Genomic DNA, 115,343 nt, shown 5'->3' on the forward strand with positions numbered 1-115,343 from the left:
TTGATTCGGATTCGTCGCTAAAAAGACAAGTACATCAAATTCCTTTGTTGTAATAATCACTTCTTGATTATTTACAAATACGCGCCGATCGGATCGATTGATCGATAAACCGCGGATATCAATCCTATTCGTTTCCGGCTTTTGTTTCATCGATAATCTTTCATATCTGCCCAAATGGGCCTTAACCCTTGCGACCAATTCATTTGGACTAAACGGCTTTACCATATAATCATCGGCACCGAGCCCAAGCCCTCTAATTTTATCAATTTCTTCCTTTTTCGCCGTCACCATAATAATTGGGATGTCCAAGGAGTTTCTAATGAGTTTGCATAACTCAAAGCCATCTAAATGGGGAAGCATCACATCTAATAGTATTAAATCATATTCATGATTTAGCGCCCTTTGCAATCCAGCATCGCCCGTAAACACCATATCGGTTTCAAAGCCGTTAATTTCCAAGTAATCGCGCTCAAGTTCAGCGATACTTTTTTCATCCTCAATGATTAGTATTTTCTTCATGATGAAATCACCTCTGTACGGATATAGTGGGGGAGAAGGATGGAGATTTTTGTTCCTTCCTTAACTTTGCTGTCTACGATGATCTGTCCTTGATGCTCCTCGACGATCATTCTCGCAATCGATAATCCAAGACCACTGCCACCGGTTAACTTATTTCTTGACTGCTCGGCACGGTAAAATTGGTTGAAAATAAGGGGCAGGGAATCCTCTGGGATTCCTGGCCCATTGTCCGCGATAATCAAACGGACACCCTCTTTCGTGGAAGTAAGCGTAATGTTCAGTTTCTTCACATCTTTATCCATATATTTCAAACTATTATCGACGATATTTCCGATCACACGCTTGAACTTTTCCCGGTCTAATTTGACGAAAAACGTACCATTTGGAGTACTGAGAAAACTAAGGTCTACGTCCACAAGGTCAAAAGTTAATTCTTCGATAATATCCTCTAAATAATCTTTCATATCTACTTTTTCAAAATGAAAGGGAATTTTTCTTAAATCAAGCTTGGAAAACAAGAACAATTCATCAATTAAATGATCCATATCAACCGCTTTGGAATAAATGGTTTGAATATACCGGGTTCTTTTTTCTGGAGTATCCGCCACTCCATCTCGAATCCCTTCAATATAGCCCTTTATCGAAGTGATGGGTGTTTTTAGGTCATGGGAAATATGGGCAATCAATTCTTTTCGATTTTCTTCGTATTGTTGCTGAATCTCGAACGATTCTTTTAATTGAAGCCGCATTTCTTCGAAGGTCTCGGTCAGTTGTCCGATTTCATCCTTCCGCATCGCCGTAATCGAGTGATCTAGGCGGCCATTTCTAATCGATTGCGCCGCTTTTTTTAAACTTTCAATCGGTTTGATAATGCTTTTTGACATAAAGTAGGTTAATAGACCATTAGTCAGAATCAAGATCAATAAACATAACCCGAAAAGAATCGGGAAGAAGGTCTTAACAAATTGATTCCACGGACTAGCATCCATCATTAAAAACAAAGATATCTCGCTGCCATCCTTCAGATAAAAATCATGCTGCTTGATCGAAAAGGTCTTATCGCCTACCTGTTCTAGGTTACGTAAGCTAGATTCTGCCCCGAATTGAGGCATCTGGCTTGCTTCAATTTTTTTAAGTCCAGTAGATGCATAGATCATTTCGTTGTCATCACGAATTACTAGTCCTGCCTTAAGCTCTTGTAAATCATTGCTTAGGGATTTTAAATACTCCCTGCTCAAAAGCTCATCTGGATTCATCACAGATTTCTCTTTTAACCGAAAAAACAACACAGAATCCTTTTGGACGGTTTTATGATAGTTATGACTTTCTGGCAATAAATAACCCATTTCACGAATATCACCAAGAAACACAATCACCAATATCCCTGAGGAAATCATAAACAGAAATATAGGGACAATGATCAAAGCGATATTGGACCACAGGAGTCTGAGTTTAATAGACATAGGAAATACACACCCGCTTATGCTTCTTTTTTCTTAAAGATATAATAGCCGGTGATGAAAAACAATGCGAAAGCCGAGCACAAATATATGATACTTTGAATCAGCCATCGAATTGACACATCTCCAAACCACTGCATGTACCAGGCCAAATATGAAGAAGGAAACAAATATAAAGTATTAGGTACGGCATAGGGGAGTACCATCATGACTAAATAGAGAACAATCATCGTGGAAACGGCAATGGCACTGGCATTGACAAATTGGGTGAGCAAAATAGTCAAAGCGGTTAGCACGATTAAAGGAACCCATGATACGAAAAAAGCAGCAAAGGCAGAAAAAATGGTCATGAATTGGAACGTTTGATCAAAAATTGCACTGCTAATCATGAGAGATAGCCAGACGGTAAATAGTTGGATAGCGACCATCAAACAAATAGCGCTTGTTTTCGTCGTGAATAGTTCCAGTCTGCTTATCGGGCGGACCGGAAATAATGTACCTTGTTCTTTTTCACTTGTAAAAAGAACGGTTGCCGCTATGAAAATATATAGGGGCAGGAGGATTTTAACAAATAAATCCAAGATGGAAAAACTAATACTATTCGCCGGCAAAGACATCCAATTGGTAAGGAACAGCTTATGTGCAAGCAGTTTGATCAAAACTGGCAAACCAGCAGCAAGAATGAGAAACAAAACGGTCGTTCTCCTTGCGATCAACTTATCTAGTTCATTTAAACCGTTGGCGAACATGGTCTTCATTTGAGGCCTCCTGCACCTTTTTGACGTAAATTTCCTCTAACGATTCTTCAGTAGATTCATAGAGAGAAGCATGCCCATTGATGAGAAAACAATAACGATGGCATAACTTTTCTAATTCTGATAAATGATGACTAGAAATAACAAAGGTTACACCGGATTTGCTGGCTGCATTTTGAATGGTTTGTCTGAAAAAAAGCAAACCATCGATATCAAGGCCGTTTGTTGGTTCGTCCAAAATAACGAGGCGAGGCTTGGATATTAATGCTGCAGCAATTCCAAACCGCTGCTTCATCCCCAAGGAAAAAGTGGCCATTTTTTCATGCTTATTCTGTGATAAGCCCGCTAACTGCAACACATCATCAATCGCGGTGGTTGATATATCTGGATAGAAGCGTAAAATCATTTTCAGATTTTGGACGGGTGTCATGTTTTCATAGATCGATGCTGGTCCAATCAGAGCACTCACTGGATGAATCGCTTCTTTAAAGTGTTTCCATAGATGGATTCCGTACAATTTCACTTCACCACTATTGGGTTTAGCAAGACCCGTGATACATCTTAATAACGTCGTTTTGCCTGCACCATTTGGGCCAAGGATCCCTAAAATTTCACCTTGATTGATGGATAGGTTGATGTTATTTATGCCTCTCCCATTTGGAAATAATTTTGTCAGTCCGGTAATCACCAATGCTTCTTCCAATATTGTCACCCTCTACTATTAATTACGGTAATGGCCATGATTCATTTCGAGTTCCAACACGTTATCTGAAGGAATTTCGACTGGATCTACTTCGGTTTGGTTGTAATCAGAAACCGTTAGTTCCATTGATAATTCGAGTTCATGAGATATTCCAAATTGATCTTTTCCTGTCACCACTGCTATGATGGTTTGCTGATCTAGATAATTATCCTTATTTACTTTAGCAACGAGTTTGATTTGCTTAACAGAGATGTCATGATCCAATTCTGGGATCGTTGGCTTAATGTGAAATTCTGAGTTTTCCTGATCCTGACTATCCTGAATCATGGCTGCGTGTTTTATCATTAATGTACTTAATGCATTGGCAGTAAGAGGAATCTCTTTCCCCGTAAGGTCAAGTTCGATGGTATGTGTACCGTTATTCTCTTCTGCAACGGTGATTTGCTGCTGAAGATTCTTGGTCATGACATCGATTAAATTTTCTACATCATCCTTTAATTCAGTTGTGTTTTTGTGATGTGGGTTGTTCATTTCCATTCTATAAACGGTATCGGCTCCAGCTTTTTTGACGAACCAACTGCCATCCTGTTTGTACATATTCATATTACTTTGTTTGGTTTCGTTTCGGAGATTGGTTGTAATGGCACTAACTTGATTTAACTTATCACCTTTATAAAGGGAATCCATCATAAAAATGACCTTGTCATTGTCCTCGAGATTAAGGCTCATGCTCATCGTTGCACTAGTGGCAGTATGAGTTTTCTTAAGTGCTGACTTGTATAGGTCAAAACCTGAAGTATTGGCTGAAATCGAATACACACTTCCAAGCATAATGACACCGCTTATTCCAATTCCAGCTATAAGTTTCTTGTTCATTTTGACTCCTCCATTCATTCATTTTTAGTACAAACACAGTCTAAGCGGAAGTTATAAACGGATTCTAAATAAAAGATTAAATTTTTCTTAAATCGGCTAACTTAAAATTCTTTGACACTATGCTTATGTGAATTGGGAAGAATTATCTATGTTAACAATTTGTATATATTTTTATCATATTTCTGCCATAGTTTGTTCAGTATTTCACATACTTTCCGTGCTAAGATGAACTTACAACGGAATAAGGAGTGATACATGATGATGGTTTGTGAATGGAAGGACTTCTCTACAGATGCTGAGACCTACACATTAGAACTTTTTGAAGAAACCATTGGCGATGAGTTTGAGGCGATGATGTATAAGGGAGATGAACAAATTCCTTCCTATATTTGGACAGTGAATTACGTCATTCTCGTAAAAAAATATACAAAGGTACTCACTGATATTTCTTTTGAAAAGATTCCTAGAAATCCCGTTTGTGAATAGCAGGAAAACAGATTCTATCATTTGATACAATTGGAGGTATTATTAATGGCTGTTGATGTGAAGGAAGTTAAAAATACTGTATCGGAAACAATTGACTGTTTAGTAGAAAATGGATTAAAGGCTCTTAAGGAATTCAAGGGTTTTGATCAAGAACAAATTGATGTCATTGTGAAGGAAATGGCGTTAGCAGGTCTTGATCAGCATATGCCGCTTGCAAAGCTTGCTGTTGAAGAAACAGGAAGAGGCGTATATGAAGACAAAATTATCAAGAATATGTTTGCAACAGAATATGTCTATCATAATATCAAATACAATAAAACGGTTGGCATTGTTAACGAAAACGAACATGAAGGTATCATAGAAATTGCTGAACCTGTAGGAGTAGTTGCTGGAGTAACACCTGTTACCAATCCAACCTCTACCACAATGTTTAAAGCTTTGATTTCAATTAAAACAAGAAATCCGATTATTTTCGCTTTCCATCCATCTGCACAAAAATGCAGCAGTGAGGCCGCTAGAGTACTTAGAGATGCAGCCATTAAAGCTGGTGCACCAGAAAATTGTATTCAATGGATCGAAACACCATCACTTCAAGCTACACAGACACTCATGAATCATCCTAAAATCGCTCTTATTCTAGCAACTGGCGGAGCAGGCATGGTTAAATCAGCTTACAGCTCTGGTAAGCCAGCACTTGGGGTAGGACCAGGAAATGTGCCATGTTATATTGAAAAAACAGCCAATCTTCATCAAGCTGTAAATGATTTAATTTTATCTAAAACCTTCGATAATGGGATGATTTGTGCTTCAGAACAAGCGGTCATCATCGATAAAGATATTTATGAAAAAGTAAAACAAGAAATGATTGCAAATAATTGTTACTTTTTAAATAAAGAAGAGAAACAAAAGGTAGAAAAATTAGTTATAAATGAAAAGTCATGTGCCGTTAATCCTGATATTGTCGGAATGGCCGCTTCTAAGATTGCCGCAATGGCAGGTGTAACAGTACCTGATCATACAAAGATACTGGTTGCAGAATTAGAAGGTGTAGGACCACAATACCCGCTATCAAGGGAAAAATTAAGCCCAGTGCTTGCTTGCTACAAAGTTAGTGGAGTGGAAGAAGGTTTAACAAGAGCGGAAGAAATGCTTGAATTTGGCGGTTTAGGACACTCAGCTGTCATCCACACTACGGATAATGAAGTCATTCGTCAATATGGATTAAGAATGAAGGCTGGACGGATTATTGTCAATGCACCATCATCACAAGGAGCCATCGGTGATATTTATAATGCTTATATGCCTTCATTAACTCTTGGTTGTGGTACTTACGGTGGTAACTCTGTATCAACAAACGTGGGTGCAATTCATTTAATTAACATTAAAAAAGTGGCAAAGAGGAATGTAAATATGCAATGGTTTAAAGTACCTTCAAAGATTTACTTTGAGAAAAATTCAACACAATATCTTGCAAAAATGCCTAAGATCTCAAAAGCATTCATTGTGACGGATCCAGGAATGGTAAAATTAGGTTATGTTGATAAAGTACTTTACTATTTGAGAAAGCGTCCAGATTACGTTCACTGCGAAATCTTCTCAGAAGTAGAACCGGATCCTTCCATTGAAACGGTTATGAAGGGTGCCGAAATGATGGCAAAATTCCAGCCGGATGTGATTATTGCTCTTGGCGGTGGTTCTGCAATGGACGCAGCAAAAGGAATGTGGTTGTTCTATGAACATCCAGATACAGAGTTCTTTGGACTAAAACAAAAGTTCTTAGATATCCGCAAACGGATTGTGAAATACCCTCATTTGGGTGGAAGAGCTCAATTCGTGGCGATTCCGACAACCTCTGGAACAGGGTCAGAAGTAACATCTTTCTCAGTTATTACGGATAAAGAAGAGAATTTAAAATATCCACTTGCCGATTATGAATTGACACCAGACGTGGCTATTATTGATCCACAATTTGTTATGACAGTGCCTAAGCATATCACAGCAGATACTGGTATGGATGTTTTGACACATGCATTTGAGGCGTATGTATCATGTATGGCAAATGATTATACCGATGGACTTGCAATGAAAGCCATCCAGCTTATTTTTGAATACTTGCCAAGAGCATATAGAAATGGTTCTGATGAAGTAGCTCGTGAAAAAGTGCATAATGCCTCAACAATTGCTGGTATGGCCTTTGCCAATGCATTCTTAGGCATCAACCATAGTCTTGCACATAAGCTTGGAGCAGAGTTCCATATTGCCCATGGTCGTGCCAATACCATCTTGATGCCGCATGTTATTCGTTACAATGCAACCAAACCGAAAAAGTTTACTGCATTCCCGAAATATGCTCATTTCGTAGCTGATAAACGATATGCGGAAATTGCTAGAACGCTGGGACTTCCTGCTCGTACTACAGAAGAAGGTGTCGAAAGCCTCGTTCAAGCTGTTATCAGACTAGCGCAAGAGTTAGAAATCCCAATGAGCATTAAGGAGAATAATGTTGAGGAAGCACTGTTTGAAAGCAAAGTAGATTATTTGGCAGAACGTGCATTTGAAGACCAATGTACAACGGCCAATCCAAAACTGCCATTAGTGACAGAATTAGCTGAAATTTACCGCCAAGCATACAAAGGAATTTAATATTTTGGAGAAAGCAATGCTCTTAACTGTTTATTGTTAGGAGCTTTGCTTTTTTGTATTTTAGAAAACCAGAGTAGCATTTTGTTATTAAATCTCCAAGTGCTATACTATGCACTGTAAGGTGTAAAGAATTAATATTGGAGGAATAATGATGTATCAATCTATTACTGAATTCACGGAAGAATGGAGCCAAGAAGCAGTTTCAACTCAAAAGATTTTGGATGCGTTGACCGACGAATCACTTAAACAAAAGGTTTCAGCTGAGGGCCGTACATTAGGTGAAATTGCTTGGCATATTGTAGCCAGCACACCAGGAATGCTGATTGAGTTTGGTATTACCGTGGATACGGTAGGAGACGAAAATACCGTTCCAACTTCCGCTAGTGAAATCGCAGAAACCTTCCGTAACGTAGGTGTCAACACGAGCGAAGCAATTAGACAACAATGGACAGATCAATCCTTAAGCGAAATGAAAAATGTGTTTGGCATGGACATGCCAAAAGCGGTAGCCCTTACTTTGCTTATAAAGCATGTCATCCATCATCGCGGGCAATTGACCGTTCTCATGCGCCAAGCAGGATTGAAAGTACCTGGGGTCTATGGTCCATCGAGAGAAGAATGGAGTAAAATGGGAATGGATGCTCCTAAATAGTAAAAAAAAGAAAAACCGTTTTCTACTATCAGGAAAACGGTTTTCATTTAAGTCATCAAGGAAGGGATTAATGCATTATTTAAAAGACATCAAACCACATTGGCTCATCGTCATCAGGATCACCGTTGTAATTGATTAGTATTTCTTCCCCCACTTTTATATTTTTATGGGCAAAAAAGTCAACCGTCTGATTTTTTAGATTGAGTTTGTACAAGGCATTGGGAGTATAGGAATGATTAAATAGAGAACCGTAACCCAGTGCTAATGCACAATCTTCAAGATCTTCGCCCCACCAGAAAACATATTCCATCATAATTGTTTTTTTCAAATACTTATACTCCTTACTTGGAGAAACAATGACCGGAGCTTCATGAATAAGTTCCCCTTTTTGAATCGGTTGGGTTGCAAATATCCCTCTACCATACTTCGATTTCTTAACTTCAAACACGATCTCTCACCACGCAGTTTTATTAGTGAAATCATTATTTTACTAATCTATGCTACATGGATTAAATGTGATAAACTCAGCGTAAAAAAGGGTGCCCAATTTGGACACCCTCCTTTGAAATCACAGGCTATTGACCTTGTTGATTTCGTAATGATTGTTCAGCGTAGGCTACGAGACGTTTGGTCATTTCGCCGCCAACTGAACCGTTTGCTCGTGCGGTCGTATCAGCACCAAGTTGAACTCCAAACTCGCCCGCGATTTCTTGTTTCATTTGATCCAGAGCATTGCCTGAAGCAGGAACCAAAAGTTTGTTTCTAGCCATGATACATCACTCCCGACTCGAGTTTTTGAGCAATCATAAAATTACTCGTATTTAATGTAACCTGTTTGGAAATCCTTCATTCATTTTAATTAAAAAGATATTTCTTATAATTCCTACTTGACTTATAGGGATAATCAAATTAATATAATCATTAATAAAAATTTTTCACACAAATAAGCCCACTAGACTTCTAGAGGCTCTTGATGAAAAGGGGAACACCCTTTAATCAAGAGCCTTTTTTATTGTAGGTTAAAAAGTGTGTGGTTGTTGATTTTAGCTCCCACCACATTGAATTTCTCTAAAGCCAATTTGTATTACATAATAAAGAAGCTGATCAGGCGTCTGAAAGCTGCTTACCTTTTATCAGAGGAAGCAGCTTTTTCTTTTAAGGAGGTGGGGGCAATGTGTTGTTGTTCCAAAATGATTTCAATGAATCAGTAAATTTAGGAGGGATAGAATGAGTGTCAAGATTGAATCTGTTAGCCGAATATTTATTAAATCACAGCAGGAAATTCATGCACTTAAAGAGGTTGAGTTAAAAATTAAAAAAGGAGAGTTTGTGACGATCATTGGCCCGAGTGGGTGTGGCAAGAGCACGCTCTTAAAAATCATTGCCGGACTTGATTCCCAATTCACAGGGAAGATAAGAATTGGTAAAGAACCATTAGCAGGCCCAGGGATTAAGCAGGGCTTTATTTTTCAAGAACACCGGCTCTTCCCATGGTTAACCGTTGAAAAAAATATTGCTGCGGATTTATCGCTTAAGAAACCAGAGGTTCGCACAAAAGTAGATGAATTAATTGAGATTGTCAGATTAAAAGGTTTTGAGAAAGCTTACCCTCGGGAGTTGTCCGGCGGAATGTCCCAAAGAGTAGCGATAGCAAGAGCTTTATTAAGGGATCCAGAGGTCTTGCTCTTAGATGAACCATTTGGTGCATTGGATGCTTTTACTCGAACACATTTACAAGATGTCCTGCTTGAAATTTGGCGAAGGAAAGGAACAACAATGATTCTAGTAACTCATGACTTGGATGAATCGATTTATTTAGCAAACCGTGTCGTGATTATGAGTCCGAGGCCAGGAAGAGTAAGTAAAATCATTCAAGTCGACTTACCTTATCCACGTAAAAAAGTGAATCGTAACTTTCAAGAAATAAGACAACAAGTGATGTCTGAATTTGAAAAAGCTGATGAACTTCAATTAATAGAAGGATCCGGAATCTAGACAGAGAGGAGATGGTAAAGGTGAAGAAAACCCTTGTATTAGGATTTATTCTAGTTCTTTTGTTTGCAGCAGGATGCTCTGCATCTAAATCAACTGGTACTAATAAGAAAGAAGAAAAAGTGACCGTTCAAATCGGTATTCAGCAAAGCCTAGGACCGTTGCTACTTGCCAAAAATAAAGGCTGGTTTAAAGAAGCATTTGCGAAATTAGGTGTCGAGGTAAAATGGACGGAATTTCAAAGCGGCCCGCCCCATTTTGAGGCAATTGCCTCTGACCGTTTGGATTTCGGGTTAGTAGGGAATTCCCCAGTAATTGCTGGGCAAGCCGCAAACATTTCCTTTAAAGAAATTTCTAATACTAGTGATGGACTAAAAGGAAATGCCATTCTTGTAAAAAAAGATAGCCCAATTAAAAGTTTAAAGGATTTAAAAGGGAAGAAGATTGCCGTAGCAAAAGGAAGCAGTGGCTTTAACTTATTGTACCGGGCCTTAGCTCAAGCCAATATTAAGCCAGAAGAAGTTGAAATTATCCAACTGCAGCCAGATGAGGCCCAGCCGGCATTTGAGTCAGGGGCAGTTGATGCATGGTCTATTTGGGAGCCATTTATCACTTTTCAAACGGTAGAGCAAAATGCAAGAATTCTAGAAAATGGTGAAACATTGAATGTGTATTCCCCTGGATTCACTATTGTTCGCACAAAATTTGCTGAGGAGTACCCTGAGTTGGTGGTTGAGTTTTTGAAAGTATATGAAAAGGCAGTAAAATGGCAGGGTGAAAATCTTGAGGAAGCCATTGAACTTTACGCCGAAGCAAAAAAACTTGATAAAGAGATTGTCAGGCAGGTATTAGAAAATAACCAGGCTATTAATCTCCCAATCACTAAGGAAATCATTCAAGCGCAGCAAGAAACCGCAGAATTCCAATATTCGATGGAGGCAATCAAACAAAAAATTGATACCTCAAAGGTAGTTGATAATTCGTACATCAAAAAAGCATTAGAGGAACTGGAAAATGAGACAAAAAAGTGAGGTGAGAGGAATTGAACAAAGCTAAGGCGATACCTACGAATGTTGGAGCTTTAACAAGCGTGAAAAAACCATTATTTAAACATAGAACAAAATCATTCAAATTTGAAAATAAAGTGAAAGTGATTTTGCGGGGGCTTATCGTACCGGTTTTCATCCTGATAGCATGGCAAATCATTGGCACGATTGGTTTTGTTTCGGAAACGATTTTACCAACCCCGACAGCTATTTTCCTCTCATTTGTCGAGTTAATCGTTACGGGTGAATTGTGGGGTCATATGCAAATTAGCATTTGGAGGGCTGCCCTGGGCTTTATCATTGGTGCTGGCTTAGGCCTATTACTAGGGGTTATCGTCGGGTTTTCTCAGAAAAGCGAGCAAGTGATGGATCCATCGCTGCAAATGCTGCGTACCGTTCCACATCTAGCTGTTGCACCACTATTTATTTTATGGTTTGGGTTTGGGGAGGTATCGAAAATTTTATTAATTGCCAAGGGAGCGTTCTTCCCCATTTACGTGAATACTTTTTTAGGAATTCGCGGTGTCGATGCAAAACTATTTGATGTGGTGCGTGTATTGGAGTTTAGTCGGCTGAAACAGATTACGAAACTCATATTGCCAGCTGCACTGCCCAATATCCTTCTTGGTATTAGGCTCTCACTTGGTGTCGCTTGGCTCGGTCTAGTCGTTGCAGAACTGATGGGCTCAAGTGAAGGGATTGGATACATGATTATGGATGCCCGCCAGTTTTCACATACAGAAATCGTTTTTGTTGGGATTATCATTTTCGCTGTTGTGGGAAAAATAACCGATTCCTTTGTCCGTTATTTAGAGGTGAAGCTGCTCAAATGGCGGGAAAATTTTAATGGTGAGCGCAAGGTTTCTTAAATCAAAATTAAGATGATTTTCCTTCGATCGAAATCCGACTAAACAACTATGTAAACTCAAAATTGAAACTAAAGGAGAGTTGAAGATGACAAATATTGTATTGATTTCTGGGAGTCCCTCTCTTGTCTCAAGATCACAGGCAGTAGCGAATTTTGTCGCCAAGCTATTAAAAAAGGAAGGCAATCACACGGTTCAACAAATTAACGTCCGTGATATTCCTCCACAAGATTTACTTCATGCCAAATTTGATAGTGCAGCGATTCAACATGCTCTATCGGTGATTTCAGAGGCAGAAGCGGTAGTGGTTATTAGTCCAGTTTATAAGGCCAGTTATACAGGGATCATTAAATCTTTTTTTGACTTACTTCCAGAAAAGGCATTGGCCGATAAAACGGTTCTTCCGATAGCGAATGGTGGAACGGGGGCGCATTTACTTGCAATTGAATATGCGTTTAAACCTCTATTTTCTGTTCTAGGTGCTACAGATATCGTAAATGGCGTATTTATTGTGGATTCACAAGTTCAATATTCAAAAACAGAGCTGACGTTTCTTTCCAAGGAGACGGAACAACGGCTGCGAAAAAATGTTTATGAATTGGTAAGTCGAGCTGGGAAAAATTCTGAATCATTAATTGAACAATAAGGGGTGGATGAAAAGTGGAAATGTTATGGTTTATTCCTTCTCATGGTGAAGGGCGTTATTTAGGAACATCCATTGGAGGACGTAGCGCAGATTATTCTTATTTCCGGCAAGTGGCACAGGCAGCTGATCGTTTAGGATACACGGGAGTATTAATTCCAACAGGAAGAACATGTGAGGATCCGTGGATGTTGGCGGCCTCATTAATTCCAGAAACCGAACGGTTAAAATTTCTTGTGGCTGTTCGTCCTGGTCTAATGGTACCTGCTGTTGCAGCTAGAATGGCCGCAACGCTAGACCGAATTTCTAATGGCCGTCTGCTAATTAATGTCGTTGCTGGCGGAGATCCGGTTGAATTGGCTGGGGATGGTGTATTTCTCAAACATGATGAACGCTATGAAGCAACCGATGAATTTTTAACAATATGGCGATCCTTATTAGAAGGAAAGCATGTTGATTATACAGGAAAGCATTTGCGCGTGGAAGGGGGAGGATTGATGTTTCCACCTGTGCAGCAGCCTCATCCGCCGATATATTTTGGAGGTTCTTCCCCTGCAGGGCAAGCCGTTGCAGCAAAGCATTCGGATGTGTATTTAACCTGGGGTGAACCACCGGCACAAGTGGAACAAAAGATTAATGAGGTCCGAAGCTTGGCAGAGAGGGAAGGAAGGACGGTACGCTTCGGTATTCGTCTCCATGTCATCGTCAGAGAGACAGAGAAAGAAGCATGGGATGCTGCAGATCGCTTAATTCAGTATGTAAGTGACGATATGATTGCTGCTGCTCAAAATGTTTTTGCTCGGATGGATTCAGTCGGGCAAAAACGAATGGTCCAGCTGCATAATACCCGAAGAGAAGCCCTTGAAATAAGTCCGAATTTATGGGCAGGCATTGGTTTAGTTAGAGGAGGAGCCGGGACAGCGCTAGTCGGTGATCCACATCAGGTGGCTCAAAGAATGAAAAGATACGCTGATTTAGGTATCGAAACCTTTGTGTTATCAGGTTATCCTCATCTTGAAGAGGCTTATCAAGTCGCAGAATTGGTTTTTCCCCTACTGCCAATAAAGTCACCTGAACAAAGGGATAGAGAGAATTTGCGAGGTGAGATCGTGGGCAAAAGTTATTTTACCGAGAAAATGAAATCGTAAGTAAAGGAGGCCACTATCTTATCTAGATGGTGGCCTTGGTTTCATTTTGCAAAATAATTCTGCGTATAGTAGGGGTGAGATTCCTGGTTAAAGGCGACGCCAACACCTAAATACTCGAAATCCTTCTGCAAAATATTTTTACGATGTCCTAGCGAATTCATTAATCCTTCATGAGCAAAAATACTGCTAAATTGACCGTATGCTAGATTCTCTCCAGCTAATACAAAAAAGACATCATCCGCTTTCATTCGATCAAATGGCGATTGCCCTTGAAGATTTTGGTGATCAAAATAATTATTCTCAGCCATATCCGCACTATGCTTGCGCGCTGTTTCGCGGACATGATCATTCCAGGTAAGGATGGGCAGTCCATGTTGAACCCTGGCTGCATTCGTCAAATCAAACATTTGGAATTCAAAGCCTTCTTTTAATTCAGGACTTGCTTTTGTATAAAAATCTCTCTTTTTTTCCTCTAATTCCTGGTTAATTAGTTGTATGGCGGTTACCGTATTATTCTCATGTATATCATAAAAAATCGTCACGTACGAATCATCAAGCTTGAAGATATCGTAGTCTTTGTTTTCCTGGAATTGATAGACGACCATTCCTTTTTGAATATCTGTGATGGGTTCGCCAAGAGCTGCACGAACACTCTCTTTTGTGCTCCCCATTTGTATCCCTTTACTTGAGGCAATTAGCTCTTGATTGGTATAGAAGCCAGCAGCTTTATTTTTTTCATCATACATGACCATAAAGAAATTATGGTAATCCTGATGATAGGAATACCAATTGGTTTCATATTCATTTACTGATATTCGTTTGGCGGCACCCAAATTTGCCTCAATGTCTTCTTTCGCTTCGCCTAGTTGGAGATTATGGATTGAAAATATTTGTTCAGATGGGGGTTTTAATTCTATTTTTTCCTTTGGCTCAGTTTCTGGATTTTTCAAAGAAGGATTTTCTATATCAAAGCCAAATTGCGTCAACAGCTGCTGAACATCCGTATATACGGTTTGAAAGGTTTCTTTTAAAATACTAGTTTCAGTTTGAATTTTATCCACGACTTGGCCGTATTCCGTGTTCTCAAGCTGTTTATCAAGAAGTGGCCAGGAAAGATATATAATAAATAAAACGGCTATCAGCATTAGAAAACGACCCACTATCTCTTCCTCCATTTCTACTATGAATTTTAGCCCAATTAGTAAAAATGTATAAGTAATCTGCTTGGCTGAAGCTTCTTACATTGCAAATTCAAAGAAAATCACCATCTGTAAAGGGATGGTGATTGAAGCAGCTAACTATTTTTCAATTGAAAGTGAGTCATAAATTCACGGAATGCATGGCAAGTCTCATATGGAACAGCATTATAGGTAGATGCTCGGCAGCCACCAATGGAGCGGTGTCCGTTAATCCCTACAAAACCTTCTTGCTTTGCTTCTGTTAAAAATTTGCTTTCTAGTTCTTCTGTTTTTAAGTTAAAGGTAATATTCATGAGAGATCGGCTATCAGGCAAGGCATGGCCACGATAAAAACCTTCGCTCCGATCAATGACATCATAAATAAGTTGGGCCTTTTCCTCGTTCCGTTTGGCGATTGACTGTAAACCACCAAGTTCTTGAACCCATCCTAGAACCTCTCCAAGCATGTATATGCCAAAGGTTGGCGGTGTGTTATATAGAGAATTATTTTTAACATGCGTGCTGTATTTTAACATCGTCGGGATATTTTCATTCGCTTTCTCTAGTAAATCCTTCCGAATGATCACGACTGTTACACCTGAAGGACCAAGATTTTTTTGCGCACCTGCGTAAATCAGGCCAAATTTGCTGACATCAATTGGCTTAGAAAGAATATCGCTCGACATATCTGCAATCAAGGGAACAGTACCGGTGTCAGGGAAGTCTTTCCATTGAGTCCCGTAAATCGTATTGTTGGAGGTAATATGCAAATAAGCATCCGCCTCATCATATTTTATTTCTTCAAGGTTCGGAATATGACGATACTTCTCTTCCTTCGTGGAAGCTGCTTGAAAGACATTACCAAATAGTTTGGCTTCTGCTAATGCTTTTTCAGACCAAGATCCCGTCATGACATAGCCAGCATTTTTCCCTGAGTGTAAAAAGTTCATTGGAATCATGGAAAATTGAAGGCTTGCTCCACCTTGTAGGAAAAGCACTTCATAATTGTCAGGAATTGATAATAATCCTTTTAGTCGGTCAATCGCCTGATTATGAACTTCTTCAAATGCCTTACTGCGGTGACTTAGCTCCATGACTGACATTCCATTGCCCCGGAAGTCAATTAGTTCCTGCTGTGCTTTCTCGAGAACAGCTAGCGGAAGGGCAGAGGGGCCAGCATTGAAATTATATGTCCGTTTTACCTCAAGTTTCATTTTCTTCACTCCAATATTTTATTTATTAGAATATATCATATTTTGAGATTTTTGCGATAAAATTTTAACCCTTTAATGTATTAAATGGGATTTTTTAAAGCAATCAAGTGGAAAAATAGGGCAGAATGAATTACGATTTGAGTGTAATGCCTAAACAATGCAAGAATTAAAATTGAGAGGTTGATTTCAAATGAAATATAACTTTGATGAAATTGTCAATCGAAGAGGGACCTATTCAGTAAAATGGGATGGCGGGCAGCTAATTAAAATGATGGGTCTAACGGAAAGGTATGATGAGGAGACAATCCCATTATTTACCGCAGATATGGATTTACCGATCCCTCAACCAGTAATCGATGCATTACATAAAACGGTTGAACATCGAATTTTTGGATATTCCATTTTTCCTGATGAGTATTTCGAAGCGGTTCAGCATTGGTTTAAGAAGAGACATGATTGGGAATTTGACAAGGAAGAAATCATCTACAGTCCAGGCACGGTTCATGCCTTAAATATTGCCGTTCGAGCATTTACGAATCCAGGAGATGGGGTCATTATTCAGCGGCCTGTTTATCCGCCATTTACCTCTGCAATAGAAGCAAATGGCAGAGAGGTGATGAATAACGCGCTTGTAGTAAATAGTGAAGGCTATTATTCGATTGATTTCGCCGATTTCGAAGCAATAGCAAAAGAAGAAACGACGAAAATGTTTATTTTATGTAATCCACATAATCCAACGGGCAGAGTCTTTAATCAAGAAGAGCTGCGGAAACTGTCTGAGATTTGTGCGAAGCATGATGTCCTAATTGTCGCGGATGAAATCCATGGAGATTTAGTAAGGCGAGATCAAACCTTTCTACCCATTGCAAAAGTGGCCGATTCTACCGATCATATTGTCACTTTTACTGCCATTAATAAAACCTTTAATGTGGCAGGGCTTCATTGTACGAATGTCATTATTAAGAATCCTGAACTTCGGAAAATCTTCAGCGGTGTAATGGGCTTTCATTTGCCTTCTCCTTTTACCGTTTCGGCCTTAATTGCAGCATATAAGGAGGGAGAGGATTGGTTGGAACAATTAAAAGATTACATTGACGGTACAATGGAATGGACCATCGAGTTCTTATCTGAGAGAATGCCGAAAGTAAAGGTGAGAATTCCCGAGGGAACTTACATTATGTGGATGGACTTTAGTGGGTATGGACTGACTCCTGAGGAAGTCCATGATCGAATCTACAACAAAGCAAATGTGCTACTAGAAGATGGGAAAATGTTTGGGGAAGAGGGATTACAGTATCAAAGAATTTGTATTCCGTCACCGCGCCCCCTTATCAAAGAGGCATTTGAAAGAATCGCTAGGGAATTTGAAGACGCTTAGACAGAAAAAGTAACCTATACCTTATTGGTGTGGGTTACTTTTTTGCCATTTGGCTCAAATTTTGATATACGATTAATTTTTCTAAAAATTATGAAAAAACACTTGATTATTTTTCAACAATATTATATGATTTGCGATAATATTTTTTAATTCTAAATCATTTAAAAGGAAGCGAATTTTTGTGAATTATTTATTTTCTCCTCAAACTAAAAACTATGAATCATCAGCAGTAAGAGACATTCTCAAAGTAACGCAACAAGGGCACGTCATTTCGTTTGCAGGAGGATTGCCAGCAGAAGACATTTTTCCGATTGAAGCAGTAAAAACTGCCTATGAAAAGGTATTTTCCTCAGGAAAATCTGCTTTACAATATGGTTTAACAGAAGGATTTATACCACTTCGAGAAGCCGTCCAAGCAAAAATGGAGCGAAAAGGGATTTCATCGCATCCTGATCGGATCTTACTCACCACAGGTTCCCAGCAAACGATAGACTTGTTCTCGAGAATCATGCTATCCGAAGGGGATGTAGTCCTCACGGAAGATCCTACTTATCTTGCGGCCTTACAAGTATTCCGTTCATACGGTGCTAAGGTAGTAGCCGTTAGCAGTGATGAGTATGGAATGGAACCTGAAGATTTACAGGCAAAAATGGAGCAATACCAGCCGAAATTTGTTTATATCATCCCGACATTTTCTAATCCAGACGGGAAGGTTTGGAGTAATGAAAGACGTCAGAAACTACTTAGCCTTTGCTATGAAAATAACATTCTTGTCCTTGAAGATGATCCTTATGGGGATATTCAATTTCATCCTGAGGAACAGTATCATCCAATCGCAAGCTTTGATCACCAACAAACACATGTAGTCTATACAAGTACTTTTTCAAAGTCCGTGGTACCAGCGCTAAGAACTGGATGGGTGACCGGGCCAGCTGAAGTCATTAAAATGATGTCACAGGCAAAGCAAATGAATGATCTTCATTCGAGCAGCATTGACCAACAGGCCCTTTTCTATTTACTGCGTGACTTCGATCTTGATTCACATATTGAACGTATTAGAAGTGAGTATTATGACCGAATGACTATCATGACGGACTTTTTAAGTAAAGTCGGTTCCGATTTATTTACATTTAAGAAACCAAAGGGCGGAATGTTTATCTGGGTAGAAGGGAATGAACAGCTAAACACAACCACATTACTACATGAAGCAGTAGAAGAGGGTGTTGCCTTTGTCCCTGGAGCTCCATTCTATGTTGACCAGCCAAAGTACAACACATTCCGGTTAAACTTTAGCCACTCCACTCCAGAAAAAATAAAGATGGGAATGGATCGCTTAGTTAGCGTCATGTTAAAGCCTGAAAAAGTGAAGTAAAACGAAAACTCAGCTGTTTCAATGGCTGAGTTTTTTAGTTATTTTTCTGATCCCCAATAATGATTAAAAGAGACTCCGAAATTTCTTTTCTAATTTGCGATATATGTTTTTCCATAAGTAGTTTTGCTTGATTTGCCTCCCCGGTTGCAATAGCCAAATAAATTTCCTTATGCTCATCGACCGTATCTTGCATGCGTCCAGGGTCAGCCAATCGATATTTTCGGGTAACTTGGATTGTTTCTTTCATACGTTCGTCAAGGCTTTCCATCAATTGCAAAAATATCGAATTATGAGAAGCTCGAACAATATTGAAATGAAAACTTAGGTCCGCATGCAGTCCTTGTTCCATATCATTTTTGGCTCTGCCCATCATTTCTAGTGCTTCACGAATTCTTTCTAAGTCTTCAGAAGTGGCTCTTTGCGAAGCTAAATAGGCACATTCTACTTCGAGAACTCGTCGGAGTTCTAACATTTCATAGATTAGTTTTTTTTCAGCATTCATAATCGGAGAGGTAATTTCCTCTCTTGGAATATGAAAATCTAAGGCTTTGATGAAGATTCCGCTTCCTTGTTTAATTTCAATTAACCCTTTGATCTCAAGTTTTCGAAGTGCCTCCCTAACAGAAGTTCGACTTACACTAAAAAGGCTGGCTAATTCTCTTTCCGTTGGCAGCTTATCCCCAGGCTTATATGCACCATTCAAGAAATTTTCTTTTATTTGATTTACCACAACTTGATAGGTTTTAATCTTTAGTTTTGGCATCACTTATGTCAATCCCCTCAAATACACCATATAGTAAACGTCTTTATCATACTAAAAATAGTTCAATTTAATCAATTTTTTAAAAATACTAATTATTGATTTTTTCAGATTATTTAGTATAATAAACAAAAAAGGTTGGACCAATTATAGATTGGTTGAACCTTTTTGTGAAAAATAAGTGTAAGTAAGGGGAAAGAATAATGCAAACAACACATCAAGATTTGGTTGCAGCTATACGAAGTGTTCTTCCTGAAGCTCAGGTAACCATCAATCAAACTATTTTAGAACAACATGGGAAAGATGAATCCTATCACGCCCCGAGTCTGCCGGATATTGTGGTATTTCCAACAACAACGGAAGAGGTTAGCAGGATCATAAAGATAGCTAATCAATTTAAGGTTCCAATTATCCCATTTGGAAGAGGAACTAGCTTAGAAGGGCATGTCATTCCATATGACCATGGGATTACGGTTGATTTTTCTCTCATGGATAAGATACTCGAAATCAAAGAACATGACTTTCTCGTTAAAGTACAGCCAGGTGTGACTCGCTCTCAATTAAATAAAGAGTTAAAAAAGTTTGGATTATTTTTTTCTGTTGACCCCGGAGCAGATGCTTCACTTGGAGGTATGGCAGCGACCAATGCAAGTGGAACCACATCGGTAAAATATGGAGTCATGCGCGATCAAGTTCGAGATTTAGAAGTGGTTCTTGCAGATGGAACAGTAATACATACGGGTAATTTAGCGGCAAAATCTTCATCAGGATTACATTTAAACGGCTTATTTGTTGGTTCTGAGGGAACACTTGGCTGCTTTACCGAATTAACGCTTCGGGTTTACGGCATCCCTGAATATACTATGGCAGCAAGAGCATCCTTCCCAACGGTTCATCACGCTGTCTCGGCAGTTGTTAGTATTTTACAGGCTGGTATTCCGATTGCAAGGGTCGAACTTGTCGATGAACATTCTATGAAACAAGTGAATTTACATAGTGAAACGACCTATAAGGAACAGCCGACATTATTTATGGAGTTTCATGGTAATGAGGAGGGGCTTAAGCAGGATGTGGATTTTATGAAAGAAATTGTGGCCGATCATCATTGTGTAGGAATTGAATTTGAATCAGATCAAGCAGCACTTAATCAATTGTGGGAAGCACGACATAATCTAGCATATGCCTATGTTCACGGCTTTCCAGGTAAAAAGCTCATGGTGACGGATGTTTGCCTGCCAATTTCAGAATTAGCTGGTGCAATTGACCATGCGAGGGAGGCATTAGGTAATCTTGGCCTTCCAGGAGGAATTGTCGGCCACGTCGGAGATGGCAATTTCCATGTTCTATTAATGATAGACATGGCAGATCAAGATGAAATTAAGAGAGCAGATGAATTTAATGAAATTATTGTGTTGCATGCTCTAGAACGAGGTGGTACTTGTACAGGAGAGCATGGAGTCGGGGTCGGCAAACAGAAATATCAAGAGAAAGAGCATGGAACCTCTTTGCTAGTGATGGAAAAAATCAAACAAGCACTCGATCCAGAAAATCTATTAAATCCAAATAAAATTTTGAAAGTAAGAAAATAGGTGAAAATGATGAAAATTTTAGAAGCCATCAGTACAATCGCAGGAAAATATTTTGCCGTTTGGGTTATCTGTATCGCTGTCATTGCCTATATGGTTCCTGCACCCTTTTTAGTATTTGGAGGTTATATCACGATTTTACTAGGTGTGGTTATGTTTGGAATGGGGTTAACATTAAAAGCAGTTGATTTTAAACTGGTTTTAACCAATCCAATTCCAGTCATCATTGGGGTGTGTGCTCAATTTATCATCATGCCGCTATCAGCATTTTTAATTGCCTACTTCATGAATTTGCCAGCCGAATTGGCTGCAGGTTTGGTTCTCCTTGGTTCAGTTCCAGGGGGGACAGCTTCAAATGTAATGGTTTACCTAGCTAAAGGAAATGTCCCATTATCTATCACCATGACATCGATTTCAACCCTAGTAGCACCAATTGCTACACCTGCAATATTATTATTGCTTGCAGGTAAATGGATGCCGGTCGATCCAAAGGCGATGTTTCTTTCCATTATTCAAGTAATCATCCTACCTATCGTTTTAGGGATTTTAATCCGAAAGTTTCTACCAAAAGTGGTGGAAAAAAGCATGACAGTTATTCCACTTATATCTGTTCTAGCAATTATCATTATTGTTTCGGCCGTTGTTTCCGGGAACGCAAAAAGTATTGCTAACGCAGGATTACTCATTTTTACTGCTGTTATGCTTCATAACGCCGTCGGATTGCTTCTAGGGTATATAGCGGCAAAAATATTAGGACTTGATGAGAGTAATCGAAGAGCGATTTCGATTGAAGTCGGTATGCAAAACTCTGGCCTAGGTGTAGCACTAGCCACCGCACACTTTGGTCCTATTGCTGCTCTTCCAAGTGTGGTCGGTGCCGTCTGGCATAATATTACTGGTCCGATACTCGCCACCTATTGGTCGAAAAAACCAGTAGAATTACAACTGATGAAATCGGATCAACCAAAAAAGCCAAAAGTCAAAATTCCATCTTAACATCAACCCAGCCTTTTGCAAAAGGCTGGGTTTTTAAGTGATTTGCTATTGGAATGTTGGTAAGGGGGGGAAGGGGATTAATATCAGAACGTTGAATATATATAGAATTATATCTAGATCAGTATAATTCAATATAAAAGGTGGGGATCGCATGGCTGTAACACCAAGACCTGCATCAACGGTTGTACTATTGGATGATAAATCAAGGGTCTATTTAACAAAAAGACCAAAGACAATGAAGTTTTTTGGTGGATTTTATGTATTTCCTGGGGGTGCGGTAGAAAAGAGTGATTTTGAAATAGATAGTGGGTACATAAAAATAAAGGAACCAATGGAGTCATTTGATTCCGCTTATTATGTAGCTGCTGCTAGAGAACTATTTGAAGAGGTGGGTATTTTATTAAACATTAATGACAATGGTTTATCTGTACCACTTGAAAAAGAGGTAGAAAAGGAATACCGTCGCCAGCTTATTCAAGGGGAGCTATCTTTTATTCAATTGCTTAAAAAAGAGGGACTGCATTTAAATCTAGAAAACTTAACCTATTTTGGTCAGCTTACAACACCAGAAAGAAATCCTATCCGCTTCGAAACGCATTTTTTTCTTGCAAAGCTGCCAAAAGGTCAATATCCTAGTCCAGATCTAACTGAAATTGATGAAGCCTCCTGGTTTACACCGGAGGAGGCCATAACAGCTTATCAGAATGGAGAGATTTCTTTGGGACCACCTACCATTCTTGCACTCACAGCAATCAGTGACCATCAAAAAGGTAAACCTTTAATGATGCCTGATTTGGAAGCCTATTTAGCTGAAAAAGGATTAAATTTTTAAGGAATAAAAAGTATCCTGAAGCTCTACAGATCCTTCTTTCATCAATTTAATTAAATGTGCCTCGGTTGTTCTTTTCGCAACTTCGAAGATACTTGGATGAATGGTTTGTTCATAAATCATTTTTGTTAAATCCTCCGAGGTCAGCTGATTATTTTCCTTGAGGAATTTTCTTATTTGGTTTTCACGTTGTAATCTCCGCTGCAGGACGAATTCAATATGTTCATAGGGGTTTATAACCCAATCACCATGGCCAGGGCCAATTTTTGTTAGTTTTAAATCTTTTAAACGAGATAATGTTTCGAAGTAATCAGACATATCGCCGTCCGGTGGACCAATCCATGAAGTTCCCTTTGCGACAATATTATCTCCAGCAAGAAGAATCTGTTGTGATGGGATATACAGATTTAACTGACCAGCTGTATGTCCCGGAGCATGAATGATTTTAACTTCTTCATCAGCAACTTTTATTATATCCCCATCATTTAAGAATGATAGTTTCTCCCATGGTGAAATTGCATCAAGTGTCGTTTGGTTTTCAAGTTGATGGCAATATACAACAGGTTCCCATTCCATTAACTGACGCACACCAGGGGCATGGTCAGGATGAGAATGAGTGAGAATAATTTTTTGGGGTTGAGCAAGCTTATGTTCATTTATGGATTTTTCCAATTCAATTCTAGTTTCCGGCTTATCATAGCCAGCATCCACTAGAATACATTCTTGACCGTTCCCAATGAGGTAACTATTTGTTGTTGTATGTGGAAACAAAGTTGGCGTGGGAATGGGGACACGGATAACTTTTATATCGATCGGATTACTCAATGGCAATATCCTCCTTGATGTTGGTTAACTAAGTATTCACCGTGAAAATAAGAAAATCCTGCAGAAAACGATGATACTTAAAGCTAAAATAGTGATGCAAATCATCTTAAACGGAATAGAAATATGCTTTAATAAATATAAAAGGAAGATCTTTATGGGAGACTAATGGGGTCTCCTTTCTTTCTATTTGACTGTCATTTATTTTAAAAAAATTGTACTCTGTCTAAGAGGAGTGATTTGAATGAGTAAGGAAGAGATCCTCTCTCTTCATAAGGTTGGGAAAACGGCATTAGCAGATAAACGAAAGTTGATCACTTTAGTATCAGATCTAAAAGAACTGTTTAAAGCGATTGTATTAATCTCCAATGTACTCCCAGTCGCTACTGGATTTTGGCTCGCGCTGCATTATAGCAATCGTTCTTTTATTGATCATTGGGAATTATTTTTTCTAACGATTATTGGCAGTACCTTGGTGATGGCGGGAGCGCTTGTTCTGAATAATTGGTATGACGTTGATATTGATAAAGTGATGGAAAGAACACAGAAACGACCAACGGTGACGGGAAATATCTCACTGAAAGTCGTTCTTTACATGGGAATCATTTTGACTATTCTAGGGTTTTTCCTTTTACTATTTACAACATTTGAAGCTGTCATTTACGCATTTGTAGGTTGGTTTACTTATGTCATTTTATATACGATGTGGTCAAAACGAAGATATACCCTGAATACCGTGATTGGAAGTGTTTCTGGTGCTGTTACGCCTTTAATCGGCTGGGCAGCAATCGATTCTGCCTTCCATATTGTGCCGATTGTGTTGTTCCTTATCCTGTTCATTTGGCAAATGCCCCATACGTTTGCAATTGCCATGAAAAAATGTAAGGAATATAAAGCAGCTGGAGTTGCTATGCTTCCTGTTGTCCACGGCTTTGATGTCACGAAACGGCAGATTTTTATTTATATCCTATGTTTATTTCCATTCCCCTATTATTTAGCGTCGCTTGGCACGGTCTTTATCGTCATTGCCACACTATTAAATATAGGCTGGATATTTATAAGTTTGAGAGGTTTTTTTACAAAAAATGATCTGAAATGGTCGAATGTCGTATTTCTGTATTCTGTTAACTACCTTATGATCTTATTCCTGTTGATGATTATAGTTACATTGCCATATTAATGATGAAAACTGCCCTTGGTTTTAAAGAACCAGGGCAGTTTTTTTGCTTGGAATTTTTGTTCACAATTTCGCCATTTTTGTTTTGAAAAAATAATTTGCCCGTGATTCATTTCACTACAATGAGAAGCGTTCCCAACTATGATGTAAGTAAGAACAATAAAGGGGGATGAATTTCAAATGGCAGCTACTAAAAGTAACCACAAAAAAAATAATGAAGCACCATTAAAAGGAACTTGGATTTCTGTCACTGTGGTCGGCGTCGTTATTCTTGCAACGTATTTACTATTATTTGGGCTATATATGGATAGATTTTAGGAGGGATTAAAATGAAAATGCATCTCGATGAGAAGATTTGGCTTACATTAAGTTTCGGTATGATCATGATATTCATGCTTATCACAGGCTATCAGGCATTTGCCTTAGAAATGGGTCCGCCAAGTGAAATGGAAACCATTGATCCGCAAAAGGTAGATGAAACAGCACCATTTGATAAACCTGGAGTAACACAAATTGGTGACAATAAATATGAAGTGGTTATGACCTTACAAGCATTCGGTTTTACACCAAGTAATATTGAAATCCCTGCTGGAGCAGAGGTTACGTTTATATTAACATCAAAAGATGTTGTTCACGGATTTGAAGTAGCAGGAACAAACATTAATGCAATGGTTATGCCTGGACATATTCAAAAAATTACTCAAACTTTTGATAAAGCTGGAAATTACCTAGTTCTATGTAATGAATATTGTGGTGCGGGTCACCAAGTAATGAGCACCACCATTACCGTTAAATAAGGGGGGAAGAACAAATGAAAATGGAAGCGAGTTTAAAACCATCATTTAAAGAGAAAGCAAACAATATGATGGGAATTAGCCCAGAAGATGCAAAATTCACAAAAACATATATGTCAGTAGCATTTATTGCATTATTGATTGGCGGATTTTTAGGGTTGGCGCAAGGTTTAAACCGTGCCGGACTTTTTGAATTACCAACATGGTTAAATTATTATCAAGTTCTTACCGCGCATGGAGCTTTACTAATTCTTGTGTTTACCTCAATTTTTACTATCGGTTATTTCTATGCCGGACTTTCTCATAATTTAGGAGGCCTGCTTCCGAAGGTTAGAAAGATGGCGTGGATTGGTTTTGTTTTGAAAATGGTTGGACTTGTATTGGTAGTCATTCCAATCTTAATGAATGAAGCATCAGTAATGTATACATTCTATCCACCTATGAAAGCACATCCAATGTTCTACTTCGGTTTAGTATTCTTTGCCTTGGGGATTTGGTTATGCTGTGTCGGCGCCTTTATCCAGGTAGCAAACTGGAGAAAGAATAACAAAGGAAAGCATGTACCGATTTTCTCCTATTTTGCAACTGGTGTATTTGTACTATTATTTTTCGCACTAATTCCTGTAGCTATTGAAATATTCATGATTATCCCATGGGCACTTGGCTGGGTTGAGACAATCAATGTCATGGTTTCCCGTACATTATTCTGGGCTTTTGGTCATACATTGGTTAACATTTGGTATTTAACAGCAACATCTGCCTGGTATGTTATCGTACCAAAAATTATTGGCGGCAAACGCTGGAGTGATATGTTAACTCGTGTTGTAATTATAGCTTTAGTCGTAATGAATATTACTGGTGGATTCCACCATCAAATCGTTGATCCAGCTATCAATGAAGCCGTTAAATTCATGCACGTATTTATGAGTTTGGCCATTGGTTTCCCATCATTAATGACTGCATTTGCACTGTTCGCAGTATTTGAACGTACGGCAAGAAGAAAAGGTGGAAAAGGCTTAATTGGCTGGTGGAAAGTAATGCCATGGAAAGATGTTCGTTTCCTTGCTCCGTTTATAGCAATGGTATCCTTTATCCCAGCGGGTGCTGGCGGTATTGCTCAAAGCACAAACCAATTAGACCAAGTGGTTCACAATACAATGTGGATTGTCGGACACTTCCATTTAACATTAGGTATGACGGTTGCCCTTACATTTTTCGGTGTCAGCTATTGGTTAATTCCTTATATTTCAAAACGTGTTTTAACGCCACAAATTAACAAATTAGGTGTTATTCAAACTTGGATTTGGACTCTCGGAATGATCTTTATGTCTGGTGCCATGCACTGGGTAGGTTTACTTGGATCACCACGAAGAACTTCTTATTCAACCTATGGCGACCATGCTACTGCTTTAAGCTGGGATCCATACTTAATGTTCTTAGCAATCGGCGGAACCTTGTTAATTATCGGTGTCATTCTTCAAGTATACGTAGTATTCAATATGATGTTCTTTGCACCAAAAGGAGAAACAGAATTTCCAATCGCAGAAGAAGAGGAGAATGCAACGTCAACTCCGTATTGGACAGAGCGCTGGGGTCTTTGGATTATCGTCATGCTGATCGTGGTTTCAATGGCTTACGTTATCCCACTGACAGATATGATTGTAAATGCACCTCCAGGATCACCGCCATTTAAGACTTGGTAATTAGAAAAGCTGAAGCCCCAAGGAGCTGCTGCTAGTCAGATCTTTGATTAAGAGATAGCTTTTGATTTTAAGAGCTATCTCTTTCTATTAATAGAAAACAAATTGGAAGTGATCACTATGATCAAAATGAAACCAAATACCATTTCAGTTTTTATCGTTTTAATTTTTGGATTAGTGTTATTCTTTATTGGAACCGATGGATTTCGAGCCTATACGGCTGAATCCGCACGAGTAAATAAACTGATTGAGGAAACCCCAAAGTTTCCTAAGGTAACGCTGGAGGACAGCAAGGAGCGCAAATACTCCATTTCTGAATTTGAAGATAAGTATGTATTTATTACATTTTTATATACATCCTGCACGACCGTATGTCCGGAATTAGAATATAATATGTCTCAAGTTTATCATAAAATACCCCCAAAATACGTGGGTGAAGAGATAGTGTTCTTAAGTATCAGCTTTGACCCTGAAAGGGATACCCCTGCTACATTGGAAAAATATCGCGGCTATTTTAAAAGTGATGGGGAAACATGGAGGATGGCAAGAATACCGAACCAAGCAGAATTAAAATCTTTGTTAGACAGCTTTGGTGTGATTGTGATCCCGGATGAAAATGGAACATTTGCGCATAATTCCGCCTTTTATTTAGTGGATAAACAAGGAAGTCTCATTGATGTAATGGACTACACCAAGGTTGATGAAGCGGCAGATAAGGTCGTTAGCATCCTTGAAAAGGAAGCAGGTGAGAGACGATGAACCAATCCTTTTATGGCTTATTGTTCTTTATTTTCTTAGCTGCTCCACCTGTTGCCAAATTCATGGAATCTGTAATGGTCATTCATATGCATATGCAGATGCCAATGCTCGTGATTGCCGGATTCTTAATGGCGAAATACTTTCTCGTGCGGTTTCCTCGTTTTTTTGTAAAGTGGAATCATAATGGAATACCAGGTATTCTATTATTTATCATCATTACCGTCTATTGGATGCTGCCACGGACAATGGATGAAGCCCTGACAGTTTGGGCAGTAGAACTTTTTAAGTTTATTAGTTTACCTTTTATAGCAGGAACGGTGCTAAGGGATAGTTGGAAAAAACTTAAGCCTATCATAAAGAGTAGTGTGATTATTAGTTATACAATAATGTTTTTAGGACTAGGCTGGTTATATATTTGGTCTCCAGTCCAATTATGTAATAACTACCTGATCATTGAGCAATTAACCCTTGGCTGGGGCTTCATTTTGACAGCAATCTGTATGGTTCTCTATTTGGCTTACAATTTCTTTATCGATCCTTCCGCATATGAGTGAATCCTATCAAGCAAGCCTTGGTAGGATTTTTTAGTAAATTCTCTGTAAGTTTGGACATTTTTCTGAAATAAATGTCACGTTTCTCCCAAGGAACTAATGTTGTCAACCTAATTTCACACTATAATTATTGGTAAATTTTCAAAAATAAAGGAGAGAGAGTATTATACTACATTCCTGTTAGAATAGTAGATTTCCATGAAGTTACCCGGCAATCAATTTTTCTGTAAATTCCTTCCTGAAATATGACGAAAAACGCATGTTATGATGATGTTGTGAATGAAAAACATTTTTTTCAAAACAGGAGGAATTTACATGATGAAGAAAAAAGCAATTCTTACAGTTGCTACAGCGGCAGCATTATTAATGGCAAATCCAGTTGCAGATAAAGCGGATGCGGCAACAATTGACACTAACGTTCAAAACAAAGTCTATGTTTATCAAGGGACTATAACTGATTTTAATAAAATACTAGAAAGTATTTATAATCGTTTTGGAATCTCAGTTCCGCAAATGAATGAAACACAGCCACAACAATCACAACCTAATCAAACAGTGGAAACACCGCAGCCTTCTCAACCTGCTGCACCAACACCAGTGGAACAGAAGCCTGTTACACCTGCACCAACACCTGCAGAACAAACAACAAGTGCTTTAAGTGCCTACGAGCAGAAGGTAGTTGATTTAACGAATCAAGAGCGGGCAAAAAATGGGTTAGCACCACTGAAAGTCGATGAAACGCTTAGCAAGATGGCGCGTGAAAAATCTCGTGACATGTCTGCTAATGGATACTTTAGTCACACAAGCCCAACCTATGGATCGCCATTTGATATGATGAAGCAATATGGAATTTCCTACCGTGCTGCCGGTGAAAATATTGCCATGGGTCAAAGATCTCCAGAGGAAGTAGTCACGGCTTGGATGAATAGTGAGGGCCACCGCAAAAATATTTTAAGTCCAAACTTCACACATATTGGTGTGGGACACATCGCACAGGGTAACTACTGGACACAGGAGTTTATCGGGAAATAATTTGACAATACAAGGGAGTTATTTTTTCTACCAAAAAACAAGGGGATTTTTTAAATATCGAATAAAAAATGGAAGGAGCTTTTCGCTCCTTCCATTTTCTTATGCATCTGACTATATAGCCATATAAGCGGAATTGCTCTCGTCCCATTCGAAAATTCCATCTTTCAGTTTAATGATGGATTGAAAGGGGCAAGTGATACTTCCTTCATCACCTTGTTTCTCAAGCAATTGCTTACGTAAATGAAGCAACTCGTTTTTCGTAGCAACACGGACGATTCGATCGATAGACAGTTTGTTTTCTAGGATTTGATCCCTTTTACAAATACTTTCTTGAAAATTTCTGTTAAACTTAAGCATCATTTGAACATCATCCAGACAAGCAACACCAAAAACCTCTTTAATCACTTCGTCATAACGAAGTTGATAACCAGTAGCAAATTGAATAATATCCTTCTCGGGGTTTTCTAATATATAAATGGTTTCTATATTATTTTGCAACAATAACACCCTTTCTTCATCTTCATTAAATCATGTTTACAAGCTACGAAATACAATAAGAATTATCTATTTAACTGTTCTAGTAAAATTCGATTTATTATATTATTATACGACATTTTAACCCTTTAGTGTTGTAAAAGATTTTGCGATTAAGAAATAATATAATGCCCTAAATATGGTAAGGGAGAAAGTTTCGGTCATTATGAAAGATTTATAATGCCAGAAAGACAGAGAGAACAAAGGAAATGGTCATTATGGAAGGTTTATAATGCCCGAAGGACAGAGAGAACAAAGGAAACAGTCATAATGGAAGGTTTATAATACCCGGAAGACAGAGAGAACCAAGGAAACGGTCATTATGAAAGGTTTATAATGCCCGGAAGATAGAGAGAACAAAGGAAATGGTCATTATGGAAGATTTATAATGCCCGAAGGACAGAGAGAACAAAGGAAATGGTCATAATGAAAGGTTTATAATGCCCGAAAGACAGAGAGAACCAAGGAAACGGTCATTATGAAAGATTTCAGTGACCGAAAATGAAAAGGGTAAAAGTTGGCAAAATTGAAATAACGGAAGCATTAAAGGTGTTTTAGGTGTATGTGTAGATAAAAGGGCCACTGATCCAGATAAAATGGACTACTGGATTGCCACTGATTATCAAGGAGAAATACCAGTATCCTTACAAACACTTGAAATTCCAGCATCCAAATGGGGAGTCTTTGAAGTTCATGGCCCGATGCCAGAAGCAATTCAAAGAACAGGGAAACAGATCTTACCCGAATGGTTTCCTTCCAATCGATATGAGCATGCTGGGACTCCTGATTTAGAAGTGTACCCTTACCAAGGTGCTTCAAGACCAGATTATTATTCCGAAATCTGGATCCCTTTAAAGTAGTCCCCAAAATATCTTAAGGCTTGGTTTTCCAAGCCTTAAGAAAAATTACCATTACTTATTTTTCCCTTTGCTTTCGCCTTTGTTACTCTGACCATAGCGCATATGGCCGGAATCTCCCTCACCTTTTTGGTTAGACCTTTTACCGCCTAAACTTACATTGGGATAGCTCTTCGTATTTTCATCCATTTTTTTCACCTCCAATCGGTTATTCTCTTCAAAATTCCCCTTTTTTATGTTTTCTAGAATCCTAAAATATGACGAATAATAAATTCATGGTAAAATCACAGAAAAGGAAATGTTAGGGAGATGTTTATGGAAGATTTACGCTTAGTTATTTTCGATATGGATGGTTTATTATTTGACACAGAGCCAATTTATTATAAATCAATGAAAAGGGAAATAGAGAAAATTGGATATGACTTTCCGTTTGATACATACAAGCTTTTGGTTGGTATTCCGGATCTTGAATCAGATGAAATTCTACAGAAAAAATATGGGGAGCAATTTTCCATTCAACAGGTTATAGAAGCATATCATGCAGGGTTTAAAGAGATTATTAAGAATGAGGGGCTAATGATTAAGCCAGGTGCTGAAAAACTATTAGATTTCCTTGATGAGAAAGGAATAAAAAAATGCATTGCTTCCTCCAGTAACTTAGAAATCATCAAAAATTTCCTATCCATAACAGGATTAACGAATCGATTTGATTTTTATGTTAGTGGTGAAGAGGTAGAAAGAGGTAAGCCGCATCCAGATATTTTTCTCGAAGCTTGTCACCGTGGAAACGCAGAACCTAAAGAATGTCTTGTTATCGAAGATTCTTTAAATGGGTTAAAAGCAGCAGTAAGTGCCAAAATTAAATGTATCATTGTACCCGATTTAATCGATCCAACCGAAGAAATGCAACAGAACGCTTTTAAAATTGTATCCGACCTAGAAAAAGTCATAGGAATACTAACAAAATGACCATCCAAATAAGATTCAATAAAAAACAAGCAAGCCTTGTTTTTTATTGAATCACATCAAACAGATAAAAAGAAGTGCCTCCGCACTATTTAAAAAATACTATTATTTTGCTAAAATATTAAGCAACTAGAAAATAAATGGTATATAAAATTAGTTTTTTTGACAAAAAAACAACTAATCTTACAAATTTTCATAAGTGATAAAATGAAAAATGTCCTTTTTCTGGTATGATAGAGACAGATAATTAAAACAATTTAAGTGAGGACCGAAGGCTGTCTATCCTTAATTATTTGAATAATTCGATACCTTACATTGGGGAGTAGGAGGAAATTTTCATGTGGGATTTTGATATGGATATAGATCAAGTTGCGAGGATAAAAGTTATCGGAGTTGGCGGTGGCGGAAACAACGCCGTTAACCGAATGATTGAAGCAGGGGTTCAAGGTGTAGAATTTATTGCAGTTAACACGGATGCCCAAGCTCTAAATTTATCAAAAGCAGAAATTAAGATGCAAATTGGTGCAGCATTAACAAGAGGCTTAGGTGCTGGAGCTAATCCAGAAGTTGGCAGGAAAGCAGTTGAAGAGAGCAGGAAGCAGCTTCAAGAGGTCTTGAAGGGAGCTGACATGGTATTCGTAACGGCTGGAATGGGCGGTGGAACCGGTACTGGTGCAGCTCCGGCGATTGCGCAAATATCACGGGAATTGGGAGCACTTACGATTGGTGTTGTGACTCGACCATTCGGGTTTGAGGGACGAAAACGGGCGACGAATGCCCAAAGCGGCATAGACGCGATGCGTGAAGCGGTGGATACATTAATTATTATTCCAAATGACCGATTATTGCAAATCGTTGATAAAAAAACTCCGATGATTCAAGCATTTCGTGAAGCAGATAATGTCCTGCGCCAAGGTGTTCAAGGGATATCTGATTTAATCGCGGTTCCTGGCCTTATCAATCTCGATTTTGCTGACGTAAAAACGATTATGACGAATCAGGGTACAGCCTTAATGGGGATTGGCGTAGCCAAAGGACCTAATCGAGCAGTTGAAGCGGCGAAAAAAGCAATTTCTAGTCCATTACTTGAGACTTCCATTAATGGTGCTCAAGGTGTGTTAATGAACATCACGGGTGGCAGCAATTTAAGTTTATTTGAAGTTCAGGAAGCAGCCGACCTTGTTGCATCGGCATCGGATCATGAGTTAAATATGATATTTGGATCAATTATCAATGATAGTTTGAAAGATGAAATTATGATTACCGTTATTGCTACAGGCTTTGTGGAAAAAGAAAATCGCCGTGCCCAACCAGCTGTTGAGCCTGTCAAGGAATTAAGAACAAGACAGCAGTCCCAGTCGCTTCAACGCCGTGAGCAGAGTATTCAGGAAGAATCAGTACAGACTTATGAACGACAATGGCATCAAGAAGAAAAAATACAGGATAAAGGTACCCAATGGCAAGAATCAGAAGATTCCCTCGATATTCCTGCATTCCTTCGTAATAGAAACAATAGAAATAGGTAGAAATCTAATTTACAACAAAAAGACTGTATTAGCACCACCTTACAGTCTTTTTGTCTTGTAAATAATTTAAGTCAATGTAAAAAAGAAAAAGCGTAAAAATATTATCTAATTTCAGTGAATTCCAAAAATTCTATCGGGTGGGATAGGAGGGATATTGAGTGATAATTCACTAATTTCCTTGAATTTTATTGGTTTTATCCATTACCGTTCAAATTTCCGACAAAAATCTTTTGTCCCTACTAGTGAGAAAATACTTTTATTGCTATAATAATATTAAAAAACAACAGCAAGGAGAAATCGCTATGTTGAAAGATTTTTTTATTGCATTATCGCAAAATCAATTTCTAAATAGTACTGCTAAAAAGTATGGTTTGAAAATGGGTGCCCAAAGTGTTGTTGCTGGAACCAATATTGATGAAGTCATCAAAAGTATTAAAGAGCTGAATGCTCATGGGATTTCTTGTACAGTAGATAATTTGGGAGAATTTGTTTTTAAAGAGGAAGAAGCGATTGAAGCAAAGGAACAAATTCTTAAGGTAATTGAAGCGATCCATGAGCATCAAGTAGATGCGCATATCTCTTTAAAACCAACACAGCTTGGACTGGATATTGAGTATAACTTCTGCTTAAACAATTTAAGAGAAATTGTACACCGTGCAAATACTTATGGCATTTTTGTGAATATTGATATGGAAGATACAGGACATCTTCAAGCTACTTTTGATGTGTTGGATGATTTATCACTTGAGTATGATAATGTTGGAACCGTTATCCAAGCTTACCTGCTTCGTGCACAGGAATACCTTGAAAAATATAAAAATTATCGTACACGGATTGTAAAAGGAGCTTATAAGGAGCCTGCTGAATACGCTTACCAAGATAAGCAAGAAATCGATAAAAATTATATTAAGCTGATTGAATGGCATTTGCTAAACGGAAAATTCACATCGATTGCGACACATGATCATCACGTTATTAATCATGTGAAACAATTTGTGAAACAGCATAATATTCCGGATGATAAATATGAGTTCCAAATGCTTTACGGCTTCAGAAAAGACATGCAGCTAGAACTTGCAAAAGAAGGCTATAATTTCTGTACGTATGTTCCTTTCGGAAATGACTGGTACGGTTATTTCATGCGTCGACTTGCTGAAAGACCGCAAAATTTGAACCTGGTTGCGAAGCAAGTATTTAACAAAAAAACAAACACTGTCATTGGTGTAGCTGCAGGAGCATTTATTTTAGGAAGATTAACAAAAGCATCAAACAAAAAACGCAAATAAATTTTTTGTAAACCCTCCCATAAAACTTTGGGAGGGTTTTTTGTTGTTCTAACAGAACCGCTGGAAGGACAAAAGTAATAATTTTGTAATAAATGACAAGTTCATTAATAAGTATGGATAAGAGGACAGGAAAACAATAAAGGGGGTAATACAATGAAAAACAAACGTCTCCTTCTATCGATGGTCTTTCTCTTAGCATTTTCTATGATTCTAGCAGCCTGTGGGAACAAAGAGGAAGAATCCGAAACAGGAGAAACTGGAAACAAACATGCAGAAGAGGAGAAACCAAAATTCATTAGTATATTAACAGGTGGGACGGGCGGTACCTACTATCCACTGGGGGGGTCTTTTGCGGAAATTATTAAAGATGCCACTGGAATTGATACAAATGCAGAAACAAGCGGCGCCTCAGCGGAAAACATGACGACGCTTAAAAATGGCGACGGCGAAATTGCGTTTAGCCAAACGGATATTGCTTCATACGCAACAGAGGGGAAACTTATGTTTGAAAACAAAAAGGTTGATAACATTAAAGCGATCGCAACACTTTATCCGGAAACGATTCAAATTGTCACAACAGCAAAATCAGGGATCAAATCAGTAGAAGATCTAAAGGGAAAAAAGGTATCCGTAGGTGCACCGGGTTCCGGCACAGTTGCGAATGCTGAACAAATTCTTGAAATGCATGGTATGACCTTCGATGATATTGAAAAACAAGACCTTTCATTTGATGAATCAACACAAGGGATTCAAGATGGAACCATTGATGCTGCCTTCGTAACAGCAGGTACACCAACTGGTGCAGTTGAAGGATTATCAGCAACGGAGGATGTAGTGATTGTCCCGATATCTGAGGAAAAAATCGATGACCTTATTAAAAAATATCCATTCTATGTAAAAGATGAAGTCCCATCTGGCACATATGGATTAGAATCCGCTGTAACAACCGTTGCAGTTCAAGCGATGCTAGTAGCAAGAAGTGATCTATCAGATGAATTGGTTTATGACATCACCAAAGCGATATTTGAAAACCTTAATAAAGTAACACATGCGAAAGGAAAATTGATTAAGGTTGAAAAAGGACTAAACGGTGTTGGCATTGAGGTTCATCCTGGTGCTCAAAAATATTTTGATGAAAAAGGTGTGAAAGCACAGTAATCTATTATTTTAACCTTGCAATGACCGGCACTCAACAACCCGAGCCGGTCTATTTTTCTCATGGAGGAGGAAAGAAGCTGGGCAGAAAATTTTGTCTCTTACTTTTAATCTTCCTAATACTAATAAGTTTCTTGATTTTCATACCTCTTCAGCAGGCTATTGTTTTTAAACCCAATCATTCCACAGACAAACTAGCTTTTATTCCTATTCAGAATGAACGACAATTTCAGATTAAATACACACATTCCATTCATTTATCCGATGTAGTTGAAAGTTACGAGATTACAGAAAACAAAATGATTCAACAATATGAACTTATGTACGAGGATTTTGCCATCGGAATGCCGGCTGATGCTGCAAAGGGTGAAATCTTCGAACAAGTTAACGGTAAATACTACATCAAAAATATGAAACGGGTATTTCCCTATTTCCATTTGCGAATTGGACAGGTTCGCGCCAATCATCGGGTGATTTATAAAAATAAAGAGTATCCATTGTCTCGAGTACTTCAGCCCGGGACATCAGTAAAGGTTGTAATAAAAAAACTTAACTTTTTCCAGCAATGGAAAGGAGTGAATATCCTTGAGTCAATATGAAGAGGCACTATCTGCAGAACAGCAGCAGGAATTAATGGAAAAATATGATCCTGAGGCTGGAACTAGAAAATTGAAGGGACTGTTTCGTTGGATTGCCTTTGCTGGATTACTGGCCTTTTCCTTATTCCATCTTTATACAGGAATATTTGGGATGTTAACTGCGCAACTTCAGCGTTCTATTCATCTAGGTTTTGCCTTAGCACTCATATTTTTACTTTTTCCGGCACGAAAGAAAAATAGAGGGAAGGAATTAAAGGTTGCTTGGTATGACATAATTTTAGCGATTATTTCTATTATCGTTGGTGCCTATTGGCCTGTATTAATTGACGATCTAGTATTGCGGGCAGGAAATGTTACGCAAATAGATTTTTATGTCGGACTTGCAGCCATTCTCTTAGTATTAGAGGCCACCCGCCGTACAGTAGGTATACCGATTACGATCATTGCATTGGTTTTTATGGGGTATGCTCTTTATGGTCCATACATGCCTGGGTTTATTGCTCATCGCGGGCTCGACCTGGAACGTCTAGTTCAGACGATGTTTTTTACAACAGAAGGAATCCTTGGAACACCTTTGGGAGTATCTTCGACATTCATCTTTCTCTTCTTATTATTTGGCTCGTTTTTAATCAAAACAGGGGTAGGAGAGTATTTTAATGATCTTTCCATTGCAATCGCCGGGAGAAGTGTTGGCGGCCCCGCAAAAGTTGCTGTTTTTTCAAGTGCATTACAAGGAACAATCAGTGGAAGCTCGGTCGCCAATGTTGTAACATCAGGAGCATTTACGATTCCGATGATGAAAAATCTTGGCTATAAAAAGGAATTTGCTGGGGCCGTCGAAGCTTCTTCTTCCACTGGGGGACAATTGATGCCGCCAGTCATGGGAGCAGCAGCCTTCCTTATGGTTGAGTTTATAGGGGGAATTTCCTACTGGGAAATAGCCAAAGCCGCAGCAATTCCAGCGGTTCTCTATTTTGCGGGTATATGGATGATGACCCATTTTGAGGCGAAGAAAATAGGCCTTCGTGGTTTAACTAAAGAAGAAATGCCTAGTAGAAAAGAAGTTTTTAGTAAGCTATATTTATTGATTCCCATTATCGCGATCATTTTTCTGTTAATGTCAGGAATGAGTGTTATTCGTGCTGCATTGTGGTCAATCGCGATAACCGTAGTGGTGAGTGCCCTTAAAAAAGAAACAAGGATCGGCTTTAAAGGACTTTTTGAAGCACTCGTTGATGGAGCACGTTCCGCACTTGGTGTCGCAGCCGCCTGCGCCGCAGCTGGTATTATCGTTGGTGTGGTTACCAAAACCGGATTAGGTTTAAAAATGGCAAATGGCTTACTCGATTTATCTGGTGGAGCACTTCTTCCAACGTTATTTTTAACAATGATTGCAAGCTTAATTTTAGGTATGGGCTCCCCGACGACAGCAAATTATGTGATTACTTCTACGATTGCAGCTCCAGCCATTATCCTATTAGGCGTTCCAGATTTATCTGCTCACTTGTTTGTTTTTTATTTTGGGATTGTTGCGGATATTACACCCCCAGTGGCATTAGCTGCATTTGCGGCTGCGGCAGTTTCAGGGGGAGAACCGTTCCGAACGGGTGTGGAATCAACAAAGCTAGCCATCTCTGCGTTTATTATACCGTATATGTTTGTCCTCTCTCCAGAATTGTTGATGATCGACACGTCGTGGACCTATTTAATTTGGGTTGTGTTTACCGCATTTATCGGGATGCTTGCCATTAGTGCAGGTGTGGTGGGTTACTGGCAGAGGAAATTGTTTTGGTATGAACGGATTGCTGCACTGGGGGCAGGATTATGCCTAATTTATCCTGAGAGTACAAGTGACATTATTGGGTTAATTGTATTTGCAATACTATTTGCCTTACAAACGTTCTACAAGGACGGAGGTATGACAACAGTAAATAAAACTACACAATAACCTAAAAAAATCGGGACTCCATTTTGGATCCCGATTTTCTCATTTATGATTTAATAACGACATGATCAATAGTATTCTTACTTTTAATTTTGTTATATTTGTCCTATTTTCAAAAAAATAAGAATATATTTTTATGGCGAGGAGTTTATAGAAAAGGGAGGGTGTAAGATTCAAGTTGTAAATGAACTAGCATTTTGTAAAAAAAGAAAGCGTTTGCAGAGTTGGGACTGGAGGTGTGTTTATGAACATTTTATTATGCTGTGCCGCAGGTATGTCGACTAGTTTATTAGTAACCAAAATGGAAGCGGCTGCAAAAGCGGAAGGGATTGAGGCTAAAATTTGGGCTGTCAGTGCGAGTGAAGTCAATCAACACTTAGAAAATGCGGATGTGTTATTGGTAGGTCCACAGGTTCGCTACCTTCTTCCTCAATTAAAGAAGAAAGGTTTAGAAAAGGGAATTCCAGTGGACGCGATTAACCCTGTCCATTATGGACGATGTAATGGTGCGGAGGTATTAAAATTTGCCAGAGGTTTAATAGGTTCATAAATTCACATAGGGGTGAGTAAGAATGGCCAAGTTTACTCAAATGTTAGAAGATAAGGTCATGCCAGTTGCAGGTCGAATCGCCGGGCAAAAGCACTTACAAGCATTACGTGATGGAATTATTCTAACCATGCCGCTAATCATTATTGGATCTATTTTCTTAATCTTAGGGTTTCTTCCTATTAAGGGTTACCCTGAATTTATGGCAAGCACCTTTGGGGACGCCTGGTTGACCAAGTTACTTTACCCAGTAAACGCTAGCTTTGATATTATGGCGCTGATTGCCGGATTTGGTATTGCATACAGACTTGCTGAGCATTACAAGGTAGATGCCTTAAACGCAGGTGCTATTTCTGTTGCTGCATTTATTTTAGCCACACCTTATTTCACCTTGTTTACACCTGAGGGTGCAAGTGAAGCAGTGCAGGTAGGAGGTGTAATCCCAATGGCACTTCTAGGCAGTAAAGGTTTGTTTGTCGCGATGATTATTGCGATGCTATCAACTGAAATTTATCGATTTATTATTCAAAAAAATATAGTCATTAAAATGCCTGATGGGGTACCTCCGAGCGTCAGTAAATCATTCGTTGCCTTATTTCCTGCTTTTTTTGTTATTTTAGTCGTTTGGGTTATTCGATTAATAATTGAAAACACTTCTTTTGAAAACTTGCATAATGTCATTGGTCAGCTTTTACAAGAACCACTAAGTGTTCTTGGCGGCTCACTCATTGGCGGGTTAATTGCCGTATTCTTAGTACAGCTTCTATGGTCGACGGGATTACATGGTGCAACGATTGTCGGAGGTGTAATGGGTCCAATTTGGCTGGCAGCTACAGATGCAAATCGTGTTGCCTTTACGGCTGGTGAGGATATTCCCAATATTATCACGCAGCAATTTATTGATATTTTCATTTATATGGGTGGTTCTGGCGCAACCTTTACCTTTGCGCTAATGATGCTGTTTATGGCAAAGAGTCAGCAGTCCAAGCAGTTAGGAAGACTGGCGATTGGCCCGGGCATTTTCAATATTAATGAACCGATTACCTTCGGTGCACCAATTGTCATGAATCCATTGCTTATCATTCCATTTATTTTAGCGCCGCTTGCTCTATGTATTACCACGTATATTGGTATGAGCACTGGCTTTGCTCCGAAGACAGCGGGAGTTGCTGTTCCATGGACGACTCCACCGATCATCGGGGGATACCTTGCGACGGGTGGGAATTGGAGAGGGGCACTTATGCAAATCATAAATCTAGCCGTTTCCTTTGCGATTTACTATCCATTCTTTAGAATGTGGGATAAGCAAAACTACCAAGTAGAATCAGGTGCAAATAAATAAAAGAATACAAGAGCTTGCCAGAGGGCGGGCTCTTGTATTTTAGGAGGGCAGTAAATTTTGAAAAAGTCGATAAAAATTGTCACGATTGGCGGCGGATCGAGTTATACTCCTGAGCTTGTTGAAGGTTTTATTAATCGATATGAGGAATTACCATTAAGGGAGCTATGGCTTGTAGATATTGAAGATGGGAAAGAAAAGCTTGAAATTGTTGGGAATTTGGCAAGGCGGATGTTTCAAAAGGCCAGTCTTCCCGTGGAGGTTCACTTGACCCTTAACCGTCGGGAAGCATTAAAGGATGCGGATTTCGTTACCACCCAATTTCGCGTCGGATTATTGGATGCTAGAGCAAAGGATGAAAGAATCCCGCTAAAATACAGTGTCCTTGGTCAAGAAACCAATGGGCCAGGCGGACTTTTTAAAGGACTGAGGACGATCCCCGTGATTTTGGACATTGTAAAGGATATGAAGGAGCTTTGTCCGGATGCATGGCTTGTGAATTTTACCAATCCTGCTGGAATGGTTACTGAAGCGGTTCTTCGCTATAGTGACCATAAAAAAGTAGTAGGGTTATGTAACGTCCCGATTGGGATGGAAATGGGGATTGCTAAGCTGTTAAAAGTGGATCATTCCCGTGTTCGAATTGATTTTGCTGGACTAAATCATATGGTGTATGGTCTGGATGTCTACTTAGATGGTCGGAGTGTTAAAGAGGAAGTTATTGAATATTTGACGAGTCCAGAAGGTTCAAGTTTTGTGAAAAATATTCAAGGGCAAGGATTTGAGCCTGAATTTATCCGGGCCTTAGGAGTCCTGCCATGTCCTTATCATAATTACTATTATAAGAGTCGTGAAATGGTAGAGAAGGATATAAAAAATGCCGCTACCTTTGGGACACGTGCCGAGGTTGTGAAGAAATTAGAACAGGATCTTTTTGAACTCTATAAGGATCCCAATCTCTCGATTAAGCCTCCCCAGCTAGAAAAACGAGGAGGGGCCTATTATAGTGATGCAGCCTGTCGGTTAATTTCCTCTATTTATAATGACAAGGGTGATATCCAGCCAGTAAATACAATCAATCAGGGTTCCATCGCTAGTATTCCTGCCGATTCAGCCGTCGAGGTAAGCTGTATTATTACAAAAGAAGGGCCTAAACCACTTGTGATGGGTGACCTGCCTATTCCGGTGCGCGGACTTGTTCAGCAAATTAAATCCTTTGAACGGGTCGCATGTGAGGCAGCTGTCACCGGTGATTATAAGCTTGCCGTCTTAGCTTTAACGATTAACCCGTTGGTGGCATCTGATTCGATCGCTAAAAAAATCGTGGATGAAATGTTAGAAGCGCATAAAAAGTATCTCCCTCAATTTATAAAAAACTAATCTTTAAAATTAAGTGAGGTGAAGTCAATGATTAAACTAATCGTCAATGCCGATGATTTTGGTTATTCGCGAGGAATTAATCATGGGATTATTGATGCCCATCAAAATGGAATCGTGAATTCAACGACGATGATGATGAATATGCCTGGTGTCAGTCATGCTGTGGAGCTGGCAAAACAGAATCCTAAGCTTCAGGTTGGAATTCATCTCGTGCTTACTTGTGGAAAGCCCTTATTATCAGATGTTCCTTCGTTAGTCGATAAAAATGGTGATTTTAAAAGATTAGCTGATTTCATAAATGATAGAGATCTGTCATTACTTGACCTAGAAAGGGAATGGACAGCCCAAATTGAACGATTCCTGGAAACAGGATTAATTCCAAGTCATTTTGACAGTCACCACCATGTTCATGGGATCCCAGAGCTCAGACAAGTGGTTCAAAAGCTTTCGCAAAAATATCAGTTAAGTGCTCGGCAGGCTGCGGGGAATATTGTTGACGGAGTACCAGCATTTACGGATGTCTTTCTGCATGACTTTTATGGTGACGGTGTTACCGAGGACTATTTTGAAAAACTGCCAAGCCGTGTTGAGAATGGTCTAACGGTTGAAATCATGTGCCACCCTGGTTACTTAGATCACGAGGTTTTAAATGGATCATCCTATGCTTCACAAAGAGTAGAAGAAACGAGAATTCTTACTTCTGTTACACTACCAAAGAACATTGAGTTACTTTAGGCCACCATTTTTTGAAAAAACAGCCATCTCACTTGATGGCTGTTTCATATCTTTCAAGAAAAGTTTGCTTCTTAATGGTTGAAACATTTGATTTGACCGCGAATTTCACCATCTGGATTTTGAGCAGTATGTGCATTGACGTATGTTTTTCCATCTAACATAAGGTTTATTAAAGAGGAAAGAGGTTCGCCTTCTAATGGGCCTACTAGATCATCCGCGGTAATAACTCCCTCTACTACACCTTTCGAAACACTAATATCAGGATCCACTGGTCCAAAAAGAAAAACTACAACAGGACCGTTGACACCTCTTCTTCCTATATGAATATGTGCCTGAGTAAAATTGTCAAGATTATTAACCGTTAAACGAAAGCTCATTCTTCGTTCATCCCTGCTAACTTTAAATTTAACATTTCCGAACGCATCAGTGCGAACAGGTGGCACTTCTTCAGAACCCTCTAATATTGCAAAAAACATTAGATTTTTCTCCATTTTTCCACCTCCTAACTTATTCCTACTACATATTATTTTTAGAGAGAATGATTGCTTGTACAAATGACACATGTGAATGAGCAGAAGCAATTGTTTTCTGTTGGATTTATGTTGGATTGTATTTTACAATGATTAACATGGTGTAAATATTCTTTAATCTATTAACTCTTCGTAAAAAGTGATCTGTCTATGAATTAAGACATGACCGTGACAAAGATAACTGGGCATGTGAGTAAGAAATAATATGGGAGGGATTTTTTTGAATAGATGTGGCTGGGTAAACAAGGATCCTCTATACATAGATTACCATGATCATGAGTGGGGAGTCCCCGTTTATGATGATCGATTATTATTTGAGTATTTAAATCTTGAAGGTGCGCAGGCGGGGCTAAGCTGGTACACGATCTTGAAGAAACGAGAAAATTACCGCAAGGCTTTTGACCATTTTGATGCAGAAATAATTGTTCAATATGATGAAAAGAAAATTGAAGAGCTTTTACAAAATGAAGGGATTGTCAGAAATAAGCTGAAAGTCAATGCTGTAATTACCAATGCAAAAGCATACCAAGAGGTAATCAATGAATTTGGTTCATTTAGCCATTATATTTGGTCTTTTGTGGATGGAAAGCCAATTCAAAATCATTTCAAGGATTTATCTGAAGTTCCCGCAACAACGGAAATAAGTGATAAATTAAGTAAAGACTTGAAAAAACGCGGTTTTAAATTTGTTGGCTCAACGATTTGTTATGCCTTTATGCAAGCTGTCGGAATGGTAAATGATCATATTGAAACATGTTTTTGTTACTCAAATCTTAAAGTAAGAATTAGAAATGATTAAAGTGGAGACATCGATCAGCAATCGATGTCTTTTTTCTTTTGGAAAAGAAAAAAATCCCCAACTGTTATATGGAATCTAATTTGTTGATTTTTCACAATTGTTTGAAACTTATTAACTTCGACTCCGTCTAATATAAAGAATAAGGAACATAAAAAAATATTTTAATTGATGAGGAAAATAAAGGGGATATTGCCGAAAAATCGCAATAGAATAAAAGAATGGAAGGGAACACACACCTCTTTCCGGATAACCGGAAATGCCTTTCTGCGTCTGACATGATTTTTTTGGAAAAGAGGAGAAGTTGCAAAATGGCAAAGCGAACATGGGGAATATCAATATTACTAATTGTGAGTTTACTAGGGTTAGCAGGTTGTGCAACAGAAAAAACAAGTAAGGAAGCCCAGCTTGAGGAAAAGGTAACCGAGCTTGAAAGTCAGCTGGAAAAACAAGAGGCAAAGGATGAAGCGGAAAAGAAAGCGGCGGAAGAGAAGAAAAAAGAAGAACAAAAGCCAATTATGGTGAATGTTCTCGAGCCAAATACAAAACAACTTATCAAATCCTTTATTCCAGTTGATATGGGTTTTGGAGCAGATAATGAAAAATATAAGCAGGAAATCGAAAATTGGGTCAGAGAGTTGGCAAGGGGGACAGAAACAACACCAGGTTATGATCAAAGAATGTATCCAGATAAAATAGATGGAAATGGTCAGGTAGTGAAAGGAACTCCAATGGTCATTCTCGAGGAAGCAGAATTAGTTACTGCGATAATGGAAGCGTCAGTAAAGGGGGGAGATGTATTTCTACCACTATATGTAACCGCAAGTGGATACAAACCTGAGGATGTACCACTATTAGCAGAAGTGGTGGTTGCATCGTACACGACATATTTTAATCCGAGTGTAGTAGGTAGAAATAAAAACATCGAGCTGTCTGCACAAGCGATTAATAATGTGATTGTTGGAACAGGGGACGCATTCTCTTTTAATACAACGGTTGGTCCAAGTGATGAGGCCCATGGATATCAACCTGCAAAAGAACTCTTAAACGGTGTACTGGTAGATGGAATCGGCGGTGGGATTTGTCAGACATCTTCGACCCTTTTTAATGCGATTGACCAATTAGCCGTAAGTTATATTGAAAAACACCACCATTCCGCACCAGTTGGATATGTTCCAACAGGAAGGGATGCGACTGTTTCCTATGGCGGTAAGGATTTTAAATTTGAGAACACAACGGGAGTTCCAGTTCTAATCAAGGCAATTTATAATGGAAATGGTACATTGACAGTAGAAATTCGGACTTCAGCTGCTTATCAAAGCTTGATAAAAAAACACTAGCAAAGACGTGTCAATGACACGTCTTTTGGTTTTAAAAGATTTAAAAGCTGCTCGTTTTCTTGCTTTGGATGTCATGAGAGGATGTATGAAATACTCTTTTTCCAGCCTTGTAAAGCTCATTGATTATCACTGGCAGGAGGGAGATGGTGAGAATAAATAACCAATCCTTAAGTGTTAATTCCTTGATATCAAAGATTTCGTTAAATAGCGGGATATGCACTAAAGCAACTTGAAGACAGATTCCAAGTAAGATAGAAGCGATTAGAAATTTATTTGTAAATAATCCAATTTGGAATATGGATTTATGGTTATTCCGCAAATTCAGCGAGTGAAATAATTGTGAGATACTTAGCGTGATAAAGGCCATCGTTTGTGAATGGATGAGGGCATCCTTTGGTATGTTAGCAAAGTTAATCGTAAAAACGGATTCAGCTCCTGTATAAACCATAAGACCGACAATGAAAGCAAATAAAGTGATAAACCCAATCAGCAAACCGTTGATCAATGTAAAGGAACCACTACCGTTTGCGAAAATACTATCTTTGAGAGAACGTGGTTTTTCCTTCATGACATCTTTATCATCAGGATCCAGTCCAAGTGAAATAGCTGGAAGTGTGTCTGTGATTAAGTTTACCCATAAAATATGAATCGCTGTTAGCGGGGCCGGCCAACCAAGTAATATCGCAATGAATAAGGTGACAATTTCACCAAGATTACATGATAATAAAAATAATATTGATTTTTTGATATTTTGATAGATATTTCTTCCTTCTTCAACCGCCTCGACAATCGTTGCAAAATTATCATCCGTCAAAACAATATCAGCTGCTTCTTTTGCGACATCCGTTCCACTCATCCCCATCGCGACGCCAACATCTGCCTGCTGCAATGAAGGGGCATCATTGACTCCATCACCGGTCATCGATGCAATTTCACCATTTGACTTTAATGCCTTGACGATTTTTACTTTATGCTCAGGCGAAACACGAGCGAAGACCCGGATTTTTTTAACTTTTTCGGTCAGCTCGTGATCGCTAAGTGCATTAAGTTCAGAACCTGAAATGGTTTCAGACACATGATTGGCGATTCCAAGTTCTTTTGCGATGGCGAAGGCTGTTTTTTGATGATCACCCGTAATCATGACCGTTCGGATTCCGGCATTTTTACATTGTTCAATCGAATCTTTTACCTCTTCCCGTGGTGGATCAATCATCCCAGTAAGCCCAAGTAAGATAAGGTTACTCTCTAGTTTTTCATGGGTAATATCTTGGGTAGTTTCGATTTCTTTATAGGCAATTGCCAGAACCCTAAGAGCTTCGTCAGACATAATGTTCGCCTGTGCTTTCATTTTTTCGTTTTCTTCGGGAGTAAAAGCGATTTTTTCCCCATTCGTCATGATTGATGAAGTCAAGGGAAGAATGCTTTCTAAAGCACCTTTTACCATGACAAAATGGCGATCTCCCCGTTTCAGGACGGTTGTCATCATTTTTCGGTCTGAATCGAATGGGATTTCATAGACACGTTGATATTCACGATCCAGAATTTGTTTTTGAAACCCTAGCATCCTGGCAGCAGCTGCAAGAGCTATTTCAGTCGGGTCACCTGTTTGTTCATTTTCCGTAACGACGGCATCATTACATAATGCCATTGCTTCAAAAAAGAGCTTTTCATTGAGATGTTTCACAGTAAATCCTGTAAGAGGGAGATAGGCATCGTTCACAAAGATGTTGGTCACGGTCATCTTATTTTGGGTAAGCGTGCCCGTCTTATCGGAGCATATCACGCTTACTGCCCCAAGTGTCTCAACGGCGGGCAGCTTACGTACAACCGCCCGTCGCTTAATCATTCGCTGCACTCCGAGGGCTAGAACAATAGTTACAATCGCAAGTAGACCTTCCGGAATCGCAGCAACTGCCAAGCTAACGGCGATTAAAAACATTTCTAAAACATCTCGCCCTTGGAAAAAACCAATCAAGAAAATAACGATGGAGATGAGGACGGCTCCGATTCCGAGGATTTTCCCCAACTCCGCAAGCTTTAATTGCAGGGGAGTTAATTCACGTTTCTGGCTGCCAAGCATGGCAGCAATTTTCCCGATTTCCGTGTTCATTCCTGTGTTAACAACTACGCCAACACCTCGACCATAGGTGGAAACGGTCGCCATAAACGCCATATTTTGCTGGTCAGCATTAGGGATTTCATGATCTGCTACCCAGTTTGCGTCTTTTTCAACTGGGACGGATTCTCCAGTTAATGAGGATTCTTCAACTTTTAAATTAACCGTTTCCAGCAAGCGTAGATCAGCAGGAATATATCTGCCGGCATCAATCATGACGATGTCTCCTGGAACTAGCAGTTCGGAGGGGATTTCTCGGGTGATAGCATCGCGTTTAACAACAGCCTTTGGTGTCGTCATTTTCTTCAGTTCTTCTAATGCTTTTTCAGCTTTGGCTTCTTGAAATACACCGATGATCGAATTTAGTAAGATCACAAGGAGAATGATGACGGCATCGCTGTATTCACCAACGATTGTTGAAATGATAACGGCGACAATTAAGATGTAGATTAACGGGCTGTTGATTTGTTCAAAAAACATCCGAAATAGGGAGGGCTTTTTGTGTTCGCTGAATTCATTGGGACCAATTACTTTCAAGCGTCTGTTAGCTTCCTCGCTCGAAAGGCCAGTTGAAGGATCTGTGACTAACTCTGTAACGACAACATCATTACCTTTTGTAAACCACATATCGGTTTCACCTTCCAAATTTAATTAGTAAATGTATCTAATTTCATTTAACCATATTGGTGCTGGAAAAACGGAAGAAAAGTGAAAATTGTAGCAAATTCACAAATAATTCAAATTTTCGGTAAGCTATATTGGGTAAAATGGAATGGAAAGGATATATGGTTTGTGTTCATACCACATCTAATAGGGGGAGATAGAATGAAAGAGCGAATCTTGGTTGCGATTGATGGGTCAAAAAACTCTCTTGAGGCATTAGAGGAAGCAATTAAATTAGCAGAAGTTTTTCCAAGTAAACTTTACTTAGTCAATGTGCAGCCCTCTTTTCAAACGATTCATACCAGGTTATTTATCGGTGAGGAAATGATAAGAGATTACCAGGTAGAATTGTTTGATAAAGCGATGGAACCGGCCGTACAATATCTAGAAGATAAAGAAGTAGATTATACCGCTTTAATGAAGGTGGGTGATCCAGTTCACCAAATAAGTCGTTTAGCCAGCGATTTAAAGGTGAAGTATATTGTAATGGGCTCACGTGGAATGGGATTAATTAGAGGGACGGTTTTAGGCAGTGTATCCTCCGGTGTACTACACGAAACGAAAATTCCAGTCGTCATCATCCCGCAAAATGAGAAATAAGATAATATAAGCGCACTAAATCCTACCACTATCCTTCGTGGTAGGATTTACTTATTTTTCCTAGTATTTGATTGACGGAATTACAAGGTATAAAGTAAACTAGTTGGTAAATAAAGAGTCTGAAAATACTGAAAAATTTATAGGTCTTGCTTGAAGAATGATTTCCTTTTTTTACAAAACTATCATTTTCTTTTGTGAAAGCGCATACAATATGTTTCCCGAAAAAATAAATAGGAGTGTAGTAGATGAATAAACCATATTTAAAAGAAGAGCATGAAATATTTCGTATGGCGTTTCGTAAATTTTTGGACCAGCATGCGGCTCCTTTTTTCGATGAGTGGGAGCAGGCAAAGCAGGTACCTAAGACGTTCTGGAAAAAAACCGGTGAACAAGGGTTTTTATGTCCCTGGGTTGAGGGAAAATATGGCGGCTCTGAGGCGGACTTCGGTTATTCCGTTGTGATCACAGAGGAATTAGATAAAATCGGTGCCGGTATTGGTGGTCTCGGTCTTCATAATGATATTGTCATGCCCTATATCGAAGAATTCGGTTCGGAAGAGCAGAAGCAACGCTGGCTGCCAAAAGCAGTTAGCGGTGAGATGATTTCTGCGATTGCCATGACAGAGCCTGGAACTGGCTCAGATTTAGCGGCCATTAAAACTACTGCTCGAAAAGAAGGAAGTAACTATATCGTAAATGGGGAAAAAACTTTCATTACGAACGGTTACTCTGCTAATTTTGTCATTGTTGTCTGTAAAACCAATCCAAATGCCCAACCTGCCCATAAAGGAATAAGCTTATTAGTAGTGGAGGAAGGAACACCAGGTTTTAAAAGAGGAAAAAAACTCCGCAAGGTCGGCCAGCATGCTAACGATACCTCTGAGCTAATCTTTGAAGATGCCGTCATTCCTCAGGAAAATTTAATTGGTGAAGAGGGAATGGGATTCTATTATTTAATGCAAAAGCTACAACAGGAGCGGCTGATGCTGGCGATTGGGAGTATTGCAGGGTCTAAAAGAATGCTGGAAATTACGCTAGATTATATTAAACAAAGAACTGCCTTTGGCAAACCAATCAGCAAATTTCAAAATACCCAATTCAAAATGGCTGAAATGGCTACGAACATTAAGATTGGAGAGACGTTTGTTGACCAGCTCATTGTTGATCATATGGCCAATAAAAATATTGTCAACGAGGTTTCAATGGCTAAATGGTGGATGACAGACCTAGCGAAGCAGGTTGTCACTGAGTGTATGCAGCTCCATGGCGGTTATGGTTATATGGAAGAATACGAGATTGCCAGAAGATACCGTGATGTTGCCGTCGGATCGATTTATGCTGGGACCAATGAAATCATGAAATCGATTATTGCGAAGAATCTTGGTCTTTAAAAGAAAGGTGTTGTCACGAAATTGTTGGTGACAGCACCTTTCTTTTTATTATTCAAGAATACTTAAAAAGTATTTTAATGTAAAAACAATGTTATATTAATTTAGTTAAAAATTCTAAATATTCATGATAAATCATTTACAATACTCTGCGAATGGTATTTAATAGAAATATATTTTGAATCTTTTTAAAATTAGGGGGTTGGAAAATGAAAAAGATAGTAAACAGGTCTTTTCTGTTCATTTCTGTTCTATTACTTGTGGCATTAACAGCATGTGGTGGAAACAGTACAGAAACTTCAGGTAAAGACGGAGATTCTAAAGAAGGTGGACAAGCAGTAAAAGCAAAGATTGGCGTCATTTCTTATATGACTGGACCTGGTGCTGCATACGGTGAAGCAATTACCAGCGGTTTTAAATTAGCGCAAAAAGAAATAAACGCCAAAGGCGATGTTAATATTGAACTTGTTGTTGAAGATTCCGCTGGCAAGCAGGAGCAAGCTTTATCAGCAGCTCAAAAATTAATGAGCTCCGATGACATTGTTGCTCTTTTAGGACCAACCTTAAGTACTGAAATGAATGTGGTTGGACCTGAAGCCGACTTAAACGGTATTCCGATTATGGGGACTTCAACTACAGCTGAGGGAATCCCGCAAATCGGTGACTATGTTTTTAGAAATTCTTTACCAGAGGCACTTGCTATCCCAGCATCAATCAAAAAAGCTGTTGATAAATTTGATGTTAAGAAGGTAGCGATTCTTTACGGAAACGACGATGTTTTTACGAAATCAGGGTACGATACGATGAAAAAAACAGCGGAAAAAATGGGGCTCGAAGTTTTAACTACTGAAACTTTCCAAAAAGGACAAGCAGATTATAACGCCCAGTTGACAAAGATAAAGGGGCTTCAACCGGATTTGATCTTATGTTCTGCCCTTTATAATGAAGGCGCTGTTATCATGGATCAGGCAAGAAAAATGGGAATCGATGAACCATTTGTAGGTGGAAATGGATTTAACTCCCCGCAGGTCATTGAAATTGCTGGGGAAGCTTCTGAAGGGTTAATTGTGGCAACTCCTTGGTTTGGAGAAAAAGAAGATCCAAAAGTACAAGAATTTGTGGAAAAATTTGAAGCAGAGTATAGTAAGAAACCAGACCAATTTGCTGCTCAAGCCTATGATGCACTTTACATTATGGCAGAGGCGATAAAGAATGCAGGGGAAGCTGACCGTGATATGGTGCGTGATGCTCTTGCTGAAATTAAGGATTTTCCAGGAATTCTAGGCAGCTTTTCGTTTGATAAAGATGGTGATGTTGTCATGGACCCAACTGTTCTAATTATTAAAGACGGAAAATTCCAACTGTTTGAATAATTTTTAACGAAAAAAGGTGAGATGTCTTGCTATTAGAGCAGCTAATCAACGGAATAACACTAGGAAGCATTTATGCCATCGTTGCCTTAGGATTCACTCTTGTCTTTGGTGTGTTGGGGATTATTAATATGGCCCATGGTGAAATCTTTATGTTCGGTGCTTTTATTGGTGTAATCGTAACGACAAGTTTTGGTTTACCTCTCTGGATTGCTTTTGTAGCAGCCATTGCGGTAACAATTATATTGGGTTATATGCTTGAGCGCTTTGCTTTGCGTCCACTTCGTGGGAAGCAAGGCGTCTCACACCTTGCTCCCTTAATAAGTACCATTGGTGTTTCAATCTTACTTGAAAACCTTTCCCATCACTTTTTTGGAGCAGGAAACCATCCTTTCAGTAATTCGTTTGCTGAAATCAATTTTAAGATTGGATCTATTTCCGTTTACCTTGTACAAATACTAATCTTCGTCATATCAGTTATCTTAATGATGGCTTTATCCTATTGGTTGTCAAAAACGAAGGCAGGAAAAGCTCTCAGAGCTACGGCTGAGAATTTAGAAACGGCAAGTATTCTGGGTGTTAATACGAAACGAATCATTACTTTAACCGTTATTATTGCCTCAGCTATGGGTGGAATTGCAGGAATTCTTGTAGGAATGGCGTTTAATTCCGTAAACCCTCAGATGGGGTTGTCAATGGGGCTTAAGGGCTTAGCCATTATCATATTAGGCGGTATGGGAAATGTGAAAGGGGCCATGGCAGGCGGTTTGATTCTTGGATTATCCGAGACATTGGTAGTTGCCTATGGAGATTCAGGGTATCGTGATGCCATCGCCTTTATTACCATTATCTTTATCCTATTATTAAGGCCACAAGGCTTATTTGGTCAAAATACATCTGAGGCAAGGCGGTGATGATATGTTGGGAGAGTTAATTAATCCATATCACTTACAAGTGGCTTCCTTTATATTGATCAATATTATTCTCGGCTTAAGCATATACATTACACTTTCATCAGGACAATTATCTTTAGGTAATGCTGGGTTTATGGGTATAGGCGCCTATACATCTGCATTGTTAACGATCAATTATGATCTGCCTATTATCATCGGAATCATTGCAGGTTCATTAGTTGCCGGGATTTTCGGCATCCTTATTGGTATTCCATCTCTTCGATTAACAGGCGTATATTTGGCTATCGCAACGCTTGGATTTGGTGAGGTCATCCGGGTGTTTTTTGTTAATTGGGAATCTCTAACAAATGGGGCGATTGGAATTTCTGGTATCCCTCATATAGGAAGAGAGTTATTCCGTTTTTTTAAGGATGCAGGTTTTGAACCTAGTATGCTCGGATTAAGAAATAATCAGTTTGTATATTTATTGGTACTGATTCTCTTGCTGATCATAAATATTCTACTAATCTGGTTTTTTATTAGACAAAGCAAATCCCGTGTTGGACGAGCTTTTGCTTCTATTAAAATGGATGAAAAAGCGGCTGAGTCAATGGGCATTAACATTACATACTATAAAGTATTGTCCTTTACACAAGGAGCCATTTTATCCGGCTTTGCAGGAGCTTTATTTGCACATGTCATGGCCTACATCAGCCCGGCTGATTTCTCCTATCATCGAGCCGTTGAGATTCTTATTTTTGCAGTTTTCGGCGGCAGTGAAGTAATCTGGGGTGCTGTTTTTGGAGCAACCTTTATGACATTAATGCCAGAGGTATTAAGGTTTATCAGTGAATACCGTTATGTGATATATGGTCTCATTTTAATTCTTATGATGGCATTCCGGCCTCAGGGGATTATCGATATTTCAATCCTTCAATGGTTTAAGAGTAAACTTCCAAATAGGAGGGCCGATCATGGTACTAAAAATCAAAAACATCTCTAAAAACTTTGGCGGCATCTCCGCTTTAACCGATGTATCCTTTTCCATTAATCAGGGAGAAATCTTCGGTTTAATTGGTCCAAACGGAGCCGGAAAAACGACAATGTTTAATGTCATTACAAATATGTTTTCTCCAACTTCAGGAGAGATTAGCTTTCTTGAAAATAAAATCACTGGAATTAAGCCGCATAAAATTACCGATAAAGGGATATGTCGAACCTTTCAAAATATCCGACTTTTTTCGCAAATGAGTGCTTTAGAAAATGTATTAGTTGGGGGACATTCCCGGACAAAATCCGGTGTTTTCAGTGGTGTTTTCCGTACCAAGGCCGAGCGCAGCGAAGAAGCGAGATTACGTGAAACAGCAGTGGAACTTCTAAAGCTTGTAGGTTTATCTAACTACGCAGATGTAACAGCAGATAATTTAGCTTATGGTCAGCAGCGAAGACTTGAAATTGCCAGGGCATTAGCCAGTGAACCTAAGCTTTTATTACTGGATGAGCCTGCTGCAGGGATGAATGAAACTGAAACGGACGAATTATTCTACTTAATAAAAAAAGTGCAAGAAAGAGGCGTAACAGTTCTTTTGATCGAACATGACATGCCGCTAGTCATGAAACTGTGCGACCGAATAACCGTTTTGAACTTTGGGAAGAAATTAGCAGAAGGAACACCGGAGGAAATTCAAAACAATCAAGCTGTTATTGAAGCCTACCTCGGTTCGGAGGAGGAAGATTATAGTGCTTAAAGTTACAGGAATTGAGACTTTTTACAGTAAAATTCAAGCCTTAAAAGGTGTTAGTCTTGATGTCGAACAAGGTAAAATTGTAACGATTCTTGGTGCTAACGGAGCCGGCAAAACCACTACGATGAAAACCATTGCTGGTTTAATAAAACCAAAAAATGGAACGATTGAGTTTCAAGGAGAAAATGTGACAGGGCTTAGACCGGACCAGCTTGTTAAAAAAGGTATAGCACTTGTTCCTGAAGGAAGAGCTATTTTATCCGGTATGAGTGTGATGGAAAACCTTGAAATGGGAGCTTACCATCGTAATGATAAGGAAATTGGAAAAGATATTGAAGAAGTAATGAATCACTTTCCAATATTAAAAGAAAGAAAGAACCAGCTTGGTGGAACGCTTTCCGGTGGGCAGCAGCAGATGCTTGCGATTGCAAGGGCCATCCTTTCCCGCCCGAAACTATTGCTGCTTGATGAGCCTTCGATGGGGCTGGCGCCTTTAATCGTAGCAGATATTTTTAAGATTATTAGAGAAATAAAAGATTCTGGGACAACTGTCCTGCTTGTTGAGCAAAATGCCAAGCAAGCATTAAAGATTGCTGACTATGGGTATGTGTTGGAGACTGGAAAAGTGATCATGAAAGGAAATGCAAAGGACCTCCTAAAGGATCCAAGAATCGTAGAAGCATACCTTGGAAGAAAATCAAGTTAATCCTGTAGGACTCCGGTGAGATTCGGGGTCCTTTTCCATATTTAAATGAAAAAACACGATGAAGCTATTAAAAAAGGGCTTCATCGTGTTCATATTTTTATTCCAATCCGTTAATTTCAATCTCTTTTGCTGGAAGGAAATCTTCTTCTGTATCAAGGTAGGTAACTTTCACTTGATCACCTTCTTTTAAGTAAATTACGAGTGGTTCTTTATCGGAAGCTATAATATAGCTTTGCTTGTTATCTAATAGGAAGGTGACAACCGTTGCGTCCCCCGATTTTTCCTTGTAAACGCGGAGAATAGTACCTGATATCTGTTTTTCTTCAGCCTTCGAGCTTCCGTCTACCGATCCACCACCTCTTTGCAAGGCTGTTTTATAGAGCTTTAACGCCTCACTAGGAGTCACTCCATACACAGAGATTTCCGGGTTGGCAGCCGAAACAATGAAATAATTTTGTAAAAAGCCGTTAGAATCAAGGACTGGAGTCAGCCAGCTTGCTTCTCCATAAAAGTTATAGATAACGGGCATTTCACCATGCCATTTCTTTTCGATAAACTTCTTTTCAATAATTTGCAAGGCGCCTTGAGAATCCATGTACGATTCCTCTGGGTTGCCGGTATAGTAGGTAGCCTCGCCGGTACGAGAATTAGTCAATGAATATCCGAGCATGGAATCTACGCCTTCCTTTGGACTTGTGAAATCTGTGAAATAATACATGATACCATTTTCATCAAAGATCGGACTTACATTAGCTTCTGTTCCTTCATCGGAAGGGAGCTTTACATCCGACTTTCCGAATATGCTATTCCAAAAGCCATGGACGTAATTTCCAAAATAACTATTTTGCAAGCTGACAATTTCAGGTGACACGGCTCCATCAATAAATTCAGGCACATCGGCTAATGGATAGGCTTTAGTATGACCGCTCTTTGAATCAACGACGACAACACCTTTTACTTCAAAACCATTACGCGCTGAGATGAAATCCCCGTAGGAACGGATATAATACGGTTTGCCCTCTTCATCGATTTCTAATTGTACATCTCCGTAGAAAATCTCTTTTGGAAACTCCATGCGAATATGGCGCTCAATATTTTTATTAAAATAGGAAGAAGGAGTGTAAGCCATTTCTGCCTTGATGAATTTTGGATTAGCAGAAGAGTCTGTAGCACTTAATGAAAAGTAGCCTGGTGTCACACTACCTTTCCACCATTTAAAAAAGCCTGAGAATTCTACCGGTGCAATATAGACGTATTCACCGTTAACCTTTTGAATTTGCAGGTTACCTAGCTCGTAATAGCTGGTATTCGGTACTTGACCAAAGGCCTTTTTCATTTTGTTCCGTGCAAACTGTGGTGGAACACTTGCTGGCGTTTCTTTTTCATCAAAGGTTTTTATCTCCACTTTTGCATCCATTTTAGCGATTTCATATTTTTCATCGGCATTAAAAAGAAAAGCTGTTAGAAAATAGCCTGCTAGAATGAGGGAGCCTACAAAAAGCAGTCCTTTCATTTTACGCTCCATACCGTGAGAAACAATGGTACCCAGAAGGGTAGCGATAATGGCAAACACCCATAGAGAAGAAATATTTCTGTCTACATTACTAAAGTAATAAAAAACAAATACAACTGGAACGAAAATAATTAATATAGCGATCATAACACTTTTATTACTTGTAGCTTTTCTCTTACTTTTTTTGCTTATTTTACTGGATACCGCATTAGTTGGCTTTTCTCCTCGAAAAAACGGCAACATAACCATTTCCGAAGCAATCACAATAATCAAGGAAAATATCAATAAATTCCCCATACAAATCCCCCTTATATAATTCAACAACTATGAGATTACTCTTAATACGGAAATGGTAGGAGGAAAGTTTCATTTGATAAATTTTATAATATTCCGTCAATTTATTGACCGTTGTTTTTTCACAGTGGTATCATTTAGTGGATAGAGCTGAAAGCGATTTATTTGATAGGAGGAGTTAAGAGATGAGTTTTGGAAATCGAGTGCAATTAAAAGTGTATCAACAGTTAGAAGAGAAGATTGTTCCTGTTTCCTATGAAGAGTTGGAAGCAAAGGCGAGGGAGCTATTGGATGCGAAGCCATACGATTATGTAGCGGCATCAGCAGGAGCGGAAATAACAGCGCGCGATAATAATAAAGCCTTTGAAAAATATCAACTAATCCCAAGAATGTTATGTGATACAGCTTCAAGAGATTTAAGCATTGAGCTATTCGGAAAAAAACTTTCCTACCCGTTACTATGTGCACCTGTAGGGGTTCAATCCATTGTTCATCCAGAAGGAGAATTAGCAAGTGCACGGGCTGCAGCTGCAATGGGTGTTCCTTTTATCTCAAGTACCGCTTCTACATACAGCTTGGAAAAAATTGCCGCAGAAATGGGTGAAAGTGAGAGATGGTTCCAGCTCTATTGGAGTAGTGACCGAGAAATTGCGGCTAGTATGGTGAAAAGGGCGGAAGCAGCTGGTTATAGTGCCATTGTTATCACCGTAGATACACCAATGATGGCTTGGCGCGAAAAAGATATTAAACATGGTTATTTACCATTTCTGGAGGCAAAAGGGATTGGTAATTACCTAGAGGATCCTGTTTTTTGTTCTAGACTAGAAAAATCCCCCATGGAAGATATGCAATCTGCCATTATGCTTTGGTCTCAAGTCTTCGGCAACCCATCGTTAACTTGGAGGGATTTAAGCTATATCCGAATGCATACTTCACTGCCAATCCTATTAAAAGGAATTCTCCACCCAGATGATGCCAAATTGGCATTAGAATATGGAATGGACGGAATTATTGTCAGTAACCATGGCGGAAGACAGGTCGATGGGGCTATCCCTGCGATAGATGCTTTGCCTGGAATTGTCGAGGTAGTAAAGGATGAGATTCCGGTATTGATGGATAGTGGGATCCGCAGAGGTTCAGATATGGTCAAAGCTCTTGCTTTAGGTGCAAAAGCTGTGCTTGTTGGTCGTCCATATATGTATGGACTCGCTTTGGCAGGTGAAGATGGAGTAAAACAAGTATTGAGGAACCTTATAGCTGATTTTGACTTAACTTTAGCACTATGCGGAAAGCGCACAGTTAACGAGGTGAACGCTGATTTGTTGAGAAAGGGTTAGATTATACAAAAATGGATAGTGAAACCCCTCGAAAACAAGGAAGGAGATAGGTGAATGGACCAATTTGTTTCCCCTAAAAAAATATATTATGGTGAGGGTTCTCTACAAAAACTACAATCGGTTCTAACAGAACAACAGATCCATCACGCATTTCTCGTTACAGATCCTATATTAAAAGAATTAGGCGTGATTGAGCCAATAATAAAAATATTAAATGATCGGAGTATCGAAGTAACCATAGATTCTAATGTCGTACCAGAACCACCGTTAAAAGTGGGAAATCAAGTGGTCGAGAAAATCAGAAAATGTAATCCTGATTTAGTTATTGGTGTTGGCGGCGGCAGTGCCTTGGACTTAGCAAAGGCTGCAGCGGTACTGGCGAAAAATGAAGGTTTTGTTGAGGACTATTTAAATTTGAGCGGTACTAAAAAGTTTACCAATAAAGGGTTGCCGAAAATATTAATTCCTTCGACATCTGGCACTGGTGCTGAAGTCACAGATATTGCTGTTTTTTCATTAGAAGATACAAAGGACGTCATTAACCATGAATATTTATTAGCAGATTATGCGATTGTAGACCCTGTATTAACCTACACACTTCCTCCGAGAGTATCGGCAGCTAGTGGGATTGACGCTTTTACACATGCACTTGAGGCATACACCTCGAAAAATGCTACACCTTTAACAGATACTTTAGCATTAGAGGCCATGAGGCGGATCCTTCCTAATATAAGAAAAGCAGTTTGGAACGGTGAAGACAAAAAAGCCCGAGAAGAAATGTCATTAGGGAGCTTATTGGCTGGCTTAAGTTTTTACAATGCTGGTGTGGCGGGTGTTCATGGATTAGCATATCCACTAGGAGGACTTTTCAAGCTTTCGCATGGTGAATCAAATGCGGTTTTACTGCCATATGTCTATGATCATATATGGCCAGCCTGTATTGAAAAAATGGTGAAAGTTGCCGAGATCCTTAAGATTCCATCATTTGGGAAAACTGAGCGAGAAATTGTAAAGAATGTAATTAAAAGTTTATTAGATTTAGTTCAGGATGTGGGGTTACCATCAACGCTAGCTGATTATGGAATACAACATGAAGATATAAAAAGGCTATCGGAAAATGGATTTAAGCAGAAAAGGCTCTTAAACAGAAGTCCCATGCCTTTAAGTATGGAGGCAATTGAACAAATATATCTAAATGCCTTTGAGGGAGTCTTACAAAAAAATCGCTAATGAGGGATTGGAGGGCTTTCGATGTATAAAACAACCATTGATCCGCGTGTATCGGAGACGGATGGTGTTGGTCATATCAACAATACCACGATCCCCATTTGGTTCGAAGCCGGGCGTAACCCGATTTTTAAACTGTTTACCCCTGATGACATGTTTGAAAATTGGAAAATGATTATTATCAATATGGCTGTAGAATATGTGAATCAAATATATTTTGGCAGAGAGGTAGAAGTAATTACATGGGTGAAACGGATTGGTAATTCTAGTTTAGAGTTATATGAAGAAATCCATCAAGATGGGAAAGTCTGTGCAAAAGGAACTGTTACCTATGTGAATTTCAACCTCCATTTGCAAAAATCTGAACCGATTCCTTCTTCGATTAGAAGGGAACTTGAAATACACCTTTACGAATCTAAAAGTATGTGAAATCATAAAAGAGGAAGACCCTAAATCCTTAAAGATTTAAGGTCTTCCTCTTTTTTACCATTGTCTTGGTTGATAATTTAAATCGTTAAACAATTGATTTTTTTCTTTTTTGGTTAAGTCTCTCCATTGGCCAATAGCCAGGTTACCTAAATGAATATTCATAATCCGAATTCGTTGTAAACGCTGGACCTCATATCCAAGTGCAGCACACATCCGGCGGATTTGGCGGTTTAAACCTTGTGTCAGAATGATACGAAAAACATACCTCGATATCTGCTCAACTTGGCAGGGAAGTGTTTTGGTATCTAGTATCTCTACACCGGCTGCCATTCTTTTCAAAAATTCAGCAGAAAGGGGCTTATCAACCGTAACAATATACTCTTTCTCATGCTTATTTTCGGCCCGGAGTATTTCATTAACGATATCTCCATCATTCGTAAGGAGGATTAATCCATCTGAATCTTTATCAAGTCTGCCAATATGAAAAATCCTTAATGGATGGTTGACCAAATCAATGATATTTCCTTTAATATGCCGCTCTGTTGTGCTTGTAATACCAACGGGTTTATTCAAGGCGATGTAGACATAATCTTTTGAAACTCTAATTGGTTCTCCATTGATGCAAACCTCATCCCCTGGTTCAACCTTGCTGCCAACTTGTGCCACTTTACCATTGATGGTTACTCTTCCTTCACTAATCCATTTATCTGCTCCGCGTCGAGAAGTTTTTCCCGACTCGGATATAAATTTATTTAATCGCAGGTTAAACACATCCTTAATGGGTTGAATATGTTAATAGAATACTGAACCATTCATTTATTTTCAAGATTTATTAAAATCGATTTTTTACATAAGCCAACATTTTTTCGTTCATATTAATTATTTAGTGGAATGACAAAAGGTTTCTCTAGACCCACTAGATATTTTTCCTCGATAATATAGGAGATAGAAGTGAGGGATATAGAATGGAAAAACATGTTTCTTCGGATTTACGAAGAGGGGAACGGGGAGCGATTATTAGTATTATCGCCTACCTATTTTTGTCTGCAATAAAATTAGCAGTCGGCTATATGGCTGAATCAGAGGCATTGAAAGCAGATGGGTTGAACAATGTAACGGATATTATCGCCTCTTTTGCTGTCCTCATTGGCTTACGATTATCGCAGCGTCCCGCAGACGATGATCATCCTTATGGTCATTGGAAAGCGGAATCGGTTGCTTCATTGGTTGCCTCTTTTATTATGATGGCAGTTGGACTTAAAGTCCTCTACGAGGCATTGTTAAATGTATTAAATGGGGATACACAGTCTCCAGACGTTATTTCAGCGTGGACAGGGCTTTTTTGTGCAATCATTATGTATTTTGTTTATCGCTATAATAAAAAACTAGCGAATGAAATAAACAGCCAGTCTGTTATGGCTGCAGCGAAGGATAATTTATCTGATTCTTGGGTCAGTGTTGGTACATCCGTTGGGATAATTGGGGCAGCTGTTGGATTCCCTTGGTTAGATCCATTGGCGGCAGGCATCGTTGGAATTCTCATTTGTAAAACGGCATGGGATATTTTTAAAGAAGCTTCTCATTATTTAACAGATGGTTTTGACGAAAAAGAAATGGATACATATAAAAAAACGGTTATGCTTTGCAGCGGTGTTAAAGGAGTAAAAGAAGTTAAAGCGAGGAATTATGGTAACCGTGTTGTTGTGGATGTAGTGATTCTCGTTAATTCTACTCTTGATATAAAAAATGCCCATGATATTGCAACAAAGGTTGAGAACGAGTTAATCGGAAAGCACAATGTCTATGAGGTCCATGTGCATGTTGAACCGAATTAAGATAGGGAGAAAGATGGGATAAATTCAGTTCCCATCTTTTTTAAATTATTTCTTTTTCCTTTTGCTTCTAAAAACCGTCATATTGCTACTTTCCCAGCCTCTTGAAAGAACGTAGTTGCCACTAACAGTGTCAATGGATTTAAAATTATTCGGTTTTTCCTTCTTCCTGTTCTCTTGAACCGGTTTCTTTGGAAGATCTTTGTGGGCGAAATCACTGACTTCTAGAGAGTCCGGTTTAGGTTTATTTGCTTCTACTTCTAGATTCTTCTCGGGTTTATCTGGAATAAAATCAAGAATGTTTCTCTGTTTTGTGCTTGAATTTGGGAGCATGAAGCCTCCAAATGCAGGTCTTTCAGTTCTTTTATTATCACCAGCTTCTCTCTTCCTTTCACCAAATGAAAAAAGCGACATTCTTTTTAAGCACCTCCTGTTTCGCATTTTAGGGCACCATAAAAAATACTAACCAACAAAAATAGAACATGATCTTGTTTGAATTAATTTACGTAACCTAATCATACTTTGTATAGGCAACTGCACCATATGAATAGCTGCAAAAAAAATATCCCCAAAAGAAAAAACAGTTTACATCACATCATGACATAAACTGTTTTAAAAATAACTAACACTGCTAATCTTTTTCCTCTGTATCAAGCAGGTAGGTTTCGATGAGCTGTTCCAGTTGCTCGAGTTCTTTTTTCCAAAGGGATGCTGGGTTTGATTTTAGAGATAAAAGGGCGCTTTGAATGAGGAATTTTCTTGGCATCCTTGTTTGTAATAATTCTTCTTGGATGAAGTCTAGCAGTTCAGTATATCTTTCTTGGCTCGTTTCATTTTGGAAATGCTTTGGAATGGAGCTCCTGATATTTTGGGTTATTTTATAGAGGCTGCCTATTAATTCATGATTGTTTGGTTCACAGCCTGGCAGCCATTTTTCCAATACTTCGTTTTCAAGCAACTGCTCTTTTGATTCTGACACTTCATTGACCAAATTTACTAATCGTTCCACACTATAACCAACCACTTTCTTGATCCTTTCCCCCGAGGGATTAGCCAAGCGATTATACATAAGGTTATGTTGTAACATACCTGTGAACATAATGGCGCAATCTAATAGATAAGGTTTCTTGTCTTCACCGAAGATATCGATAAACCGTCTAAACATCCAGCCAAGGGAACGGATTCGACTTCGTTGAATGAATTGTTTAAGATCAACATCATTTGAAGCTTGTACTTCTTCATATAGGGTAATTAATTTGTATTTCTTGTTTGTCAGCATTTGTAATTCTAGTTGTTTTTTGAAAATCTCAATATTCGCTGGATCTTGGCCAAGCATTAATTCATTGCGTTCTTTTTCGATTTGCTTATAAATCGTCTTATAAATCGCAATTAATAATTCACCTTTTGATGAAAAATAATTATAAAAAGTACCTTTCGAAATACCGCTAAAATCTAATATATCTTGAATGGAGGTAGCTAGGTATCCTTTTTCAATAAATAATTGAAGTGCCATTTTTATGACATGCTGTTTGCGATTCTTCATAAAATCACCTTTATATTCAATTTGTACTCATAGTATAAATAGATAGTACATGAAATAAGTATATCATTAAAAATCAATATTTATATAGATTTTTTTGTTGCAAAATATAAACTATCGGTATATTATTAGTAAGGCGTGAAACGGGTGTCTAATAAATGAACTATGAGTATATAATGGGGGTATAAAAATGGAAAATGTAAATTCTGAAACAAAACGTCCTCCATATGGGATTATTTCGATCCTGATGATTGGAGCATTTATAGCTTTTTTAAATAATACCTTACTAAATATTGCCTTACCATCCATAATGAAAGACTTAGAAATTGATGCAGCGACTGTACAATGGCTGACAACTGGCTTTATGTTAGTAAACGGTATTTTAATACCGACATCAGCCTTTTTAATTCAAAAATATTCTGTCCGCCAGTTATTTATCGCTGCGATGGGATTATTTACGCTAGGAACGATTGTTGCGGGTCTCGCACATGTATTTCCTTTATTATTGACTGGAAGATTACTTCAAGCATCCGGCTCAGCCATCATGATGCCATTGTTGATGAATGTCATGTTAGTAAGCTTCCCAGTGGAAAAACGGGGGGCAGCAATGGGTGTATTTGGTCTAGTGTTAATGTTTGCACCTGCCATTGGCCCTACATTATCTGGATGGTTAATTGAACATTACGATTGGAGAATGCTATTCCATTTTGTCACACCAATTGCTGCGGTGGTCTTACTACTTGGCATTTTCTTATTGAAAGATAAAAAAGAAAAAGTCGATATACGACTTGACTTCTTGTCGGTTATCCTTTCAAGTGTTGGGTTTGGTGGAATCCTTTACGGATTTAGTTCTGCCGGTAAGAAGGGATGGGACAGTCCTGAAGTATATGGAACGCTAATTATCGGTATCATTACATTAACCATATTCATATTACGTCAACTGAAACAAGATAAACCAATGCTTAATTTCACGATTTATAAATATCCAATGTTTGCCCTATCATCCGTGATCTCGATGGTAGTAACAATGGCGATGTTCTCAGGGATGCTGCTCTTACCGATTTATGTCCAAACACTTAGAGGGATTTCCCCATTAGATGCTGGTTTAATGCTCTTACCTGGGGCGATTGTCATGGCATTTATGAGTCCGATTACCGGAAAGTTATTTGATAAATTTGGTGGGAAAATGTTAGCCATCGTTGGCCTTGCGATTACAGTGGTGACAACATATTATTTAAGTGAATTAACACTTGAAACTACCTATACGGAATTAATTATTTTATATACGGTCAGGATGTTTGGTATGTCCATGGTTAATATGCCTGTATCAACCAATGGATTAAATCAATTACCGAAACGATTTTATCCTCACGGTACAGCGATGAATAATACCTTGTCACAAGTATCAGGTGCTATCGGTACCGCTTTATTGGTTACGATCATGTCCAACGTTGCTGAATCAAGAGCAAAAGAATTGGGAGAAAAAGCAATGTCCCAACTGACAGAACAACCTACGGCAGAAATCATGGCTCAAATGAAACAAAAAATCATGATGCAATCGATGCTTGATGGAATCAATTTTGCATTCTTTGTTTCTATTTTTATTGCCGGATTGGCACTCGTTCTTGCTTTCTTTATGAAACGTGCTACACCAGCAGAGGATCCGATGGATGAAGTGAAAGTGGAAAAGAAAGTGGTTAATAATAAGTTAGTTGAAAACTAAGGTAAATCATAAAAAAACAGTTCTATATTTAGAACTGTTTTTTTCTATTTATCGGAAGAATAGTTGCTTTTTTGAAGATAAACAATCAATATAAATAAGGGAAAATAGTTAAGGAGGATTGGAACATGTCAGCTTTTGAAAATGCTTATATTGAACGATGCAATAAAGAAACTGAAACAATGATTGCTACCGAATCTAACGATTTTTTGGAACAAACAATCACCTATTTAAAAGAACATAAGAATGAATTTATTTACATGGAATCAAATATTTTTGAAGAAATTGGCGTCGAGGGTTTATCTTTAGAAATGGATGATGTATTTGGTACATATGATGTGATGCTTGGATTAAAGCTCCAGAAAAAGTTTGAGAAGCCATTAAAGGAACATTTAAATGCCCATTTACATGGAGATGAGGCGAAATTTGATTTGATGTTCAGCCACGAGGATGGTCTTTGGGATTTGAATTTTACGTTAAACTATGTTGACGGATTCAGTGACGAAATCTCCCTTAGCGGGGCGTTTGAAATCATATACCGTTTTCTATCAAAACTTGTTGCTGATGTAAAAGCATAACTTAATGATAAAATTTTTCAGACTATACCCTGTGGGATAGTCTTTTTTATCGTTCTGCACGAGAGGAATTAATTCTTTTAAGATTCTGATTTCGGTAGTATGATGGTTTAATAAATAGGTATAAGAGTGGAGGTAGTCTAACTTGTATTATGGATGGATTGTTGTTGGCCTTACGTTTATCGCAGTACTGATTGCGGCAGGGATTCGCTCAATTACAGGAGTAATTCTAATTCCTTTAGAACTTGAATTTGATTGGAGTCGAACTGCGATTTCATTTGCATTTGCGATAAATTTAACGCTATATGGTTTTTCTGGTCCATTTATCGCTGCCGGTTTTGAGCGATTTGGAATCAGGAAAATGATGGGGTATGCGATGCTCTTGTTAGTGGCAGGGATGTATCTAAGCTTGATCATGACAGAGTTATGGCAGTTAAACCTTATTTGGGGAGTTATTATTGGTTTAGGTTCTGGCGTTTTTCTTTCTGTTCTCTCGGCAACTGTAGCCAATAACTGGTTTGAAAAGCGGAGGGGGTTTGTGCTAGGCTTACTTATGGCTGGGACGGCAGCAGGCCAGATGATTTTTTTGCCATTATTATCTTATTTAACAGAACAATTTTCCTGGCGTTCAGGTCTGTATGTTTTTGCTGTATTGGGAGTTATCCTTATTCCGATCATTTTCATTTGGATGAGGGATAAGCCTGCTGAGAAAGGGCTGCTTCCTTATGGTGCAGATTCAGTTTTAGACCCATCTGATTCTGTGAATAAAAAGAATCCAATCTCCTCAGCTTTTGAAGTATTATGGATTGGAGTTCGATCCTTGCCTTTCTGGTTGTTGTCCTTAAGCTTTTTTATTTGTGGATTGTCGACAGCAGGATTAATCGGCACCCATTTTATTCCTGCATCTACTCACCATGGAATCCCCGAAGTTCATGCCGCAAGCTTAGTTGCTTTTATGGGGATATTCAATATTATCGGTACGATGTTTGCTGGCTGGCTGTCGGATCGCTTTGATAATCGCTGGCTTCTGTTTTGGTTTTATGGCTTGAGAGGATTGTCCTTACTTATCTTGCCGTTTGCATTTGAAATGAAATCCTACTTGATGCTGATAGGATTTGCCATTTTTTATGGGTTAGATTGGATTGCAACTGTTCCTCCGACTGTTCGTCTAGCTTCGGATCATTTTGGAAAAGAACGGGGAGCGATTATTTATGGATGGGTATTTGCTGCCCATCAATTAGGATCAGGTGCTGCTGCCTTTTTAGGAGGATATTTTTATGAAGTATTCCATAGTTATACCCTTACCTTCCTTTCTGCAGGAGCTCTATGTATCATTGCAACACTGTTTGTTCTAAGTGTTAAGAAAAAAACACCACTGTCTTCCGAGGCAATCGAGGTATGAGCTTGAAAGGGGTAAGTTATGAGTCAAATACAAAAAACAGCTTTAGTACTAGGAGCAACTGGTCTGATTGGCAAAGAACTAATCAAAATAGTAACCCAACAAAATCTATATGAAAAAATTATCTTGTTGACTCGAAGACCGATTGAAATTGAGGAGAGTGTCTGTGAGCAGCATGTGATAAATTTTGATGAATTACATCATTATCGTGAAATGTTTCAGGTGACAGATGTTTATTGCTGTTTAGGGACAACAATAAAAAAAGCAAAAACGAAAGAGGCATTTCGTAAAGTCGATTATGATTATCCTGTACAAGCTGCCAAATTCGCAAAGGAGCAAGGAGTGGAGCAATTTCTGATTGTTTCCGCTATGGGCGCTGATACAAAATCACCCTTCTTTTATAGTCGAGTAAAAGGAGAGGTTGAGGAAGCGCTAATAAAGTTGAACTTCCCATCACTGTCTATTTTCCGTCCCTCCTTATTGTTAGGGAGCAGGGAAGAGTTCCGCTTTGGAGAAAAGATGGCTGAAAAAGTAAGCAGTTTGTTAAATCCTTTAATGGTAGGACCATTACGACCTTATAAACCAGTACATGCCAGCACTGTTGCCGCTGCTATAGCTATGGTCGCATTAGGAAAAAGTAAAGGAGTCAAAGTCTATTCCTCTCATGAAATCGACCAGATGATTGGTCATACAAAATGGAAAAAGAAAAATTAAATGAAAATCAATGAAAAGTGGACTTAGAAGAGTCTACTTTTTTATTTGTACAGCAAATTAAATGATTTTGTCGAAAATAAATTTGTAAGAAAATCTATCAAATTCGTTTAAATAATTGTAAAAAAATACTATTTTTCTATTAATAGCCTTGGTTCCATCGTTTACAAACCTCATATTTCTTAAAAATGGTTTCGATGGAATTTTACAAAATTTTTTGTTGCAGTATGTTAAATTGATAAAAGATTCAGAATTGTACAAGTAATTGTGAAATTTACATACTGAGCATTAGATAGCTTGCACGATTTTACACCCTGTATAATGAAATGCTTTAGGTGGAGCTGTAAAATGAAAAATAGATGCAGAATTTTCAGTGAAATTTGAATAAAAAAAGGAGGGTTTCTAATTGGAAAAAATCCAGCGCATTTCCCTTAGCAATCTTGAAAAAAACTTTCAAGAGGTTGAAAGAGCACTTACGACCCAAGAAGCTTTAGAAGAATCTAATCGCTGCCTCTATTGCTATGATGCTCCTTGTATTAAAGCCTGCCCGACAGGAATTGATATCCCTACCTTTATAAAAAAAATCGCTTCCGGAAATTTACTAGGCTCAGCAAAAACCATAATGTCATCAAATCCAGTTGGAGCAAGCTGTGCACGTGTATGTCCAACTGAGGAATTATGTGAAGGTGCATGTGTCCTCAATCATTCCACAAAACCGATCATGATTGGAAACTTGCAAAGATATGCCACTGATTGGGCAATTAGAAATGAGCAAACATTATTCGAGCCTGGTGTTCGCAATGGAAAGTGTGTTGCCATTATTGGCGGTGGTCCGGCAGGATTATCTGCTGCCAGAGAGTTAGCCAGATTCGGATACGATGTAACCATCTACGAAGCGGCCGAAAGGGCTGGGGGCTTAAATACTTATGGAATTGTTTCATTCCGATTACCACAAGCGATTTCCTTTTGGGAAGTGGAACAAGTTGAAAAGCTCAATGTAACGATTAAAACCAATACAATGGTTGGAAGAGATGTATCAGTAGATGAATTATTAGAAAACTATGATTTTATTGTTTTGGCAGTGGGAATGTCATCGGTACCGGATTTAGGAATTGAAGGGGAAGATCTTGAAGGTGTCCATGATGCGATTGAATTTGTAAAAAATACAAAGAGCGGCACGATTACAAATAACTTTGTCGGTAAGCGGTTGGCAGTTGTGGGTGCTGGGAATACGGCGATTGATGGGGCAACCTGTTCTGTTCGCTTAGGTGCTGAAAATGTAAAAATCCTCTACCGCAGAACAGCGGAAGAAATGACCGCTTATGATTTTGAATATGAGTTTGCCAAACAGGATGGTGTGGAATTCCGCTGGTTAACAGCTCCTAAAAGGATAATTGGTGATGAAAATGGGAAGGTAACGGGGATTGAGTGTTTAAAAATGGAGCTAGGTGAACCGGATCCAGATGGACGACGCAGACCTATTCCTGTAGCAGGGTCAGAGTCGATTATCCCGGTGGATGCCGTTATCAAAGCAATTGGACAAACCAGATATTATGAACTATTTGAGAAATTTGGAGTACAGCACCAAGGCGGAGTGGTTACAGTCAATTCAGAAACCTATCAAACTTCGAATCCTAAAATTTTTGCCTGTGGGGATGTTGTTTTCGGAAAAGGAAAAGGCGACGCCATGGTCGTTACGGCAGCTCAACAAGGAAAACTAGCTGCACATAGTATTCATAAGCTTACCAGTGCAGTCGGAACTGCTTAATTTCTAAAAGTAACCTAAAAACATGTAAGCGTTTTCTGTATATATTTCGATAAGGGGTGATTTCCAAATGGCTGATTTACGTATTAATCTTGCAGGGATAAAATCTCCAAACCCGTTTTGGCTGGCATCTGCTCCCCCTACCAATTCGGGGTATCAAGTGCAACGAGCATTTGAAGCAGGATGGGGAGGGGCAGTTTGGAAGACGTTAGGAGACCCAATCTTAAATGTCTCCTCCCGGTTTGCTGCGATTAGTTTTAATGGTCAAAGAGTGGCTGGCTTTAACAATATCGAGCTCATTACCGACAGGCCACTGGACGTCAATTTAAAAGAAATCTATGAAACAAAAAAGCGATTTCCAGACCATGCGATTATAGCCTCACTAATGGTGGAACCAAAGCAAGAAAAATGGCATGAAATCGTTAAGCGCGTCGAAGATGTAGGTGTTGATGGCCTTGAATTAAATTTTGGCTGTCCACATGGTATGGCGGAACGGGGAATGGGTTCTGCATCAGGCCAGGTTCCAGCATTAGTGGAACGGCAAACCTATTGGGTGAAAGAGGTGGCCCAAACTCCTGTTATTGTTAAATTAACACCAAACATTACCGATATTACAGCAACAGCAGAGGCAGCCTGTAATGGCGGGGCAGATGCGATCAGTATGATCAACACGATAAATAGTTTAATGGGGGTTGATCTGGATTCATGGAATACGATTCCGCATGTTGCGGGAAAAGGTGCACATGGCGGCTATTGTGGTCCGGCCGTTAAGCCAATAGCCTTAAATATGGTTGCTGAATGTGCTCGCCATGCCAATATCAATGTTCCTATTTCAGGAATTGGTGGAATTTCAAACTGGCAGGATGCCGTAGAATTCATGCTCATGGGGGCTACTGGTGTGCAAGTTTGTACAGCTGCCATGCATCATGGATTCCGAATCGTTGAGGACATGATTGAAGGACTTAGCCATTATTTAGATAGCAAGGGGATTAAGTCCGTTTCAGAAATCATTGGAAAATCAGTTCCAAGATACTCTGATTGGGGGAACTTGGATCTAAATTATAATATCGTTGCCAAAATTAACACCGATGTTTGTATCAATTGTAATAAGTGTCATATCGCCTGTGAGGATACCTCTCACCAATGCATTGATATGTTAACAGATGATAATGGTCAAAGTTATTTAAAAGTACGAGAAGAGGATTGTGTCGGCTGTAACTTATGTTCAATTGTTTGTCCGGTAGATGGAGCGATTGACATGATTGAAATTCCAAATGAATTACCAGTGATGAGTTGGAACGAGCGTCAAGCAGCACTGAGTCTTGCGACAGAGTGTAAAGTCGACGTCAATAAATAGGTTAGGAGGCGATTGTTTATGAAAAAACTAATTAAGAATGGAACGATTGTCACTGCTGCTGATACGTTTCAAGCGGATGTTTTAATCGAAGATGGAAAGGTATCTCAGATTGGATCGAATTTAACCGCATTAGGTGCTGAAGTCATCGATGCAAAGGGCTGTCTAGTATTGCCTGGAGGAATTGACCCTCACACTCACCTAGATATGCCGTTTGGCGGAACGGTAACAAAAGATGATTTTGAAACGGGGACGATCGCAGCGGCCTATGGTGGTACGACAACGGTGATTGATTTTTGTTTAACCAATAAGGGAGAACCCCTGAAAAATGCAATACAAACTTGGCATGATAAATCAAAAGAAAAAGCGGTCATTGACTATGGATTCCACTTAATGATTGCAGAAATAAATGAGGAAGTATTAAACGAATTGCCGTATGTGATAAATGAAGAAGGAATTACTTCTTTTAAAGTGTTTATGGCCTATAAGAATGTATTCCAGGCAGATGATGAAACACTCTTCCGAACACTTATCTCAGCGAAAGAGCATGGTGCTCTTGTAATGGTACATGCTGAAAACGGTGATGTCATTGATTATTTAACGAAAAAGGCGATTTCAGAAGGAAAGAAAGAACCTATTTACCATGCGTTAACAAGACCACCAGAGCTTGAGGGAGAAGCAACGGGGCGAGCAGCTAAGCTTACTGGACTAGCAAACTCGCAATTATATGTTGTACACGTTTCTTGTGCCGATGCGGTTGAAAAAATTGCCGAAGCACGCAGTAAAGGCTTTGATGTTTGGGGAGAAACCTGTCCACAATATTTGGTTTTGGATCAAAGTTACTTAGAAAAACCAAATTTTGAAGGAGCAAAATACGTTTGGTCGCCGCCACTTAGAGAGAAATGGAATCAAAATGTCCTTTGGAATGCGTTGAAAAGTGGACAACTGCAAACAATCGGTTCTGATCAATGCTCCTTCGATTTTAAAGGTCAAAAAGACTTAGGACGCGATGATTTTACAAAGATTCCAAATGGCGGACCAATCATCGAGGATCGAATCTCGATTTTATTCTCGGAGGGGGTGAAGAAGGGAAGAATTAGTTTAAATCAGTTTGTTGATATTACTTCTACGCGTATTGCTAAGCTATTTGGCTTATATCCGCAAAAGGGTACGATTGCTGTTGGTGCTGATGCAGATATCGTGATTTTTGACCCAACGATTGAGCGTGTGATTTCTGCAGAAACCCATCATATGGCTGTTGATTACAATGCCTTCGAAGGAATGAAGGTGACCGGTGAGCCTGTTTCTGTTCTTTCACGTGGTGAATTTGTCATCCACGAAAAACAGTTCGTCGGTAAACCGGGTTCTGGTCAATATTTGAAGAGAGCAAAATACAGTATGTACACACCATTAGCCCAAAATCAACCTTTATCCATTTAATTAAGAAACGATCGTACTATCTCCCTTCAGGATTGAACCTCCTCACGCAATTGCTTGCCCATCTGCAGGCAATTGCCCTTTTAAAATTTTGATCGTTGTCGGTTTTGTCTGAATTTGTGTCGTTAAATTCTATTTTTTAAACCGAAAAAGGAGTGTTCATATGAAAAAAAGCCACTTAAAGTCTTCAGATTTATTACCTATTCAACAAAAAGACCGCAAAATTTCTTCTTTAGGTTATTCATTTATGTGGGTTGGGATGGTCGTCGTTCTCGCTACTTTTGCTATCGGTGGTGCAGGAGTCGTTAATCTATCTTTACCACTTGTCATCCTTGCGACGATAATTGGTTCATTAGCGATTGGATTTTTTATTTCTTTAATTGCCGATATTGGAATCGAGCATGGCTTATCCTTTCCTGTTTATATGAGAGCACCATTTGGTACCATCGGAACACATATCCCTTCCATCACTCGTGGGGTTGCGGCTTCTGCGTGGTTTGGTATAAATACTTACTTCGGCGCGACTGCAATGAATGGGATCTTAAATATTTTATTTGGGTTTGATAATTGGTTTGTTTGTTTCCTTATCTTCGCGGCCGTGCAATTGATTAACACTGCTCTAGGAATCAAATCAATCGAACGGTTTGCTGACTTAGCAGCACCGATTATCATGATTATATCCATCTGGATGTACATGTCATTATCTGATCAGGCTCAAGCTGCTGGAAGAAATGTATGGACTTGGGTGGAATCACCGGTTACTGGTGGAGCAGCCTTCACAGCCTTTATGGTCGTTATTTTTAGTAATATGGGATTTTGGGCGACATTGAGTGCCGATATTCCATCGATCTCACGATTTATGAAGGCTCCTGCAAACGAAAAGAATTGGTTTAAGCGGAATAAAAGTTCTCTTATTGGAAACCTAATAGCCATGCCACTCACTCAAACATTTATGATTATCATTGGTGCTGTTTCCTATATTGCTGTTTTAAATGCAGATCCAGTTGTTGCACTTCAAGAATCAGCAAGTGGTATTATTCTTGCCATCTTACTTTTAATGATCGTTTTAGCGCAATGGTCCACTAATACCGCGGCAAACGTAGTCCCAGCAGCAACAATATTCTCCAATGTCGGTGGTCCGAAGTTCCCGTTCTGGGCGGGGGTTATAACAGCTGGTATTGTTGGTACGATTGTTCAACCTTGGGAGTTATTTGGCGTCATCATCCCGATTCTGTTAATTGTAGGCGGAATTTTATCAGCGATTGTTGGAATCTTATTTTCTGATTATTATTTGCTTCGTAAACGTCGAGTCAATGTACCTGAATTGTATGAAGATAATGGACAATATAAATATATGGGCGGCGTGAATTTAGCTGGATTTATTGCATGGATCATTGGCGGGTATTTAGCCTATTTATTACCTTCCTATGGGTTTTTAGTAGGATTTTTGGTTGGAGCAGGTATTTACTATGTTCTAGCTAAATTCTGGTGGTTTAAGAAATATCAGCAAGCCGAAATTGAAGACCCAAGTGATGAGAAATATTTAGGGATTTCTGTTGGCAGGGATTGGGTCATTGAGGAATATGAATTTGAAGCGGTTATCGAAGAAACTCCATCAAGCTTGAAATTTGATTGATGATCAACTCTATTATTAGGAGGATACCATGTCAGATTACAACCAATTTCTAGATGAACGGGATAAACTGGATTTTCTCATTCAGAAGGGATATCGCATTAATCGTGTACATGAGCATTTAGACGGAGCATCTGTCGAGTTTTTCCATCCTGAGAAAAATGAAAAGGAATTGCTTTTAATCGGAACAGCTAATGCAAGAAAGTATTTTTCAAGTTTACTCATTAAACAAAATTTAGGGATTGAGTAAAGAAAAGCGGAAGCGCCCTGGTCAGCGGCGTATGGCATGGAGCGCTCCAACTGAGAAAAGGAAACACGAAGAGCGGTAGCGATTCGATGTGACTTATCGTAGGACGGAGAGCGAAGGACACTAGCCGCTAGGACGCTGGAGCTGGACATTTCTCGAAGTCGAATTTTATACGCATATAATTCTAAAAAGGAAAAGGATTGGAACTTTTACCAATCCTTTTTTCGAATTTTTTGTATGGAGTTAAGGGGGGGTGGACGATGAAGGAACTTTTTCAATTAACCGTAGCTGAAATTCTAGGAAGAAATTATTTTGAAAACGCTATTGTAGTCGCTGGAGAAGAGGGACTTAATCGTACGGTCAAATGGGTTCATGTTGTAGAGGTTACCAATATTCGAAACTTGTTAAATGGGAAAGAATTAATATTATCGACTGCTGTTGCCTGGAAAGAGGATGAGGAGTTACTTGTCTCGATTCTTCAGCAGCTAATTGAAAATGATGCTGCAGGACTCTGTATTGAAGTTGGCACTTATTTATCTGAAATCCCTGTTGAAGTAATCAATATTGCTAATGAACATCAGTTTCCCCTGATTGTTTTTCAAGAGGAAGTTCCATTTGTGGCGATTACGCAAGACATCCATTCAATGATTATTAATCAGCAATATCGAAAGATTACCGATTTAGAAAATTATTCACAAAGCTTGAACAAAAGATTGTTAACAACGGAAGCATACGAAGATATTCTCCAATTTATTTTTTCCGCCCTTGAGGTACAAATCATATTCCGGCTAAAGGCGCAGGATTATGAATTCGTTCCAGAAATCAATCCAACCGAAAAAAATATCATCATTCAACAATTAGAGGAGATGAAAACCGAAGAAAGCCATCATATCGCTTTTTCACCGATTCATTTGTTTGGACAGGAATATGCGGAGTTATTTATTTATTCAAGGGAAATTCCCTTCAGTGAATATGATTTATTGATTCTCGATCGGACCTCAACAGCATTAGCTCAGCATTTATTAAGAGATTTATTTGTAGAGGAAAAAAAGCGAGTAGAGGAATTTGAATGGCTCCATGGGTGGCTTGAGGGTGAACATCCGTTAGAAAGTATCCAGGAGTATTTATTTGAGCATGGGCTGAAACCAAAAACAACGGAAGCCGTTGTCCTTATCACAAAGCTGCTGTCATTTAAGGAAAAATCCTCTCATGATGTTACGTATATAAAATTATTATTTCGCTCTATTTTTGAACAAAATGGCTTTTCCGTATTAGTGGTTGAAAAAAGGAATGAAATCATTTTTATCCTCTTAAATAATCGTCCGAAAAAGAAGATGAAAGAACGGGTAAAAAGAGCCATTGATGGTATTAAGGATTCAGAGTTTATGAGAAAGAAGAGTTCCTCCCAAATATTTATGGCTGTTGGCAGGTTTATTGATCAATTGTCAGATTTACATAAAAGTTATGATTCAGCCAAAGAAACCCTTCGCATTCAGCAGCAAATGCCGAAAAAAGAAACCTATCATTTTTATGAAGATTTACATTTATATCGTCTCATTTCGCAAATGAGTAAACATATGGATTTGCAGGAGCTAGTTTTAGAGTATCTTCAGCCCGTCATCCAAAATGACCAAAAGTATAATGGAAAACTACTAGAAACTCTAAAGGCATATTTAGAGTGTAATGGCTCGAAACAAGAAACCGCCAACAAATTGTTTATTGTCCGGCAAACCTTATATCATCGCCTGCAAAAGCTTGAAAACCTGCTTGGCAATGATTTTATGGGGCATGAAAAGCGGATTGCGCTAGAGTTTATGCTGCTTGTTGCTGATTATTTATCACCCGAGCTTTTTAAGCTCGAAAATAACGTGAAAGTCATCGACTAATATTCAATTTGTGGAAGAAAAGCCTCCGTGGATGTTACAGACTGTCTAATGAAAGCACTACCATTTTTCGAGATAATGGAATTACGGAGATTTAATTTTAGGAGGGATACGAATGGGTGTTACTAAAAACGAAACGACGGTTCTTCAAAATTATATTAATGGTGCTTGGGTTGATTCGAATAGTGGGCAAACACTGGATGTACCGAATCCAGCAACTAATGAATTATTAACCAAGGTACCTGTTTCCACGAAGGAAGATGTAAATAGGGCAGTTGCCGCTGCAAAGGAAGCGTTTAAGGCATGGAAAAAGGTTCCTGTTCCAAAGCGGGCAAGAATTCTCTTTAAATATCACTATTTGCTAACAGAAAAACACGAAGAATTGGCACGATTAATCGTTCAGGAAAATGGTAAGGCCTATAAGGAAGCATATGGTGAGGTGCAACGCGGGATCGAGTGCGTTGAATTTGCCGCAGGAGCGCCTACTTTAATGATGGGGGAAACCTTATCTGGAATCGCCGAAGACATTGATTCGGAAATGTTCCGTTATCCACTAGGGGTTGTTGGTGGTATCACGCCATTTAATTTTCCAATGATGGTTCCACTTTGGATGTTTCCATTAGCCATCGCCTGTGGAAACACCTTTGTGTTAAAACCTTCGGAGCGTACGCCGATTTTAGCTAATAGACTTGTAGAGTTGTTTACAGAAGCTGGTGCACCGGCGGGGATATTAAATGTGGTCCACGGGGCACATGATGTGGTTAACGGTTTACTTGAACATCCAGATATTGCCGCGATCTCCTTTGTTGGATCTCAGCCTGTGGCGAAATATGTGTATGAACGGGCAGCAGCCAATGGGAAACGTGTCCAGGCTCTTTCCGGTGCGAAAAATCACCATATTGTCATGGCAGATGCGGATATGGATAAGGCAGTTCAGCATATTATCAGCTCTACCTTTGGCAGCGCAGGTCAACGTTGTATGGCTTGCAGTGCGGTCGTAGTAGTTGGCGATAATGAGCCATTTGTTCAAGCGTTAAAGAAAAAAGCGGATGAATTAAGTATTGGCAACGGCATGGATGAAGAGGTGCTCCTAACACCAGTCATTCGAAAAGAGCACCGTGATAAAGTTCTCGGCTATATCGAAAAGGGAGTAGAAGAAGGTGCAGACTTAATCCGAGATGGACGAAGAGAAATGGGTGATCATCCGCAAGGAAATTTCTTAGGACCAACTATTTTTGATCACGTCCGTCCGGAAATGACGATTGCAAAAGACGAAATCTTTGCCCCGGTTTTGAGCTTACTGCGTGCTAATGATTTGGATGAAGGATTAGAGTATATTCGAAAATCTAGGTACGGGAACGGAGCAACAATTTATACCAATAATGCCAAAGCAGTCCGTCAATTCCGAGAAGAAGCAGATGCCGGGATGCTTGGAATCAATGTGGGTGTCCCAGCAACGATGGCCTTCTTCCCATTCTCAGGCTGGAAGGATTCATTCTATGGTGATCTTCACGTCAATGGTAAAGATGGCTTGAACTTCTATACTCGTAAAAAAATGATAACTTCTCGTTTTGATGCATAGTAGTAAGTAAAGGAGGGATCGATATGGTTGAAACGAGTCAATCACAGGAAACTTTAATAGATTTGGATGATCAATATCTTTGGCATTCAATGAAGCCGTATAATCCGAAGGCAACGATTGTTGCTACAAAAGCTGAAGGTTCTTGGGTTACCGATGCTGACGGGAATCGTTATTTAGATGCCATGGCTGGCTTGTGGTGTGTGAATGTAGGTTATGGGAGATCCGAGCTTGCGGAGGCTGCCTATGAGCAATTGAAGGAAATGGCCTATTTTCCATTATCACAAAGCCATGTTCCTGCCATTAAACTTGCAGAAAAATTGAATAGCATGCTTGATGATGAGTATGTTTTCTTTTTCTCGAACAGCGGTTCGGAAGCAAATGAAACGGCGTTCAAAATCGCACGTCAATATCACCAGCAAAAGGGTGATCCTAATCGATATAAGATTGTTTCCCGTTACCGTGCGTATCATGGAAACTCGATGGGGGCATTAGCGGCAACGGGGCAAGCGCAAAGAAAGTATAAATACGAGCCATTAGCACCTGGATTTATTCATGTCGCACCACCTGACTCCTATCGGGATGATACGAACGTGAATGATCCAATGGAATTATCCTCGATAAAAGAAATTGACCGTACTATGACATGGGAGCTTAGTGAAACAATCGCTGCGATGATCATGGAACCGATTATCACAGGTGGAGGGGTTTTGGTCCCACCAGAAGGATATATGAAAGCTGCAAAAGAAGTTTGTGAAAAACATGGTGCACTCTTAATTGTCGATGAAGTCATTTGTGGTTTTGGCCGGACGGGCAGACCATTTGGCTTCATGAACTACGATGTAAAACCGGATATCATAACGATGGCGAAAGGGATTACAAGTGCCTATTTACCGCTGTCAGCAACAGCAGTCAGGAAAGAAATCTATGAGGCGTTTAAAGGCTCAGAGGAGTACGATTATTTCCGCCATGTAAATACATTCGGGGGTAATCCTGCCGCTTGTGCCTTGGCGTTGAAGAATCTCGAATTGATGGAAAACGAACAATTATTTGCTCGTTCCAAAGAGCTTGGGGAGCAAGTATTATCTGATTTATCCAATCTACTGCAGGATCATCCATTTGTTGGTGATGTCCGCGGAAAAGGGCTTTTAATTGGGATAGAACTGGTGAAGGATAAGCAAACAAAGGAACCGTTAGAGGTTGCTTTGGTCAATCAAGTCATTGCAAATTGTAAACAGCATGGGGTATTAATCGGAAAAAATGGTGCAACCGTCGCTGGTTACAACAACGTGTTAACACTTTCACCGCCGTTAAATATAGAAATTAATGATTTGAAGTTTTTGATTACAACATTAACAGACTCACTAAAATCCATTCAGTAATTGATAAATGGGACACATGCAATATATTGCATGTGTTCTTTTTATTTTCTTTTTAATGACGGAATTCGGTGAATTGTGAAAAATGTCGGAATTTTACCAAAAGAGTAATTGACACAAAAAAAGGAAAGGTTATAATAAAATTATCAAATGTTCAGACTAGTTTTACATTTTTTCATTAATTAATATTTGTGAAAATTTGTAAAATAAAAATGAACGTATTTTTGTAACCGTTTTCTATTTGTTTTGTTTCATATTTTAAAAAATTAGGTGATTTGATTATGGCGGAGGAAAGAATTTCACGTTTAGTTGAAGTAGCTAAAATGTACTATCAGTTAGACTACAGTCAACAAGAAATCGCGAAAAAGCTAGGTATTTCCCGCCCCACCGTCTCAAGGCTGCTGGTACAGGCGGTTGAGGCGGGAGTTGTCCATATTAAAATCGTAAATCCAGCGGAGGATGTCGAGCAAATCGCCTTGCATCTAAAGGAGAAATTTCAGTTAAAACATTGTATCGTGGCTCCTGTTGCCGACTACGAAGATGAACTCATTAAGGAAAAATTGGGTGAGGCTGCAGCTGACTACTTATATAGTATTGTCAATAATGGGGATACAATTGGGATAACTTGGGGAACGACTTTATACCATCTTGTGAAAAAAATACACCCTAAGAATGTAAAGGATGTTACGGTTGTTCAACTAAATGGCGGGGTAAGTTACTCAGAGTCAAATACATATTCTTCAGAAATTATCAATGGCCTTGCAAATGCCTTTCATACAACTCCACATTTTCTTCCAGTTCCTGCAGTTGTTGACCATATAGTTGTCAAGCAGGCCATCATTGCAGACCGTCTAGTAAAAAAAGTATTAGAGTTAGGCAAACAAGCGAATATTGCAATTTTTACAGTAGGTGAACCCGGCGAACAATCAACATTAATGCATGCAGGATATTTTTTAGACAGTGACATTGAAACGTTAAGAGCGAACAAAACGGTTGGCGATATCTGTTCCCGGTTTATCGATATTTCAGGGAAAATCAGCCACGAAATCCTCAATGACCGCACTATTGGAATAGAACTTTCAGATCTATCTAAAAAGGAATTTGGGATTCTCATTGCAGGTGGTAACAGCAAAATAGATGGAATTGTCGGAGCCCTTAATGGCCGCCATGCCAATGTATTGATAACCGACCAATATACAGCGAAGGCATTGCTTGAATTGGAGGTGAATACCAGTTAATGGAGAAAGAGAGTCTGAGAGAGATTGTAAAAGAGATAGTAAGAACGACACTGTTAAAAGAAAAAAAGGTTCCGATTGCAGCCTCGAATCGTCATATTCACTTATCTCAGGCGCATTTAGAGAGACTTTTCGGCCGTGGATACCAGTTAAATAAATTGAAGGACCTGTCACAGCCCAATCAGTTTGCTGCCAAAGAAACGGTTACACTTATAGGGCCAAAAGGAAAAATTTCGAATGTCCGTATCCTCGGCCCGGCAAGAGGGAGTACGCAGGCTGAGGTGTCGTTGTTTGATGGATTTACCTTAGGGATTAAGCCGCCTTTACGCAACTCCGGTGATATTAAAGGTTCAGCACGGATTACCATTCAAGGACCACGAGGACAGATCAGCATTGAAGAAGGGTTAATCTGTGCTGCTCGCCACATTCATATGCATACCAGTGACGGTGAGGCATTTGGTTTAACGGATGGAGATATCGTTCAAGTAAAAGTTGATGGAGAGCGCGGAATCATTTTTTCAAATGTCCTAATCCGTGTTGCACCAAACTATAAGCTGGAAATGCATATCGATATTGATGAAGCAAACGCGGCAAATATTACGAACGGCCAGCTTGGAGAGATCCTTCATTTCGGAAAGTAAACAAACAGGCAGGGGCTGATGCTGGAAATGAAAGAAAAAGTAAAATCAATTGTACAGCAGGTCGTTGAAGCATATCTGCAGGAACAATTACAGAAAAATAAGAAGCAGTCGATAGCCATTCTATTAGGATATCAATCTCCTAAACCATTAGATGTTTTGGAAGCGATTTCATCCCTTTCTGATGCATTCGATGTGACATTTCTTTTAACAAAGGAATGGCTACCATTACAAGAACAAATTGATGGGAAGTCTTATCTCCTATTAGATGAAATCGGTCTAAAAGAAGTATTATCCACAATTGAAAAGACATCCATCCTCGTAGTCCCTGCAGCAACTTATCAGTTGTTAGCAAAGTTAGCGTTAACGATCGATGATGAGGTGGGGGTATGGTTGGCTATTCAATATCAATTACACGGAAAGCCAATTGTGATTGCAAACAATCATGTTGAACCAACGGTTTATCAACAAATTCATGCTCCACATACCGTACAGGAGAGAGTACAGTCCTACATACGACAAATTCGCATGGATAAAGTCAGTTGGGTTCCTTTACAAAAGTTAGTACAAACTGTGGAACAGCAAATTATTAGAAACGAAGAAAAGAAAGCTCTTATTCTAGAAAAACATATTGATAAGGCTTTTCGAGAGGGCTTAAACGAAATTTATGTTCAAAAAAACAGTCACATCACACCGGCAGCAAAGGATTTAGCGAGAGAATTGAAAGTTCAAATTAAGCAAGTTGCATCCTTGAAAGGAGGGCAGCCATGATCATTTGTAAAGTAGTTGGCAGCATTGTGTCCACTACAAAAGCGGAAAAATTAAAAGGGAAAAAACTCCTTATCGTACAGCCACTCGATATGAAGACCATTGAGGTAGATGGTAAACCATTGGTTGCTATCGATACAGTTGGATCTGGCGTTGGCGAGGTGGTCCTGCTTGTCAGTGGTAGTTCAGCAAGACAAACAGAAATAACAAATGGGGTACCCGTTGATGCTGCAATCGTAGGGATTGTCGATCAAATTGAAATACAAGGGTCGTTAACTTTCAATAAAGGAGGTAACTGAATTTGCAAATAACGGATACAGATATTAAAAAAATGGTTGAGCAGGTTCTTCAGCAATTAGGGCATTCGGCAGTGGCCGAAAAAGCTGAAGGCCCATCAACGGATATTTCACTTATGAATGGCGTGTTTTCAACCGTTGATGATGCAGCAGAAGCTGCGAATCAATCATGGCAAAAATTACGCAAGCTGCCTTTGTCAACGCGAAGACATATGATTGAAAATATGCGCCAAATCAGCCGTGAACATGTACATGAATTAGCCGAGCTTGCCGTGGAAGAAACAAAGCTAGGCAGAGTTGAGGATAAAATAGCAAAAATACTCTTAGCGATAGATAAAACACCTGGAGTGGAAGATTTAGTTAGCACCACTTACACAGGGGATGACGGGTTGACTCTGGTTGAATATGCACCAATTGGGGTATTTGGTTCCATCACACCATCAACCAACCCAGCGGCAACTGTCATCAATAATTCGATTTCTTTAATCGCAGCTGGTAATACAGTGGTCTATAATCCGCATCCTAGTGCGAAACGAGTTTCAATTAGAACGCTACAGTTATTAAATGAAGCGATTGTCGCTGCTGGAGGGCCTGAGAATGTCCTTACAACGGTAGCGAATCCGAATTTGGAAACCTCTGCACAAGTGATGCACCACCCAAGTGTAAAAGCACTTGTTGTTACAGGCGGTGGACCGGTTGTCAAAGCTGCTATGACAGTTGGCAAAAAGGTGATTGCTGCTGGGCCGGGAAATCCTCCAGTCGTGGTTGATGAAACGGCCATCATTGCAAAGGCTGCTTCCGATATCGTTAAAGGTGCGAGCTTTGACAACAACATTTTATGTACCGCTGAAAAAGAAGTTTTCGTCGTTGAGAAAGTAGCAAACACCCTTAAAGCCGAGATGATCAAGAATGGTGCTGTCGAGGTGAAGGGATATCAATTAGAAAAGCTGCTAGACAAAGTACTTACGAAGAAAAACGATAAATTCTATCCAAATCGAGATTTCATTGGAAAGGATGCTACGGTGATTCTTAAGGCAGCTGGAATTCATGCCAGCCCAGATACGAAATTAATCATCATTGAAACATCGAAGGATCACCCTTTGGTCATGACAGAAATGTTAATGCCAATTTTACCAATCGTTCGTGTTCCAAATGTAGATAAAGCGATTGAGCTTGCCGTTATTGCGGAAAAAGGGAATCGTCATACCGCGATTATGCATTCGCAAAATATTACGAACTTAACAAAAATGGCGCAGGAAATTCAAGCGACGATTTTTGTGAAAAATGGACCATCTGTCGCAGGCTTGGGTTACGAGAGCGAAGGGTTTACGACCCTAACCATCGCTGGACCTACGGGTGAAGGATTAACAAGCGCCAAAACCTTTACCCGGCAAAGACGCTGTGTCTTAGTGGATGGATTAAGAATTATTTAGTGGGTGATACAAATTGGCTGAGTCAAAGGAATTAAATCAAAAAAGCGCACAATCGAAAAAAACAAAACAATTAAAATCAACGAACACTAAAGGAGGAAATAACATGAGTCAAGAAGCTTTAGGAATGATTGAAACAAAAGGATTAGTAGGTGCAATTGAGGCAGCAGATGCCATGGTGAAAGCAGCGAATGTGACTTTAGTTGGAAGAGAACTAGTTGGTGCAGGTCTTGTTACCGTTATGGTTCGCGGAGATGTTGGTGCTGTTAAAGCAGCAACGGAGGCGGGTGCTGAAGCGGCTCAACGTGTAGGTACACTTCTTTCCGTACATGTCATTCCACGTCCAAATGGTGAGGTTGACGCACTTATTCCGAAAGCTGAATAAGGAGAAGCCAAATGGAACAATCCATTGAAAACTATATAAAAAATTTGGTCAGAGCGGCAATAGGTGGTTTGCACTATCAACATACTCGACGCACCTATGTCATTGCCAATTGGAAAATGAATAAAAATCTGTCCGAAACGGATGAGTTTTTTCAAGCAATAAACAGTAGTAGTGATGTAAGCGTAGTTATTTGCCCACCGACTCCATTATTATATCCGGCACATCTTTTAATCGAGAAACATAGAAAACCGATTACCATCGGAGGACAAAATGCCCATTGGGCAGAAAAAGGAGCTTACACCGGGGAAACCTCGTCAGAAATGCTTATGGATGTGGGGTGTCAGTATATCATCATTGGTCACTCTGAAAGAAGACAGTTTGCTCATGAAGATGATGCACTCGTTAACCATAAAGTAAAGCAATCCTTGAAGTCGGGACTTACACCTATCATTTGTATTGGAGAAACATTAGAACAGAAAAAACAGCTTCAAACTGAGAAGATTCTAAGAGAACAGCTTTTCGGAGCATTGAAGGAAATTGATTCTTCCAATTTTATTATCGCCTATGAACCGATATGGGCAATAGGAACCGGGCATTCTGCTACACATCAACTTGCCCAGGAAACACATGCCTTTATTCGTTCGACATTAAAACAATTAATTGGTCCATCAGCCGAGGAAATATCGATCTTATATGGTGGGTCTGTGAATGAAAAAAATGCGGCAGACTATAGCGCGATGCCGGATATTGACGGAGTACTTGTTGGTGGTGCCAGTTTAAATGCGCGTGTCTTTGATGAAATAATTGCTGTATTTGCCAAAGGAGAACAAAATCAATGAAAAAAGTTGCAATTGGCAGTGATCATGGTGGATACGAATTAAAAGAATACTTAAAAAAATATTTAACAGAGTTAGGCTATGAATTTCTTGATTTTGGCTGTCAAGAGAAAGAGTCCGTTGATTATCCTGATATCGCGTTTCTCGTCGGAGAAACGGTAGCAACAAATGAGGACTATGTCGGGATTATGATAGATGGAGTTGGTGTTGGCAGTGGGATGGTCTTGAACAAAATCCCTGGTATTCGTGGTGCAGTTTGTTGGGATTTATCTTCTGTAATCAACAGTCGTGAACATAATAACGCAAATGTACTTTCGATCGGCGGACAATTTATCGGGGAAGGACTAGCGAAACAATTAGTAAAAACTTGGTTAGAAACGGATTTTGCAGGTGGTCGACATGATCGCCGAGTAACGAAAATTATGGAAATCGAGAGTCGTTTTATAGGTAGAAAGTAGGTTGTATGTATGTTCGTAGCCAAAGTGATTGGAAAGATGGTCTGTACACATAAAAATGACAATTTAAAAGGGTTAAAGATTCTAATTGTCCAACCAGTCGATGATAAGCTACAGGACAAAGGTAAGCCTATTGTGGCAATAGATACCATTGGCCAGTCTGGAGAAGGAGACCTTGTCTATTTAGCAAAAAGCAGGGAATCATCCTTACCTCTTAACAAAGATTTAGTCCCGTCAGATGCCGGGATTCTTGGAATCATAGACTACTATAACGTGAGAAATTTGGAGGAATAATAAATGAACAATGCATTAGGGATGATCGAAACAAAGGGTTTAGTAGGAGCAATTGAAGCAGCAGATGCAATGACGAAAGCAGCAAATGTAACATTAGTAGGTAAAGTAAATGTTGGCGGCGGTTTAGTATGCGTGATGGTACGCGGAGATGTTGGTGCTGTTAAAGCTGCAACAGAAGCTGGTGCAGATGCTGCACAGCGTGTTGGTGAATTCTTATCCGTTCATGTTATCCCAAGACCACACTCTGATATCGAAAAAATCCTGCCTCAAGTAAAAGAATGAAACTAGCAAAAGTCATTGGCAACGTGGTTTCAACGATAAAAACACCAAGTCATCAAAATAAAAAGCTTATGGTCGTCATTCCTGTAGATGCATCCGGAAAGGAATGTGGTGAAGCGCTGATTGCCTTTGATCGTTTTCAAGCAGGAGTTGGCGACTATGTGCTGATTTTAGAAGAGGGTGGCTCGGCAAGAGAGATTTTAGAGGATCCTAATGGTTCCTTTGACGCTGTGATTGCCGGAATCGTGGACCGATTATATTAAACTTGAGGTGAACAAGGGATGCAAATAGAAGCGTTAGTTGAACAAATTACTAATCAAATATTACAACAATTAACCAATAAGGAAGAACTTAAAACAGTAAAGCCAGCAGTTTCTGGAAATGTAACCTATAAAGATGGTGCTAATTCATCTATTATTACTGGTCCATCGGTTGCGAGAATGATTGATCACACGCTATTGAAACCTGAGGCAAGCCATGCACAAATTGTCAAGCTATGTGAAGAAGCGAAAGAACACAAATTTGCAACTGTTTGTGTGAATCCCTATTGGGTTTCTACAGCAGCAAAAGAATTAAAAGGTTCGGGTGTTGGTGTCACAACGGTTGTCGGCTTCCCATTAGGGGCAACATCAACATTTGTTAAAATCGCTGAAACTCGGGATGCCATTGCCAATGGTGCAACTGAAATCGATATGGTTATCAACGTAGGTGCTTTAAAGTCAGGCGATTTTGAAACCGTAAAAAAAGATATCGAAGGTGTTGTATTAGCAGCAAATGGTCAAGCACCAGTTAAAGTAATCATCGAAACGGGTCTTCTCGAAATAGAAGAAAAGAAAAAGGCTTGTATTTTAGCAAAAATGGCAGGTGCAGATTTTGTTAAGACTTCCACAGGTTTTGGGCCTGGCTGTGCCACTGCGGAAGACATTAAATTAATGCGTGAAGCCGTTGGTCCAGAAATGGGTGTAAAAGCATCGGCCTGTGTAAGAGATTTAGATACAGCAAGAAAGCTTATCCAAGCAGGGGCAACTAGAATTGGAGCAAGCTCAAGCATCGCCATCATAACCGGTGGCCAAGGTACAGGTTATTAAAATGGTAAAAATGAGTTTTTCATATTCTCTGAAAAACTCATTTTTTACCTTGAGTATTGCAAATATTTTTACAATTAACTATAATAATAGTATTAAAATGTAATCGCTTACATACATACTTAAGGGGTGTTGGGAATGAACAATATCGGACTACAGCTCAAGAACATTAGAATGAATCGTAAAATGGAAATTGAAAAACTAGCCGTTTTATCAGGAATTCAAACTGGAACAATTTCCGCGATTGAAGCAGGCGAATTAGATGTAAATATTTCAACACTGTCAAAATTATCCGATGTACTAAACTGCACCTTCTCGATTGGCGATGTATCTATCTAAAACAATATAAAAATCTCTAAAGCATTCGCGCTCCCCTCGGACCGGATGCTTTTTTATGTTATAGTATGGATTCATACCCTTTATGATCAAAAGGAAGCGATAGAATGACAACAACATTGACCTTTATTAAAGAATGGCAGCAGGCGCTCCAAAATGAAATTATTCACTTAAAAAAATATGGCAGCACAAAATATATGATTAAAAACGGGAGACTGCTGTCAAATGATGGCACATACACCTATTACTTTGACACGGCTTCATCATTAAAGATACCAGTTGGTTCATCGATAAAGATCGAATGGGGAGGATTGAAACAAGATGGCCGTGTCCTTTCTGCTGAAGGGAAAGGTATTATTTTACAACTCGAGAAGCCATTTGGCGACTTAATCGAGTCCGCTTATTTATTGCACGACCCTTGGGAATTATTAGAACAACTGATAGAGCGTTTCGATGATATCAAAAAGAGCAAACAAAAACGGACCAGAATAAAAAGATTGATGGATCCAACAATGGAACCAAAGCATCCTGAAGAAAAAGCGAAAAGCAATGTCCATGAACTTGTTCTACGCTCAAAATATAATCCTGTAACATTTGTTTGGGGACCTCCAGGTACAGGGAAAACCTACACACTAGCTCGGGTAGCGGCAAATAAATATTTTCAAGGGAAACGTGTTTTGATTTTATCCCATAGTAATCAAGCAGTAGATGTATTGATAACAGAAATTTCCTCTTTTATTAATAAGAAAAATCGCTTCCGAGAGGGAGATATTCTTCGCTATGGATTTCAAGTAGGTGCGGGATTAACAGCGCAGGAAACCATCACTACCGCACAATTGATGGAAAAACGGGAACCGCTATTAGCTTCAGATAAAAATGATCTTCTCGACGAAAGGCAAAAACTTAAGCAAGATTTAGCCCAATCTTTTAGTAAAAGAGATTCACAGCATTTGTTGGAACTTGAGTCTAAGATTGCCAGAGTCATTGAGAAAATCCGGCAGAAGGAAATTCAATTTGTTAAAGATGCATTTGTAGTCGGAACTACGCTTGCAAAGGCTGCCAGTGACCCGGCAATTTACGGACATGATTTTGATGTGGTTATTCTTGACGAAGCAAGTATGGCTTATGTTCCTCAGGCTGCCTATGCAGCTACACTTGGAAAAAGAGTAATCATTTGCGGAGATTTTAAACAATTACCAGCGATTGCCTCATCACGGGATTCTTTGGTTAACAAATGGCTTAAAGAGGATATTTATCATTGTGCCGGAATTGTTTCCTGGGTGGAAAAGGGGAATCAGCATCCTCATTTGTTTTTATTAAAGGAACAACGTAGAATGCATCCTGATATTTCGGCTTTTACCAATCGGTTTATTTATCATTCTCTTGTTGGTGATCATGAAAGTGTGTTCACGAGTAGAAATCCAATTGTTGAACAGCAACCTTTCTCTAACCGGGCTTCCATTCTTATTGATACGAGCTATACCGGGGCATTTTGTCTCAATGACCGTTCAACCAATTCACGGTATAATCTTTGGCAGGTATTGCTATCGTTTCAAAATATTCACGAAGCCTATCTCAGTGGTGCCAGGTCAATTGGATATGTGACACCATACCGCTCCCAAGCAAGCCTAATGGAACTCATACTTCAAGATCTATATGAAAAAGAGTTGCAAACCGCCGATATCATCTCGGCTACCGTCCATCGTTTTCAAGGGAGCGAGCGGGATATAATGGTGTTTGATACAGTTGAGTGCTTTCCTCAGGAACGTGTGGGAATGCTCCTAACTGGAAAGGAAAGTGAAAGGCTAATAAATGTTGCCATTACAAGAACAAAGGGGAAGTTCATCCACGTAAGCAATCAAGTCTTTATCCGAAAACATGTTTATCGAAGTAAAACATTAAGACAGCTTGTTGACCATCAGGATAGGAACCATCAAACCGTAAGCACGAAAGAAATTGGTTCATGGATAAAAAATCAACATCCCCGACTACAGTGGATGCATGCCCGAAAATTAGCTCCAATTTTTCAAGATATTCAAAATGGACGTTCCTCGATCATCATTTCCTTACCTGAGAAATCTGTTCTTTCTGAGGAATGGAAAGACCAATTAAACAAACGCGATAAACAAGTAACATTAACGATTATTTCCAAAAAGCATTGGCCTGAATTATCTGTGGATGAACGGGTGGAAGAGGATATGTCAGCTCCATTTATTATCATCGATCAGCGGATTTTGTGGCTGGGGCAGCCATTAGAAGCAGTTAAAGAAATTAAGCCTCCGTATATTGCGGCAAGACTCGACTCTGATAAGGTATGTGAATATTTAATAGGACAATTCTCTTATCAAAATTAAAGAACAAAGCGTACATCGCTTTGTTCTTTTCACGTTTGCGTATTAAGTTCTGATTGGACTGCGTGTTGAATTGCAACGGCGTTTTTTACCTTTAAGGTTAATAATAAGCCTATTCCTAAGATGATGGAGGAAAATAGAAAAGCGCTTTTAAATCCGCCCCATTCCTCGATTAACCAGCCGGCAATGGTAGGACCAATCAGTTGACCGACCGCAAAATAAAAGGTGACATAACTGAAGGCTAATGGCATTTCAGCAGGTTTGACATGATCCATACTTGAGGCCTGAACTAATGTGAATAGACCGGTAAATGTACTGCTTAAAATAAGAATATGCATGGTAAAGCCTACTAATGTTGGGAAGAAAACAGGGAGAATCATAGAGATGACCGTTAGGCTCATGGTGAATATTAATGAAAATCGGCGTCCTATTCTATCAGAAATAAATCCCCAAATGGGTCCGCTAAAAATCGAAAGGATTCCATTTAATGCGATTAATTGTCCAGCAAGCTTTGTGCTTATCCTAGATTCTAACATATAGCTCATGATGAAAATCATTTGAACAAGATAGGTGATCCCAATAATACCGTAAATGAATCCTACATTCACCACGTTGCGATTTTTATAAACCTCACTCGGTAATGACTGTTTCTTTTCGGTCTTCGCAGGAAGGTTTACAGGTGGATCTTTAATAAATAATAACGTTAAAAAGAAAACAAGAATACCAATTAAAGCAAATATCCCCCAAGCCATTCTCCAGCCAATATCATTGTTTGCGGTTCCTAAATAAGGAACAACCACACCTGAAAAAAGCATACCAATTCCGGTTCCACTCGTAGCCAGACCAATGACAAGCCCTTTTTTAGTGGGAAACCATGAAACAAGTAGTGTGATGAGTGGGGTAAATGTAAATGAAGTACCGATCCCTAGTAGCAGCATAAAAATGATCGTGACCCAGTAAACAGGTGTAAAGGTCAATCCTATGAGTCCAAGTGAAACAAGTGAGATCCCAAGTAATATTGTCTTTTTGCCACCCCATTTGCTAGCAAGGATTCCGGCAAAAATGAGAGTACACAAATAACCCAGGGAGGTAATGGTTCCAAGGTAACCTGCTTGTTTGTATGTAATTTGCAGGCCATCTTTCATAAAAGGAAGAATTACCCCATAGGAAAGTCTTGCAAACGATAAGACAACAATAGTAGTCAACATACCTAGAAAACTATAAATCCACATTCTTTTTCTTTCACTATACTCCATTTTTAACTCTCCTTTTTAATAAGAAAAAATATCTCTTATCTTCATTTGATATTTCTAATTTCTCTCGGATATAACCATTTTCTTACATGTGATAGAAAGGATTTAAATGGAAGGAATATTGCGATATAATAAAACTAATAATATGGAATCTGATGAAATAGGTGTCTACAATGAATAAATTTCTTCAAGATGAACAGAAGAATAATTCTTTTCATGAAATTATAACTAGATTAATTGTAAATAAGGGTTTTGATGAGAAGTCATTTTATCAAACCACTTTTCAAAAATTTATTGAAAATGCTCCGGTAGGTATTTATATCTTGGATAATGGATATTACTCCTACGTCAACCAATATTATGCCGATCTCGTTGGATACAGCAAAGAAGAATTACTAGGTCAAAAGGTTAATATTGACGATATTATCCATCCTGATGATTGTCATAAGATTAAAAAGTATGTTTTACAACTCAAATCAGGTGATCAAACAGATGGTTACTATCAGATTAGGAAAATTTGTAAGAATAGTCAAATAATTTATACTGAAATGCATGTTATTTTGACAAAGTCCCAAGAGGATATTACTTCTTTTGGTACGGTAGTCGACATTACTAAGCAGGTTATAGCCGAACAAAGGTTAGAGGAAGGTACCGAACATTTTAGATCCTTGTTTGAGAATAGTCCAGATGCAATATTTGCTGTTGATCGGAATGGTAAATTTATTAGTGTTAATCCAGCATGCGAAGAAATTCTTGGTTATGCTGATCATGAATTATTGGAAATGGACTTTGAATCAATCGTCCCACCAGAAAATATACACAAAGCCTACCATCATTTTGAGTTGGCATTGAAGGGAAATTCTAATAGTTTAGAAATGACCGTTATCAGGAATGATGGTCAAAATATCTTTGTAAAAGCAACTGTTTTCCCTATGAAAGTTAATGGGGAAATTGTTGGTTGCTATGGTACTGGGGTAGATATTACTCAAAAAATTCTCTACGAACAACAACTGGAGCAAATGGCCTTTTATGATCCGCTAACAAATTTGCCAAATCGTAAGTTATTTGAAAATCGTCTTACTGAAGTGATCAACTCAAGTAAACAATATCTAAAGCCTTTTGCTGTCCTTTTTCTTGATTTAGATCGTTTTAAAATGATTAATGACTCATTAGGACATCATATCGGTGATGATTTTTTGAAGCTTGTTTCACAGCGTTTAACACATAATCTCCGCAGTAAAGATACGATTAGCAGATTTGCAGGAGATGAATTTACGATACTTTTGCCGGATACTTCCCATGAGGAATGTATAAAAATCGTGCAAAGGATCAATCAAATTATTTGTGAACCCTTTAATGTTTCAGGACATTCCGTTTCAGTATCTGTTAGTGTAGGTATTGCTTTTAGCGAAGGGAACGAGATGGGGCATGAAGTTATTCGGCATGCGGATACAGCGATGTATTACACGAAAAAATATAAAAAAAATAGTTATACCATTTATACGGAAGACCTAGATTTAAAAGCATCCTATAAACTGAAGATTGAACGCGATTTAAAACGTGCGATTCATAATAATGAATTTGAATTGTTCTATCAACCCATTAAGGAATTGAAAACGGGGAAGCTTGCGGTGATGGAAAGTTTAATCCGCTGGAGGCATCCACAGCTTGGTCTAGTACCGCCTGGAGATTTTATACCGATCGCTGAGGAAAGCGGTCAAATTATCGAAATAGGTAATTGGGTATTGGAAACGGCAAGTAAACAAATGAAAAAATGGCAGAATGGTGGGCATTCTCCTTTCAAAATAGCTGTGAATATTTCTACTAAACAGTTACAACAATACGGCTTTATAGATTCTGTGTTAAGAATCCTTGAAGAGACGAATTTAGATGCCAAATATCTGGAGCTCGAAATAACCGAAAGCTTTTTGGTTGATGATGTTGATTTGATAAAAGAGTGTCTAATTAAACTAAAGGAAGCTGGGATAGCGATTTCCATTGATGATTTTGGAACTGGGTATACCTCATTAAGCTACCTTCGTCAATTCCCATTGGATAAGGTGAAGATTGACCGCAGTTTTATCGAAGACATTAACCGCGATTTTAATGGAGAACGAATTACATCAGCTATTATTTCGCTGGCCCATAGTTTAAATATGACCGTTGTCGCTGAAGGTATTGAAAATGAAGTCCAATACAATTTCCTTAAGGGTGAGGGCTGCAATGAAGGACAAGGATACTACTTCAATCGTCCATTACCTGCAGATTCCATCGATATTACGAGTTTTTACAAGACAAGCTGTCCGTAATGGGCAGCTTGTTTGGTTCGTTTAAGGTTAATGATGTTTTAATTTTCTAAAAACTCCCTTGACAACCGCGTCATTTCTATAGATAATAAATAAAATTAGAAACTGGAAAATAGTATGGGATTAGTAAATTTTCGGAAGGTGATAGAGAGTGAAACCCGCAGGCTGGAAGGTTTCTCACTGGAAAAGAATTGAACCTGCCCTAAATTGCTGCTTATGAAAACATAAGCCGTTTACTCTCGTTACGGGTTCGAGTGGGTGCTTTGGCACCAATAAAGGTGGTACCGCGGAAACGATTCTTCCGTCCTTTTTTAAGGGCTGAGGAATCGTTTTTTTATTTTTTATTAGAAAGGGTTCGAACGAAATGAAAAAACAGCTGGTAGTGGTGAAAATCGGAAGCAGTTCACTAACAACGGCTTCAGGGACAATTTCGGAAGAGAAAATTCGAGACCATATTGAAGCCATTGCCTTTTTAAAGAAGCAGGGGCATGAGGTGATACTAATATCATCTGGTGCGGTAGCCGCTGGATTTGGAGCGCTTGGTTATCCCACTCGACCTAAAAGTGTGGCAGGGAAGCAAGCAGCCGCTGCAGTCGGGCAGGCATTATTAATGCAACATTATATTTCTCATTTTAATCCGTTTGGGATTGTACCTGCCCAAATATTGTTAACAAGGCAGGACTTTTATAGTTTGGAGCGTTTCCATAATCTCTATAATACGATCACCGAGCTGCTTCAAAGAGGTATGCTGCCTATCATTAACGAAAATGATTCCGTCTCGATCGAAGAATTAACATTTGGTGACAATGACATGCTGTCCGCCCTTGTAAGTGGATTTTTACATGCCAATGCTTTGATTATCTTAACTGATATTAATGGTTTATATGACGGAAACCCAAAAGTTTTAAAAGAGGCCAAAAAGTATCATTTTATTCCGCGAATTTATGATGATCTTCTTGAATTGGCCGGTGATAGTGGTTCATCCGTCGGAACGGGAGGGATGAGATCGAAGCTGTTGGCCGCCAAAAAAGCTTTATCCTTCGGTGTCAGTGTGTTTGTTGGAACAGGTAAAGGAAGAGAAAAACTTCATCATATATTAGAAGGCAAAGGAGATGGGACCTATATCGGAGGACCATTTCAAACCCAAATGCAAATGAAGAAGCAATGGATTGCATTTCATTCTCAGTCAGCGGGAGTTGTTGAAATTGATGGTGGAGCTGAACTAGCAATTGTAACAAATGGAAAAAGCTTACTTCCAGTTGGAGTCACGAAAGTTATTGGTGAATTCAATGCAATGGATGTAGTGGAGGTTCATAATCAACAGGGAGAATTGATTGGAAAAGGGCAAATCTATTATTCTTCGAAAAATCTACAAATGGTTAAGGGGCTCCCAAGTGAGCAGTCGAAAAATTTCTCAATCAATAAACGAGCAGAAGTGATCCATCGCAATAACTGGGTCATCCTGTCTGAGGAGTGAACGAATGATGACAGAACTAATCGAAAAAGCAAAAAAACTCAAAACAGCGGCCAAAACATTGGCTTTATTGACAACGGAGGAAAAAAACGAAGCGCTATCGAAAATTGCTGACCATCTCGTAAATGAGAGGGGCTGGATATTGAGAGAAAATGAGAAGGATATCGAAGCGGGAAAACAAAAGGGACTATCGCAATCCCTATTGGATCGGTTGCTGTTAACGGAAGGTAGAATTGAACAAATGGTCGATGGGGTTCGTCAATTAATGGAGCTTGAAGATCCAATTGGAGAAACTATCGAAGCTTGGGAGCGGCCGAATGGGTTACAGATTGAGTCAATCCGTGTACCGCTTGGAGTAATCGGGATGGTTTATGAGGCACGTCCGAATGTAACTGTTGATGCAGGGAGTCTCTGTTTAAAAGCTGGCAATGCTGTCTTGTTAAGAGGGAGCTCGACCGCTCAACATTCCAATAAAGCGCTCGTTCATGTGATGCGACAGGCTCTTACAAACAGCAAGATTCCAGCAGATGCTGTTCAGCTTTTGGAAGATACAAGCAGAGAAACAGCACAACAAATGTTTCGTCTCAATGAATACCTTGATGTTTTAATTCCCCGCGGAGGCGCTGGATTAATCCAATCGGTGATTCAAAATGCAACGGTTCCGGTTCTGGAAACGGGAGTTGGGAACTGTCATGTTGTGGTGGATGAATCGGCAGAAAAACAAATGGCCATTGAAATTGTTCTAAACGCAAAAATGCACCGTCCCTCTGTTTGTAATGCTGCCGAATCATTGCTGATTCATCAAAACTGGCCGTATATTTCGGAATTGCTCCGCATTCTGCAAGAAAATGGTGTGGAATTACGTGGTGACGAGCGATTAACATCCTCTTATTCCTTTGTAAAACCAGCAACAGACGAAGATTGGCATACCGAATTTTTGGCACCGATTCTCTCCGTAAAACTGGTCTCGGATTTAAAGGAAGCAATCCATCAAATTGATCAATATGGAACAAAGCATTCAGAAGCCATTATCAGTGAAACTTCTGAAAATGTCCGTATGTTTTTCCAAGCTGTTGATGCAGCGGTGTTATACCATAATGCCTCCACCCGCTTTACCGATGGGGAGCAATTTGGTTTTGGGGCGGAAATCGGAATCAGTACGCAGAAGCTCCATGCTCGAGGTCCAATGGGATTAAGGGCGATCACCACCACAAAGGCAATTGTCCGGGGTACAGGGCAAATTCGCAGTTAGAGAACAGGTTTATCCCTGTTCTCTATTTTTATATGGTATAATAAAAACACAAACATATATTCTCTTTTTGGAGTAGGTGATTACGTGTCGCATGAAGTGCAAATTTCGGTAAGAACACTCGTTGAATATGTTTATAGTAGTGGAAGTATCGATTCCCGTTTCCGTACCCAGTCAACTTTAGCAGATGGCACGAGAATCCACCAAAAAGTTCAAAAAACATATGAAGAAGGGGATCAGAAGGAAGTGTATCTTCGTACGGAAATTCCATACGAAAATACGAACTTTATCATCGATGGACGATGTGATGGACTGCTATTTCGCAATGAGAAAATCATTATTGATGAAATAAAGTCCTCGGTGAAACCACTTGAGTATTTGAATGAGGAGGGACTTCCGGTTCACTGGGCACAAGCAATGGTTTATGCCTACATCTATGCGAAGGAACATCAGCTTGAGGAAATGATCATTCAGCTTACCTATGTTCATGTGGAAACAGAAGATAAAAAATATTATCGAAAGCAACTTACAATAACTGAACTTGAGAGTTTTGTTTTTTCTATAATAAAGGAATATGCTCCTTATGCAATGTTACGTAACAATCATCGAATTAGCCGAAATAATAGCTGTAAAGAGCTTGGTTTCCCATATGAGACATACCGGCAGGGGCAGCGTAAATTGGCTGGTGCCGTTTATAAAACCATTACAGAAGAAAAAAATCTTTTTGTCAAGGCACCGACTGGAATAGGTAAAACGATTTCAACACTGTTTCCAGCCGTAAAGGCCATGGGAGAAGGCCATCTCAATCGTATTTTCTATTTAACTGCTAAAACCATTACACGTACGACAGCAGAAGAAGCGTTTGAGCGGATGCGGTCTGGTGGTCTTTGTATGAAGGCGGTTACGATTACCGCTAAGGATAAGGTTTGTTTTAAGGAAGAAACAAAATGCCAAAAGGATTATTGTGAATTCGCTAATGGTTATTATGACCGGATAAATGAGGCGGTAATAGATATCTTTGCGAATGAGCAGGACATGAGCCGTGAAGTTATTGAGCGATATGCCCGTAAGCATACCATCTGTCCCTTTGAATTTTCAATTGATCTTGCTTATGTGACAGATGCCATTATATGTGATTATAATTATATTTTTGAGCCGCGTGTTTCTTTAAAACGATTATTTGAAGAACAGAAAAGGTCGACAGCCTTGTTGGTGGATGAGGCCCATAACCTAGTTGACCGTGGCAGAGAAATGTTCTCAGCGGCTATGAATAAGGAAATGTTTTTACAATTAAAGAAAGAATTTAAAGATTCAAATCAAGCAATTTATACTTGTGCAAGCAGAATAAATTCCTGGTTTATCGGTTTGAAAAAAGATCATTCAGAAGAGACGGAGTTTACTATAGAAAAGTTAGATGAAACCTTGAGCGAACAATTACTTCTTTTTATGAAGGAAGCTGAAACAGTTCTCCTAAAGGAGACTTCGCAAACGCTATTGGATGCATACTTTATGGTTAATCATTTTTTGAAAATAACAGAGCTATTGGATGAACACTATGTCATCTACGGTGAGAAAAATCGCAATGATTTATTTTTAAAGCTATTTTGTATTGACCCTTCAAAACTTCTTCAGCAAATGGGGAAAGGCTATCGATCGAAGGTGTTTTTTTCTGCTACCTTTTCACCGCTTCCATACTACCAGGATATCCTTGGAGGTCAAGCGGAGGATTATATGCTTTCCATTCCGTCCCCATTTAACGAGGAACAGGTGGATGTCTTTATTAAACCATTGTCGACAAGATATCGGGATCGTGATAAAACAAAAGCTGGAATCGTCTCGATGATCCATTCATTGTTAATGAAACGCCCCGGTAATTATTTGGTTTTTCTCCCCTCCTATCAATATATGCTTGCTGTATATGAACAATATATTCAATTAGATCCAGAGACGAAGACGATACTCCAGGCAGCAGGAATGACAGAGGAGGAAAGAGAAGTGTTTTTAGGAACATTTTCCCCTGATAATAAAGAAACATTAATAGGATTTGCTGTTCTTGGCGGGATTTTTTCTGAGGGTGTAGATTTAATTGGTGACCGGCTAAATGGAGTCATTGTTGTCGGTGTTGGGTTACCACAGCTTTGCTTTGAACGAAATCTGATAAAGGATCATTTTTATCGACAGGAGAAGAACGGTTATGACTATGCCTATGTTTACCCAGGTATGAACAAAGTATTACAGGCAGGCGGACGGTTAATACGTTCTGAAGAGGACCGTGGGACGATTGTGCTTGTTGACGACCGTTTTTTGCAGCCGTCTTACAAAATGCTGCTGCCGAAGGAATGGAGGAGGTATACGGTCATTTAATTTAGAATCGAATTATCCGTAAGTTTGACTATTTAATCTAATTTAAATAATATTAGATTAAATAGCCTAATTACAAGGGGGTAAGAAGAAAAATATGACCTATCCAATCTCAATCTTTATTTTAGATGTTAGTAATTCTTCCTCGGAAGAGATGGGGGAAACCCTGACCAATTATTTAGATGATATCGTGCACTTGGTTAGACAATGGACGAGAAATACCGGCCATATAAAGGTTAAGCATCGTTCAGGGGATGAAATTATTTTTGCAGGGTACGGTTATTCGACTGCTTACATCATCGCATTTTTCATCAGCAAGATTTGGAAGTATTCCGGCCATAAGCCGTATTTTGGACTTTCCTTTGGTGACATTCAAACAAAATTAGAAGAGGTGGATATTGAAAAGTGGATCCACCCATTGATTAAACAGGCAAGGTATGCCAATGATTTAACGAAACAAGAACAAGTAAGAACGCCATTTAAGTTTGAGTTGGACCAGTTTAATCCAGGTGATTCAAGGAGTGCGTTTCTTTATCATCCGTTTCGGAAAGAATTCGAAGGGTTATTTAATACCTTATTACAGGTGCAGCATACTTTGATGAAAGAGCAGACAGAAATCCAGGAAAGGGTTTGTTCTTATTATTTTATTTTACAGCAGCAAAAAGCAGTTGGAAAGCTACTCGGAAAAACACCACCGACGATTTCCAGTCATTATAAAAAAGGAAAATGCGAAGAGGTCCTTTCCGTTTTTTATGAGATTATGGCTGTCCTTCAATCCCTTGAGGAGAAGTCTTATTTACATACTACGGCTAAGCCGAAAGAAAATAGTGATCAACTTATGGTTGAAATTCGAAATTTTTTGAAAGACAATCTAAATTTTGTCCAATAGAGAGGAGTATGCATGTTACCATTAAGCCTAATTTTCGCCCATTTGATTGCCGACTTCTATTTACAAACTGACGAAATGGTTTTAAACAAACTCAAGAATATTAAAAAGCATATCCTTCATCATACCATGATAACTGGAATCGTCTTATTGGTTGCCCTGATCAATCAATGGGAGAAAATGAATCTCTTGACAGATCTTATTTTTCCGTTGGCACTAATTAGTGCTTCGCATTTTTTTATTGATATCCTAAAAATTCAGCTTCTTGATAAGCTAAAAATAAAGAATGAAGAAAACCTAAAACGGCTGGGATTCTTTCTAATCGATCAGTTACTCCATTTATGTATGATCATTCTTTCCTGTTATATATTTTTTCATCAGGACTTAATGGAGATTATTCAAATCATCGAAACTGACCAGAAATTAGCGTCCGCAAATTCCCTATTGTTCATTCTCATCATTGTGATTTTAGCGACGAATGTTAGCGGTCATATAGTCAAAATCCTCGTAGGTTCATTACCGAATCACTTATTGACGTTTGAGGGGAAATATACATTTAAAAATGAGCGTCAGGCGGACCAGGTTTATAAAAATAGTTTAACAGAAGAATATAACTACTCGACTTTTAGTAAACAAGATCTTTCAAGGGGAAAAATAATTGGCTATATTGAGAGATTATTAGTTTTATTGTTAACATTTTATAGTGCATATCCAGCCATTGGCTTTATTGTGGCAGCAAAATCAATCGCCCGCTTCAAACAAATGGATGATAGAGATTGGGCAGAGTACTTTTTACTTGGAACACTTACGTCTATGTTTCTTGGAATCACGCTAGGAATTGTCTTACGTGAAGCACTTACATAAAGAATAGGATTAAAATTAGTTCCTTAAATAGGGAGCTAATTTTTTTTGGAAAGATGTTCGCTTTTTGACATAAATATCATATAATTAAGAAAAAGTTGCACAAAGGAAAAACTTTAACAAAGGGGAAAGATATATGAGTATATCAAAAATAATGAAACTCGTGCATGGGGAGAAGGGGAATCTAATTCGAATCACTTCTTTAAATCTGGAAGGTGTGATGAGAAGAAGATTATTAGATTTAGGATTTGTTGTCGGTGCAACAGTTGAAGTGATTCGCAAAAGTCCTCTTGGTGATCCAATCGCTTTTCGAGTGAGTCAGACTACAATTGCACTTCGTAAAGAAGAAAGTTCACAGATTGAGGGGGAGTTGATTTCCGATGGTAAATGAATATCGAATTGCTTTAGCGGGGAACCCAAATACTGGGAAAAGTACATTGTTTAATGCGTTAACAGGGTTACGTCAGCATACGGGAAACTGGGCCGGGAAGACGATATCGCTAGCACAAGGAAGTGTCCCCTATAAAGGAAAGAATTTTAAACTTATTGACCTGCCGGGTACTTATTCACTTTTTTCGAATTCAACAGATGAAGAGATTGCAAGAAATTATATTGTGTTTGAAAAACCTGATGTTACACTTGTGGTTTTGGATGCAACTTCATTAGAACGGAATTTTAATTTGGCACTGCAAGTGTTAGAGATGACGAAAAACGTCCTTATTTGCGTTAACTTAATCGATGTAGCAGAAAAACAAGGGATTCACATAAATGAAAGATTATTAACCAATCGTTTAGGGGTGCCAGTGATTAAGATATCAGCTCGAAATAAAAAAGGCTTTCCGATGCTGCTTGATACAATCGATCGGATTCTTACAGGTAAGATTGAATGTAATCCTATTCAAACCACATACCCGGATGACATCGAGGATCAAATAATGAAATTGGAACCAAGGGTAAGGGAGGTAGTGGGAAGTCAGCTGTCTGCCCGCTGGGTTTCATTAAGATTGTTAGATGGGGATGAAAAATTATTGGAAGAAATAAATCAAAGATTAGCGGAGGGGGAAACCGTAAATGAGCATTCAAAATCTGTACATTGAGGCCCAAAGTCTATCTACACCAAAATTGAGAGATGACATTGTTCAACAGCTTTATGAACGAAGTCAGCGCCTTTGTACTGAAGGAATATCCTATTCAAAATCAACGAGAGATACAAGAACAGAGAAGCTGGATGCCATTTTCACTTCTCCGATTTTTGGCTTTCCCATTATGATCACCATGTTAGGGGTGTTATTTTATATAACTATCGCAGGGGCTAATATTCCTTCGTCGATGTTAGCAGAGTTTTTCGGCTCGATGGAGAAATATTTTACGATATTTTTTGAATTTCTACATGCACCAGATTGGTTACATGGAATTCTTGTTCTGGGTCTTTATCGAGGTACAACTTGGGTTATAAGCGTTATGCTACCACCAATGGCTATCTTTTTTCCTGCATTTGCACTCTTAGAGAATTATGGTTACCTTCCTCGGGTTGCTTTTAATATGGACCGACTATTTAAGAGAGTTGGTGCACATGGAAAGCAATCGTTAACGATGGCGATGGGCTTTGGCTGTAATGCCGCAGCAGTAATTTCGACAAGGATCATTGAATCTCCACGTGAAAGAATGCTGGCGATTTTGACAAATAATTTTGTTCCATGTAATGGGCGTTGGGGAACGCTGATCGTATTAGCTTCGTTATTCATGGCCGCCGGTTTTACCGGAGGAATGAAATCTTTAGTGACAACAGGAGTGATTGTTGGAATTGTTATCTTTGGAATTATTGTAACGTTCTTCGTTTCGTGGGTCCTTTCGAAAACAGCCTTAAAAGGTATACCTACTCACTATACATTAGAGCTTCCGCCTTACCGTAAGCCGAAAATATTTGATACCGTGATTCGTTCGTCATTGACAAAATCCTGGTCTGTATTAATGCGAGCAGTAAAAGTTGCAGCACCAGCAGCAATCTTAACCTGGGTCTTTGCAAATATATACATCGGTGACACAAGTATATTAATGCACGTTGTTGAATTTTTGGATCCATTCGGAAAATTGCTTGGTCTAGATGGTTATATTATGATGGCCTTTATATTAGGCTTACCGGCAAATGAAATTGTCTTGCCAATCCTATTAATGGGTTATTTATCAACGGGTTCCTTAACCGAAGTGGATAGCCTAGTGGATTTAAAGCAAATTTTTCTTGAACATGGCTGGACATGGCTGACAGCATTAAATATGATGCTATTCTCATTACTCCACTACCCTTGTGGGACTACTTTGCTCAATATTTATAAAGAAACCAAAAGTAAGAAGTGGACCTTTCTTGCCTTTTTAATTCCAACCGTGATCGCGATACTCGTTCCGTTAATAATTACACAAATAGTAAAATTTTTAGGGTTAGTCTAAAATTTAGGCATTTTTTCCTCCCACTTATGAGATACTGTTTTTAGAGGATGATTTATATCAATCTGGGAGGGAATAATTATGGCGAAAATTGAAGTAGGCGAAATTTTTACGATTAGTGATGAAACAGAAACAGAACAAGAGGTTGAGGTTCTGGCTTCGATCAATATTGAAGGAACTGACTTTGTAGCAGTAGGATTCGTCGAGGACATTCAAGAAGAAAGTGATGAAGACATCGATATTTTCTTTTTAAAAGTAGACGAAGATGGAGATTTAGCTGCCATTGATAGTGATGAAGAGTTCGATAAAGTGTCAGCAGCCTTTGATGAAATCATGGAAGATGAGGACGAATAAATCATGAAAAAAGCTGGCAGCTGCCAGCTTTTCTATTTGTTAGTGATTATGTGGTGCTTCTGCCGGACTAATCCCCATGTAGACTCCATCAAAAAACGCAGCGATTCCATCTGTCCCATTAATATTTTTGAAAGGCACACCTACCATTATAATTCCACCAGCAGTTTCATTTCTCAAAACCTCAATTTCTTTGGTGACATCCCATAGGTATCCATCTTTTAATAATTTTTTTGAGGCCTTTTTAAATTCCTTACTAACCAACAATTTGTAGATGATCTGATATTTTTCTATTCCCTCAATGGGTGTTACTACACATCCACATTCACCATCTTCTTCTGCTGTTATAGAAGTACCTTCTGCAGCAAATACAGAATTAACTGGTGATGCCACAAGCAGGAATGCTAGCAAACCAGCACAGAATAATGTTACAAATTTCTTCATTTTTCTTCCTCCTTTTGTATAATCTATTAATATATTCCACTATCAAACGACATAATCCTTCATAAATTGCAAAAAACTTTGACATTAACTTAAAAATAAAAAACAGTGGAGTCATTTAGCGTAACGGGTTCCGTTACCTATCGCAAACATAAAAATCGCAAGTTAAAATGAGTGAAAAATTGTATTTTAATTTGTCACTCATTTTTTATTGATGTAAAGCAAGTAATAAATGAATAATAATATATTCATTTTTGCACATAATAAATAAAAAAAGTAAAGGAATTGAACGTAAAAATGGATCATAACGCTAAACTTGTTTCTTCAGAAGTTGCTGCATTATGGGGTGCTTATATGCAAAATTCGATGACTGTTTGTATATTACAGCATTTTCAAAGTGTAAATGAAGACCAAGATTCTACAAGCATCATCCAAACCGCCTTAACAGATTGTAAATTTGTGGTTAGCGAAGTCAAACGTATATTTGAAATGGAGAATCATGCGGTTCCAATTGGATTCACTCAAGATGATGTAAACTTAAAAGCTGGAAGGCTTTATTCAGACCTATTTACTTTGCGTTATGTAAAATATATGGCTGCCGCTGGAACAGGTGCTGCCGCTGCATTACTTGAAGTTTTAGCAAGAAAAGATGTCAGAGACCTTTTTTCAAAGATTTCTCAAAGGTTTATGCAACTATATAACAATACCTGTGACATGCTGCTTCAAAAAGGGGCATTTATTCGTTCTCCAACCATTCCTCCAATGGAAAAAGCAGAATATTTGCAAGATGATTCCTTTTTATCAGGGTTATTAGGGAAGCATCGACCACTTACCGTGGTTGAACTATCTCATATTTCTAAAAACACGGAGACGAACTCAATTGGAAGAACGTTTGTAGCAGGTTTTTCTCAAGTTGCCCAAGTGCCTGAAGTGAGAAAATATATGGAGAGAGGCGTAGAAATAGCTGCAAAGCATGAGACCGTTTTTAGGGAGATATTAATTGAAGATGGTGTTCCCCTTCCGAGTTCTTGGGATTCAACTATATCCCAATCTATCGATTCACCATTTTCTGATAAGCTAATGATGTTTCACACAAACAGCCTGACTGTTATCAGTGTAGCGGGATATGGGGCAGCAATTGGGGCAAGTCTTAGAAAAGATTTGGGAGGACATTACACAAGATTAATGACTGAAATACTTCAATATGCAAATGATGGTGTGAAATTAATGATTAAAAACAGATGGCTGGAGCAGCCGCCACAAAATGTAGACAGAGAAGCATTAAGGAACAGAAGTGTTTAACGACAAACCTAAGTTACTAATTCAGCGAATTCTAAATGCAATTCGCTCTTTATTTTGTCTTATTTATTGTGAATACTTTCACTTAAACTAAAGGGTGGCGTTACTCGAAGATCTGGTTGCCAAATTGATGGTATAGTTTAATGAGAAAGACTATGAAAGATCTTTTGTCGAAGTAGAAACAAATTGTGAAGTCGTCGTCATCTAGAGCAAACCCGTTGCCTTTAGGAAACCAAATAATATAAGCAATAAACCTAAGTAAAAAAATGATGACTGGCTAATAGCTGAAAGAATAGTCATAAAGCTAATCATTAACCCTCGTTTTATCTTATTTTTAATGTCATCAGTTTCTTTGAAATTGTATCTGACATTTAGAATGATAATTATTAAACCAATGAATGAAATAAATAACCAAACTATTTAAGTCACCACCAAGAATATATTTCCTTGTAAAAATAATATGCCAGCGTGTGAATAAACAAGCAAATAAAAAATATAATGGAGTCCACCATAGTTTCCAACCTTTATAGACTACGTAACCATAATACAAAGATAAAATTTCATATAGAGTAGATAAAACAACCCAAAATATAAGGGGTTGAAGAACGATTGTGGAAAATTACATAAGATGAACACATTTTTCAGATAACAATCAAGCTTACTTATTTTATGAACATTGTAATGAGTCAACACCTATTAGACAAACTGAATGTATAAAGCAGAATATCGTGAATTGATATTCTGCTCTTGAGAAAAAACTTATTCTCCTTGGGCACCGTTTGGAGTCACTCTTCGAATGTGGTTATCTTCAAAATTGTTTTGACGAGCTTTCTCCACTTTATCATTTAAAAGTTTCTTTTGGTCTACCTCTGATGAAGGTGTCTGCTTATCTTTGGACATTGGTGTTCCTCCTTTGTTAAGACATTCCATACATTCTTATTTTGCGATCCTTTTAAAAAAATAATCATAGAACATTAATATTTTGGATAAATGGACTTAAAGTTAATTCAAATTAAGTATTAAATATTGAAATTATTTCCACGCACTTTTATTTTTTTGCCCGTATAGTTTTATAATTATTTTACGTCTTTGGGATAGCTACATTATAAAGCATAAAAGTTATTATTTTTGCAAGGAAATCCTGTCTCTAGCTGTAAAGGGTCCTCATTTAACATTGGATGAAAATAAAGAGTTATTAGGTCACCATTGGTAGTTTGAAAATAATATAAGAAAAGAAGGTAAGAATATGAATCCAAAAATCCATAGTTCGTTAAAGGTATTATTAGTATCAAATTTAGTAGAATCTATGAAGTTCTATAAAGATGTAATAGGTTGTGAAGTTACGGAATGGTGGGCAATTCGTGATGGTTTTACAGGTTTAGGGATCAAGCTAATTCATGCTGAAACAAGGGAAGTTGTGCAACCAAACGGACTAGTTAAGGAGAATAATAAACCTATTCCTGATATTTATTGTTATGTCCAGAATTGGGATGCCCTAGAAGAACTCTATAAAGAATTTACAAGTAAAGGTGCCAAGGTTGTTATTGAACCCTGGGTAGATGAAGGTGGAGGTCCTTGGAAAGAGTTCGCGATTGTAGATCCTGACGAATATTGTATTGCATTTGGTGGTACAAACGAACAGAAAGGCTAGATGGAAATATAAACAAAACAAAAATGAAGCATCTCATTTAAAATGGGATGCTTTTCTTATGAACAAATGAATTGTAAAGTTATTCACTTAATCCTACAGGATATGATTGTATCTTACGCTGCTAAAAATAATACAGTGCAAATTGATATATTTTACTTTACATATTTTGCTATAAATAGACGTTTTGCAATAGAAAACGGAACCCATTACATTTAGAGACTACTCTGTTTTCATTCGTAATTTTTTCATCCGATATTGTAAGCTTTGTCGACTTAATCCTAAGATTTCAGCTGTTTTCGTAATATTATGATCATTTTTTTTCCATACATGTTCTATATAGGATTTTTCAAATAATTCCATTTGATCCTTTAGCGGCGCTGCCTTTTCCACTCGGTCTTTAAGGAATGAATCAACAGAAAAAATAGGAGCTATTCTTTCTTTTACATGCATTTTACTGCGATATTGGTAGGGTAAGTGGGAGTACAAGATTTCTTCTTCTTCCTCCATCATGATGTTCATCGCAGCTTCAATAATATGCTCCAATTCACGGACATTCCCGTGCCATTCATACTCCATAAATGATTGTTTAACCTCATCCGATAAACCTTTTACATTCATTTGAAAGCGTTGATTATATTTTTCAATAAATTTCTGTACCAGTAATGGGATATCTTCTTTCCGCTCCCTCAATGGTGGAATGATAATCGTGACGACACCAAGACGATAGTAGAGATCTTTACGCATATGATTATTCGTAATCGCATCGATTGGATCCTCATTCATATTAGCAATTACACGTACATCCACAGGCGTATCCTTCGTATCCCCAATCCGGCGAATTGTTTTTTCCTGAAGAACCCGGAGAAGCTTTGCTTGAAGATTTAAATTTAAGGAGTTAATCTCATCCAGTAATAATGTGCCGCCATTTGCCTGTTCAAATAAACCAGGTTGGTCAATCGCCCCAGTGAAAGCACCACGTTTCGTCCCAAATAATAGACTTTCAATTAAATTATCAGGAAGAGCCGCGCAGTTTTGGGAGATAAATGGGGCCGAAAAACGGTCGCTGCCATTATGTATACTTTGGGCGAAAAGCTCTTTCCCAGTACCTGTTTCTCCGACAATCAATACATAAGAGGAAGTCCTTGTTGCTCGCTTTGCCCCTTCAATGACGTCCTGAATCGCCGGGCTATTACCAATAATGCTATTAAAAGTAAATCTTGGTGTATCGATGCGCTTCATATTTCCTTTAATTAATCGTTCCAGTTTGGTTACATCATGGGCAATTTCAACAGCACCTTGGATATTCTCGTTTTCAAAAATGGGGATGGTGTTGTTAATGGTGGTGATTTTTCGCCCCTTGTTATTAAAATAGGTTTGTTTTACATTACTAGTCTCTTTCCCTTCTTGTAGTGCTTTAACGAGGGTACTAGATTGATCTTCATTAAACATAAATACATCCAAGAGGTTTTTATTCATGACATCGTTCGTATCCATCGATTCTATTTTTGTCATCTTCTTATTATAGATAACGGTCTTTCCTGTTTCATCAACCGCATGGACGCCGACATCGACCTCATCCAAAATTCGTTTGTACATATTAAGCAGGTATTGTAAGTGCTCGATTGACTCGGGTGAATTTTCCACAGTCTTTTCAATCTCCTAACCTAGATTATGTATCTATTAAACCAAAAAAACCTTTTGGGAGCAAAAAAAATTTGCGGGTAACACGAAAAATAAATATTTTGCGCCAAATTATTTTGCATTTATACACATAAATCCTTTATTAATAAAGAAAATCAAATTGGCACGATACTTGCATTATATAAAAGTGGAACAAACAATAAGGGGGATATTATGAAACCGTATACACATGAACCATTTACGAATTTCTCTGATGAAAATAATAAACAATCCTTTCAAGAGGCACTGACCTATGTTCAGTCACAGCTTGGTAAAGATTATCCTGTTGTTATTGGTGGCGAGTCAATTACGACTGATAAGAAAATTAGTTCAATTAATCCAGCAAATAAAGAAGAAGTTATTGGCAAAGTATCAATGGCAGACCAAGAATTAGCTGAAAAAGCAATGAATACTGCTTTAACAACATTTGAAACATGGAAAAAGTGGCTTCCAGAACATCGTGCCAACATTTTATTCCGTGCTGCTGCCATGATGCGCCGCCGTAAACATGAGTTTTCTGCGTATCTAGTAAAAGAGGCAGGGAAGCCTTGGAAGGAAGCCGATGCCGATACAGCAGAAGCGATCGATTTCCTTGAGTACTATGGAAGACAAATGCTACGAATAAAAGAAGGATTCCAAGTTAACAGCCGTGACGGCGAATTTAACCAATATCACTATATTCCACTTGGAGTCGGTATTATTATTTCACCATTTAACTTCCCATTAGCAATCATGGCTGGAACCACCGTTGCTGCGATTGTTGCAGGGAACACGGTGCTTCTTAAGCCAGCAAACTCAACACCAGTGGTTGCTGCCAAATTTGTAGAGTTAATGCATGAAGCAGGACTTCCAAACGGTGTCCTTAACTTTGTACCAGGAAGCGGTGCTGAAATTGGTGATTATCTTGTTGATCATCCAAAAACTCGCTTCGTCTCCTTTACTGGCTCACGCGAGGTTGGATGCCGCATAAATGAACGTGCCGCGAAAGTAAACCCAGGTCAAATCTGGATTAAACGTGTGATCGCAGAAATGGGCGGAAAAGATACAGTGGTGGTTGATAATGATGCGGATTTAGACCTTGCTGCAGCGAGTATTGTTTACTCAGCATTTGGATTTTCTGGTCAAAAATGTTCTGCCGGTTCCCGTGCCGTAGTTCATCAGGATGTATATGATGAGGTCCTTGAAAAAGCGGTTGCCTTAACCAAAACATTAACACTTGGAAGTCCAGAAGATTTAATGAATTATATGGGCCCAGTTATTGATGAAAAATCATTTAAGAAAATCATGAGTTATATTGAAATCGGTAAGCAAGAAGGCAGATTGATGACCGGTGGAGAGGGCGATGACTCTACAGGTTATTTTATCCAGCCAACGATCTTCGCTGACCTTGACGAGAAAGCTCGCCTGATGCAGGAAGAAATCTTTGGTCCAGTTGTGGCTTTCTCAAAAGCTCGTGATTTTGACCATATGATGCAAGTTGCGAATAACACTGATTATGGTTTGACTGGTGCATTTATTTCCAATAATCGCGAACATATTGAACGTGCCCGTGAGGAATTCCATGTTGGAAATCTTTACTTTAACCGCACCTGTACTGGAGCGATTGTCGGTTATCAGCCATTTGGAGGATTTAACATGTCAGGAACAGATTCAAAAGCAGGCGGTCCTGATTACCTACTCCTTCACATGCAAGCAAAAACAACTTCAGAAACATTATAAGATTAATATTAAGGTTCGAGGGCATTGTCCGGATGCCCCCACCTATTATCATTAGGAGGTAATAACATGACAATGACAACAAAAACAAACGAAATAATTGAACAAACACATAAATTTGGTGCAAATAACTATCATCCACTGCCAATCGTAGTTTCCAAGGCAGAAGGAGTATGGGTCGAAAGTCCAGAAGGCGATCGCTATATGGATATGCTAAGTGCCTATTCAGCCGTGAACCAAGGACATCGTCATCCAAAAATCATCCAAGCATTAAAAGATCAAGCAGACAAAGTAACACTAACCTCTCGTGCGTTCCATAATGATCAGCTGGGTCCTTGGTATGAAAAAATTTGTAAGCTAACAAACAAAAATATGGCCCTGCCAATGAACACAGGTGCCGAAGCGGTTGAAACAGCTCTGAAAGCAGCGCGACGCTGGGGTTATGACGTAAAAGGGATTTCAGAAAATCAAGCTGAAATTATTGCCTGTACAGGAAATTTCCATGGCCGGACAATGGGTGCCGTTTCCTTATCCTCTGATCCAGAATACAAGCGCGGCTTTGGTCCAATGCTTCCTGGAATTAAATTAATCCCATACGGTGATCTTGAAGCATTAAAAGCAGCGATCACTCCAAATACTGCTGCATTCTTAATGGAACCGATCCAAGGGGAAGCAGGGATCATTTTACCTCCAGATGGATTCATGAAGGCAGCATCTGAGTTATGTAAAGAAAATAACGTGTTATTTATCGCCGATGAAATTCAAGTTGGCTTAGCACGGACGGGTAAAATGTTTGCCTATGAATGGGAGCAAATTGAACCAGACATGCTTATTTTAGGAAAAGCACTTGGCGGCGGAGTATTCCCAATTTCCTGCGTGGTTGCCAACTCTGATATTCTAGGTGTCTTCAATCCTGGTTCTCATGGTTCAACATTTGGCGGGAATCCACTTGCTTGTGCAGTATCGATTGCCGCATTAGAAGTCATTGAAGAAGAAAAATTAGAGCAACGTTCACTTGAATTGGGTAAATACTTTTTAGATCAATTAAAATCTATTGAAAATCCTGTGATCAAAGAAGTTAGAGGCAGAGGCTTATTCATCGGGGTTGAATTAACAGAAGAGGCAAGACCATACTGTGAGCAACTAAAAGACGAAGGCTTATTATGTAAAGAAACGCATGATACTGTCATTCGCTTTGCCCCGCCACTTATTATTTCTAAGGAAGAAATCGATTGGGCATTTGAAAAGATCAAAAAAGTTTTAGCTTAAAATTAAAAAATCCTAAACTACTAAACGACGAGGTGTCAGGCATGTCTGTAAAGACTGTGGTTAATGAAATGGCAAAGGAACAGCAAGAGGAAACTGAATCATTAAATTTATTCTACTCCACTCAAACCGTCATACAAAAAGCCTTAAATAAATTGGGCTATAATAATGAAATGTATGAATTATTAAAAGAACCGATTCGCTTATTAACCGTCCGAATTCCAGTAAGAATGGATGACGGATCTGTAAAGGTATTTACTGGATACCGCTCCCAGCATAATGATGCTGTTGGTCCGACAAAAGGAGGAGTTCGCTTCCATCCGGATGTCGATGAAGAAGAGGTTAAAGCGCTATCGATTTGGATGAGCTTAAAGTGTGGAATTACGAATCTTCCATATGGCGGCGGAAAAGGTGGAATCATTTGTGATCCTCGTAAAATGTCGTTTAGAGAGCTTGAAAGACTAAGCCGTGGTTATGTTCGTGCCATCAGTCAAATAGTAGGACCGACAAAGGATATTCCAGCTCCAGATGTGTATACAAACTCTCAGATCATGGCGTGGATGATGGACGAGTACAGCCGCTTACGTGAGTTTGACTCTCCAGGATTCATTACTGGTAAACCGATTGTTCTAGGCGGTTCACAAGGCCGTGAAACAGCAACTGCCCGCGGTGTGACAATTTGTATTGATGAAGCGGTAAAGAAAAAAGGAATTGAGCTAAAAGGTGCCCGTGTTGTCATACAAGGTTTCGGGAATGCCGGTAGCTATTTAGCTAAATTTATGCATGATGCTGGTGCTAAGGTTGTTGCCGTGTCTGATGTATATGGAGCAGTATATGATCCAGAGGGACTTGATATTGACTATTTACTCGATCGCAGAGACAGCTTTGGTACATTCTCGCAGCTATTTAAAAACACAATCACTAATAAAGAATTGCTAGAATTAGAATGTGATATTCTTGTACCTGCAGCGATTTCGAACCAAATTACTGCAGAAAATGCGGCTAATATTAAGGCAGGTATTGTTGTGGAAGCAGCAAATGGACCAACCACACTGGAAGCTACGAAGATATTAACAGAGCGTGGAGTACTGCTGGTACCAGATATTCTTGCAAGTGCAGGCGGGGTAACCGTATCCTATTTTGAATGGGTGCAAAATAATCAAGGCTATTATTGGACGGAAGAAGAAGTAAATGAAAAGCTAGAGAAGGTCATGGTTAATTCGTTTGAAAATATTTATCAATTAGCTCAAACTCATCAAGTTGATATGCGTTTGGCAGCCTATATGGTTGGAATCAAAAAAGTAGCGGAAGCTTCAAGCTTCAGAGGCTGGGTTTAAAAAAACATCCTTGCAGAAAATTTCTGCAAGGATGTTTTTTATTTGATTATACGTTTAATCTGTTGTAATGCGTTCTTTCGATTTGGGTAGCGAAACGGAAGATCAAAACTTGTCGTTTGTTTTAGGACGCTTTTCTCATGAGAAAAAACATCAAAGCTGCCTTTCCCATGATAGGCACCAATCCCACTTTCTCCGACGCCGCCGAAAGGCAGATAAGGGGAACTTAAATGGTACACCGTATCATTAATGCAGCCGCCGCCAAATGAAATATGATTTAGGATTCTCTCCTGAAATTCTTTACTTTCAGAGAAAATATAAAGGGCTAGCGGCTTAGGGCGGTCATTTATTGTATTGATCATGGTGATTTCGTCATCATATTCAAGAACAGGCAGCAGAGGACCGAAAATTTCTTCCTGCATGATGGGGTTTTCCCAAGAAATCCCACCGATTACGGTTGGTTCAATCGTTAATGAACCACTTTCGTGTCGGCCGCCATAGAGGATTTCCCCTTTCTCAAGGAATGTCTGAAGTCGATCAAAATGCCTTTTGCTGACAATTCGGGTGAATTCACCGTTCTTAAATACGTCATCGCTATAAAGTTCTTTGATCGCTTCTTTGAAGCTTGAGATAAACTCCTCTTTCACTGCTTGATGGACATATAAATAATCAGGTGCCACACAAGTTTGCCCGGCATTGATAAATTTTCCCCAAGCAATCCGTTTGGCCGCTAATTTCAAATTCGCATCTTTATGAACAATACATGGACTTTTTCCGCCCAGTTCAAGGGTTACAGGGGTTAAATGTTTCGCCGCCGCTTCCATAATAATTTTTCCAACAGGTACACTGCCAGTAAAGAAAATATAATCAAATTTCTCCTTTAACAAGGCTTGTGTTGTTTCTGCATCACCTTGCACGACACGAATGTATTCCTCTGGGAACGTTTTTGGGATCAACTCCCCGATTAATCTTGAGGTGGCTGGGGTTAGCTCAGAAGGCTTAATCACAGCACAATTCCCTGCAGCTATGGCTCCTATCAAAGGGGCAATGGCTAACTGAAACGGGTAATTCCAAGGAGAAATGATCAAGGCGACACCATAAGGCTCCGGATAGATATAGCTTTTCGAACCTGCTTGGGCAAGGCCGGATTTTACCTTTCGTGGTTGTGACCAAGTCTTGATATGTTTGAGTGTAAAACGGATTTCCTCTAATAAAATACCGATTTCGGTAACATAGGAGTCAAATTCACTTTTGTTTAAATCAGACTTAAGGGCGGCCATTAGTTCGCCTTCATGGGATTTTATCATCTCTTTTAAACGTGTTAATGCATCTATTCGGTAGGAAATCTCTTTTGTTTGACCAGTATAAAAAAAGGTACGCTGCTTCGTTAATAATTCATTGAAACTCTCCACGGTCTACGCCTCCAAACATTTTATAAATATTTTAACACAACTGAAAAAATAACGAGTTTTTGAGTGAGGGAAATTGGAATATTTTTGTATGAATAAAAATAATTGGATAATACTATTGTTAAAACCATGAAGGAGAGACTAAATGTCGATTGAAATAGGAACTAAATTTCAAATTTCTCAAAGTATTAAAGGTAATTTCAATTCTGCAGATTTGCTGACCGTAACGACGAATAATGGAATTACCGTTCAATTCACGCTAGATGAGGGAAAAGGGCGGGGATCGATGCCGTTAGACCACTTAAACTATTTACTAAAAAGGGCTAATCTTACGCAGATTTCTACAAGTAATAAACGCTCTTTACTAAATAATGATAATGAAGAGAAAATTGGATAATGAGTGGAAGATGAACAAAATTTAGCCCTCCTAGAATTACTACTAGGGGGGCTAAGTTTAGTAGGAAGGCTTATTTTTCTACTACCACCAATAAATAATTTGTAAAGTAAATTGAAAATTGATACTATTTAGATAAAATAGTGAAAACGGTAACAATTATACAAAAGGGAGATGAATGTTTTGTCATTACCATTAGACGGGATACGCGTTCTTGACCTGACAAGGTTACTTCCAGGTCCCTATTGCACATTACTGCTTGCAGACTTTGGTGCGGATGTCATAAAAGTAGAAGACCCAAAAGCGGGAGATTATGCACGTTGGTATGAACCGTTAATGGGAGATCAAAGTGCGATGTTTCTTTCACTTAATCGTAATAAAAGAAGTATGACGCTAGATTTGAAGACTGATAGCGATAGAGAAGTATTTATTGAGTTGGTAAAAACAGCTGATGTCGTTATTGAATCTTTTCGACCAGGTGTCATGGAGCGATTAGGACTCGGCTATGAGCAGCTAAAAGCTCACAATCAAAAGTTAATCTATTGTGCAATCACAAGTTATGGCCAAACAGGTCCATATGCCAAGGAACCTGGCCATGATATTAACTTTCTAAGTTATTCTGGTCTTTTAGAATTACAGGGTCAGCCAAATGGTAATCCGCTTTTGTCCTCGGTCCAAATTGGTGATATTGGCGGTGGTTCACTTATGGCCACAGTCGGGATCCTCCTATCCATAATCAACGCGAAAAAATCAGGTGAGGGCGAATTTATCGATATTTCTATGCTTGATGGAGCAGTTTCTTGGATGCAAACCATCCTTCCAAATTACTGGGCATCTAATCAAATCCCAAACCGCGGAGAATTAACTCTAAATGGTGGTAAAGCTTGTTATGAAGTCTACCGCACAAAAGATGATCGATTCCTGTCAGTTGGGGCATTAGAATTTAAGTTTTGGAGAAACTTTTGCACGGTAATCGGCAAAGAAGCATTGACCACTAAACTAGAGGATCCAATCGAAAATCAACGCATCATGAAGGCAGAAATCCAAGAAGTCATTTTAGAAAAAACTTTAGCTCAGTGGCTTGAGTTATTTGATGGTATCGATGCCTGTGTCTCCCCAGTTTTAACTCCACAAGAAATGACAGAAAATCCACAAATAAAGCATAGAGAAATGATAGAAGAAGTTCACCATCTAGGGATTGGCACGATTAAACACATTGCAAATCCTATTAAGTTTACCGGAAAAAGGTTCAATCTCCGCCGTTCCGCACCAAAACTCGGAGAACACAATTCCGAAATATTAAATGAATTAAGGCTCCGAAACACTGAGGAATTGGCTGGGAATGAATAAACATACCTTGGAAACAGAGCAGAGGGTCGTTGCTAGACAGGTATTGAAGGACTATCAAGTAAAGGAGAGATTCAATGAGCCAACAGCAGTTCCAAAGTAAGGTAAGTGAGGTCAACTGGAAAAAGATTGAGCAATATCTAAAGGAGGAAATTCCAGGTTTGCTTGATGCACCCCTTCAAGCAAAACCCTTTTCCGCTGGCTATTCGAACTTAACGTATTTTATCAAAATTGGAGAATGGCAAGCTGTCCTAAGAAGACCCCCATTTGGAAAAATCCCACCGAAGGCTCATGACATGAAACGAGAATCTGACATTTTACAAAAATTAAACCGTGTATTCCCATTAGCACCTAAGCCATACCTCTATTGTGAGGATCCAAGTATCATGGAACGGCACTTCTATGTGATGGAGAAAAAAGAAGGAGTC

At 38.9% G+C, this 115,343-nt stretch carries 112 protein-coding genes and 1 other annotated feature (2 of these 113 cut by a window edge); of the genes, 88 read left to right on the forward strand and 24 right to left on the reverse strand.

Going from position 1 to position 115,343, the window contains the following annotated elements; all coding sequences use genetic code 11:
- The 5 genes in view from ACWM35_RS08300 to ACWM35_RS08320 are tightly spaced (at most 18 nt apart) and all read right to left on the reverse strand, a layout consistent with a single transcriptional unit that may run on beyond the window.
- Positions 1–519 carry the 5' portion of a response regulator transcription factor gene (locus ACWM35_RS08300; RefSeq protein ID WP_454817243.1) on the reverse strand. The gene continues 174 nt to the left of window position 1, outside the view, so the window shows 519 of its 693 coding nt (coding positions 1–519); its start codon is at positions 517–519; its stop codon lies beyond the left edge, outside the window.
- Positions 516–1,982 carry a sensor histidine kinase gene (locus ACWM35_RS08305; protein WP_454817245.1) on the reverse strand — a complete coding sequence of 489 codons (1,467 nt, stop codon included), beginning with the start codon at positions 1,980–1,982 and terminating at the stop codon, positions 516–518. The genes ACWM35_RS08300 and ACWM35_RS08305 overlap by 4 nt, the downstream gene beginning before the upstream one ends.
- 17 nt (positions 1,983–1,999) lie before the next feature.
- A complete protein-coding gene (locus tag ACWM35_RS08310; RefSeq protein WP_454817246.1) occupies positions 2,000–2,737 on the reverse strand; it encodes a hypothetical protein in 738 nt (245 codons plus the stop codon).
- Positions 2,706–3,437: an ABC transporter ATP-binding protein gene (locus tag ACWM35_RS08315; RefSeq protein ID WP_454817248.1), complete on the reverse strand. Its 732-nt coding sequence runs from the start codon at positions 3,435–3,437 to the stop codon at positions 2,706–2,708. The genes ACWM35_RS08310 and ACWM35_RS08315 overlap by 32 nt, the downstream gene beginning before the upstream one ends.
- Positions 3,438–3,455: 18 nt before the next feature.
- Complete coding sequence (locus ACWM35_RS08320; protein WP_454817250.1) at positions 3,456–4,313, reverse strand: hypothetical protein; 858 nt, start codon at positions 4,311–4,313, stop codon at positions 3,456–3,458.
- Between the two features lie 258 nt (positions 4,314–4,571).
- Between ACWM35_RS08320 and ACWM35_RS08325 the strand changes: the two genes are divergently transcribed.
- The 3 genes from ACWM35_RS08325 (at position 4,572) to ACWM35_RS08335 (ending at position 8,094) form a co-directional block, all read left to right on the forward strand.
- Positions 4,572–4,799, forward strand: a complete 228-nt coding sequence (locus ACWM35_RS08325) for a hypothetical protein (RefSeq protein WP_454817252.1) — start codon at positions 4,572–4,574, stop codon at positions 4,797–4,799.
- A 45-nt stretch (positions 4,800–4,844) separates the two neighbouring features.
- The gene (gene adhE / locus ACWM35_RS08330; protein WP_454817254.1) at positions 4,845–7,442 is read left to right on the forward strand and encodes a bifunctional acetaldehyde-CoA/alcohol dehydrogenase; all 2,598 of its coding nucleotides are present in this window, start codon (positions 4,845–4,847) and stop codon (positions 7,440–7,442) included.
- A gap of 151 nt (positions 7,443–7,593) precedes the next feature.
- Positions 7,594–8,094: a DinB family protein gene (locus ACWM35_RS08335; protein ID WP_454817256.1), complete on the forward strand. Its 501-nt coding sequence runs from the start codon at positions 7,594–7,596 to the stop codon at positions 8,092–8,094.
- Positions 8,095–8,173: 79 nt separating this feature from the next.
- Here the strand turns inward: ACWM35_RS08335 and ACWM35_RS08340 are convergent, their stop codons facing one another.
- Together ACWM35_RS08340 and ACWM35_RS08345 are read right to left on the reverse strand one after the other, a co-directional pair.
- Positions 8,174–8,542, reverse strand: coding sequence for an SET domain-containing protein (locus ACWM35_RS08340; RefSeq protein WP_454817258.1), 369 nt, complete (start codon positions 8,540–8,542; stop codon positions 8,174–8,176).
- Positions 8,543–8,669: 127 nt separating this feature from the next.
- Positions 8,670–8,864 (reverse strand): small, acid-soluble spore protein, alpha/beta type, encoded by a 195-nt coding sequence (locus tag ACWM35_RS08345; protein WP_454817260.1) that lies wholly within the window; start codon positions 8,862–8,864, stop codon positions 8,670–8,672.
- A gap of 457 nt (positions 8,865–9,321) precedes the next feature.
- On the opposite strand from ACWM35_RS08345, the gene ACWM35_RS08350 reads away from it, so the two are divergent.
- The 5 genes from ACWM35_RS08350 (at position 9,322) to ssuD (ending at position 13,789) form a co-directional block, all read left to right on the forward strand.
- Entirely contained in the window at positions 9,322–10,089 is a 768-nt protein-coding gene (locus ACWM35_RS08350; RefSeq protein WP_454817262.1) for an ABC transporter ATP-binding protein, read from the forward strand.
- A gap of 20 nt (positions 10,090–10,109) precedes the next feature.
- Positions 10,110–11,117, forward strand: coding sequence for an aliphatic sulfonate ABC transporter substrate-binding protein (locus ACWM35_RS08355; protein ID WP_454817264.1), 1,008 nt, complete (start codon positions 10,110–10,112; stop codon positions 11,115–11,117).
- A gap of 59 nt (positions 11,118–11,176) precedes the next feature.
- The gene (locus tag ACWM35_RS08360; protein WP_454818128.1) at positions 11,177–12,001 is read left to right on the forward strand and encodes an ABC transporter permease; all 825 of its coding nucleotides are present in this window, start codon (positions 11,177–11,179) and stop codon (positions 11,999–12,001) included.
- Positions 12,002–12,086: 85 nt separating this feature from the next.
- Complete coding sequence (gene ssuE / locus ACWM35_RS08365; protein ID WP_454817266.1) at positions 12,087–12,644, forward strand: NADPH-dependent FMN reductase; 558 nt, start codon at positions 12,087–12,089, stop codon at positions 12,642–12,644.
- Between the two features lie 14 nt (positions 12,645–12,658).
- The gene (ssuD, locus tag ACWM35_RS08370) at positions 12,659–13,789 is read left to right on the forward strand and encodes an FMNH2-dependent alkanesulfonate monooxygenase (protein ID WP_454817268.1); all 1,131 of its coding nucleotides are present in this window, start codon (positions 12,659–12,661) and stop codon (positions 13,787–13,789) included.
- A gap of 41 nt (positions 13,790–13,830) precedes the next feature.
- On the opposite strand, the gene ACWM35_RS08375 is transcribed toward ssuD, so the two are convergent.
- Both ACWM35_RS08375 and serC read right to left on the reverse strand, forming a co-directional pair.
- A complete protein-coding gene (locus ACWM35_RS08375; RefSeq protein ID WP_454817270.1) occupies positions 13,831–14,949 on the reverse strand; it encodes a CAP domain-containing protein in 1,119 nt (372 codons plus the stop codon).
- Positions 14,950–15,083: 134 nt separating this feature from the next.
- Positions 15,084–16,181 carry a 3-phosphoserine/phosphohydroxythreonine transaminase gene (gene serC / locus ACWM35_RS08380; RefSeq protein WP_454817272.1) on the reverse strand — a complete coding sequence of 366 codons (1,098 nt, stop codon included), beginning with the start codon at positions 16,179–16,181 and terminating at the stop codon, positions 15,084–15,086.
- 190 nt (positions 16,182–16,371) lie between these two features.
- Between serC and ACWM35_RS08385 the strand changes: the two genes are divergently transcribed.
- Positions 16,372–17,559 carry a MalY/PatB family protein gene (locus tag ACWM35_RS08385; RefSeq protein ID WP_454817274.1) on the forward strand — a complete coding sequence of 396 codons (1,188 nt, stop codon included), beginning with the start codon at positions 16,372–16,374 and terminating at the stop codon, positions 17,557–17,559.
- Positions 17,560–17,740: 181 nt separating this feature from the next.
- Positions 17,741–18,931, forward strand: a complete 1,191-nt coding sequence (locus ACWM35_RS08390; protein WP_454817276.1) for an aminotransferase-like domain-containing protein — start codon at positions 17,741–17,743, stop codon at positions 18,929–18,931.
- A gap of 34 nt (positions 18,932–18,965) precedes the next feature.
- Here ACWM35_RS08390 and ACWM35_RS08395 read toward each other — a convergent pair whose 3' ends face one another.
- On the reverse strand, positions 18,966–19,694 hold the full coding sequence (locus ACWM35_RS08395; protein WP_454818130.1) for a FadR/GntR family transcriptional regulator: 729 nt from the start codon (positions 19,692–19,694) through the stop codon (positions 18,966–18,968).
- A 200-nt stretch (positions 19,695–19,894) separates the two neighbouring features.
- Here ACWM35_RS08395 and ACWM35_RS08400 point away from each other — a divergent pair, with 200 nt between their 5' ends.
- From ACWM35_RS08400 to ACWM35_RS08410, 3 genes are all read left to right on the forward strand, one after another.
- A complete protein-coding gene (locus ACWM35_RS08400; protein WP_454817278.1) occupies positions 19,895–21,280 on the forward strand; it encodes an FAD-binding oxidoreductase in 1,386 nt (461 codons plus the stop codon).
- Positions 21,281–21,289: 9 nt separating this feature from the next.
- Positions 21,290–22,273 (forward strand): bile acid:sodium symporter family protein, encoded by a 984-nt coding sequence (locus ACWM35_RS08405; RefSeq protein ID WP_454817280.1) that lies wholly within the window; start codon positions 21,290–21,292, stop codon positions 22,271–22,273.
- Positions 22,274–22,424: 151 nt separating this feature from the next.
- Positions 22,425–23,105 carry an NUDIX hydrolase gene (locus ACWM35_RS08410; RefSeq protein WP_454817282.1) on the forward strand — a complete coding sequence of 227 codons (681 nt, stop codon included), beginning with the start codon at positions 22,425–22,427 and terminating at the stop codon, positions 23,103–23,105.
- On the opposite strand, the gene ACWM35_RS08415 is transcribed toward ACWM35_RS08410, so the two are convergent.
- Entirely contained in the window at positions 23,094–23,927 is an 834-nt protein-coding gene (locus ACWM35_RS08415) for an MBL fold metallo-hydrolase (protein ID WP_454817284.1), read from the reverse strand. The two genes, ACWM35_RS08410 and ACWM35_RS08415, sit on opposite strands and share 12 nt — an antisense overlap.
- Positions 23,928–24,168: 241 nt before the next feature.
- Here ACWM35_RS08415 and cyoE point away from each other — a divergent pair, with 241 nt between their 5' ends.
- From cyoE to ACWM35_RS08450, 7 genes are all read left to right on the forward strand, one after another.
- Positions 24,169–25,104: a heme o synthase gene (gene cyoE / locus ACWM35_RS08420; RefSeq protein WP_454817286.1), complete on the forward strand. Its 936-nt coding sequence runs from the start codon at positions 24,169–24,171 to the stop codon at positions 25,102–25,104.
- 177 nt (positions 25,105–25,281) lie between these two features.
- Positions 25,282–25,419 (forward strand): hypothetical protein, encoded by a 138-nt coding sequence (locus ACWM35_RS08425; RefSeq protein ID WP_454817288.1) that lies wholly within the window; start codon positions 25,282–25,284, stop codon positions 25,417–25,419.
- A gap of 11 nt (positions 25,420–25,430) precedes the next feature.
- Positions 25,431–25,898: a cytochrome c oxidase subunit II gene (locus ACWM35_RS08430; RefSeq protein ID WP_454817290.1), complete on the forward strand. Its 468-nt coding sequence runs from the start codon at positions 25,431–25,433 to the stop codon at positions 25,896–25,898.
- Between the two features lie 20 nt (positions 25,899–25,918).
- A complete protein-coding gene (locus ACWM35_RS08435; protein ID WP_454818132.1) occupies positions 25,919–27,598 on the forward strand; it encodes a cbb3-type cytochrome c oxidase subunit I in 1,680 nt (559 codons plus the stop codon).
- 117 nt (positions 27,599–27,715) lie between these two features.
- Positions 27,716–28,354 (forward strand): SCO family protein, encoded by a 639-nt coding sequence (locus tag ACWM35_RS08440; RefSeq protein WP_454817292.1) that lies wholly within the window; start codon positions 27,716–27,718, stop codon positions 28,352–28,354.
- Entirely contained in the window at positions 28,351–28,908 is a 558-nt protein-coding gene (locus ACWM35_RS08445) for a hypothetical protein (RefSeq protein WP_454817294.1), read from the forward strand. Before ACWM35_RS08440 ends, ACWM35_RS08445 begins: the two co-directional genes overlap by 4 nt.
- A 315-nt stretch (positions 28,909–29,223) precedes the next feature.
- Positions 29,224–29,937: a CAP domain-containing protein gene (locus ACWM35_RS08450; RefSeq protein WP_454818134.1), complete on the forward strand. Its 714-nt coding sequence runs from the start codon at positions 29,224–29,226 to the stop codon at positions 29,935–29,937.
- Between the two features lie 111 nt (positions 29,938–30,048).
- On the opposite strand, the gene ACWM35_RS08455 is transcribed toward ACWM35_RS08450, so the two are convergent.
- On the reverse strand, positions 30,049–30,444 hold the full coding sequence (locus tag ACWM35_RS08455) for a hypothetical protein (protein WP_454817296.1): 396 nt from the start codon (positions 30,442–30,444) through the stop codon (positions 30,049–30,051).
- Positions 30,445–31,013: 569 nt separating this feature from the next.
- Between ACWM35_RS08455 and ACWM35_RS08460 the strand changes: the two genes are divergently transcribed.
- Entirely contained in the window at positions 31,014–31,331 is a 318-nt protein-coding gene (locus tag ACWM35_RS08460; protein WP_454818136.1) for a GyrI-like domain-containing protein, read from the forward strand.
- Positions 31,332–31,382: 51 nt separating this feature from the next.
- Here the strand turns inward: ACWM35_RS08460 and ACWM35_RS08465 are convergent, their stop codons facing one another.
- Positions 31,383–31,517 (reverse strand): hypothetical protein, encoded by a 135-nt coding sequence (locus ACWM35_RS08465; RefSeq protein WP_454817298.1) that lies wholly within the window; start codon positions 31,515–31,517, stop codon positions 31,383–31,385.
- 126 nt (positions 31,518–31,643) lie between these two features.
- Between ACWM35_RS08465 and ACWM35_RS08470 the strand changes: the two genes are divergently transcribed.
- The 10 genes from ACWM35_RS08470 (at position 31,644) to chbG (ending at position 42,806) form a co-directional block, all read left to right on the forward strand.
- Positions 31,644–32,297, forward strand: a complete 654-nt coding sequence (locus ACWM35_RS08470; RefSeq protein ID WP_454817300.1) for an HAD family hydrolase — start codon at positions 31,644–31,646, stop codon at positions 32,295–32,297.
- Positions 32,298–32,632: 335 nt separating this feature from the next.
- Entirely contained in the window at positions 32,633–33,820 is a 1,188-nt protein-coding gene (gene ftsZ, locus ACWM35_RS08475; RefSeq protein ID WP_454817302.1) for a cell division protein FtsZ, read from the forward strand.
- Positions 33,821–34,122: 302 nt separating this feature from the next.
- Positions 34,123–35,106 carry a proline dehydrogenase family protein gene (locus tag ACWM35_RS08480; RefSeq protein WP_454817304.1) on the forward strand — a complete coding sequence of 328 codons (984 nt, stop codon included), beginning with the start codon at positions 34,123–34,125 and terminating at the stop codon, positions 35,104–35,106.
- A 153-nt stretch (positions 35,107–35,259) separates the two neighbouring features.
- Positions 35,260–36,264 carry a TAXI family TRAP transporter solute-binding subunit gene (locus ACWM35_RS08485; RefSeq protein ID WP_454817306.1) on the forward strand — a complete coding sequence of 335 codons (1,005 nt, stop codon included), beginning with the start codon at positions 35,260–35,262 and terminating at the stop codon, positions 36,262–36,264.
- A gap of 20 nt (positions 36,265–36,284) precedes the next feature.
- Entirely contained in the window at positions 36,285–36,860 is a 576-nt protein-coding gene (locus ACWM35_RS08490; protein WP_454817308.1) for a DUF1850 domain-containing protein, read from the forward strand.
- Positions 36,861–36,894: 34 nt separating this feature from the next.
- Positions 36,895–38,808 (forward strand): TRAP transporter permease, encoded by a 1,914-nt coding sequence (locus ACWM35_RS08495; protein WP_454818138.1) that lies wholly within the window; start codon positions 36,895–36,897, stop codon positions 38,806–38,808.
- A gap of 241 nt (positions 38,809–39,049) precedes the next feature.
- Positions 39,050–39,355 carry a lactose/cellobiose PTS transporter subunit IIB gene (locus ACWM35_RS08500; RefSeq protein WP_454817310.1) on the forward strand — a complete coding sequence of 102 codons (306 nt, stop codon included), beginning with the start codon at positions 39,050–39,052 and terminating at the stop codon, positions 39,353–39,355.
- A 22-nt stretch (positions 39,356–39,377) separates the two neighbouring features.
- The gene (gene celB / locus ACWM35_RS08505; protein WP_454817312.1) at positions 39,378–40,694 is read left to right on the forward strand and encodes a PTS cellobiose transporter subunit IIC; all 1,317 of its coding nucleotides are present in this window, start codon (positions 39,378–39,380) and stop codon (positions 40,692–40,694) included.
- 57 nt (positions 40,695–40,751) lie between these two features.
- Positions 40,752–42,071 (forward strand): 6-phospho-beta-glucosidase, encoded by a 1,320-nt coding sequence (locus ACWM35_RS08510; protein ID WP_454817314.1) that lies wholly within the window; start codon positions 40,752–40,754, stop codon positions 42,069–42,071.
- A 27-nt stretch (positions 42,072–42,098) separates the two neighbouring features.
- The gene (gene chbG, locus ACWM35_RS08515) at positions 42,099–42,806 is read left to right on the forward strand and encodes a chitin disaccharide deacetylase (RefSeq protein WP_454817316.1); all 708 of its coding nucleotides are present in this window, start codon (positions 42,099–42,101) and stop codon (positions 42,804–42,806) included.
- 71 nt (positions 42,807–42,877) lie between these two features.
- Here chbG and ACWM35_RS08520 read toward each other — a convergent pair whose 3' ends face one another.
- Positions 42,878–43,282 carry a CHRD domain-containing protein gene (locus ACWM35_RS08520; protein WP_454818140.1) on the reverse strand — a complete coding sequence of 135 codons (405 nt, stop codon included), beginning with the start codon at positions 43,280–43,282 and terminating at the stop codon, positions 42,878–42,880.
- Between the two features lie 274 nt (positions 43,283–43,556).
- On the opposite strand from ACWM35_RS08520, the gene ACWM35_RS08525 reads away from it, so the two are divergent.
- Both ACWM35_RS08525 and ACWM35_RS08530 read left to right on the forward strand, forming a co-directional pair.
- A complete protein-coding gene (locus ACWM35_RS08525; protein ID WP_454817318.1) occupies positions 43,557–44,135 on the forward strand; it encodes a DNA-3-methyladenine glycosylase I in 579 nt (192 codons plus the stop codon).
- Between the two features lie 308 nt (positions 44,136–44,443).
- Positions 44,444–45,472, forward strand: coding sequence for a VanW family protein (locus ACWM35_RS08530; protein WP_454817320.1), 1,029 nt, complete (start codon positions 44,444–44,446; stop codon positions 45,470–45,472).
- A 40-nt stretch (positions 45,473–45,512) separates the two neighbouring features.
- On the opposite strand, the gene ACWM35_RS08535 is transcribed toward ACWM35_RS08530, so the two are convergent.
- Positions 45,513–48,215, reverse strand: coding sequence for a cation-translocating P-type ATPase (locus ACWM35_RS08535; RefSeq protein ID WP_454817322.1), 2,703 nt, complete (start codon positions 48,213–48,215; stop codon positions 45,513–45,515).
- Positions 48,216–48,413: 198 nt separating this feature from the next.
- On the opposite strand from ACWM35_RS08535, the gene ACWM35_RS08540 reads away from it, so the two are divergent.
- The 7 genes from ACWM35_RS08540 (at position 48,414) to ACWM35_RS08570 (ending at position 54,953) form a co-directional block, all read left to right on the forward strand.
- Positions 48,414–48,851: a universal stress protein gene (locus tag ACWM35_RS08540; protein WP_454817324.1), complete on the forward strand. Its 438-nt coding sequence runs from the start codon at positions 48,414–48,416 to the stop codon at positions 48,849–48,851.
- 245 nt (positions 48,852–49,096) lie between these two features.
- Positions 49,097–50,242 (forward strand): acyl-CoA dehydrogenase family protein, encoded by a 1,146-nt coding sequence (locus ACWM35_RS08545; protein WP_454817326.1) that lies wholly within the window; start codon positions 49,097–49,099, stop codon positions 50,240–50,242.
- Positions 50,243–50,448: 206 nt separating this feature from the next.
- Positions 50,449–51,612 carry an ABC transporter substrate-binding protein gene (locus ACWM35_RS08550; protein ID WP_454817328.1) on the forward strand — a complete coding sequence of 388 codons (1,164 nt, stop codon included), beginning with the start codon at positions 50,449–50,451 and terminating at the stop codon, positions 51,610–51,612.
- Positions 51,613–51,638: 26 nt separating this feature from the next.
- On the forward strand, positions 51,639–52,523 hold the full coding sequence (locus ACWM35_RS08555) for a branched-chain amino acid ABC transporter permease (protein WP_454817330.1): 885 nt from the start codon (positions 51,639–51,641) through the stop codon (positions 52,521–52,523).
- Positions 52,524–52,527: 4 nt separating this feature from the next.
- Entirely contained in the window at positions 52,528–53,505 is a 978-nt protein-coding gene (locus ACWM35_RS08560; protein ID WP_454817332.1) for a branched-chain amino acid ABC transporter permease, read from the forward strand.
- Entirely contained in the window at positions 53,477–54,250 is a 774-nt protein-coding gene (locus ACWM35_RS08565; RefSeq protein WP_454817334.1) for an ABC transporter ATP-binding protein, read from the forward strand. Before ACWM35_RS08560 ends, ACWM35_RS08565 begins: the two co-directional genes overlap by 29 nt.
- Positions 54,243–54,953, forward strand: a complete 711-nt coding sequence (locus ACWM35_RS08570) for an ABC transporter ATP-binding protein (protein ID WP_454817336.1) — start codon at positions 54,243–54,245, stop codon at positions 54,951–54,953. Before ACWM35_RS08565 ends, ACWM35_RS08570 begins: the two co-directional genes overlap by 8 nt.
- 97 nt (positions 54,954–55,050) lie before the next feature.
- Here the strand turns inward: ACWM35_RS08570 and ACWM35_RS08575 are convergent, their stop codons facing one another.
- Positions 55,051–56,763: a hypothetical protein gene (locus tag ACWM35_RS08575; RefSeq protein ID WP_454817338.1), complete on the reverse strand. Its 1,713-nt coding sequence runs from the start codon at positions 56,761–56,763 to the stop codon at positions 55,051–55,053.
- Between the two features lie 182 nt (positions 56,764–56,945).
- Here ACWM35_RS08575 and ACWM35_RS08580 point away from each other — a divergent pair, with 182 nt between their 5' ends.
- From ACWM35_RS08580 to ACWM35_RS08590, 3 genes are read left to right on the forward strand one after another with little or no spacing between them, the layout of a single operon-like run.
- Positions 56,946–58,097, forward strand: a complete 1,152-nt coding sequence (locus tag ACWM35_RS08580) for a lactate 2-monooxygenase (protein WP_454817340.1) — start codon at positions 56,946–56,948, stop codon at positions 58,095–58,097.
- 54 nt (positions 58,098–58,151) lie between these two features.
- Positions 58,152–59,327 (forward strand): iron-containing alcohol dehydrogenase, encoded by a 1,176-nt coding sequence (locus tag ACWM35_RS08585; RefSeq protein WP_454817342.1) that lies wholly within the window; start codon positions 58,152–58,154, stop codon positions 59,325–59,327.
- Positions 59,328–59,348: 21 nt separating this feature from the next.
- Positions 59,349–59,753, forward strand: coding sequence for an acyl-CoA thioesterase (locus ACWM35_RS08590; protein WP_454817344.1), 405 nt, complete (start codon positions 59,349–59,351; stop codon positions 59,751–59,753).
- Positions 59,754–59,807: 54 nt separating this feature from the next.
- On the opposite strand, the gene rluF is transcribed toward ACWM35_RS08590, so the two are convergent.
- Positions 59,808–60,524: a 23S rRNA pseudouridine(2604) synthase RluF gene (rluF, locus tag ACWM35_RS08595; protein WP_454817346.1), complete on the reverse strand. Its 717-nt coding sequence runs from the start codon at positions 60,522–60,524 to the stop codon at positions 59,808–59,810.
- A gap of 194 nt (positions 60,525–60,718) precedes the next feature.
- Here rluF and ACWM35_RS08600 point away from each other — a divergent pair, with 194 nt between their 5' ends.
- Positions 60,719–61,588 carry a cation diffusion facilitator family transporter gene (locus ACWM35_RS08600; RefSeq protein ID WP_454817348.1) on the forward strand — a complete coding sequence of 290 codons (870 nt, stop codon included), beginning with the start codon at positions 60,719–60,721 and terminating at the stop codon, positions 61,586–61,588.
- Positions 61,589–61,633: 45 nt separating this feature from the next.
- Here ACWM35_RS08600 and ACWM35_RS08605 read toward each other — a convergent pair whose 3' ends face one another.
- Both ACWM35_RS08605 and ACWM35_RS08610 read right to left on the reverse strand, forming a co-directional pair.
- A complete protein-coding gene (locus ACWM35_RS08605) occupies positions 61,634–61,999 on the reverse strand; it encodes a hypothetical protein (protein WP_454817350.1) in 366 nt (121 codons plus the stop codon).
- A gap of 217 nt (positions 62,000–62,216) precedes the next feature.
- Complete coding sequence (locus ACWM35_RS08610; RefSeq protein WP_454817352.1) at positions 62,217–63,128, reverse strand: TetR/AcrR family transcriptional regulator; 912 nt, start codon at positions 63,126–63,128, stop codon at positions 62,217–62,219.
- Between the two features lie 187 nt (positions 63,129–63,315).
- Here ACWM35_RS08610 and ACWM35_RS08615 point away from each other — a divergent pair, with 187 nt between their 5' ends.
- From ACWM35_RS08615 to ACWM35_RS08740, 26 genes are all read left to right on the forward strand, one after another.
- Positions 63,316–64,848 (forward strand): DHA2 family efflux MFS transporter permease subunit, encoded by a 1,533-nt coding sequence (locus tag ACWM35_RS08615; RefSeq protein WP_454817354.1) that lies wholly within the window; start codon positions 63,316–63,318, stop codon positions 64,846–64,848.
- Between the two features lie 125 nt (positions 64,849–64,973).
- The gene (locus ACWM35_RS08620; RefSeq protein WP_454817356.1) at positions 64,974–65,423 is read left to right on the forward strand and encodes a branched-chain amino acid aminotransferase; all 450 of its coding nucleotides are present in this window, start codon (positions 64,974–64,976) and stop codon (positions 65,421–65,423) included.
- Positions 65,424–65,565: 142 nt separating this feature from the next.
- On the forward strand, positions 65,566–66,822 hold the full coding sequence (locus ACWM35_RS08625; protein WP_454817358.1) for an MFS transporter: 1,257 nt from the start codon (positions 65,566–65,568) through the stop codon (positions 66,820–66,822).
- Between the two features lie 18 nt (positions 66,823–66,840).
- Positions 66,841–67,533 (forward strand): oxidoreductase, encoded by a 693-nt coding sequence (locus ACWM35_RS08630; RefSeq protein WP_454817360.1) that lies wholly within the window; start codon positions 66,841–66,843, stop codon positions 67,531–67,533.
- Positions 67,534–67,945: 412 nt separating this feature from the next.
- Positions 67,946–69,298 (forward strand): NAD(P)-dependent oxidoreductase, encoded by a 1,353-nt coding sequence (locus ACWM35_RS08635; protein WP_454818142.1) that lies wholly within the window; start codon positions 67,946–67,948, stop codon positions 69,296–69,298.
- Between the two features lie 67 nt (positions 69,299–69,365).
- Positions 69,366–70,652 carry an NAD-dependent dihydropyrimidine dehydrogenase subunit PreA gene (preA, locus tag ACWM35_RS08640; protein ID WP_454817362.1) on the forward strand — a complete coding sequence of 429 codons (1,287 nt, stop codon included), beginning with the start codon at positions 69,366–69,368 and terminating at the stop codon, positions 70,650–70,652.
- 18 nt (positions 70,653–70,670) lie between these two features.
- On the forward strand, positions 70,671–72,089 hold the full coding sequence (gene hydA / locus ACWM35_RS08645) for a dihydropyrimidinase (RefSeq protein ID WP_454817364.1): 1,419 nt from the start codon (positions 70,671–70,673) through the stop codon (positions 72,087–72,089).
- A gap of 160 nt (positions 72,090–72,249) precedes the next feature.
- Positions 72,250–73,722, forward strand: coding sequence for an NCS1 family transporter (locus tag ACWM35_RS08650; RefSeq protein ID WP_454817366.1), 1,473 nt, complete (start codon positions 72,250–72,252; stop codon positions 73,720–73,722).
- Between the two features lie 28 nt (positions 73,723–73,750).
- Complete coding sequence (locus ACWM35_RS08655) at positions 73,751–73,969, forward strand: hypothetical protein (RefSeq protein ID WP_454817368.1); 219 nt, start codon at positions 73,751–73,753, stop codon at positions 73,967–73,969.
- A gap of 257 nt (positions 73,970–74,226) precedes the next feature.
- Positions 74,227–75,852, forward strand: coding sequence for a PucR family transcriptional regulator (locus ACWM35_RS08660; RefSeq protein WP_454817370.1), 1,626 nt, complete (start codon positions 74,227–74,229; stop codon positions 75,850–75,852).
- Between the two features lie 112 nt (positions 75,853–75,964).
- Positions 75,965–77,431, forward strand: a complete 1,467-nt coding sequence (locus tag ACWM35_RS08665; RefSeq protein WP_454817372.1) for a CoA-acylating methylmalonate-semialdehyde dehydrogenase — start codon at positions 75,965–75,967, stop codon at positions 77,429–77,431.
- A gap of 23 nt (positions 77,432–77,454) precedes the next feature.
- Positions 77,455–78,810, forward strand: coding sequence for an aminotransferase (locus ACWM35_RS08670; protein ID WP_454817374.1), 1,356 nt, complete (start codon positions 77,455–77,457; stop codon positions 78,808–78,810).
- A 278-nt stretch (positions 78,811–79,088) separates the two neighbouring features.
- The gene (locus tag ACWM35_RS08675; RefSeq protein ID WP_454817375.1) at positions 79,089–80,045 is read left to right on the forward strand and encodes a sugar-binding transcriptional regulator; all 957 of its coding nucleotides are present in this window, start codon (positions 79,089–79,091) and stop codon (positions 80,043–80,045) included.
- The gene (pduL, locus tag ACWM35_RS08680; protein ID WP_454817377.1) at positions 80,045–80,683 is read left to right on the forward strand and encodes a phosphate propanoyltransferase; all 639 of its coding nucleotides are present in this window, start codon (positions 80,045–80,047) and stop codon (positions 80,681–80,683) included. Before ACWM35_RS08675 ends, pduL begins: the two co-directional genes overlap by 1 nt.
- A 27-nt stretch (positions 80,684–80,710) precedes the next feature.
- The gene (locus tag ACWM35_RS08685) at positions 80,711–81,451 is read left to right on the forward strand and encodes a hypothetical protein (RefSeq protein ID WP_454817379.1); all 741 of its coding nucleotides are present in this window, start codon (positions 80,711–80,713) and stop codon (positions 81,449–81,451) included.
- Positions 81,448–81,747, forward strand: a complete 300-nt coding sequence (locus ACWM35_RS08690; RefSeq protein ID WP_454817381.1) for a EutN/CcmL family microcompartment protein — start codon at positions 81,448–81,450, stop codon at positions 81,745–81,747. Before ACWM35_RS08685 ends, ACWM35_RS08690 begins: the two co-directional genes overlap by 4 nt.
- A gap of 2 nt (positions 81,748–81,749) precedes the next feature.
- Entirely contained in the window at positions 81,750–83,177 is a 1,428-nt protein-coding gene (locus ACWM35_RS08695; protein WP_454817383.1) for an aldehyde dehydrogenase family protein, read from the forward strand.
- 103 nt (positions 83,178–83,280) lie between these two features.
- Positions 83,281–83,559 (forward strand): BMC domain-containing protein, encoded by a 279-nt coding sequence (locus tag ACWM35_RS08700; RefSeq protein ID WP_454817385.1) that lies wholly within the window; start codon positions 83,281–83,283, stop codon positions 83,557–83,559.
- Between the two features lie 11 nt (positions 83,560–83,570).
- Positions 83,571–84,398 (forward strand): triose-phosphate isomerase, encoded by an 828-nt coding sequence (gene tpiA / locus ACWM35_RS08705; protein ID WP_454817387.1) that lies wholly within the window; start codon positions 83,571–83,573, stop codon positions 84,396–84,398.
- Positions 84,395–84,853, forward strand: a complete 459-nt coding sequence (gene rpiB / locus ACWM35_RS08710; RefSeq protein WP_454817389.1) for a ribose 5-phosphate isomerase B — start codon at positions 84,395–84,397, stop codon at positions 84,851–84,853. The genes tpiA and rpiB overlap by 4 nt, the downstream gene beginning before the upstream one ends.
- Before the next feature lie 9 nt (positions 84,854–84,862).
- Positions 84,863–85,144 carry a EutN/CcmL family microcompartment protein gene (locus ACWM35_RS08715; protein WP_454817391.1) on the forward strand — a complete coding sequence of 94 codons (282 nt, stop codon included), beginning with the start codon at positions 84,863–84,865 and terminating at the stop codon, positions 85,142–85,144.
- Between the two features lie 3 nt (positions 85,145–85,147).
- Positions 85,148–85,426 carry a BMC domain-containing protein gene (locus ACWM35_RS08720; RefSeq protein ID WP_454817393.1) on the forward strand — a complete coding sequence of 93 codons (279 nt, stop codon included), beginning with the start codon at positions 85,148–85,150 and terminating at the stop codon, positions 85,424–85,426.
- Entirely contained in the window at positions 85,423–85,686 is a 264-nt protein-coding gene (locus tag ACWM35_RS08725) for a EutN/CcmL family microcompartment protein (RefSeq protein ID WP_454817395.1), read from the forward strand. The genes ACWM35_RS08720 and ACWM35_RS08725 overlap by 4 nt, the downstream gene beginning before the upstream one ends.
- Before the next feature lie 177 nt (positions 85,687–85,863).
- Complete coding sequence (gene deoC / locus ACWM35_RS08730; RefSeq protein WP_454818144.1) at positions 85,864–86,511, forward strand: deoxyribose-phosphate aldolase; 648 nt, start codon at positions 85,864–85,866, stop codon at positions 86,509–86,511.
- A 135-nt stretch (positions 86,512–86,646) separates the two neighbouring features.
- Positions 86,647–86,847, forward strand: coding sequence for a helix-turn-helix domain-containing protein (locus tag ACWM35_RS08735; RefSeq protein ID WP_454817397.1), 201 nt, complete (start codon positions 86,647–86,649; stop codon positions 86,845–86,847).
- Between the two features lie 104 nt (positions 86,848–86,951).
- Positions 86,952–89,198 (forward strand): AAA domain-containing protein, encoded by a 2,247-nt coding sequence (locus tag ACWM35_RS08740; protein WP_454817399.1) that lies wholly within the window; start codon positions 86,952–86,954, stop codon positions 89,196–89,198.
- 29 nt (positions 89,199–89,227) lie between these two features.
- Here the strand turns inward: ACWM35_RS08740 and ACWM35_RS08745 are convergent, their stop codons facing one another.
- Positions 89,228–90,451: an MFS transporter gene (locus ACWM35_RS08745; protein ID WP_454817401.1), complete on the reverse strand. Its 1,224-nt coding sequence runs from the start codon at positions 90,449–90,451 to the stop codon at positions 89,228–89,230.
- A 170-nt stretch (positions 90,452–90,621) separates the two neighbouring features.
- Between ACWM35_RS08745 and ACWM35_RS08750 the strand changes: the two genes are divergently transcribed.
- From ACWM35_RS08750 to ACWM35_RS08795, 10 genes are all read left to right on the forward strand, one after another.
- Positions 90,622–92,757, forward strand: coding sequence for a sensor domain-containing protein (locus tag ACWM35_RS08750; protein WP_454817403.1), 2,136 nt, complete (start codon positions 90,622–90,624; stop codon positions 92,755–92,757).
- 101 nt (positions 92,758–92,858) lie between these two features.
- Positions 92,859–93,066: a binding site (T-box leader), on the forward strand.
- Positions 93,067–93,118: 52 nt separating this feature from the next.
- Complete coding sequence (gene proB, locus ACWM35_RS08755; RefSeq protein WP_454817405.1) at positions 93,119–94,231, forward strand: glutamate 5-kinase; 1,113 nt, start codon at positions 93,119–93,121, stop codon at positions 94,229–94,231.
- A 7-nt stretch (positions 94,232–94,238) separates the two neighbouring features.
- Entirely contained in the window at positions 94,239–95,480 is a 1,242-nt protein-coding gene (locus ACWM35_RS08760; RefSeq protein ID WP_454817407.1) for a glutamate-5-semialdehyde dehydrogenase, read from the forward strand.
- An 84-nt stretch (positions 95,481–95,564) separates the two neighbouring features.
- Positions 95,565–97,841, forward strand: a complete 2,277-nt coding sequence (locus tag ACWM35_RS08765; protein WP_454817409.1) for an ATP-dependent DNA helicase — start codon at positions 95,565–95,567, stop codon at positions 97,839–97,841.
- A 94-nt stretch (positions 97,842–97,935) separates the two neighbouring features.
- On the forward strand, positions 97,936–98,727 hold the full coding sequence (locus ACWM35_RS08770; protein ID WP_454817411.1) for a hypothetical protein: 792 nt from the start codon (positions 97,936–97,938) through the stop codon (positions 98,725–98,727).
- Between the two features lie 12 nt (positions 98,728–98,739).
- A complete protein-coding gene (locus ACWM35_RS08775; RefSeq protein WP_454817413.1) occupies positions 98,740–99,588 on the forward strand; it encodes a DUF3307 domain-containing protein in 849 nt (282 codons plus the stop codon).
- Between the two features lie 151 nt (positions 99,589–99,739).
- Positions 99,740–99,976: a FeoA family protein gene (locus tag ACWM35_RS08780; protein ID WP_454818146.1), complete on the forward strand. Its 237-nt coding sequence runs from the start codon at positions 99,740–99,742 to the stop codon at positions 99,974–99,976.
- A complete protein-coding gene (locus tag ACWM35_RS08785) occupies positions 99,966–100,682 on the forward strand; it encodes a FeoB small GTPase domain-containing protein (protein WP_454817415.1) in 717 nt (238 codons plus the stop codon). Before ACWM35_RS08780 ends, ACWM35_RS08785 begins: the two co-directional genes overlap by 11 nt.
- The gene (locus tag ACWM35_RS08790) at positions 100,657–102,030 is read left to right on the forward strand and encodes a nucleoside recognition domain-containing protein (protein ID WP_454817417.1); all 1,374 of its coding nucleotides are present in this window, start codon (positions 100,657–100,659) and stop codon (positions 102,028–102,030) included. Before ACWM35_RS08785 ends, ACWM35_RS08790 begins: the two co-directional genes overlap by 26 nt.
- Positions 102,031–102,108: 78 nt before the next feature.
- Positions 102,109–102,381 (forward strand): DUF1292 domain-containing protein, encoded by a 273-nt coding sequence (locus ACWM35_RS08795; protein WP_454817419.1) that lies wholly within the window; start codon positions 102,109–102,111, stop codon positions 102,379–102,381.
- 39 nt (positions 102,382–102,420) lie between these two features.
- Here the strand turns inward: ACWM35_RS08795 and ACWM35_RS08800 are convergent, their stop codons facing one another.
- Positions 102,421–102,822, reverse strand: a complete 402-nt coding sequence (locus ACWM35_RS08800; protein ID WP_454817421.1) for a hypothetical protein — start codon at positions 102,820–102,822, stop codon at positions 102,421–102,423.
- Positions 102,823–103,116: 294 nt separating this feature from the next.
- Here ACWM35_RS08800 and ACWM35_RS08805 point away from each other — a divergent pair, with 294 nt between their 5' ends.
- Entirely contained in the window at positions 103,117–104,121 is a 1,005-nt protein-coding gene (locus tag ACWM35_RS08805) for a DUF3231 family protein (protein ID WP_454817423.1), read from the forward strand.
- A 756-nt stretch (positions 104,122–104,877) separates the two neighbouring features.
- Here ACWM35_RS08805 and ACWM35_RS08810 read toward each other — a convergent pair.
- Positions 104,878–105,018: a hypothetical protein gene (locus ACWM35_RS08810; protein ID WP_454817425.1), complete on the reverse strand. Its 141-nt coding sequence runs from the start codon at positions 105,016–105,018 to the stop codon at positions 104,878–104,880.
- Between the two features lie 346 nt (positions 105,019–105,364).
- On the opposite strand from ACWM35_RS08810, the gene ACWM35_RS08815 reads away from it, so the two are divergent.
- On the forward strand, positions 105,365–105,769 hold the full coding sequence (locus ACWM35_RS08815; protein ID WP_454817427.1) for a VOC family protein: 405 nt from the start codon (positions 105,365–105,367) through the stop codon (positions 105,767–105,769).
- A 219-nt stretch (positions 105,770–105,988) separates the two neighbouring features.
- On the opposite strand, the gene ACWM35_RS08820 is transcribed toward ACWM35_RS08815, so the two are convergent.
- On the reverse strand, positions 105,989–107,365 hold the full coding sequence (locus ACWM35_RS08820) for a sigma-54 interaction domain-containing protein (protein ID WP_454818148.1): 1,377 nt from the start codon (positions 107,363–107,365) through the stop codon (positions 105,989–105,991).
- 258 nt (positions 107,366–107,623) lie between these two features.
- On the opposite strand from ACWM35_RS08820, the gene pruA reads away from it, so the two are divergent.
- From pruA to ACWM35_RS08835, 3 genes are all read left to right on the forward strand, one after another.
- A complete protein-coding gene (gene pruA / locus ACWM35_RS08825) occupies positions 107,624–109,168 on the forward strand; it encodes an L-glutamate gamma-semialdehyde dehydrogenase (RefSeq protein WP_454817429.1) in 1,545 nt (514 codons plus the stop codon).
- A 72-nt stretch (positions 109,169–109,240) separates the two neighbouring features.
- Positions 109,241–110,434 carry an ornithine--oxo-acid transaminase gene (locus ACWM35_RS08830; protein ID WP_454818150.1) on the forward strand — a complete coding sequence of 398 codons (1,194 nt, stop codon included), beginning with the start codon at positions 109,241–109,243 and terminating at the stop codon, positions 110,432–110,434.
- A gap of 68 nt (positions 110,435–110,502) precedes the next feature.
- A complete protein-coding gene (locus ACWM35_RS08835; protein WP_454818152.1) occupies positions 110,503–111,768 on the forward strand; it encodes a Glu/Leu/Phe/Val family dehydrogenase in 1,266 nt (421 codons plus the stop codon).
- 38 nt (positions 111,769–111,806) lie between these two features.
- Here ACWM35_RS08835 and ACWM35_RS08840 read toward each other — a convergent pair whose 3' ends face one another.
- On the reverse strand, positions 111,807–113,177 hold the full coding sequence (locus ACWM35_RS08840) for an aldehyde dehydrogenase (RefSeq protein WP_454817431.1): 1,371 nt from the start codon (positions 113,175–113,177) through the stop codon (positions 111,807–111,809).
- A 142-nt stretch (positions 113,178–113,319) separates the two neighbouring features.
- On the opposite strand from ACWM35_RS08840, the gene ACWM35_RS08845 reads away from it, so the two are divergent.
- The 3 genes from ACWM35_RS08845 to ACWM35_RS08855 all read left to right on the forward strand — a co-directional run.
- Positions 113,320–113,571: a hypothetical protein gene (locus tag ACWM35_RS08845; protein WP_454817433.1), complete on the forward strand. Its 252-nt coding sequence runs from the start codon at positions 113,320–113,322 to the stop codon at positions 113,569–113,571.
- Between the two features lie 180 nt (positions 113,572–113,751).
- Positions 113,752–114,918, forward strand: a complete 1,167-nt coding sequence (locus tag ACWM35_RS08850) for a CaiB/BaiF CoA transferase family protein (RefSeq protein ID WP_454817435.1) — start codon at positions 113,752–113,754, stop codon at positions 114,916–114,918.
- 74 nt (positions 114,919–114,992) lie between these two features.
- Positions 114,993–115,343, forward strand: partial view of a phosphotransferase family protein gene (locus ACWM35_RS08855; RefSeq protein ID WP_454817437.1) — the 5' end (the start) only. It continues 702 nt past the right edge of the window; 351 of the gene's 1,053 nt are visible here — the first part of the coding sequence; it begins with the start codon at positions 114,993–114,995; its stop codon lies beyond the right edge, outside the window.

It is taken from the genome of Neobacillus sp. K501, assembly GCF_053749995.1.

Excerpts from the sequence above, each read along its gene's own strand:
- ACWM35_RS08450 (WP_454818134.1), top strand. The coding sequence starts at position 29,224 with ATGAAGAAAAAAGCAATTCTTACAGTTGCTACAGCGGCAGCATTATTA.
- ACWM35_RS08820 (WP_454818148.1), bottom strand. The coding sequence starts at position 107,365 with ATGTACAAACGAATTTTGGATGAGGTCGATGTCGGCGTCCATGCGGTT.
- proB (WP_454817405.1), top strand. The coding sequence starts at position 93,119 with ATGAAAAAACAGCTGGTAGTGGTGAAAATCGGAAGCAGTTCACTAACA.
- celB (WP_454817312.1), top strand. The coding sequence starts at position 39,378 with ATGGCCAAGTTTACTCAAATGTTAGAAGATAAGGTCATGCCAGTTGCA.
- ACWM35_RS08685 (WP_454817379.1), top strand. The coding sequence starts at position 80,711 with ATGAAAGAAAAAGTAAAATCAATTGTACAGCAGGTCGTTGAAGCATAT.
- ACWM35_RS08815 (WP_454817427.1), top strand. The coding sequence starts at position 105,365 with ATGAATCCAAAAATCCATAGTTCGTTAAAGGTATTATTAGTATCAAAT.
- ssuE (WP_454817266.1), top strand. The coding sequence starts at position 12,087 with ATGACAAATATTGTATTGATTTCTGGGAGTCCCTCTCTTGTCTCAAGA.
- ACWM35_RS08810 (WP_454817425.1), bottom strand. The coding sequence starts at position 105,018 with ATGTCCAAAGATAAGCAGACACCTTCATCAGAGGTAGACCAAAAGAAA.
- ACWM35_RS08760 (WP_454817407.1), top strand. The coding sequence starts at position 94,239 with ATGACAGAACTAATCGAAAAAGCAAAAAAACTCAAAACAGCGGCCAAA.
- ACWM35_RS08785 (WP_454817415.1), top strand. The coding sequence starts at position 99,966 with ATGGTAAATGAATATCGAATTGCTTTAGCGGGGAACCCAAATACTGGG.
- ACWM35_RS08605 (WP_454817350.1), bottom strand. The coding sequence starts at position 61,999 with ATGTCGCTTTTTTCATTTGGTGAAAGGAAGAGAGAAGCTGGTGATAAT.
- ACWM35_RS08530 (WP_454817320.1), top strand. The coding sequence starts at position 44,444 with ATGGCAAAGCGAACATGGGGAATATCAATATTACTAATTGTGAGTTTA.
- ACWM35_RS08660 (WP_454817370.1), top strand. The coding sequence starts at position 74,227 with ATGAAGGAACTTTTTCAATTAACCGTAGCTGAAATTCTAGGAAGAAAT.
- chbG (WP_454817316.1), top strand. The coding sequence starts at position 42,099 with ATGATTAAACTAATCGTCAATGCCGATGATTTTGGTTATTCGCGAGGA.
- ACWM35_RS08560 (WP_454817332.1), top strand. The coding sequence starts at position 52,528 with ATGTTGGGAGAGTTAATTAATCCATATCACTTACAAGTGGCTTCCTTT.
- ACWM35_RS08580 (WP_454817340.1), top strand. The coding sequence starts at position 56,946 with ATGAGTTTTGGAAATCGAGTGCAATTAAAAGTGTATCAACAGTTAGAA.
- ACWM35_RS08835 (WP_454818152.1), top strand. The coding sequence starts at position 110,503 with ATGGCAAAGGAACAGCAAGAGGAAACTGAATCATTAAATTTATTCTAC.
- ACWM35_RS08750 (WP_454817403.1), top strand. The coding sequence starts at position 90,622 with ATGAATAAATTTCTTCAAGATGAACAGAAGAATAATTCTTTTCATGAA.
- ACWM35_RS08830 (WP_454818150.1), top strand. The coding sequence starts at position 109,241 with ATGACAACAAAAACAAACGAAATAATTGAACAAACACATAAATTTGGT.
- ACWM35_RS08745 (WP_454817401.1), bottom strand. The coding sequence starts at position 90,451 with ATGGAGTATAGTGAAAGAAAAAGAATGTGGATTTATAGTTTTCTAGGT.
- ACWM35_RS08350 (WP_454817262.1), top strand. The coding sequence starts at position 9,322 with ATGAGTGTCAAGATTGAATCTGTTAGCCGAATATTTATTAAATCACAG.
- ACWM35_RS08480 (WP_454817304.1), top strand. The coding sequence starts at position 34,123 with ATGTTGAAAGATTTTTTTATTGCATTATCGCAAAATCAATTTCTAAAT.
- ACWM35_RS08310 (WP_454817246.1), bottom strand. The coding sequence starts at position 2,737 with ATGAAGACCATGTTCGCCAACGGTTTAAATGAACTAGATAAGTTGATC.
- ACWM35_RS08725 (WP_454817395.1), top strand. The coding sequence starts at position 85,423 with ATGAAACTAGCAAAAGTCATTGGCAACGTGGTTTCAACGATAAAAACA.
- ACWM35_RS08495 (WP_454818138.1), top strand. The coding sequence starts at position 36,895 with ATGGAAAAATATGATCCTGAGGCTGGAACTAGAAAATTGAAGGGACTG.
- ACWM35_RS08405 (WP_454817280.1), top strand. The coding sequence starts at position 21,290 with ATGAAAATTTTAGAAGCCATCAGTACAATCGCAGGAAAATATTTTGCC.
- serC (WP_454817272.1), bottom strand. The coding sequence starts at position 16,181 with ATGAAACTTGAGGTAAAACGGACATATAATTTCAATGCTGGCCCCTCT.
- ACWM35_RS08585 (WP_454817342.1), top strand. The coding sequence starts at position 58,152 with ATGGACCAATTTGTTTCCCCTAAAAAAATATATTATGGTGAGGGTTCT.
- ACWM35_RS08690 (WP_454817381.1), top strand. The coding sequence starts at position 81,448 with ATGATCATTTGTAAAGTAGTTGGCAGCATTGTGTCCACTACAAAAGCG.
- hydA (WP_454817364.1), top strand. The coding sequence starts at position 70,671 with ATGAAAAAACTAATTAAGAATGGAACGATTGTCACTGCTGCTGATACG.
- ACWM35_RS08550 (WP_454817328.1), top strand. The coding sequence starts at position 50,449 with ATGAAAAAGATAGTAAACAGGTCTTTTCTGTTCATTTCTGTTCTATTA.
- tpiA (WP_454817387.1), top strand. The coding sequence starts at position 83,571 with ATGGAACAATCCATTGAAAACTATATAAAAAATTTGGTCAGAGCGGCA.
- preA (WP_454817362.1), top strand. The coding sequence starts at position 69,366 with ATGGCTGATTTACGTATTAATCTTGCAGGGATAAAATCTCCAAACCCG.
- ACWM35_RS08575 (WP_454817338.1), bottom strand. The coding sequence starts at position 56,763 with ATGGGGAATTTATTGATATTTTCCTTGATTATTGTGATTGCTTCGGAA.
- ACWM35_RS08600 (WP_454817348.1), top strand. The coding sequence starts at position 60,719 with ATGGAAAAACATGTTTCTTCGGATTTACGAAGAGGGGAACGGGGAGCG.
- ACWM35_RS08410 (WP_454817282.1), top strand. The coding sequence starts at position 22,425 with ATGGCTGTAACACCAAGACCTGCATCAACGGTTGTACTATTGGATGAT.
- ACWM35_RS08720 (WP_454817393.1), top strand. The coding sequence starts at position 85,148 with ATGAACAATGCATTAGGGATGATCGAAACAAAGGGTTTAGTAGGAGCA.
- ACWM35_RS08740 (WP_454817399.1), top strand. The coding sequence starts at position 86,952 with ATGACAACAACATTGACCTTTATTAAAGAATGGCAGCAGGCGCTCCAA.
- ACWM35_RS08700 (WP_454817385.1), top strand. The coding sequence starts at position 83,281 with ATGAGTCAAGAAGCTTTAGGAATGATTGAAACAAAAGGATTAGTAGGT.
- ACWM35_RS08485 (WP_454817306.1), top strand. The coding sequence starts at position 35,260 with ATGAAAAACAAACGTCTCCTTCTATCGATGGTCTTTCTCTTAGCATTT.
- ACWM35_RS08440 (WP_454817292.1), top strand. The coding sequence starts at position 27,716 with ATGATCAAAATGAAACCAAATACCATTTCAGTTTTTATCGTTTTAATT.
- ACWM35_RS08435 (WP_454818132.1), top strand. The coding sequence starts at position 25,919 with ATGGAAGCGAGTTTAAAACCATCATTTAAAGAGAAAGCAAACAATATG.
- ACWM35_RS08615 (WP_454817354.1), top strand. The coding sequence starts at position 63,316 with ATGGAAAATGTAAATTCTGAAACAAAACGTCCTCCATATGGGATTATT.
- ACWM35_RS08535 (WP_454817322.1), bottom strand. The coding sequence starts at position 48,215 with ATGTGGTTTACAAAAGGTAATGATGTTGTCGTTACAGAGTTAGTCACA.
- ACWM35_RS08775 (WP_454817413.1), top strand. The coding sequence starts at position 98,740 with ATGTTACCATTAAGCCTAATTTTCGCCCATTTGATTGCCGACTTCTAT.
- ACWM35_RS08790 (WP_454817417.1), top strand. The coding sequence starts at position 100,657 with ATGAGCATTCAAAATCTGTACATTGAGGCCCAAAGTCTATCTACACCA.
- ACWM35_RS08670 (WP_454817374.1), top strand. The coding sequence starts at position 77,455 with ATGGTTGAAACGAGTCAATCACAGGAAACTTTAATAGATTTGGATGAT.
- ACWM35_RS08795 (WP_454817419.1), top strand. The coding sequence starts at position 102,109 with ATGGCGAAAATTGAAGTAGGCGAAATTTTTACGATTAGTGATGAAACA.
- ACWM35_RS08395 (WP_454818130.1), bottom strand. The coding sequence starts at position 19,694 with ATGCCAAAACTAAAGATTAAAACCTATCAAGTTGTGGTAAATCAAATA.
- ftsZ (WP_454817302.1), top strand. The coding sequence starts at position 32,633 with ATGTGGGATTTTGATATGGATATAGATCAAGTTGCGAGGATAAAAGTT.
- ACWM35_RS08620 (WP_454817356.1), top strand. The coding sequence starts at position 64,974 with ATGTCAGCTTTTGAAAATGCTTATATTGAACGATGCAATAAAGAAACT.
- ACWM35_RS08490 (WP_454817308.1), top strand. The coding sequence starts at position 36,285 with ATGACCGGCACTCAACAACCCGAGCCGGTCTATTTTTCTCATGGAGGA.
- ACWM35_RS08335 (WP_454817256.1), top strand. The coding sequence starts at position 7,594 with ATGTATCAATCTATTACTGAATTCACGGAAGAATGGAGCCAAGAAGCA.
- ACWM35_RS08805 (WP_454817423.1), top strand. The coding sequence starts at position 103,117 with ATGGATCATAACGCTAAACTTGTTTCTTCAGAAGTTGCTGCATTATGG.
- pruA (WP_454817429.1), top strand. The coding sequence starts at position 107,624 with ATGAAACCGTATACACATGAACCATTTACGAATTTCTCTGATGAAAAT.
- ACWM35_RS08500 (WP_454817310.1), top strand. The coding sequence starts at position 39,050 with ATGAACATTTTATTATGCTGTGCCGCAGGTATGTCGACTAGTTTATTA.
- pduL (WP_454817377.1), top strand. The coding sequence starts at position 80,045 with ATGGAGAAAGAGAGTCTGAGAGAGATTGTAAAAGAGATAGTAAGAACG.
- ACWM35_RS08650 (WP_454817366.1), top strand. The coding sequence starts at position 72,250 with ATGAAAAAAAGCCACTTAAAGTCTTCAGATTTATTACCTATTCAACAA.
- ACWM35_RS08320 (WP_454817250.1), bottom strand. The coding sequence starts at position 4,313 with ATGAACAAGAAACTTATAGCTGGAATTGGAATAAGCGGTGTCATTATG.
- ACWM35_RS08780 (WP_454818146.1), top strand. The coding sequence starts at position 99,740 with ATGAAACTCGTGCATGGGGAGAAGGGGAATCTAATTCGAATCACTTCT.
- ACWM35_RS08800 (WP_454817421.1), bottom strand. The coding sequence starts at position 102,822 with ATGAAGAAATTTGTAACATTATTCTGTGCTGGTTTGCTAGCATTCCTG.
- rpiB (WP_454817389.1), top strand. The coding sequence starts at position 84,395 with ATGAAAAAAGTTGCAATTGGCAGTGATCATGGTGGATACGAATTAAAA.
- ACWM35_RS08675 (WP_454817375.1), top strand. The coding sequence starts at position 79,089 with ATGGCGGAGGAAAGAATTTCACGTTTAGTTGAAGTAGCTAAAATGTAC.
- ACWM35_RS08715 (WP_454817391.1), top strand. The coding sequence starts at position 84,863 with ATGTTCGTAGCCAAAGTGATTGGAAAGATGGTCTGTACACATAAAAAT.
- ACWM35_RS08325 (WP_454817252.1), top strand. The coding sequence starts at position 4,572 with ATGATGGTTTGTGAATGGAAGGACTTCTCTACAGATGCTGAGACCTAC.
- ACWM35_RS08400 (WP_454817278.1), top strand. The coding sequence starts at position 19,895 with ATGCAAACAACACATCAAGATTTGGTTGCAGCTATACGAAGTGTTCTT.
- ACWM35_RS08540 (WP_454817324.1), top strand. The coding sequence starts at position 48,414 with ATGAAAGAGCGAATCTTGGTTGCGATTGATGGGTCAAAAAACTCTCTT.
- ACWM35_RS08385 (WP_454817274.1), top strand. The coding sequence starts at position 16,372 with ATGAAATATAACTTTGATGAAATTGTCAATCGAAGAGGGACCTATTCA.
- ACWM35_RS08345 (WP_454817260.1), bottom strand. The coding sequence starts at position 8,864 with ATGGCTAGAAACAAACTTTTGGTTCCTGCTTCAGGCAATGCTCTGGAT.
- ACWM35_RS08610 (WP_454817352.1), bottom strand. The coding sequence starts at position 63,128 with ATGAAGAATCGCAAACAGCATGTCATAAAAATGGCACTTCAATTATTT.
- ACWM35_RS08520 (WP_454818140.1), bottom strand. The coding sequence starts at position 43,282 with ATGTTTTTTGCAATATTAGAGGGTTCTGAAGAAGTGCCACCTGTTCGC.
- adhE (WP_454817254.1), top strand. The coding sequence starts at position 4,845 with ATGGCTGTTGATGTGAAGGAAGTTAAAAATACTGTATCGGAAACAATT.
- ACWM35_RS08665 (WP_454817372.1), top strand. The coding sequence starts at position 75,965 with ATGGGTGTTACTAAAAACGAAACGACGGTTCTTCAAAATTATATTAAT.
- ACWM35_RS08445 (WP_454817294.1), top strand. The coding sequence starts at position 28,351 with ATGAACCAATCCTTTTATGGCTTATTGTTCTTTATTTTCTTAGCTGCT.
- ACWM35_RS08430 (WP_454817290.1), top strand. The coding sequence starts at position 25,431 with ATGAAAATGCATCTCGATGAGAAGATTTGGCTTACATTAAGTTTCGGT.
- ACWM35_RS08590 (WP_454817344.1), top strand. The coding sequence starts at position 59,349 with ATGTATAAAACAACCATTGATCCGCGTGTATCGGAGACGGATGGTGTT.
- cyoE (WP_454817286.1), top strand. The coding sequence starts at position 24,169 with ATGAGTAAGGAAGAGATCCTCTCTCTTCATAAGGTTGGGAAAACGGCA.
- ACWM35_RS08845 (WP_454817433.1), top strand. The coding sequence starts at position 113,320 with ATGTCGATTGAAATAGGAACTAAATTTCAAATTTCTCAAAGTATTAAA.
- ACWM35_RS08655 (WP_454817368.1), top strand. The coding sequence starts at position 73,751 with ATGTCAGATTACAACCAATTTCTAGATGAACGGGATAAACTGGATTTT.
- ACWM35_RS08545 (WP_454817326.1), top strand. The coding sequence starts at position 49,097 with ATGAATAAACCATATTTAAAAGAAGAGCATGAAATATTTCGTATGGCG.
- ACWM35_RS08630 (WP_454817360.1), top strand. The coding sequence starts at position 66,841 with ATGAGTCAAATACAAAAAACAGCTTTAGTACTAGGAGCAACTGGTCTG.
- ACWM35_RS08465 (WP_454817298.1), bottom strand. The coding sequence starts at position 31,517 with ATGGATGAAAATACGAAGAGCTATCCCAATGTAAGTTTAGGCGGTAAA.
- ACWM35_RS08470 (WP_454817300.1), top strand. The coding sequence starts at position 31,644 with ATGGAAGATTTACGCTTAGTTATTTTCGATATGGATGGTTTATTATTT.
- ACWM35_RS08305 (WP_454817245.1), bottom strand. The coding sequence starts at position 1,982 with ATGTCTATTAAACTCAGACTCCTGTGGTCCAATATCGCTTTGATCATT.
- ACWM35_RS08735 (WP_454817397.1), top strand. The coding sequence starts at position 86,647 with ATGAACAATATCGGACTACAGCTCAAGAACATTAGAATGAATCGTAAA.
- ACWM35_RS08770 (WP_454817411.1), top strand. The coding sequence starts at position 97,936 with ATGACCTATCCAATCTCAATCTTTATTTTAGATGTTAGTAATTCTTCC.
- deoC (WP_454818144.1), top strand. The coding sequence starts at position 85,864 with ATGATTGATCACACGCTATTGAAACCTGAGGCAAGCCATGCACAAATT.
- ACWM35_RS08425 (WP_454817288.1), top strand. The coding sequence starts at position 25,282 with ATGGCAGCTACTAAAAGTAACCACAAAAAAAATAATGAAGCACCATTA.
- ACWM35_RS08565 (WP_454817334.1), top strand. The coding sequence starts at position 53,477 with ATGGTACTAAAAATCAAAAACATCTCTAAAAACTTTGGCGGCATCTCC.